Annotated in this window: 96 protein-coding genes and 5 pseudogenes (1 of these 101 running past the window's edge); 45 read left to right on the forward strand and 56 right to left on the reverse strand. The window is 61.4% G+C overall.

What is annotated here, in order from left to right:
• Positions 1-71, reverse strand: a pseudogene (locus D3D01_RS13215) (IS6 family transposase); the annotation flags it as partial.
• 215 nt (positions 72-286) lie between these two features.
• On the opposite strand from D3D01_RS13215, the gene D3D01_RS23700 reads away from it, so the two are divergent.
• Positions 287-448 carry a hypothetical protein gene (locus tag D3D01_RS23700; RefSeq protein WP_157829452.1) on the forward strand — a complete coding sequence of 54 codons (162 nt, stop codon included), beginning with the start codon at positions 287-289 and terminating at the stop codon, positions 446-448.
• A gap of 5 nt (positions 449-453) precedes the next feature.
• Here D3D01_RS23700 and D3D01_RS13220 read toward each other — a convergent pair whose 3' ends face one another.
• The 4 genes from D3D01_RS13220 to D3D01_RS13235 all read right to left on the reverse strand — a co-directional run bounded on the left by D3D01_RS13220 (position 454) and on the right by D3D01_RS13235 (position 7,644).
• A complete protein-coding gene (locus tag D3D01_RS13220; RefSeq protein ID WP_121512499.1) occupies positions 454-897 on the reverse strand; it encodes a universal stress protein in 444 nt (147 codons plus the stop codon).
• 90 nt (positions 898-987) lie between these two features.
• Complete coding sequence (ilvA, locus tag D3D01_RS13225; protein ID WP_121512500.1) at positions 988-2,250, reverse strand: threonine ammonia-lyase; 1,263 nt, start codon at positions 2,248-2,250, stop codon at positions 988-990.
• Between the two features lie 54 nt (positions 2,251-2,304).
• A complete protein-coding gene (locus tag D3D01_RS13230) occupies positions 2,305-4,857 on the reverse strand; it encodes an FAD-dependent oxidoreductase (RefSeq protein WP_121512501.1) in 2,553 nt (850 codons plus the stop codon).
• Positions 4,858-5,073: 216 nt separating this feature from the next.
• Positions 5,074-7,644, reverse strand: coding sequence for an FAD-dependent oxidoreductase (locus D3D01_RS13235; protein ID WP_121512502.1), 2,571 nt, complete (start codon positions 7,642-7,644; stop codon positions 5,074-5,076).
• A gap of 366 nt (positions 7,645-8,010) precedes the next feature.
• Here D3D01_RS13235 and D3D01_RS13240 point away from each other — a divergent pair, with 366 nt between their 5' ends.
• From D3D01_RS13240 to D3D01_RS13250, 3 genes are all read left to right on the forward strand, one after another.
• Positions 8,011-8,967 carry a succinylglutamate desuccinylase/aspartoacylase family protein gene (locus D3D01_RS13240; protein ID WP_121512503.1) on the forward strand — a complete coding sequence of 319 codons (957 nt, stop codon included), beginning with the start codon at positions 8,011-8,013 and terminating at the stop codon, positions 8,965-8,967.
• Positions 8,968-9,104: 137 nt separating this feature from the next.
• Positions 9,105-10,304: a hypothetical protein gene (locus D3D01_RS13245; RefSeq protein ID WP_121512504.1), complete on the forward strand. Its 1,200-nt coding sequence runs from the start codon at positions 9,105-9,107 to the stop codon at positions 10,302-10,304.
• Between the two features lie 78 nt (positions 10,305-10,382).
• Positions 10,383-11,243 carry a methylenetetrahydrofolate reductase gene (locus D3D01_RS13250; protein ID WP_121512505.1) on the forward strand — a complete coding sequence of 287 codons (861 nt, stop codon included), beginning with the start codon at positions 10,383-10,385 and terminating at the stop codon, positions 11,241-11,243.
• 296 nt (positions 11,244-11,539) lie between these two features.
• Here D3D01_RS13250 and D3D01_RS13255 read toward each other — a convergent pair whose 3' ends face one another.
• Both D3D01_RS13255 and D3D01_RS13260 read right to left on the reverse strand, forming a co-directional pair.
• A complete protein-coding gene (locus D3D01_RS13255) occupies positions 11,540-12,916 on the reverse strand; it encodes a glycine cleavage system protein T (RefSeq protein WP_101351784.1) in 1,377 nt (458 codons plus the stop codon).
• 227 nt (positions 12,917-13,143) lie between these two features.
• Positions 13,144-13,641: a dihydrofolate reductase gene (locus D3D01_RS13260; RefSeq protein ID WP_121512506.1), complete on the reverse strand. Its 498-nt coding sequence runs from the start codon at positions 13,639-13,641 to the stop codon at positions 13,144-13,146.
• A 245-nt stretch (positions 13,642-13,886) separates the two neighbouring features.
• Between D3D01_RS13260 and D3D01_RS13265 the strand changes: the two genes are divergently transcribed.
• On the forward strand, positions 13,887-14,162 hold the full coding sequence (locus D3D01_RS13265; protein WP_101351782.1) for a hypothetical protein: 276 nt from the start codon (positions 13,887-13,889) through the stop codon (positions 14,160-14,162).
• A gap of 173 nt (positions 14,163-14,335) precedes the next feature.
• Here the strand turns inward: D3D01_RS13265 and D3D01_RS13270 are convergent, their stop codons facing one another.
• Positions 14,336-14,989, reverse strand: a complete 654-nt coding sequence (locus D3D01_RS13270; protein ID WP_101351781.1) for a helix-turn-helix domain-containing protein — start codon at positions 14,987-14,989, stop codon at positions 14,336-14,338.
• A gap of 401 nt (positions 14,990-15,390) precedes the next feature.
• On the opposite strand from D3D01_RS13270, the gene D3D01_RS24105 reads away from it, so the two are divergent.
• A complete protein-coding gene (locus D3D01_RS24105; RefSeq protein WP_198560252.1) occupies positions 15,391-15,558 on the forward strand; it encodes a hypothetical protein in 168 nt (55 codons plus the stop codon).
• A gap of 53 nt (positions 15,559-15,611) precedes the next feature.
• Here the strand turns inward: D3D01_RS24105 and D3D01_RS13275 are convergent, their stop codons facing one another.
• The 3 genes and pseudogenes from D3D01_RS13275 to D3D01_RS13285 all read right to left on the reverse strand — a co-directional run.
• Positions 15,612-16,712: a carbon-nitrogen hydrolase family protein gene (locus D3D01_RS13275; protein WP_121512507.1), complete on the reverse strand. Its 1,101-nt coding sequence runs from the start codon at positions 16,710-16,712 to the stop codon at positions 15,612-15,614.
• Between the two features lie 89 nt (positions 16,713-16,801).
• A complete protein-coding gene (locus D3D01_RS13280; protein WP_121512508.1) occupies positions 16,802-18,040 on the reverse strand; it encodes an MFS transporter in 1,239 nt (412 codons plus the stop codon).
• A gap of 481 nt (positions 18,041-18,521) precedes the next feature.
• Positions 18,522-19,136, reverse strand: a pseudogene (locus tag D3D01_RS13285) (IclR family transcriptional regulator); the annotation flags it as partial.
• 54 nt (positions 19,137-19,190) lie between these two features.
• Here D3D01_RS13285 and D3D01_RS13290 point away from each other — a divergent pair.
• The 3 genes and pseudogenes from D3D01_RS13290 to D3D01_RS13300 all read left to right on the forward strand — a co-directional run bounded on the left by D3D01_RS13290 (position 19,191) and on the right by D3D01_RS13300 (position 22,005).
• Positions 19,191-20,042: pseudogene (locus tag D3D01_RS13290) on the forward strand (IS5 family transposase).
• Between the two features lie 122 nt (positions 20,043-20,164).
• Positions 20,165-20,458, forward strand: coding sequence for a HalOD1 output domain-containing protein (locus D3D01_RS13295; RefSeq protein ID WP_121512509.1), 294 nt, complete (start codon positions 20,165-20,167; stop codon positions 20,456-20,458).
• 302 nt (positions 20,459-20,760) lie between these two features.
• Positions 20,761-22,005, forward strand: a pseudogene (locus D3D01_RS13300) (dicarboxylate/amino acid:cation symporter).
• Between the two features lie 190 nt (positions 22,006-22,195).
• Here the strand turns inward: D3D01_RS13300 and epsC are convergent.
• Positions 22,196-23,059: a serine O-acetyltransferase EpsC gene (gene epsC, locus D3D01_RS13305; protein ID WP_101351766.1), complete on the reverse strand. Its 864-nt coding sequence runs from the start codon at positions 23,057-23,059 to the stop codon at positions 22,196-22,198.
• A gap of 151 nt (positions 23,060-23,210) precedes the next feature.
• On the opposite strand from epsC, the gene D3D01_RS13310 reads away from it, so the two are divergent.
• On the forward strand, positions 23,211-23,411 hold the full coding sequence (locus D3D01_RS13310; protein WP_121512510.1) for a hypothetical protein: 201 nt from the start codon (positions 23,211-23,213) through the stop codon (positions 23,409-23,411).
• A 36-nt stretch (positions 23,412-23,447) separates the two neighbouring features.
• Here D3D01_RS13310 and D3D01_RS13315 read toward each other — a convergent pair whose 3' ends face one another.
• Complete coding sequence (locus D3D01_RS13315) at positions 23,448-24,341, reverse strand: bifunctional methylenetetrahydrofolate dehydrogenase/methenyltetrahydrofolate cyclohydrolase (protein ID WP_121512511.1); 894 nt, start codon at positions 24,339-24,341, stop codon at positions 23,448-23,450.
• A 314-nt stretch (positions 24,342-24,655) separates the two neighbouring features.
• On the opposite strand from D3D01_RS13315, the gene pabB reads away from it, so the two are divergent.
• Positions 24,656-26,167, forward strand: coding sequence for an aminodeoxychorismate synthase, component I (gene pabB / locus D3D01_RS13320; protein ID WP_121512512.1), 1,512 nt, complete (start codon positions 24,656-24,658; stop codon positions 26,165-26,167).
• Positions 26,164-26,736, forward strand: coding sequence for an aminodeoxychorismate/anthranilate synthase component II (locus tag D3D01_RS13325; RefSeq protein WP_101351762.1), 573 nt, complete (start codon positions 26,164-26,166; stop codon positions 26,734-26,736). The genes pabB and D3D01_RS13325 overlap by 4 nt, the downstream gene beginning before the upstream one ends.
• Before the next feature lie 20 nt (positions 26,737-26,756).
• On the opposite strand, the gene D3D01_RS13330 is transcribed toward D3D01_RS13325, so the two are convergent.
• Together D3D01_RS13330 and D3D01_RS13335 are read right to left on the reverse strand one after the other, a co-directional pair.
• A complete protein-coding gene (locus tag D3D01_RS13330; RefSeq protein WP_121512513.1) occupies positions 26,757-28,613 on the reverse strand; it encodes a BCCT family transporter in 1,857 nt (618 codons plus the stop codon).
• A gap of 102 nt (positions 28,614-28,715) precedes the next feature.
• Complete coding sequence (locus D3D01_RS13335) at positions 28,716-29,960, reverse strand: NAD-binding protein (protein WP_121512514.1); 1,245 nt, start codon at positions 29,958-29,960, stop codon at positions 28,716-28,718.
• A 172-nt stretch (positions 29,961-30,132) separates the two neighbouring features.
• Between D3D01_RS13335 and D3D01_RS13340 the strand changes: the two genes are divergently transcribed.
• The gene (locus D3D01_RS13340) at positions 30,133-30,543 is read left to right on the forward strand and encodes an EamA family transporter (RefSeq protein WP_121512657.1); all 411 of its coding nucleotides are present in this window, start codon (positions 30,133-30,135) and stop codon (positions 30,541-30,543) included.
• Positions 30,544-30,633: 90 nt separating this feature from the next.
• The gene (locus D3D01_RS13345) at positions 30,634-31,014 is read left to right on the forward strand and encodes a Rid family detoxifying hydrolase (protein WP_101351758.1); all 381 of its coding nucleotides are present in this window, start codon (positions 30,634-30,636) and stop codon (positions 31,012-31,014) included.
• A 21-nt stretch (positions 31,015-31,035) separates the two neighbouring features.
• On the opposite strand, the gene D3D01_RS13350 is transcribed toward D3D01_RS13345, so the two are convergent.
• On the reverse strand, positions 31,036-31,305 hold the full coding sequence (locus tag D3D01_RS13350) for a hypothetical protein (RefSeq protein WP_101351931.1): 270 nt from the start codon (positions 31,303-31,305) through the stop codon (positions 31,036-31,038).
• A gap of 166 nt (positions 31,306-31,471) precedes the next feature.
• Between D3D01_RS13350 and D3D01_RS13355 the strand changes: the two genes are divergently transcribed.
• Positions 31,472-32,995 carry an NADH-ubiquinone oxidoreductase-F iron-sulfur binding region domain-containing protein gene (locus D3D01_RS13355; protein ID WP_121512658.1) on the forward strand — a complete coding sequence of 508 codons (1,524 nt, stop codon included), beginning with the start codon at positions 31,472-31,474 and terminating at the stop codon, positions 32,993-32,995.
• Entirely contained in the window at positions 32,992-36,303 is a 3,312-nt protein-coding gene (fdhF, locus tag D3D01_RS13360; protein ID WP_121512515.1) for a formate dehydrogenase subunit alpha, read from the forward strand. The genes D3D01_RS13355 and fdhF overlap by 4 nt, the downstream gene beginning before the upstream one ends.
• A gap of 239 nt (positions 36,304-36,542) precedes the next feature.
• Here fdhF and D3D01_RS13365 read toward each other — a convergent pair whose 3' ends face one another.
• A complete protein-coding gene (locus D3D01_RS13365; protein ID WP_121512516.1) occupies positions 36,543-37,274 on the reverse strand; it encodes a creatininase family protein in 732 nt (243 codons plus the stop codon).
• 173 nt (positions 37,275-37,447) lie between these two features.
• Positions 37,448-37,588, reverse strand: a complete 141-nt coding sequence (locus D3D01_RS23705) for a hypothetical protein (protein WP_158600461.1) — start codon at positions 37,586-37,588, stop codon at positions 37,448-37,450.
• A 199-nt stretch (positions 37,589-37,787) separates the two neighbouring features.
• Between D3D01_RS23705 and D3D01_RS13370 the strand changes: the two genes are divergently transcribed.
• Positions 37,788-38,885 carry a GTP-binding protein gene (locus D3D01_RS13370; protein WP_101351930.1) on the forward strand — a complete coding sequence of 366 codons (1,098 nt, stop codon included), beginning with the start codon at positions 37,788-37,790 and terminating at the stop codon, positions 38,883-38,885.
• Between the two features lies 1 nt (position 38,886).
• Here the strand turns inward: D3D01_RS13370 and D3D01_RS24110 are convergent, their stop codons facing one another.
• The 3 genes from D3D01_RS24110 to D3D01_RS13380 form a co-directional block, all read right to left on the reverse strand.
• Complete coding sequence (locus D3D01_RS24110; protein WP_198560251.1) at positions 38,887-39,048, reverse strand: hypothetical protein; 162 nt, start codon at positions 39,046-39,048, stop codon at positions 38,887-38,889.
• Positions 39,049-39,112: 64 nt separating this feature from the next.
• Positions 39,113-40,270, reverse strand: a complete 1,158-nt coding sequence (locus tag D3D01_RS13375) for a glutathione-independent formaldehyde dehydrogenase (RefSeq protein ID WP_101351754.1) — start codon at positions 40,268-40,270, stop codon at positions 39,113-39,115.
• Between the two features lie 166 nt (positions 40,271-40,436).
• Positions 40,437-41,288, reverse strand: coding sequence for a type II CAAX prenyl endopeptidase Rce1 family protein (locus D3D01_RS13380; protein ID WP_121512517.1), 852 nt, complete (start codon positions 41,286-41,288; stop codon positions 40,437-40,439).
• A gap of 554 nt (positions 41,289-41,842) precedes the next feature.
• Here D3D01_RS13380 and D3D01_RS13385 point away from each other — a divergent pair.
• Positions 41,843-43,144 (forward strand): S8 family serine peptidase, encoded by a 1,302-nt coding sequence (locus tag D3D01_RS13385; RefSeq protein ID WP_121512518.1) that lies wholly within the window; start codon positions 41,843-41,845, stop codon positions 43,142-43,144.
• 63 nt (positions 43,145-43,207) lie between these two features.
• Positions 43,208-43,819 carry a helix-turn-helix domain-containing protein gene (locus D3D01_RS13390; protein ID WP_101351751.1) on the forward strand — a complete coding sequence of 204 codons (612 nt, stop codon included), beginning with the start codon at positions 43,208-43,210 and terminating at the stop codon, positions 43,817-43,819.
• Positions 43,820-44,002: 183 nt separating this feature from the next.
• Here D3D01_RS13390 and D3D01_RS13395 read toward each other — a convergent pair whose 3' ends face one another.
• Positions 44,003-45,358 (reverse strand): BGTF surface domain-containing protein, encoded by a 1,356-nt coding sequence (locus D3D01_RS13395; protein ID WP_342764840.1) that lies wholly within the window; start codon positions 45,356-45,358, stop codon positions 44,003-44,005.
• A 350-nt stretch (positions 45,359-45,708) separates the two neighbouring features.
• Here D3D01_RS13395 and D3D01_RS13400 point away from each other — a divergent pair, with 350 nt between their 5' ends.
• Positions 45,709-45,987: a PRC-barrel domain-containing protein gene (locus tag D3D01_RS13400; RefSeq protein ID WP_101351749.1), complete on the forward strand. Its 279-nt coding sequence runs from the start codon at positions 45,709-45,711 to the stop codon at positions 45,985-45,987.
• Positions 45,988-46,190: 203 nt separating this feature from the next.
• Here D3D01_RS13400 and D3D01_RS13405 read toward each other — a convergent pair whose 3' ends face one another.
• Positions 46,191-46,781: a TetR/AcrR family transcriptional regulator gene (locus D3D01_RS13405; protein ID WP_121512520.1), complete on the reverse strand. Its 591-nt coding sequence runs from the start codon at positions 46,779-46,781 to the stop codon at positions 46,191-46,193.
• 179 nt (positions 46,782-46,960) lie between these two features.
• Here D3D01_RS13405 and D3D01_RS13410 point away from each other — a divergent pair, with 179 nt between their 5' ends.
• From D3D01_RS13410 to D3D01_RS13420, 3 genes are all read left to right on the forward strand, one after another.
• The gene (locus D3D01_RS13410; protein ID WP_121512521.1) at positions 46,961-47,560 is read left to right on the forward strand and encodes a TetR/AcrR family transcriptional regulator; all 600 of its coding nucleotides are present in this window, start codon (positions 46,961-46,963) and stop codon (positions 47,558-47,560) included.
• Positions 47,560-49,029, forward strand: coding sequence for an MATE family efflux transporter (locus D3D01_RS13415; protein ID WP_121512522.1), 1,470 nt, complete (start codon positions 47,560-47,562; stop codon positions 49,027-49,029). The genes D3D01_RS13410 and D3D01_RS13415 overlap by 1 nt, the downstream gene beginning before the upstream one ends.
• Before the next feature lie 75 nt (positions 49,030-49,104).
• The gene (locus tag D3D01_RS13420; RefSeq protein ID WP_121512523.1) at positions 49,105-49,773 is read left to right on the forward strand and encodes a class I SAM-dependent methyltransferase; all 669 of its coding nucleotides are present in this window, start codon (positions 49,105-49,107) and stop codon (positions 49,771-49,773) included.
• Between the two features lie 11 nt (positions 49,774-49,784).
• Here the strand turns inward: D3D01_RS13420 and D3D01_RS13425 are convergent, their stop codons facing one another.
• From D3D01_RS13425 to D3D01_RS13440, 4 genes and pseudogenes are all read right to left on the reverse strand, one after another.
• On the reverse strand, positions 49,785-50,456 hold the full coding sequence (locus D3D01_RS13425) for an AIM24 family protein (RefSeq protein WP_101351744.1): 672 nt from the start codon (positions 50,454-50,456) through the stop codon (positions 49,785-49,787).
• 140 nt (positions 50,457-50,596) lie between these two features.
• Positions 50,597-53,110 (reverse strand): polyphosphate kinase 1, encoded by a 2,514-nt coding sequence (ppk1, locus tag D3D01_RS13430; RefSeq protein ID WP_121512524.1) that lies wholly within the window; start codon positions 53,108-53,110, stop codon positions 50,597-50,599.
• Positions 53,111-53,113: 3 nt separating this feature from the next.
• Positions 53,114-53,824, reverse strand: a complete 711-nt coding sequence (locus D3D01_RS13435) for a metallophosphoesterase family protein (RefSeq protein ID WP_121512525.1) — start codon at positions 53,822-53,824, stop codon at positions 53,114-53,116.
• A gap of 114 nt (positions 53,825-53,938) precedes the next feature.
• A pseudogene (locus D3D01_RS13440) lies at positions 53,939-54,184 on the reverse strand (hypothetical protein).
• Between the two features lie 522 nt (positions 54,185-54,706).
• Between D3D01_RS13440 and D3D01_RS13450 the strand changes: the two are divergent.
• On the forward strand, positions 54,707-55,309 hold the full coding sequence (locus D3D01_RS13450; RefSeq protein WP_121512526.1) for a bifunctional 2-polyprenyl-6-hydroxyphenol methylase/3-demethylubiquinol 3-O-methyltransferase UbiG: 603 nt from the start codon (positions 54,707-54,709) through the stop codon (positions 55,307-55,309).
• Positions 55,310-55,513: 204 nt separating this feature from the next.
• The gene (locus D3D01_RS13455; protein ID WP_101351739.1) at positions 55,514-55,885 is read left to right on the forward strand and encodes a cupin domain-containing protein; all 372 of its coding nucleotides are present in this window, start codon (positions 55,514-55,516) and stop codon (positions 55,883-55,885) included.
• Between the two features lie 111 nt (positions 55,886-55,996).
• On the opposite strand, the gene D3D01_RS13460 is transcribed toward D3D01_RS13455, so the two are convergent.
• From D3D01_RS13460 to D3D01_RS13480, 5 genes are all read right to left on the reverse strand, one after another.
• Positions 55,997-56,920, reverse strand: a complete 924-nt coding sequence (locus D3D01_RS13460) for an LLM class oxidoreductase (RefSeq protein WP_121512527.1) — start codon at positions 56,918-56,920, stop codon at positions 55,997-55,999.
• Positions 56,921-56,969: 49 nt separating this feature from the next.
• A complete protein-coding gene (locus D3D01_RS13465; RefSeq protein WP_121512528.1) occupies positions 56,970-57,716 on the reverse strand; it encodes an NAD(P)-binding oxidoreductase in 747 nt (248 codons plus the stop codon).
• Between the two features lie 59 nt (positions 57,717-57,775).
• Positions 57,776-58,771 carry a DMT family transporter gene (locus tag D3D01_RS13470; RefSeq protein ID WP_121512529.1) on the reverse strand — a complete coding sequence of 332 codons (996 nt, stop codon included), beginning with the start codon at positions 58,769-58,771 and terminating at the stop codon, positions 57,776-57,778.
• Positions 58,772-58,917: 146 nt separating this feature from the next.
• Positions 58,918-59,709, reverse strand: coding sequence for an aldo/keto reductase (locus tag D3D01_RS13475; RefSeq protein WP_121512659.1), 792 nt, complete (start codon positions 59,707-59,709; stop codon positions 58,918-58,920).
• A gap of 125 nt (positions 59,710-59,834) precedes the next feature.
• Entirely contained in the window at positions 59,835-60,434 is a 600-nt protein-coding gene (locus D3D01_RS13480) for a hypothetical protein (RefSeq protein ID WP_121512530.1), read from the reverse strand.
• 115 nt (positions 60,435-60,549) lie between these two features.
• Here D3D01_RS13480 and D3D01_RS13485 point away from each other — a divergent pair, with 115 nt between their 5' ends.
• The 6 genes from D3D01_RS13485 to D3D01_RS13510 all read left to right on the forward strand — a co-directional run bounded on the left by D3D01_RS13485 (position 60,550) and on the right by D3D01_RS13510 (position 66,964).
• On the forward strand, positions 60,550-61,374 hold the full coding sequence (locus D3D01_RS13485; protein WP_121512531.1) for a M48 family metallopeptidase: 825 nt from the start codon (positions 60,550-60,552) through the stop codon (positions 61,372-61,374).
• A gap of 148 nt (positions 61,375-61,522) precedes the next feature.
• Complete coding sequence (locus D3D01_RS13490; RefSeq protein WP_198560274.1) at positions 61,523-62,527, forward strand: alcohol dehydrogenase; 1,005 nt, start codon at positions 61,523-61,525, stop codon at positions 62,525-62,527.
• A 122-nt stretch (positions 62,528-62,649) separates the two neighbouring features.
• Positions 62,650-63,984: a metallophosphoesterase gene (locus D3D01_RS13495; protein ID WP_121512532.1), complete on the forward strand. Its 1,335-nt coding sequence runs from the start codon at positions 62,650-62,652 to the stop codon at positions 63,982-63,984.
• Positions 63,985-64,194: 210 nt separating this feature from the next.
• Complete coding sequence (locus D3D01_RS13500; protein ID WP_101351731.1) at positions 64,195-64,767, forward strand: helix-turn-helix transcriptional regulator; 573 nt, start codon at positions 64,195-64,197, stop codon at positions 64,765-64,767.
• Between the two features lie 8 nt (positions 64,768-64,775).
• Entirely contained in the window at positions 64,776-66,530 is a 1,755-nt protein-coding gene (locus D3D01_RS13505) for an Nramp family divalent metal transporter (protein ID WP_101351730.1), read from the forward strand.
• Positions 66,518-66,964 (forward strand): hypothetical protein, encoded by a 447-nt coding sequence (locus D3D01_RS13510; protein WP_101351729.1) that lies wholly within the window; start codon positions 66,518-66,520, stop codon positions 66,962-66,964. Before D3D01_RS13505 ends, D3D01_RS13510 begins: the two co-directional genes overlap by 13 nt.
• Positions 66,965-66,994: 30 nt before the next feature.
• Here the strand turns inward: D3D01_RS13510 and D3D01_RS13515 are convergent, their stop codons facing one another.
• Positions 66,995-70,039, reverse strand: a complete 3,045-nt coding sequence (locus D3D01_RS13515; protein ID WP_121512533.1) for an FAD-binding and (Fe-S)-binding domain-containing protein — start codon at positions 70,037-70,039, stop codon at positions 66,995-66,997.
• Positions 70,040-70,064: 25 nt separating this feature from the next.
• Positions 70,065-71,843 carry an L-lactate permease gene (locus D3D01_RS13520; protein ID WP_121512534.1) on the reverse strand — a complete coding sequence of 593 codons (1,779 nt, stop codon included), beginning with the start codon at positions 71,841-71,843 and terminating at the stop codon, positions 70,065-70,067.
• Between the two features lie 623 nt (positions 71,844-72,466).
• On the opposite strand from D3D01_RS13520, the gene D3D01_RS13525 reads away from it, so the two are divergent.
• Positions 72,467-73,207 carry a ThuA domain-containing protein gene (locus D3D01_RS13525; protein WP_121512535.1) on the forward strand — a complete coding sequence of 247 codons (741 nt, stop codon included), beginning with the start codon at positions 72,467-72,469 and terminating at the stop codon, positions 73,205-73,207.
• A 391-nt stretch (positions 73,208-73,598) separates the two neighbouring features.
• On the opposite strand, the gene D3D01_RS24530 is transcribed toward D3D01_RS13525, so the two are convergent.
• Positions 73,599-73,838: a hypothetical protein gene (locus tag D3D01_RS24530; RefSeq protein WP_233562775.1), complete on the reverse strand. Its 240-nt coding sequence runs from the start codon at positions 73,836-73,838 to the stop codon at positions 73,599-73,601.
• A gap of 245 nt (positions 73,839-74,083) precedes the next feature.
• Entirely contained in the window at positions 74,084-74,662 is a 579-nt protein-coding gene (locus D3D01_RS13535) for an FAD-dependent oxidoreductase (RefSeq protein ID WP_121512536.1), read from the reverse strand.
• 113 nt (positions 74,663-74,775) lie between these two features.
• Here D3D01_RS13535 and D3D01_RS13540 point away from each other — a divergent pair, with 113 nt between their 5' ends.
• Positions 74,776-75,816: a zinc-dependent alcohol dehydrogenase family protein gene (locus D3D01_RS13540; RefSeq protein WP_121512537.1), complete on the forward strand. Its 1,041-nt coding sequence runs from the start codon at positions 74,776-74,778 to the stop codon at positions 75,814-75,816.
• 455 nt (positions 75,817-76,271) lie between these two features.
• Here D3D01_RS13540 and D3D01_RS13545 read toward each other — a convergent pair whose 3' ends face one another.
• The 11 genes from D3D01_RS13545 to D3D01_RS13595 form a co-directional block, all read right to left on the reverse strand.
• Positions 76,272-77,489, reverse strand: a complete 1,218-nt coding sequence (locus tag D3D01_RS13545) for an ABC transporter substrate-binding protein (protein WP_101351723.1) — start codon at positions 77,487-77,489, stop codon at positions 76,272-76,274.
• Positions 77,486-78,691 (reverse strand): ABC transporter substrate-binding protein, encoded by a 1,206-nt coding sequence (locus D3D01_RS13550; RefSeq protein ID WP_101351722.1) that lies wholly within the window; start codon positions 78,689-78,691, stop codon positions 77,486-77,488. The genes D3D01_RS13545 and D3D01_RS13550 overlap by 4 nt, the downstream gene beginning before the upstream one ends.
• A gap of 133 nt (positions 78,692-78,824) precedes the next feature.
• Positions 78,825-79,757 carry an ABC transporter ATP-binding protein gene (locus D3D01_RS13555; RefSeq protein ID WP_121512538.1) on the reverse strand — a complete coding sequence of 311 codons (933 nt, stop codon included), beginning with the start codon at positions 79,755-79,757 and terminating at the stop codon, positions 78,825-78,827.
• Complete coding sequence (locus D3D01_RS13560) at positions 79,757-80,872, reverse strand: iron ABC transporter permease (protein ID WP_101351720.1); 1,116 nt, start codon at positions 80,870-80,872, stop codon at positions 79,757-79,759. The genes D3D01_RS13555 and D3D01_RS13560 overlap by 1 nt, the downstream gene beginning before the upstream one ends.
• On the reverse strand, positions 80,872-81,852 hold the full coding sequence (locus tag D3D01_RS13565) for an NAD(P)/FAD-dependent oxidoreductase (protein ID WP_121512539.1): 981 nt from the start codon (positions 81,850-81,852) through the stop codon (positions 80,872-80,874). Before D3D01_RS13565 ends, D3D01_RS13560 begins: the two co-directional genes overlap by 1 nt.
• 251 nt (positions 81,853-82,103) lie before the next feature.
• On the reverse strand, positions 82,104-83,564 hold the full coding sequence (locus D3D01_RS13570) for a carotenoid oxygenase family protein (RefSeq protein ID WP_121512540.1): 1,461 nt from the start codon (positions 83,562-83,564) through the stop codon (positions 82,104-82,106).
• A 52-nt stretch (positions 83,565-83,616) separates the two neighbouring features.
• Positions 83,617-84,606, reverse strand: coding sequence for a DMT family transporter (locus tag D3D01_RS13575; RefSeq protein ID WP_121512541.1), 990 nt, complete (start codon positions 84,604-84,606; stop codon positions 83,617-83,619).
• Between the two features lie 306 nt (positions 84,607-84,912).
• The gene (locus D3D01_RS13580; RefSeq protein ID WP_004965433.1) at positions 84,913-85,182 is read right to left on the reverse strand and encodes a hypothetical protein; all 270 of its coding nucleotides are present in this window, start codon (positions 85,180-85,182) and stop codon (positions 84,913-84,915) included.
• A gap of 125 nt (positions 85,183-85,307) precedes the next feature.
• Positions 85,308-85,925: a class I SAM-dependent methyltransferase gene (locus D3D01_RS13585; protein ID WP_121512542.1), complete on the reverse strand. Its 618-nt coding sequence runs from the start codon at positions 85,923-85,925 to the stop codon at positions 85,308-85,310.
• Positions 85,926-86,064: 139 nt separating this feature from the next.
• Positions 86,065-86,277, reverse strand: coding sequence for an SHOCT domain-containing protein (locus tag D3D01_RS13590; RefSeq protein WP_121512660.1), 213 nt, complete (start codon positions 86,275-86,277; stop codon positions 86,065-86,067).
• A gap of 219 nt (positions 86,278-86,496) precedes the next feature.
• A complete protein-coding gene (locus D3D01_RS13595) occupies positions 86,497-86,931 on the reverse strand; it encodes a pyridoxamine 5'-phosphate oxidase family protein (protein ID WP_121512543.1) in 435 nt (144 codons plus the stop codon).
• Positions 86,932-87,033: 102 nt separating this feature from the next.
• Between D3D01_RS13595 and D3D01_RS13600 the strand changes: the two genes are divergently transcribed.
• Positions 87,034-88,869, forward strand: a complete 1,836-nt coding sequence (locus tag D3D01_RS13600; RefSeq protein WP_121512544.1) for a bacteriohemerythrin — start codon at positions 87,034-87,036, stop codon at positions 88,867-88,869.
• A 55-nt stretch (positions 88,870-88,924) separates the two neighbouring features.
• On the opposite strand, the gene D3D01_RS13605 is transcribed toward D3D01_RS13600, so the two are convergent.
• Positions 88,925-89,398: a hypothetical protein gene (locus tag D3D01_RS13605; RefSeq protein ID WP_121512545.1), complete on the reverse strand. Its 474-nt coding sequence runs from the start codon at positions 89,396-89,398 to the stop codon at positions 88,925-88,927.
• Between the two features lie 106 nt (positions 89,399-89,504).
• Between D3D01_RS13605 and D3D01_RS13610 the strand changes: the two genes are divergently transcribed.
• Positions 89,505-90,275 carry a hypothetical protein gene (locus tag D3D01_RS13610; protein WP_101351710.1) on the forward strand — a complete coding sequence of 257 codons (771 nt, stop codon included), beginning with the start codon at positions 89,505-89,507 and terminating at the stop codon, positions 90,273-90,275.
• 210 nt (positions 90,276-90,485) lie between these two features.
• Here D3D01_RS13610 and D3D01_RS13615 read toward each other — a convergent pair whose 3' ends face one another.
• From D3D01_RS13615 to D3D01_RS13625, 3 genes are all read right to left on the reverse strand, one after another.
• Entirely contained in the window at positions 90,486-91,334 is an 849-nt protein-coding gene (locus D3D01_RS13615) for a hypothetical protein (RefSeq protein ID WP_121512546.1), read from the reverse strand.
• An 83-nt stretch (positions 91,335-91,417) separates the two neighbouring features.
• Positions 91,418-92,338 carry a hypothetical protein gene (locus D3D01_RS13620; RefSeq protein WP_121512547.1) on the reverse strand — a complete coding sequence of 307 codons (921 nt, stop codon included), beginning with the start codon at positions 92,336-92,338 and terminating at the stop codon, positions 91,418-91,420.
• A 303-nt stretch (positions 92,339-92,641) separates the two neighbouring features.
• Complete coding sequence (locus D3D01_RS13625; RefSeq protein WP_121512548.1) at positions 92,642-93,940, reverse strand: amidohydrolase family protein; 1,299 nt, start codon at positions 93,938-93,940, stop codon at positions 92,642-92,644.
• A 142-nt stretch (positions 93,941-94,082) separates the two neighbouring features.
• On the opposite strand from D3D01_RS13625, the gene D3D01_RS13630 reads away from it, so the two are divergent.
• The 3 genes from D3D01_RS13630 to D3D01_RS13640 all read left to right on the forward strand — a co-directional run bounded on the left by D3D01_RS13630 (position 94,083) and on the right by D3D01_RS13640 (position 98,497).
• Positions 94,083-95,426: a dihydroorotase family protein gene (locus D3D01_RS13630; protein ID WP_121512549.1), complete on the forward strand. Its 1,344-nt coding sequence runs from the start codon at positions 94,083-94,085 to the stop codon at positions 95,424-95,426.
• Positions 95,427-95,584: 158 nt separating this feature from the next.
• A complete protein-coding gene (thrC, locus tag D3D01_RS13635; protein WP_121512550.1) occupies positions 95,585-96,844 on the forward strand; it encodes a threonine synthase in 1,260 nt (419 codons plus the stop codon).
• 231 nt (positions 96,845-97,075) lie between these two features.
• The gene (locus D3D01_RS13640) at positions 97,076-98,497 is read left to right on the forward strand and encodes a uracil-xanthine permease family protein (RefSeq protein WP_121512551.1); all 1,422 of its coding nucleotides are present in this window, start codon (positions 97,076-97,078) and stop codon (positions 98,495-98,497) included.
• 2 nt (positions 98,498-98,499) lie between these two features.
• On the opposite strand, the gene D3D01_RS13645 is transcribed toward D3D01_RS13640, so the two are convergent.
• The 4 genes from D3D01_RS13645 to D3D01_RS13660 form a co-directional block, all read right to left on the reverse strand.
• Positions 98,500-99,534, reverse strand: a complete 1,035-nt coding sequence (locus D3D01_RS13645) for an LLM class flavin-dependent oxidoreductase (protein WP_101351703.1) — start codon at positions 99,532-99,534, stop codon at positions 98,500-98,502.
• A 98-nt stretch (positions 99,535-99,632) separates the two neighbouring features.
• Complete coding sequence (locus D3D01_RS13650) at positions 99,633-100,625, reverse strand: ABC transporter permease (RefSeq protein ID WP_101351702.1); 993 nt, start codon at positions 100,623-100,625, stop codon at positions 99,633-99,635.
• On the reverse strand, positions 100,625-101,725 hold the full coding sequence (locus D3D01_RS13655; RefSeq protein ID WP_101351701.1) for an ABC transporter permease: 1,101 nt from the start codon (positions 101,723-101,725) through the stop codon (positions 100,625-100,627). The genes D3D01_RS13650 and D3D01_RS13655 overlap by 1 nt, the downstream gene beginning before the upstream one ends.
• A complete protein-coding gene (locus D3D01_RS13660; RefSeq protein ID WP_121512552.1) occupies positions 101,725-103,389 on the reverse strand; it encodes an ABC transporter ATP-binding protein in 1,665 nt (554 codons plus the stop codon). Before D3D01_RS13660 ends, D3D01_RS13655 begins: the two co-directional genes overlap by 1 nt.
• Before the next feature lie 308 nt (positions 103,390-103,697).
• On the opposite strand from D3D01_RS13660, the gene D3D01_RS13665 reads away from it, so the two are divergent.
• Together D3D01_RS13665 and D3D01_RS13670 are read left to right on the forward strand one after the other, a co-directional pair.
• Complete coding sequence (locus D3D01_RS13665; protein WP_101351699.1) at positions 103,698-104,849, forward strand: BMP family ABC transporter substrate-binding protein; 1,152 nt, start codon at positions 103,698-103,700, stop codon at positions 104,847-104,849.
• Positions 104,850-105,043: 194 nt separating this feature from the next.
• The gene (locus D3D01_RS13670; protein ID WP_121512553.1) at positions 105,044-106,162 is read left to right on the forward strand and encodes a BMP family ABC transporter substrate-binding protein; all 1,119 of its coding nucleotides are present in this window, start codon (positions 105,044-105,046) and stop codon (positions 106,160-106,162) included.
• An 85-nt stretch (positions 106,163-106,247) separates the two neighbouring features.
• Here D3D01_RS13670 and D3D01_RS13675 read toward each other — a convergent pair whose 3' ends face one another.
• Entirely contained in the window at positions 106,248-107,960 is a 1,713-nt protein-coding gene (locus D3D01_RS13675; RefSeq protein ID WP_121512554.1) for an amidohydrolase family protein, read from the reverse strand.
• A 149-nt stretch (positions 107,961-108,109) separates the two neighbouring features.
• Here D3D01_RS13675 and D3D01_RS13680 point away from each other — a divergent pair, with 149 nt between their 5' ends.
• From D3D01_RS13680 to D3D01_RS13700, 5 genes are all read left to right on the forward strand, one after another.
• The gene (locus D3D01_RS13680; RefSeq protein ID WP_121512555.1) at positions 108,110-109,342 is read left to right on the forward strand and encodes a Zn-dependent hydrolase; all 1,233 of its coding nucleotides are present in this window, start codon (positions 108,110-108,112) and stop codon (positions 109,340-109,342) included.
• 233 nt (positions 109,343-109,575) lie between these two features.
• The gene (locus D3D01_RS13685) at positions 109,576-110,130 is read left to right on the forward strand and encodes a (2Fe-2S)-binding protein (RefSeq protein WP_101351695.1); all 555 of its coding nucleotides are present in this window, start codon (positions 109,576-109,578) and stop codon (positions 110,128-110,130) included.
• Complete coding sequence (locus tag D3D01_RS13690; protein ID WP_121512556.1) at positions 110,123-112,573, forward strand: xanthine dehydrogenase family protein molybdopterin-binding subunit; 2,451 nt, start codon at positions 110,123-110,125, stop codon at positions 112,571-112,573. The genes D3D01_RS13685 and D3D01_RS13690 overlap by 8 nt, the downstream gene beginning before the upstream one ends.
• A gap of 124 nt (positions 112,574-112,697) precedes the next feature.
• Positions 112,698-113,267 (forward strand): (2Fe-2S)-binding protein, encoded by a 570-nt coding sequence (locus D3D01_RS13695; RefSeq protein ID WP_101351693.1) that lies wholly within the window; start codon positions 112,698-112,700, stop codon positions 113,265-113,267.
• Positions 113,264-115,343 carry the 5' portion of a xanthine dehydrogenase family protein molybdopterin-binding subunit gene (locus D3D01_RS13700; protein WP_121512557.1) on the forward strand. Its footprint extends 401 nt past the window's final position, so only the first 2,080 of its 2,481 coding nucleotides appear in the window; the start codon lies at positions 113,264-113,266; the stop codon falls past the right edge of the window. The genes D3D01_RS13695 and D3D01_RS13700 overlap by 4 nt, the downstream gene beginning before the upstream one ends.

Raw genomic sequence — 115,343 nt, forward strand, 5'->3', positions numbered from 1 at the left:
GTGCGCTCATTCTCCCAAACGTCTTGGCTGTCCTCATCTAACGTTTCTCTGAGGAGGTCTGCGAGTGGCATGAACACTTCTCGCTACGACCTCCTCGCTTCTCAAACTCGCTCAACTAGACAGTGCCTTAAACACCAATATATAACGGATTGAAGACTTGTACTGCTGTGGCTTCGGAGACATCTACACTATCTAGTACATTGAGGTTTGGTACTTCCCGGTGAGCCGGTCACCAATCGCGTTCCCTGGTGGGTGTCTTTATTTCGGAATCCCGTCTATCGTCGCTATGGCACGACTTCTGGCGACGGGAGCGGCCGCGGTGGCAGCACTGCTGATGGGCGTCGGTCTCATCGGGATGACAGCTGGCGACTTTCGACTCGCAGGGTTTAGCTTCCTCAGTGCGAGTCTGGTTATCTACATCCGTGAGACACGGATAAAAAGCGCGTAACGGGTTCAGATATCGTTAACGCTCATCCGCTGGCTGATGACTGGCACGCTCGACGTTCTGACCACCTTGTCCGTCGTCCCGCCGAGGAGGTTCCCGAGTTTCCCGCGGAACGCTGACCCCAGAACGATTGCGTCCATTCCTTCGTCTTCGGCGAACTCCACGATTTCTTCGCTTGGCGCCCCGGTTTTGAAATGTGTCTCGTAGTCGACGCCGTGTTCTTCAGCAACAGTCCCGAGACTCGCCAGCACCTCCTCGCCGTAGTTGCGATACTCCTCGCGCATCTCCTCCTCGTCATCCCTGAGTGCGAGCGCGCGCGGTGTCCCCGGGAGGTCGATGACATACAATGCATGCACTGTCGAGTCGAGCGCAGCAGCGAGTTCGATGCCGTGTTCTGCCCCTTTCCTGGCCTCGTCGCTGCCGTCGTACGGGACGAGTATGTGGTCGTACATGGTAGCTGACTCATGTGTATTTCCCGCACACACCTGTTATAGGTTTCCCCGCTTATGGCACGAGCCGTCTGTCTGAACGCCGATGCCGGCTTACAGTGCGTCGTTCCGGGCCTTGCGTGCCACGTTGTCGACGGGATAGCCCGCGTCACGAATCGCGGTGATGATCGTCTGTGCGTGCTCTGCACCGCTTGTCTCGACGTTGAACACGAGGTAGGCCTCCCCGATTTCGAGATTCTCGACGGACCGTTCGTGCCGGACATCGTGGATATTGGCCCCCTGTCTGGCGATGACACCCGATATTTCCTCCATCACGCCCGGCTGATCGTTGATGCGGACCCGGAGCTGCAGGAGCTGTTGGCGCTCTGTGAGCGCGTGGATGAGAACCTCACGCATCTGTGTCATGTCGAGGTTCCCGCCACAGAGTAGCGGCATCACCGTCTCCCCGGACACGTCGAGGCCGTCGCTCAGCACAGCGGCCACCGAGGCGGCCCCGGCGCCTTCGACGACCTGTTTGGCCCGTTCCATCAGCAGGAGAATCGCCTGTGCGATATCGGTGTCCGAAACCGTCACGACCTCGTCTACGTTCGCCTCGATTATGCCGAGCGTCGTCTCCGAGATACCGCCGGTGGCGATACCGTCGGCGATAGTGTCGACTTCGTCAAGCACGACCGGTATCCCCTTGTCGAGGCTCTCGTGGACCGTCTCCGCACCGGTCGCCTGAACGCCGACGACACGCGTCTCGGGCGAGAGGTGTTTGATAGCAGTCGAGACACCGCTGATGAGACCACCGCCACCGATTGGAACGACAACCGTGTCGACGTCGGGGCAGTCGTGGTACATCTCCGTGCCGAGGGTCCCCTGTCCGGCGATGATGTCCAGGTCGTCGTAGGCGTGGACGAACTCGGCGTCGGCTTCCTCGACGACGGCCTTGGCATGAGACATCGTCTCCTGAAAGTCGTTGCCGACCAGTTCGACGCTCGCGCCGTAGCCTCTGGTGGCGTCAATCTTCGCCTGTGGTGCGTCCTCCGGCATGAAAATCGTCGCCTCCGCTCCGCATTTCGTCGCGGCGAGGGCGACGCCCTGAGCGTGGTTGCCAGCGCTGGCGGCGACGAATGACTCTACGCCGTCGGCGACATCCTGTGAGATTTTGTTGTACGCGCCTCTGGTTTTAAACGACCCAGTCCACTGGAGATGCTCCATCTTCAGGTGTACCTCAGCGTCGACGAACCCGCCGAGAGACGTACTCCGCTCGACCGGCGTCTTTTTTACGACTGTGTCGTCATCCAGTCGTTCGCGGGCTCGTTCGATGTCTGCGTACGTGACGGGCAGCGTGTCCGATTCTGTTTGTGTCATAATTGGTATCGTTTCGGAGCGTCTGTCAAAGTTGTTGGGTCGTGTGCTGTCCCGCTATCTGATGATTCGCTCGCGGGTCGGATCGAACAGCGGCTCGTCACGCACCGTCGCGTCGTATGTCTCGCCCTCGCACTGTATCTGAACCGACGTTCCGGCTTCGGCGTGTTCGGTCGGGACGTACGTGTAGGCGATCGACTCGTCGATACTGTAGCCGTAGTTCCCGGCCTGTACGTAGCCGAGTGTCTCACCGTCTTTCAGGACTGGTCGACCGCTCAGCATGATATCTGTCGAGTCGTCGAGCGTGACCGGGGTAATTTTGCTGTCGATACCCGCCTCGCGTGCGGTTTCCAGAGCTGCCTTGCCGATGAACTCGGTGTCCATGTCGACGGCGAAGGGCAGCCCGGCCTCGAAGGGGTTCGAGTCCGTGTCGATGTCTGTCCCCCAGAGGCGGTAGCCTTTCTCTAATCGCATGGAACTGAGCGCGCCGCCGCCCATCGGCCGAACGCCGAGGTCCTCGCCGGCGTCCTGTAACGTCTCCCAGAGGCGCTGGCCGTACTCCGTCGGCGCCCACAGCTCCCAGCCGAGTTCGCCGACATAGGAGACCCGCAGGGCGATGACCGGCACGTCGCCAACGTACATTTGCTTGGCCCGGAAGTACGGGAAGCCGTCGTTGGTCACGTCCGCATCGGTACATCGCTGGAGGAGGAGCCGCGCGTTCGGCCCCCAGAGACCGATTGTCGACTTCGCGCCCTCCTCGACGTGGACCGACACCGTCGCGGGAGCCTCGTCTTCCAGGTGACCGCCGTGGATGCCGGGGGAGTTCCCGCCGCCGGTCGTCACCATGAACGCCTCGTCGTCGAGTTTGACAACGGTGATATCTGCCAGGATGCCGCCACCCTCGTTCAGCAGCAGCGAGTACCGGACCTGACCGACATCGAGGTCCATGTCGTTGCTGCAGACCCGCTGGAGGAACGCCCCGCTGCCCTCGCCCTCGATCATAATCGAAGAGAACGTCGACATGTCGAACATCGAGACCTTCTCGCGGGTATGGAGATGCTCCGCAGCCTCGATTTTCGAGCGGTTGATGCCCTGCCAGCCGTCCTGGTCGGGAATCCGGTCCTCGTATCTTTCGACTAAGTCGGCGTTCGACTCGTACCACTGTGGCGTCTCCCAGCCGCCGCTCTGGTAGAACTCCGCGCCGAGTTCCTTTTGCTGGTGGTAGAACGGACTCGTCCGAAGTCCCCGGTGGTCGTCGGGCTGCCACCGCGGCTCGACGATGCTGTACACCTGCTCGTAGCGCTTGGCCCCGCGGTCGACAAAGTAGTCCTTCTCGCCGGCGTGGGGTTCGAACCGCCGGACGTGGATGCCGCCAGTGTCGACCGGACCGGACGGCAGCCGCGGAACGCCGTTCTCCATCCACTCGGCGAGGATGCGGCCGTAGCCGCCGGAGTGGGTCCACCAGATAGCCAGTCCGGTCCAGAGGCCGTCGACCTGCGCTGTCTCGCCAACGGCGGGCATCCCATCAGGTGTAAAGACGAAAATCCCGTTCTCGGTGGCTTCGTATTCCACGTCCTGTGTCGCCGGGAGCAGTTCGTCGAAGGCCTGCTTGGCCGATTTGTCCCGCCCGCGGTGGGTCGGCGTCTCCCAGTGTTCCTTCGTGAACCCCCTGACCGAAGCCTGGTGTTCCTCGGAGTTTTTCCCCATCGCCTCGGGGTCGACTGAGAGTGTCTCGTGGTTGTACGACCCCATCCCGAGCGCGTCGCCGTGGGTCCGGAAGTACAGCGAGTGGTCCTGGTCGCGGCCGACCGGCCGGTGTGGCCCCTCGCTCATGTACTCCGCGATGGAGCGGTCACCCGGTACGTCCAGCCCGGTCGTGTTGTCGCCGACCGAGGTCTCGGCGTCGGCGAGTTCGTCCATCGGTTCGGTGACAACGTACTGGTGTTCGACCGGCGCGATTGGCAGGTCCAGCCCGGCCAGTTGGCCAGTCTGGTAGCCCCAGTTGTTCGTCGCGATGACCGCTCGCTCGCAGTCGATTCGCCCCTGATCGGTCTCGACAGCGTTGATTTCGCCGCCCGACACGTCCAGGTCGGTGACCTCCGTGTTCCCGTAGAACGACGCCGAAGAGTGCTCCATATACCACTGGAGCGCGGCGATACCGTCGACGCGCCCGTCGGTCGGGGAGTAGTAGCCACCGAGAATTTCGTCCTCGTCGACCAGCGGGAGGTGGTCGGTGACTTCTTCGGGCGAGAGCAGTTGCGGCTCCGGCAGTCCGTACGACGTCGCCCACTCGACGCGCCGCCGGAGGAAGTCCATCCGCTCGTCGCTGCGGGCCACCTCGATGCCGCCAACCTCGTCGTAGACGCCGGCATCGGAGAGCAGTCGGCTGGTGTAGTGCGCCGTCTTCGTCTGTATTTTCGACGGCGACGTCTGGAACATGATGCCGGGCGCGTGGACTGATGACCCGCCGGTGACCGGGAGCGGTCCCTGGTCGATGACGACAACGTCCTCCACGCCGAGTTCCGTCAGGTGATACGCGACGCTACACCCGACGGCCCCGGCACCGATAACAACAGTATCCGCTCGAGACGGGGGAGTCTCTGTGCTCATGTATCTCGTTTGGGACTGTTTCTGTCACAATCTTAAATACACCGGTGGGGAGAACCACGCAAAGAGGAGATTTCCGGGTAGAGCGGCACAGTGTCGATTATTCGGCCGGTATCTGAGCGTCTGTTGTCCGTCGCAAACAGGGAGTAAACGGCCAGTCGGACTGAACCACAGCGTGTTACAATCCCGATAGAATCAGCGGCGGGTCGGAGGTTGCTCTCAGACGAGCGGCTCCTCGCGGACCGTCGCGTCGTATCGCTCCCCTTCGTAGAGGATTTCGACGCTGGTTCCGGGTTCAGCGTACTCCGGCGGCAGGTACGTGTAGGCGACACACGCGCCTTCAGTGTAGCCGTACTCGGCGCTGTGGAGATAGCCGATGGTCTCGTCACCGTCGAGGACTGGCTTGTTGTCCAACACGACGGCGTCCTCGTCGTCGAGGGTCAGACAGGCGACCTTGTGGTCGATGTTGTCGCCGTCGGCGGCCGCCGCGACCGCCTCCTTGCCGATGAAGTCGGTTTCGAGGTCGACGGCCCAGCCGAGGCCCGCCTCGTAGGGGTTGTGCTCCGTGTGGAGGTCCTTCCCCCAGAGCCGGAAGCCCTTCTCGATGCGGAGCGAATCGAGCGCGCCGTTGCCGTACGGGCGGATGCCGTACTCCTCGCCGGCCTCCATGATGTGCTCCCAGAGGCGTTCGCCGTACTCAGAGGGCGTGTACAGCTCCCAGCCGAGTTCGCCCGCATAGGAGACGCGGAGCGCAGTGACGGGGATGTTCTCGACGAAGAACTGCTGGCTCGTAAAAAAGGGGAAGGCGTCGTCCGAGAGGTCGACGTCGGTGACCTTCGAGAGGACCTTCCGGGCGTTCGGGCCGGTACAGACCATCGCCGCCAGGTTCGATGTTACGTCGTTGACGACCACGTCGCCGGGGGACTGCTCGCGCACCCACGCGACGTGGTTGTTCCCGACCTCGCGGCCGGTCGTCAGCAGGAGGTAGCGGTCCTCATCGGTCCGGGTGACCGTGATGTCGGCCCGGACGCCGCCGCCCTCGTTGCACATCAGCGTGTACTTCACGTCGCCCACGTCGATGTCCATGTCGTTCGTACAGAGGTACTGGACGAACTCACCGGCGTCGCTCCCGATGACCTCCATCTTATTGAACGATGTCATGTCGTGGAGACCGACGTTGTTCCGGACGTTCAGCGCCTCCGCGCCCTCGATTGGCGACCAGTACTTCGCCTCCCAGCCCTCGCGGTCGGGGATCCGGTCACCGTACTCCGCCAGCAGGTCGGCGTTGGAGTCGAACCAGTGTGGCTCCTCCCAGCCGGCCTCAGCCCACAGTTCGGCGTCGTACTCCTTGTGTGTGTGGTACATCGGGGTCCGACGGATGTCCCGCTGTTTGTCGGTCCAGACCCACTTGGGGTGCATGATGTTGTAGACGATGCGGTACTCCTCGCCGCCGATGTCCCGAGCGAAGTCCCAACTGCCCTCGTGCTCGTCGAAGCGGTTCACGTCGCAGTGGGCGAGGTCAATCGGGCCGTCAGGGAGGCGCGGGACGCCGTGTTCCATCCACTCGGCGAGGGCCTTGCCGGCACCGCCGGCGTGCGTGACCCAGATGGCCGCCGCCGTCCAGAGACCGTCGTACTCCTGGACCGGTCCCATCACGGGGAGGCCGGTGGGCGACTCCGCGAACATGCCGTTGTACTTGTGTTCGAGTTCCTTGCCGGCCGTCGCGGGCAACAGCTCGTCGCTGGCCTGGCGCGGGGCCTTGTCCGGCCGGTCCGGGTGGGTCGCGTTGTTCATGTGGTAGTCGGTGAACTCGTGGACCGATCCCTGCTCGCCGTCGGGGTCGTTCCCGCCGAGTTCCTGTGGGTCTGGCACGATTGGCTCGTGATTGTACGAGCCGATGCCGTAGGAATCCCCGTGGTTCCGGTAGTACATCGCGTTATCCTGGTCGCGGAGAATCGGCCGGTCTGGCCCGACGAGAAGTCGCTTCGCCTTCTCTCCGGAGACGTTCTCGTAGTTCTCGAACAGCGGGTGGTCAGTGATGTCGACCGCGCTGTCGGCCAGTTCATCCAGCGACTCCGTCATCGTGTACTGGTGCTCGACCGGCGTCACCGGCAGGTGGACGCCGAGCTTCTCGCCGAGCTGGCGGGCCCAGATGTTCGTCGCCACGACGACCTCGTTACACTCGATGGTGCCGTTCTCCGTGACGACGGCCCGCACCGAGCCGTTCTCGGTCTCCACGTCCTCGGTGCGGGTATGCGGGACGAATTTCGCACCCCGGTCCATCGCTTCCCGGGCCAGCGCGTCACAGGCGACGACGCCCGAGACCTGGCCGTCCGTCGGGGAGTAGTAGCCGCCCTTGATCTGGTCGGCGTCGACCAGCGGGAGGTGGTCGGTGACTTCCTCTGGGGACAGCAACTGCGGGTCTTCGATGCCCCAGGCCTTCGCGTATTCGACGCGGCGCTGGAGGAAGTCCATGCGCTCCTCGCTCCGGGCCACCTCGATGCCACCTGTTTCGTTGTACGCCTGGTGTCCGTCAGCCCCTTCGAGGTCCGAGTACAGCCGACGGCTGTAATCCGCAAACTGGCTGAGGACCTTCGGTTCTGCGGTCTGGAACATGATTCCGGGGGCGTGCGTCGACGATCCACCCGTAGTCGGCATCGGCCCCTGGTCAACCACGACCACGTCTTCGCGGCCGAGGTCTGTCAGCTGGTACGCGATGTTACAGCCGACGATTCCAGCACCGACGATGACGGTATCGGCATGGGTCGGCAGGCTATCGGTTGGCTCCATGGCTCTGGATAGAACGTGCTATGGCGTGGCAATATAGTTACCGCCTAACCCCTCTCCTTTGCAAAATAAAAACGAATTGTCACGTAGTGTTTCAGAATAACAGAAGTACCATTGTTAATAGATTTGGGCCCCCCTGTGGTGATTGTCGCCGTCGTTCAGAGACTCCAAGTCGCGTCCGACAGACAGATTGTACTGCCACGTTATGTATTCATAATCCAGCAGAGTGTCCCCAGCGGTGCGTTCACCCCATCGACGGCAGCGTATCAGCCAGCGCTTCTGTCCTGAAAGAGAACCACAGGACCGCGCTATCGGCCCGGTGCAGCGCCCACTCCCAGCGTTTTTGTCCGCGCGCCGCCGGCCCTTGGTATGGACTACGCGCCCGTCACGCACACGACGACTGACCGACAGCTCGGACGATTGCCGTCAGGGCGAGACGTGTCTGTGACTGTCCACCGGTACGTCGGCGGTTCCGGACCGACTGTGTATATTCAGGCGGCGCAACACGGCATCGAACTCAACGGTCCAGCCGCGTTGCGACGGCTCCACGACCGCCTGACTGACGTGGCCATCGCTGGGAGGGTGCTTGTCGTCCCAGTGGTGAACCAGCTTGCGTTCGACCACCGGTCATACATGACCCCCGGTGAGTACGACGTGATGAACCCGAACCTGAACCGCGTGTGGCCGGGCGACGAGTGCGGGAGCTTACAGGAGCAGTTCGCCGCCCGACTGTGGGAACTCGTCAAAGGCGCCGACGCGGCAGTCGACCTCCACACAGGCACGGCAGATATGCTGGAACACGTCAGATGCCGGGCGGGCGACCCGGCCGCCGAGCGCCTCGCCGAAGCGTTCGGTACGTCCTACAGGCTCACCGACGTACCCGATGACACAGACGACGACAAGTCCGAAAGGACGTTCCGGGCTGCGACTGCAGCAGCCGGGATTCCAGTTATCACTGCAGAACTGTCGAACAGTCGTCGGATTGTACAGGACGCGGTTGCAGCGGGTGTCGACGGGATACAGAATCTTCTACGCGAGCGTGGCGTTCTCCCTGAAGAACCCGAGTCGAAACCGTCACAAACGGTACTCCGAAACGATGCGGAGCCGGTCACCGCGTCGGAATCGGGGCTGTTCGAATCCCGGCCAGACATCACCGTCGGCGACACTGTCGACGCCGGGGAGCGACTGGGAACTGTATACGAACCAGCCTCCTTCGAGCAACAACAGGTTGTTCCAGCGACAGAACGAGGAGTGATATTCTCGATTGCCAGGGAGTCCGTCGTCGTGAAGGGGGAGCGTCTCGCGGGTATCGCGATACCGGGATAACCGGCTCACCACGAGGGCGCACCGACGAGTTCTGTTTCAGAGATGTGGTGGTAGCCGTAGTTCTGTGGGAGTTTATAAATGGGTTCGGTATTCCACACCCATCTCTACACCATAACGTGTCATAGTCACTCAATGACATGGGACTCCACACCGCTTTCACGGCGCTCGCGGAGGTTATCGATGCGTACGAATCCCGCGGTCGGTCCATCAAGACCGTCGAAGCATCGCCTGCCGACATCGGTGGTGCAGTCCTCGATGTGACGGTGGCAATGCCGGTCTCGTTGCGTTCCGGTGGCGGCGCTGACGAGAGTCTCACGCCGGAGACTGCGAGGTTGACCGAGAGTGGTGACCTCGAGGTCACGTTCTCCCCACCGGCTGCCGAACTCCCGTCGACTTCCGGTGTCTCACTGTCGATATGCGACGCTTCGGCGACGGTCACCAACGATGGCCTGCTCCTGACGGTGCATCTAACAATCGACGCCACGGATGCACCAGAGGGGGCAGCCAGCGCCGACTGCGGGCCTGACCGGGCAGGCTCCAGCGACACAGCGACCACCACACCACGTTCGGCCGGGACCGTCGAGGGTGACGATGACCCGGTCGATGGGTCGGCCGTCTCGGCTGCAGAGTCTACCAGCGACGGAGAAAGCGGGTCACAGGAAAACTCACTGGCAGGCGACGCGTCTACGGCGGATGCGCAGTCGGGTCACGACACCGACTCTGAACCCGACCCATACGCCGCCGTCCGCGACGACTCCGTGCCACCGTACGAGGACACCGACTACCTGCAAGCACTGTACGACGGATGCGACAACTTCAGAGAAATCGCCGACAAAATACAGATGGACGTGTCCTCCGAGACAGTCCGACGGTACATGATAGAAGCGGATATCCACGTCCCGAACACGTACAACACCTCCAGTGACGACGAGGAAGACCCGTCGACCGAATCAGGTGCCTCGGACGAGGACGCGACTCAGTCCGGAGCTACGGATGAGGACGAACAGGTCACTGTGGTTAAGCCTGTCTCGGCTGAGTCATCCGGTCCCGCCGACGAGTCAGTCGGAGAACTTCCCGACGAACAACTGGTCACCGACGGGATCGGACTCCCGGCTGAGGTCCAGTTGCGAGACGTCGCGGACGCGGTCGTCGAGTCAGACACGGTGTATGAGGTGCAGCGATGTCTGGGGCTTGACCGCAGCCAGGCCCGGGACCTGCTTGAGGAGCTCAATCTGTTAGACCTCGTCCTGTGCCGACTGGCAGACGAACCGGAGCATACTGTCTCCTACAGCAGAGTGGCGAGTCGAATCCGGCAGTGTGCGCCACATAGTGCGTGATGACCGCGGTTTCTTATAAATGGGTTCGATGCCCCACCCACAGAGAAAAGTACGGGTATGTGTTATATGTGCCAACACATGGCCCTCGGAACTCACGCAGTCTCAAACAGTCAGGGTGTCCAGACGCTGCTGACGAGCGCCCGATTCGAACTGATGCCGTTCGAGAGCTTCGACGAGGAAATCACCCACCTTCCCGACGACGCGACCATCGCAATTACGACCTCGCCACAGCTCGGTATCGAGAAGACCGTCGAAAAGACGGAGCAAGCCGCTGCAATGGGGTACGATGTCGTGCCACACGTCGCAGCCCGCTACGTGGAAGACCGGGCGCAACTCGAAGCAATAGCCGAGCGACTGGACCAGGCAGGCATTACGGACATTTTCGTCCCTGGCGGTGACCGCGAAGAACCGGCCGGCGAGTTCGAGTCGGCGCTCGACCTGCTCGAAGCGCTCGCGGACACCGAGTACGACTTCGAGGAGGTGGGCATCACGGGCTACCCCGAGGGGCACGACTTCATCGACGACGAGACGCTGGCGGAGTCGATGGCACGGAAAGCACCGTACGCAACGTACATCGTCACGCAACTCTGCTACGACCCGGATGCTGTGTTGGAGTGGGTCGAAGAGATCCGTGCTCGCGGTATCGAACTCCCGGTCGAAGTCGGCATCCCGGGGGTAATGAACTACCAGCGACTGATGCAAATCTCCCAGAAAGTCGGTGTCGGTGACTCGATCAAATTCCTCAGAAAGACCACAGGCATTCTCGGATTCGTCAAGCAACTGGTCGGTTCTCGCGGGACCTACGAACCAGACGAACTCATCGACGGCCTCGCGCCATACGTCGGAGACAACGACTACAACATCCGGGGCATCCACATCTACACTTTCAATCAGACGCCCGACACGGAGAAATGGCGGCACAAGCGTCTCGATTCCTGACCCCGACTGATTGCCCGGACTCGGACGGCCTCCCGACAACCACCTGTTTCCGACCGTATTGTAGTCTCTGACAGCGGATAGTGGTGTGTCCCGATAACCACACCGCAGTACAACGAGAGGCGACGTGGATATTCAGCAGACACATCTGTCCAGCGACAGCAAAGCAGGACTGAGTGACGTGTCAAAGCAGCGTAGCGCTACGACAGTTTCAGTGAGCACCGGGACGGCAGTCAAAGAATAAAATCGGCGGACGACAGCGAAGTGCGCTGGCTGCCGGGACAGGCGGAGTCCGGGAGTTAGTCGTCGCTTTCGGCTTCTTTGCGGGCGTTGAGCTTCGCCTGCTCACGGGCGCTGGGATTGACCGACTCCTTGAACGGCACCTTCGCGGCGGTGGCGAACACCGGTTCGCCGGGTTCCTCTGCGTACTCGTCTGGGAGATGAACCTGGAACTCTAAGTCCAGTTCCTCGTCGTAAATCTCGTCGTTGAGCGGCGTATCTGTGACTTCCTGAATCTTCTCGGCCGGGACGAACCCCATCCCGATGTTGGTTTCGAGGTCCGGGTTCCACCACGGGGACGTGAGGTAGCCACACTCCTCGCCCGTGTCCGGATCAGAGATAAGCCAGAAGTCGGGGGCGTAGTCGCGGATCGGCTCACCGGCAATCTTCAGACCGATAAGCTTGTGCTGGAACGGGTAGTTACCGTTCTCGATCTGTTCTTTCTGCTCTTCAAGCACCTCTTTCCCGATGTAGTCGGCCTCCTTGTCGTCGGGAACGTGATAGCCGAGATTGACCTGGAACGGAGAGGTCTCGTGGTCAAGGTCCTGACCCCAGGACATGATGCCAGCGGCAATCCGGCGGTGGTGTCCCGGCGCGATCTGGCGGCCACCGTGGTCTTTGACGGACTCCATAACTGGGTCCCATACCTTCTCAGCGTCCTCGTGGGCGTTTCGGACGTAAATCTCGAACCCTTTCTCACCGGAGAAACCGGTCTGGCTGATGAGCACGTCGGCCCCGTTGATTTCGCCGTCCATCAGGCCGTAGTACGGGACATCTTTGACCTCGTCGCCGACGACATCGACCATCACGTCAAGCGCTTTCGGACCCTGTATCTGCATCGGTGCGACGTCGATCTCGTCGATTTCGACGTCGAAATCGTTGTCGACGTTGACACCTTGGAGCCACTGCATCAGCGTCGAGTCCGAGATGGAGAACCAGAACTCGTCTTCCTCGGGACGCAGGAGGACGGGGTCGTTCAGGACGCCGCCGTCCTCGTTACAGAGGATGACGTACTTCCCGTCCATGGCGTCCATACCTGTCACGTCGCGTGTGACGACGTAGTTCGTTAGCGCTTCGGCGTCAGGCCCTTTGACACGAATCTGGCGCTCTACGGCAACGTCCCAGAGGGTGACGGTGTTGGTCAGTGCGTCGTACTCCTTCATCACACCGCCATCCTCGGGTTCGATGAGGCCGCGCGGGTGATAGAGACGGTTGTAGACGGTTGCCCGCCAGGCACCCTCCTCATTGAATGACTTGTGGAAGAACGGAGACTTTCGAACGCGCGTCGACACCAACATCTCGATGTTGGGGTCACCAGTCTGGCGGAGGTTACGTGGGACGGTCCGGTCTGACTGGTCGACACTGGGATGATTAGGATGTTCCTCGTTACCGGTCATGCCTCTGAAAGAAGATGTGAAATGCTAATAAAAGATACTGTTACTTGCTTCTGGGATTTATATACGGGTTAGAGTTGACTGGCAGGGACGATGCTCTGAACCGTTGTTTTACACCTCCTGAGCACGAAACAGTATCTGAGCACGTAATCGTATGACACGGCTGAGGCTGGAAAGTACGGGACGAAACGCCCGGCACAGCGCAGCCGTTGTGACTGCTCAGACAGAGATCATTCCGAGCAACTGCTTGTTCGAGTGTAGCTCACGATAGCGAACTCGCTGTGTGTCGTTCGGTCGGTCTCAGTCCAGCACGACCAGTCGACTGTCGGAAAGACCACATCGCCATCGAAAGGAGCTGTTACTTCGGTCAGAACCAACTCGTCAGCCCGTTGGAGAAACTGTTCGTACACTGTCGCCCCGCCGATGACGTACGTCGTAGATGCACCACTATCGGCCGCTGCTGACAACGCCGACGTCGTCGATGTAACGGCCGTAACACTCTCGGGAAGGCGATTCGGTGTCGTAGTCAAGACGATGTTCAGTCGCTTCGGCAGCGGGCCACCAAGGTCATGCTGAATACTCTCGAAGGTTCGCCGCCCCATAATCACGGGATGACCGACTGTTGTCTGCTTGAAATGTGCCAGGTCTTCGGGATACTGCCACGGTATGTCGCCGCCAGCGCCGATCACGCCGTTAGCTGCGACGGCAGCGATCAATGAGACTTTCATACATACCACTTTGTCGGGCTCCTAAGAATAAGTCCGTCCCGGTCGATGAGTGAGGTCACCGCTCGGAATTCACGCATCATTTTCGCTGCCCGAGTTGGAGACACAGGTGCAAGAATTCTACCAGGTCTTGAGTATCGTACTTCCACCGTTTGTGACCAGTAAGATGTTGTCACAGCAGTGCTAGCCCGGACCGTGATAGCGCATCTCGCGCGCCGCTTATGTGGGTCAGCCATATAAAATGTTGTATGGATACGATTCACCTGTCGCCCGGACCCGCCGCTGCTCAGGCGTTTCGCCTGGGAATCGTTGCGAGCGCTGTCGGTGGGCTCGCCGGAATCGCAACCCTGTATTGGCTAGACGTTCTGACGCCGCTGTTTGCTGGATACGTGCTCGTTCTCCTGTTCCCCGTGTATCTCGTCTTCGCCGCGACAGCGTTGAGCGTGTGGTTGGGATACAACAAAGATGCGACAGCGTTACGGCCAGTCTATCGGCAAAAAGATTCGAGCAGGCAATCGAAGTAGCATCTAGCAGCTAAAGGGATCTAATATTCGCCCGATAGCTGTCTTTTTGCTGTTTTTAGACAGAAACTGTCGGATTTGCTTTCAGATGTGAGTCGATATGAACAGCAGAAGTTGCTACTGGCAAAGCCGCGAGAAGCCCTTTCCGAGCACCCACTGATCTCCGACTTTCGAACTCACTTCTCTCGGTCTATTAACGTCGCCGCAATGAGGTTCCGCATCCCACGCCGGAGTCTGCCGCTCATCGCTGTCGAGGATAGTCCGATTTCGTCGGCGACTTCGTTCAGCGAGATATCTCTGGGCTCTCCGAAATAGCCGTTTTCGTACGCAGTTGTCAGGGCGGTCCGCTGTTCGTCAGTCAGTCCGTACGACGACTCGCCTCCGGTGTCCGTGTTTCCGTATATTTCGATTATATCGAGTGAGATATCGTTCTCGTTTGCATATTCCCAGATCGTATTGAGCGCGTCGCGGTCCGGGAGCAGGAGTCGGACGAGCCACCCGTTGCCCTTCGTCTCTGTATGAACGAGAAAACCGTTGACATCGGTAACAACGGAGCTGATGAGTTTCGTTTCAGGAGTGTGTTCGATGTAGTATATGCCAGTCTGGTCGGTCCAGTCGACAAGATCGTAACTCTGGACTGTCGGGTCGGCATCGAGCATCTCCTCGAGTCGTTCCCTGTCGTGATACTCGATAAGGAACGGAAACACAGTGGATCCCGGGTCGGTGTTCCCCTGTGTAATAACGCGGATGGTTATCTCTCCAAGGTTCTGTAAGGTTGGAACCAGCGCGAGGCGTTCGTGTTCGATGTGTATTTTGGTCGTTATCGACATTGTGTGGGACGGGACTGCTCTCGAGGCGTCAAAGATCAATACGAGCTGGACAGCTGAACAGCAGTATCGGTGAGTTACTGTGTATATGCTGGGTCTCTACGTCAATGTTTACATACACAGGTGCACACACGAGGGCAAAAATATAAATCTGACTGTACTCCGAGCGAGTACAGGCCGGGCTGAGTAGTGTGTTTTCACCGTTGAGAACGGATATGGGACCTGTCCTGGGAACAGACCGGACGGAAACTGGTCGAAAAACTGTGTGGCACAGATTTACTCAATGCAGCGACAGCCGCTCTACTGACAATATGTATTAATAATCATTTTAAACCGCCCGTAATAAATGCCCGTGATTATCCACCAGGGACCTTAGCATGTTGTGGCTAATATAATATATTGAAATGAGCACCCAACAAAACAGGACAACAGAGAACAGCAAGTTCTCCACCGACGATTTCTATCTGCCGGCAGTCGCACTGCCACCGAACTTCGGGCGCATCGAGTCGGTCGTTTCCGACCTCTTTGATTTCCACGGTGTCGTGTTGATTCCGGACAGTTACAATAAGTAATTCCCCAACCCACCGGTTTGCATTCTATCCGAAAAAGAACCAGCTACGACTACTTAGTCTGCCAGTTCGTCGGCGACCGCTTCGACAACTCCGATGGGAACGTCGTACTCGTCGGCTACCGCTTGTGCCTGGGCTGCCGAGATCGAACCGTCCCCAGCGACTGTCTCCGTGCCGGATTCCCGAGGCTGTGACGGCGTTAGCGTTTTATCACTGATGGACAAGCTGACTGCGTCCCATCGGGTGTAGTGACCCATCGCATCGAAGTACGCTTTCGTCGCCCGTCGTTCGTCGTCCCGGAACTCGGCAGTCAGAAGCCCCTCCTCACCGACCAGCGGGCCGGCTTTGACAATACCAGCCGGGTTGATAAGCATACTCCCGCCCGCAGCGACGTTGAATCCGAGTTCCTCCGCCGAGAACCCGTCCGGCACGGCGTCGCTCATGTACGCCGAACACGCGGCGACGAACGACTGGGTTTCGAAGGCATACTCACGCATGGCGGGATAGATATCACAGGTATCCACAGCGTCGCTCGTCTCCGCTCGGGTCTTGTCCCCCGGATGCCCGTGCTGTTCCCAGAAGCCGGGCCAGACGGCGGCGTGTATCTCCTCACCCATCGCGGTTAGCGCCGCCTTCGAGAGTGTCATGTGGTTCTCATAGCAGATGAGCCCACCGAGTCGGCCGACAGCTGTTTCGTACGTAGCCAGACACGACGGATCGCCACGGCCCCAGATGGCACGCTCCTCGTGGGTCGGCATGAGTTTCCGGTGGCGACCCACCAGCTCCCCGGTAATGTCGAAGTAAAACAGCGAATTGTAGAGCGTCTCGCTCCCCTGCCGGTCGCTGATTTCGTTCGTCCCCAGCACAAGCGTGAGGTCGGCTTCCGCGACGGTCTCACCGAGGATATCAATCGCCTCGTCGTCGACGTGGAGGCTATTCTTCTGAAGATCCACCATCAGGTCAGTCCATCTGGGGATGGAAACACTGCCCCGCCAGTATGGATACCCTGGGAAGTACGTCTCCGGAAAAACGACGATGTCTGCACCGTCCCGACCCGCCTGCTCGATATACCGACACGTCTTGTCCAGCGTTCCAGCCTTATCGTGGTAGACGGGCTCTACCTGTGCGGCCGCAAGTGTGAAAGACTCAGATGGCATTCGTTTGTGATGTGTCTTCCAGTGACAAATCAATTGAGCCGACAGCCCGGAACGCGGGCCGCGAACGACGGAGTGCATCAAGTCGTAGCCTACTGGCGTCCGGGCTCCGGGGCCTGCCATGCAACGATGATACCGGCGACAGCGACCACGCCAGCCAGTAAAAACGCCGACGCAAATCCGGCTCTGTTCACCACGGCGCCGCCGGCAATCGGTGCAACGAACGCACCCGCGAGGCCGATACTAGTCTGGAATGCGACCGCCGTTGCAGCGACCCGCAGGTCAACGACCTCTCGGACGTACGTAAACGAGAGGCCAAGCGTCAGTTGGACCGCAAAGCCGATCAACAGAAGGACGGTGACAAGCAACGCCAGCGAGCGAAGCTGCGTGAACCCGAGGAGCAGCGGCGCAGCAAGGCCGAACGAGCACAGCACAACCGGTCGCCGCTTGCCATCGAAGACCCGATCCGATATGAGTCCACCGCTGATTCGAGAGAGCACCCCCACAGCGGGGAACACGGCAACAACGAGCCCACTCACGGCCAGCGAGAAGTTTAGTTCTTGCGTGAGATACGACGAGCCCCAGCTGTTCACAAACAGGTATAGCGCGTAACCGAGGAAGCCGAGAGCCCCGACGAGCCAGACACTCGGGCTCCGCAACACTGCCCCGAATTCTCGCAGAGACGGGGCATCACCCCGACTTCCGCCGTGCCCGCGACTCGCTGGCCAGAAGACGGCCAGGCCGGCGATTGCAGGGCCAATGAAGGCCAGAAGGACAGTCGGCCAGCCGAACCGCTGGGCGATGAGCGGCCCAGTTCCCTGTCCGAGTGCGAAGCCAACCGGGCCGCTGGCGGTGAAGATGCCGACTGCTGTCGCGCGGTGAGAGTCCTCGACAGCCCGGCTCACCATGTCGATACCGGCGTTCCAGACGACGACGTAGGCGGCTCCGCCCAGTGCACGGGATGCGAGGATTGACTCGTACTGGCCGCGCCGGCCGGCTCGCCATCCCCACAGCCCGGCGATGACCAACATGCCTACCGCAATGGCCATCGCGGTTCTCGAATCGGTCCGATCCAGTACAGCACCGGCAGGAAGGCTGACGACGACAGCAGTTCCGAACATGACTCCGACGAGGAGTCCAGCGGCTGTCGGTCCGACCCGCAGTGATTCCTGAATGAGCGGCGTGACGCTTGCAGGGACGATCTCGTATGCGGCCAATCCCATCGAAATCAGGCTCGCACCTGCCACGAGCCACCACGTCGAGTTGGCTGTTCGGACGGCTGTCTCAGCAGTGGGATCCGACATATCGGAGTCAGTCGCCTGTGGTGTCATGCTATCGGCAGAGCGCGTTTGGTCATCGCGGTGTAGTATCGGTATCGGAACTGGCAGTGAAAAAGTCGGGGCAATTCGAATAGCGAACAGTTAGCAGGCGATTCTCGGGCAACACGGGAAGACCTGCTCTGAAGGAGCAATACCAACGAAGACTCACTATGTGCGGATGAGAGAACGGGCGTATTGAACTATACGACTTGAACTAATCGAGACAAGGCAGTGTTACCTAACGCGGCGAATTATGAGTCTACGGTCCGCATACCGCCAGCGTACACACGGTGGTAATTTATGTTATTTGCCCACATTTAGTTCGAGAGAGAAATATTATCTGGAGAAGTTTCGATTGGTTTTGGGGCGAACTCAGGAATTAAACCAGAGAAGGCATCTATTATGCCGGGTTTAGGAATAAAGTTGCCGCCGAGGGGGCATCGCTACCAAGTATTTGTTTGTATCACTGAACGAGGCAGTATTGTATTTCGGGCTATCCGTCTATCGTACTGTACTCGTAGTATTGACTTCGAACTTCGATCTCGTTTTTCGTATATCTGAGTATTTCCAGCAGGTTTGCCATATATCTGGACGTGAATCTATCTCTGGGACCAGTAATACCGAGGGACACCATAACATCCTGTTCGTCGTTGAATATTGGTACAGCGACACCTCGAACACCTCGGAGATGCTCCTCGTCGTCTATCGCATAGCCCTGGTCGCGGATTTGCTCAAGCGCCGCTTCAAGCTCTGACCGGGATGATAGCGTGTTATCAGTCCCCCTCGGAAGCCCATGTTCGGCAACGATTTCGTTTCGTTTGTCCACCGGAAGATGCGCCAGAATGGCTTTGCCCAGCGATGTCCAGTGCATCTCTGTGTGGTTCCCGATAGGGATTTCGTCGCCCGCAGCCTTTCCGCCAGAACTCCTGTAGAGGATGACCCGCTGGCCGTTCTCCTCGATGCCGGCACCAGCAATCTCACCCGTTTCTCTGCTGAGTTCTTCGACTTTATTACGGAGCAGTCGACCAATATCCAGCCGCTGCCGAACACTGCCACCGAGCTCCAGAAAGCGGAACGACCGACGATACTGCCCGGACTCCTTAACAACGGCCTTGTTGAAACCCTTGCGGGCAAACATGATGGAAGAGTAGTCTGAGACAGGATGGATTCCCTGCCGAAGTCACGACTTCTCCGGTTCGTTGAACGAGCTATGGTGCTGGCTCGCCGTGCTGTTACACGGTTTTCGACACGCTATTCTCGCAAGCGGTTCACGCTCCGCCAGCACGTCGTCTTGCTCTGTCTCAAGGTGAAGAAGACGACCACATACCGCGACCTCGTTGATGAACTCATCGAGATGCCTCGCATCCGTGATGCCCTCGATCTCGATTCGATTCCGGCACCCTCGACACTCTGCAAGGCGTTCGACCGCTTGGAGATGGCCGTCTGGCGAGTGTTACTGAACGTCTCGCTCGCTGACGCGCCGCTGAACGGTATCACCGGCATCGATGCTTCGGGGTTCGAGCGGGCGCATGCATCAACTCACTACACGAAGCGAACAAACCTCACCATCCAGCAACTGAAGACGACGCTGTTGGTCGATACGGCGAGCAACGTTGTTCTCGATATTCACGTGACGACGACACGAAAGCACGATACGCAGATTGCGCCGCAGGTAGTGAAACGGAACGCAGGTTCTATCGCAGTCTTGACCGGCGACAAGGGATACGACGACTAGAAACTCCGACAACTCGCCCATGACCTCGATATTCGCCCGTTGATCAAACACCGTGAGTTCACACCTCTCCACAAGGCGTGGAATGAACGGCTTGACAGCGATCTCTACCATCGACGGAATATGGACGAGACAGTTAACGCGGCGATCAAACAGAAATTCGGCGCATTCGTCCGGTCGCGCCGGTGGTGGAAGCAGTTCCGTGAACTCGTCATCAAGTGTGTCGTTCACAATCTGGAGCGAAGCCTCGCTATTTCACACGAAGAGTGCAACTGTCTGTGATTCCGAGAGGAACGGACTGCTGAATATAGAGGTTGTATCGGTCAACTTGGGCTATTGATTACAGGTCTATGAAATTATATTTTGGTAATAATTGATATAAGTCTTCGAGGCCAGATTATTTCATGGGAAATGCAAAGAAATTCTACTACGAGCCACGAGAGAACGAATCGCTCAGTGCAGAGGTCGTAACAGCGGTTGCAAAGGCTCATGACGAGGATGTACTCGAACAGGAGTGGGTCATCAGTGAAGATATCAATTCGGATGCACTCGACGGACTCTTCCAAGAACGCAATCTCAATATGACGCTCACGTTCGAAGCTGATGGAGCAACAGTGACGATTATCGCAGACCGATATGGAAATCCTCAGATCAAGATCGAATCACATCGGAACGATTCTATGACCCGCTCTTTGTAGAATGAGAAAGTAAACGACCGATATGCGCCCTGTGTTCAGCAAGACTGCTGAAACCTATCACTGATTGAGGGTTTCAACAAGGCCGTATTCTGCTATCTTTTCAGCGATTCAGCAGTAGCACTTGCCGTTTGCCGATAAACATGCCTCTAAACGGAATGTTCTAAGCGAAGACCGCATCATAGCCGGTTGCACATACTGGCGATGCTGACGGGTTTTTATAAGATCGCCCGTTGCCGTATGATATGATACGATCCGCTCGGACACTGTGGAGCCGGTATCGATCCATCCCGCTCATCTAGCGGATCTTCGTCGCTTTCGTGGTGGGAACAGGTGCCGGTATCGCGTTCGGGGAACAGATGGCCGTAGTCAGACCAGTGGGCGACCTCTTCCTGTGGCTGCTCAATATGCTGGTCATCCCGATTATCGTCTTCACACTGCTGACCGGCATTCGCCAGCTCTCCCCCGCGAAACTTGGGAAGATTGGTGGTGCGACAGTCGCGCTCTACGCCCTGACGACGACCCTCGCAGGCATCATTGGCCTTGCGGTTGCAAACGTGCTTCAGCCGGGCCGTGGGGTCGAGTTCGGCGGCGGTGAAGCGCAATCGAAAGCGCCACCGTCACTGCTGGATGTGATTCTCGGTATCGTGCCGAACAATCCCGTTGCGGCGCTCGCAGAGGGGAATTTGCTGGCGACGGTTTTCTTCGTCATCGTGTTCGGAATCGCGCTGACGTACGTCCGCTCCCAGTAAGACGCGCTCGCAGAGCGTGTCGATTCAGTGTTCGAGGCCTTTGAAGTGGGTGCTGAAGCGATGTTCGTCATCGTTCGAGGGGTGCTCGAATTCGGCGTACTCGGCGTATTCGCGCTGATGGCGTCCGGAATCGGCACTGAAGGCATCGGCCTGTTTTTTTCGCTGGGCGAGCTCGTGTTGGCAGTCACAATCGCAATCGTCATTCATATCGGCTTCACCTATCTCGTTTTCTTGATGGGCGTGGTCGCAGATGTCTCCCCGATCGCGTTCCTCAACGGGGCAAGAGACGCGATGGTGACCGCATTCGCAACTCGGTCGTCGAGTGGAACGCTCCCTGTCACGATGCGTAATGCGGACGAAGACCTGCAGATCGCCGAGCGGGTGTATTCGTTTACGCTTCCAGTCGGTGCAACGGCGAATATGGATGGGGCCGCCATCCGACAGGCAATCACCGTGATGTTCGCTGCAAACGTCGTCGGACAGCCACTGGTACTTACTGAACAGGTCTTTGTCTTGATAGTGGCTGTCCTCATCAGTATCGGAACCGCTGGCGTTCCGGGAGCAGGCATTGTCATGCTCACTGTAATTCTCACACAGGTTGGCCTCCCGCTGGAGGTCGTTGGGTTCGTCGCGGGCGTGGACCCAATCCTGGGGCGGATTGCGACGATGAACAACGTCACCGGCGACCTCGCGGTTTCGACCGTTGTGGGGAAGTGGAACGACGGACTCGACCGTAGTGAGGGCGTCTGGTCACAAAACCTGAGCGGCGTCGCTGAGTTCGTTCCCGGCGACGATTAGGGCTCCGGGGAGAGCGAGTGAAACAGAACCTAATGCTGGTACAGTTGTTATTCTAATCTATACGCCCCGCGACTGGACTGACAACAGCAGTATGAGCGTTGCTCGGGCCGGATACGCATTTCAGAAGCGTTTGTCGGACCGATTCGTAGTATCACCGCAGTCTCGGAAGCCACGCCGTAACAGTTGCAGTTTACTTTGTTCGCTTCCGTTCCTGCGTCGGGTGGTCTGTGACGTACACTTTCGTCTCGTCCGGAACGTCGTCAGTGACCCAGGAGTTCGCCCCGATGCTGACGTGGTCACCAACAGTAATAGCGCCCAGTACTTTCGTGCCAGCGCCGATGACGACGTGGTCGCCGATGTCCGGGTGTCGTTTGTATCCCTTCTTTAATCTGTGTTCGTCGCTCTCGTCTGCTTCGAAGTGGAGTGCGCCAAGCGTCACGTCCTGATAGAGGCGGACCCACTCCCCCACGGTGGTGGTTTCACCGATGACGACGCCGGTTCCGTGGTCGATGAAGAAGTGATCGCCGATCTCGGCGCCGGGGTGGATGTCGATGCCGGTCTCAGTCTTGGCGTATTCGGTGAGTTCGCGAGCGTACTCGGAGGCCTCGGCCTCGTAGAGAGTATGTGCGACCCGTTGTACGAGTATCGCCATGAAGCCCGGATAGGACCGGATTATCTCCATGTACGTCTTCGCCGCCGGGTCGCCTTTGAACGCGGCCTCGACGTCTTTTTTGAGTCGCCTGCGAACCGCCGGGAGTTGCTCGATGACGGCATCGACTGTTTCAGCGGGGTCCGATCCGGAGTACGGTCTGATACCGGCAAAGAAGAGACCGCCCAGGGTGTCGAGTCGGTCCAGAACGGCGAGTTCGTCCCGGACCAGTTCAGCGGCGTTCCAGCAGGTCGGGAAGAATAGTCGTTTGAGGATGTCGACTTCCGGCCTTCGGTGTTCCCGTCGCGGGAACTCCATCTGTGTCTGGGTCGGGAACGGGTCTTCATCTGCCCGATACGCTGCGAACAGTTTCTCGTGCGCGTCGCCCGTGTAACAGTAGTCCATATCGAGTTGTTGCCCTGAACCACCTTAATTTTGAAACAACAGCTATCTTTTCTCATACATGTTGTGTTCTCGCTTGCGCAGTAACACCAGAACTAACCAGAATCCCAGACTGAGAGGTAACTATTTGATACTGGCTTATCATCGACTCTGTATGAACGGCGAGTGCTACTTCTGCCATGGCATCGTATCAGCACCCGAAGAAGGCCATATCTGGCTGCGTGAGCACGACAGCCACGAAGTGTACATGCACGAACAGTGTGCCAGTGGCCACAACGTCATCGAAGGAGAGCAGAGCCCGGCCGGTGAACTCCTGATTACGTGCCCGGAATGTGGCGAAGTCGAGACAGTGTAACAGCCCACGCAGACACCCTGTAGATGGACATCTGTCCTACGGGAGTGTAATATCGACGCCGGACTGGAGGCTAGCTGCTTTCACTGTATTGTACATCAACATCGCAATGGTGAGCGGGCCGACCCCACCGGGGACCGGCGTGATGGCGTCCGCCTTCGCTTTGGCGCTCTCGAAGTCTACGTCCCCGACAAGTTTGTATCCCTTGTCCGTGTCAGCATCAACCCGATTGATACCGACATCGATGACTGTCGTGCCCTCCGAGAGCATCGCTCCGTCTATCATTTCTGGAACGCCGGCGGCGGCGATCACGATGTCGGCGTTGCGAGTCTTTTCGGCGAGAGCGTCGGTCCGTGAGTGACACACGGTCGTCGTCGCGTTGCCGCCCGGTCCGTACTGGATGAGCAGGTTCGCCATCGGTTTGCCGACGATGTCTGAGCGGCCGACGACGACAGCGTCTTTCCCCGCCGTCTCAACGCCAGTTTCGGCCAGTATTTTCTGTATTCCGTGGGGCGTGCAAGGCTTGTATCGTGCGTTCCCTGCGACGAGCCGGCCGACATTTTCGGGGTGGAACCCGTCGACATCTTTCATCGGGTCGATGCGCTCCAGTACGTCACGCTTGTTCACGTGGTCGGGGACCGGCATCTGGACGAGGATTCCGTGGACGGCTGAGTCCGCGTTTAGTTCGTCGATAGTCGCAAACAGTGTCTCAGCCGGTTCGTCCGGACCGATTTCGTAATGGAACCCGTCGATGCCGATCTCCTCGCAGGCCTGTTGTTTCATCGAGACGTACGTCTCACTCGCGCCGTCGTCGCTCATCAGCACAGTCGCCAGCCCCGGTGTGACGCCCTCGCTGACGAGCGTGTCAGTACACGCAGCCACGCCCTCTGTGATCTGGTCGCCGATCTCGTTACCGTCGATTATCGTTGTCATTATTGCTATGTTCGTTCTCAGCCCGGAATCTCCCGAAAAGGTGTTCGGGAGTGAATCGCTGCTGTCAGTCAGCAATTGGAGACCGGGCAAGCGTTCGATATCCGTCTCAAACCCAGCGGGTATAGTGGGTGATGTGGAATAGTCCAACCGTTGAAGTACCATCGGCTATTCGTCCAGCGAGCAACCACAATCGGTCGACGATTCAACAGCATATCGGGCGGAGGGGCGAGGGACCGAAAGTTTTTGTCCTGACCCATGCTTGGTCTAGACAACCATACCGGGAGGCATGTGCCTCTCGTTCAGGAAACTGCACTATGACTGATATCCGGTTCAGCACCGACAGAGAATCGTTCCTCGAAACTGCAGAACGGGCCCCCGACGGCGCTCGCGTGCCGGTCGAAGCTCGCCTCACAGTCACCGATCCGTTCGAGGCGTATCGCCGCGCCCGCGGCGGGACCACAGACGGGTTCTATCTCGAGACGACCGGCGGGCAGTCCGGCTGGGGGTATTTCGGCGTCGACCCGGTCGAGCAAATCGAGGTCTCCGCAGAGGCGACATCCGCACAGGACGGCAGCAGTCCGAGCATCGACGCCATCGACGAGCTACTCGACCGCGAACACCTAGAGCGGGGCGACTGTACGGTTCCATATCCGTGCGGCGCGTTCGGCTGGCTGTCGTACGACGTCGCACGGGAGCTCGAAGATATCCCGGAGACGACTGTATCAGACGGTCTCCCACGGCTCCAGTTGGGCGTCTTCGAGTGTGTCGCCGCGTGGGAGGAGCCACATGACGGAGAGGTCGAACTGTACCTGACGGCCTGTCCCGTCGTCGACGAGTCGGCCGAGACGGCGTACGAGCGTGGCCGCGAGCTGGTCCGCGAACTGGCCGAGGCCGCCGTTCACGGCGAGGGGCACGTCCAGCCCCAGCCGACTGTGGCAAGTCAGGCCACGTTCGAGAGCGAGTGCGGCGAAGCGGCGTTTGCGGACCGCGTCCGGCAGATAAAACAGTACGTCAGGGACGGCGACACGTTCCAGACAAACGTCTCACACCGGCTGACCGCCCCGGCGGCCGTCCACCCGGTCAATACCTTCGACGCCGTCCGCCGGGTGAATCCGGCCCCGTATTCGGCCCTGCTTGAATTCCCCGGAGTCGACCTCGTCAGCGCCAGCCCGGAGCTGTTGCTTGACGTCGACGGCGACCGGCTGCTCACGGAGCCGATTGCAGGGACGCGCCCTCGCGGCGCGACGCCGGCTGAAGATGAGGAACTCGAGGCGGACCTCTGCAGTGACGAGAAGGAGCGGGCCGAACACGCGATGTTGGTCGACCTCGAACGCAACGACCTCGGGAAGGTCAGCGAGTACGGAACCGTGGACGTCGCCGAGTACCGCCGCGTCGACCGCTATTCGGAGGTGATGCACCTCGTGTCTCTCATCGAAGGGGAACTGCGCGACAGCGTAAGTATCGCCGACGCGGTCGCTGCGGTGTTCCCCGGCGGAACCATCACCGGCGCGCCGAAGCCGCGGACGATGGAGATTATCGATGAGGTGGAACAGACTCGACGGGGGCCATACACCGGCAGTATTGGGGTATTCGGCTTCGACGACCGCGCGACACTGAACATCACCATCAGGACACTGGTCCATTACGACGGCGAGTACCGGCTCCGCGTCGGGAGCGGCATCGTCCACGATTCGGAGCCGGAGGCGGAGTATCAAGAAACGCTGGACAAGGCCCGGGCGCTCGTCACCGCCGTCGACGAAGCGCTGGGCGAGCAGGGGTCCTTTGCGGTCGAGTCCGGGACCGAGCCGATGGAGAAGATGCGATGATACTCATCATAGATAACTACGACTCGTTCGCCTACAATCTGGTCCAGTACGTCGGCGAGTTCGACGAGGTAACCGTCCGCCGGAACGACGCTATCGACGTGGACGGCATTCACGAACTCGACCCGGACGGAATCGTCGTCTCTCCCGGTCCCGGGACGCCAGCGGAGGCCGGCGTGTCAATCGACGTTTTCGCTGCGACAGAGTATCCGGCCCTAGGCGTTTGTCTTGGCCATCAGGCGCTCTGTGCGGCCCACGGAACCCCCGTCGGCCATGCACCGAGTGTGGTCCACGGGAAACCTTCCGAAGTCCGTCACGACGGGACGGAGCTGTACGACGGGGTCGACGACCCGTTCGAGGTCGGGCGGTATCACTCGCTGGCCGTCGAGACTACTGCGCTGCCGGATACGCTCGAGGAGACGGCTCACACTAACGACGAACAGGGGGTCGTGATGGGCGTCCAGCACACTGAGAAGCCACACATCGGCGTTCAGTTCCACCCCGAAAGTATCCTCACCGACGCGGGGAAACAGCTGGTTGAAAACTTCTGTACGGGGATCGCTGAGGGGTGACCACACGGCGGGAGTAGGGCCTACTTCTCTTCGGGCGGGTCCACGTCGTGATGGGTCTGAATATCAGGCAGTTTCCTGACGGCACGTCTGAGGAGTGACGTGTGGCCACGCTCGTCTCGAAGCCAGGTCACAGTCAGCCCGCCGGCTGCCACGAGTGAAATGACGGCGAACGGACCGCCGGTTAGAACAGCCAGCGCCTGTAACGTCTCAGCGCCACCGAGAAGCAACACCGAAACGGCGACCGCTCCCTGAAAAATCCCCCAGAAGACGATATGCGTCGTTGACGGTGCCACGCCCCGTCGCGTCGCCAGTACTGAGACGACGAGTGTCGAGGTGTCCGCTGATGTGGCCATGAACACGATGATGAGCGCGAGAAACAGAAACAGCAGGAGCAGACCCAGCGGCAGCGAGGACAACAGCGGGAATCCAGCGACGGCTTCTGAACCCCCGCGCTGTGCGATAGCGGCGAGAATATCGGCCCGACCCGTTTGCTGGATGAACAGGGATGTGCCACCGAGCAGCAGGAACCAGACCATCGTCGCCACCGAGGTCGCGACGACGCTGGTGAACACGACAGTCCTGACCCGTCGACCGCGGGAGAGGGCGGCCACGAACAGCCCTGCGAACGGAGCCCAGGAGAACCACCACGACCAGTTCCAGACAGTCCACTCCGCGACCCACGCTCCACCGGTGTGGAGACTCAGCGGAACAAACTCCACGATGTAGGTGCCGAGTGCCTGTGTCCCTCGTTGGAGGACGAACGACCGTGGCCCCACAGCGACGATGAGGAGCGTGAACAGACCGAACAAGACAACGTTGAGGCCGGCAATCCGACGGATGCCGCGGTGAATCCCGGTCGCACTGGAGACGACGAATATCAGCGTCAGTCCGCCGACGAACAGGACCGGTCCGACCTCGCCGGCCGCCACACCCCACTGGTAATTGATGCCAGCGAGGAACTGCTCGCTCACGAGTGCGACGGAGGTGGCGATGCCGCCGATAGTGGCAAAGACAGCCAGCGTATCGACCAGTTTGGTCCAGACCGAATCCAGCCCCTCAGTTCCCAGCACCGGTGCCAAGACTGTCGAGACCCGGAGCGGCGCGCCTCGCGTGAACGCGAAGTACGCTATCGGAACGCCGATGACGGCGTACGCGCTCCAGGCCGAGACGCCCCAGTGAAAGAGGGTGTACACCAGCGCACCGTTGATAGCGTCCTGCGACCCGGCGGCGGCCCCGGTGTACGGCGGCGGTTGGTTGAAGTGAAACAGTGCCTCCGTCGGCCCCCAGAACACCAGTCCGGCCGCGATGCCGGCCGTAAACACGAGCGTGAAATAGGTCGGATAGGTGTAACTCGGCTCCGTCTCTGGACCGCCGAGTTTGATATCGCCCCAAGGCCCCAACAGCAGGAACAGGCAGTAACAGACGGAGAGAAAGACGGCAGCGAGAAACAGTGGGCCGCCGCCGCGAAGGGCTGTGGCCGCAGCAGCATCAACAGCACCTGTCGTCCGTGCGGGGAATGCGACCTGAAGCCCGAAGAACGCGGCGAACACGAGCACCGGGAACGCGAGGATGGCTGGTTCGTGCTGGGTGAGAAATCCCCGGACAGCCTGCCGGACGTCGGTCTGTCGGACACGCAGGAAAACATCGGCTGCGGCTGGCGCAGTCGTGTCTTCGGAGTACGGGAGCAGCGCAATGTAACACAGCCCCGAGGTGAAAAACACGAGGGCGACGGTCAACCAGACCGGGCCGGTCACGGCTTCGCCGACGAGCGTCGGAAAAAAGAAGCCCGCAAGCACGAGCGCCCCAGACGCGGCACACAGTGGGATCAGTAGCCGGCCGACTATCTCCGCAATGCCACTTGCGTCCGAGGTGGCCATGCCTCGATATTCAGTATCGAAAACATATATTACTATCCCAGAACGCTGTCGAAGCTGTCGACCGTACCGGTCGAGACTATCGTCGCTGGAGTGGTGGCCGGGTCACTCGGAGTTGGCAGGGTCGCTGTCGTCGGTCCCGATGCTGGTCAGCAACGAGTCCGTTGACCCGCGGCCCAGCACCGACTGTCCAAGAAGCCGTCCGCCGATGGAACGGGGATTGATAACCTCGTCAGCGCCGACTGCGCGGAACTTTTCGACGTGCTTCTGGTCAGTCGCCGCTGCGACCGTACGGATGTCCGGATTGACGTTCTTCGTCGCGATGACGGCCAGTACATCGCGTGCGTCGTCGTTGCTCCCCACCACAACACCACTTGCAGTTCCGACGCGGGCATCTCTGAGAACAGCCTCGTCGGTGGGGTCGCCGGTGAGCAGGTTCACACCTTCGCCCTGCAGCGACGCGACCGTGTCCTCGTCGGGCGTAACAACGACCACCTCAGTTTCGTCGCCCAGTTCCTTGAGCAGCGATGCCGTAACGTCTCCGTGTCCGAGAACCACGACGTGGTCCTCGAGGAGTGTGAGTTCTGATGCGGTCATGACTCCGAACGCTGTCGCCATTCGTGATTCGATAGCTGGCCCGATGAGCGCGCCCACGGCGACGGTGAACGCGCCGGTCCCGAACAGAATGATCGAGAGCGAGAACCACCGTGCCTCCGCCGTTACGGGGGTGATGTCGCCGTAGCCGACCGTCGCGATGGTGACGATGACGTAGTAGACGGCGTCCCCCCAACTGTCGAGTTCGAGAAACTGGCCCCGTAGCCCGTAAGCGCCCACAGTTCCGTAGAGAATGACCCCGAAAATCGCTGACAGCGACGCAATCTGAATCGGCGAGAGGTCGAGCGGCTGGTCGAACCGGTGTCGGTTTCGGAGTAACAGCGGGTACGTGACCAGCGTCATCACCAGCAGGGGGATGTCCGTGGGCTGAAACGTGGCAAGCGGCAAGAACACCAGCCCGAGAAGCACGACAGCTGCCACACGCCAGGCAAGCCGTTTGCGCCGCTGGAGTCCGACTGTCAGGATGCCGAGTAGGAACGCGAACAACACGCCGCCGAACCGGACGGCGGGTAACGGAAGGGTGACGACTGTGCTCAGCGGACCATGCATCGCAAGCGACGCCCGACTGAGATTCGAAAGCCCGGTCACGAACGCGAGGAGCGCAACCATGCCGGTCAGGACGACCGTCGGCTTCGCACCGGATAGCTCGTCCCATTCGACGAATGGAACCCTGTCGGCCGGATAGAACACGTCCTCAAGTGTCCGGTCCGACGAGTCTTCTGGGACGTTATCCATTGTCACAGTGTTCTCGGAGTCGACATAAAAAACACGCGGCGAGTGGACACCGAACTCAAGACAATGGGCTCCGTACGATGGTGTCAATGCGTCGATTGTACGGTCCCAGGTGTCGCTGTTCGTCAGGAGTACGTAAACGGAGTTGGAACCGGCGTACGCGGAGGTCGGACAGATGAACGCCGCCGTCCTGTTCGGACTGGGGACGATGATAGCCTGGGGGTTCTGGATCGCGTTTGGCAACGTCGCATCGAGCACAATGGACCCTGAAACCGCGGCGTTTGTCTCCTATGCAGCCGCGACAGTCGTCACAGGCATCTACGTCGCGGTCTCTGACGCGTCGCTCGTCGTCACGAATCGAGGGTTGTTGTTCGCCGGCGCAGCCGGTGTCGCGGCAGCCGTCGGCGTGGTTTCGACGTTCGTCGGCGTAACAGTGGGATCGACATCGGTGGTCTCTACCATCGGCGGGATGTACTTCATCACTGCTGCAGTCATCGGCGTCATCGCCTTCGGAGAATCGATGACCCTGACCAAAGCCGCGGGCATCGGGCTGGCGCTGACCGCGATTATCGTCATCAATCAATGACGGGACACAACTGGTAAGCGCCCGAGAACGTTGTGTGAGCGTGACCTACAACGGCAGGGATTTATACAACGAGGGCAGGTTTGTCCGAGTATGAAGCGAACAATCAGCACCGACGACGCACCGGCCGCAGTCGGCGCGTACAGTCAGGCCACGTCGAACGGCGACCTCCTCATCACCGCCGGACAGCTCCCGCTAACGACAGACGGCGAACTGCTCGACGACGAACCAGTCGCCGACCAGACACGGCAATGTCTCCACAACGTCGAGGCGATTCTGGAGTCGGACGGGCTCTCGCTCGACGATGTGCTCAAGACCACTGTCTATCTCGACGACATCGACGATTTCGACGCATTCAATGAAGCCTACAGCGAGTTCTTCGAATCGGACCCACCAGCGCGGAGCGCCGTCGGCGTTGGTGCGGTCCCGAAGGGAGCAGCGGTCGAAATCGAGGCTATCGCCACCACCGACTAGCCAAGGGGGCCGGTTCGTATCTTACCGTAGCTCCATCTGCTCGGCCCGCTCAGTAGCCAGCGCGGTCAATTCGTCGACACTGCTGTCCGAGCGGTCCGCAAGGACGCGGAGCAACATCCCGAGCTGTATGGCCGCTGCCTCGCGGAGTTCCGCGGCCTCCTCAGTGTCGTTGCCGAAGTAGTACTCGTGGCGGCCGTCCTCGTGGATGATACCTGTGTACACCGAGCGCAGGTCGGATTCGGTTATCGCGGCTGACGCCTCCGTCTTGACTTCCTCGAATCGCGGGTTCATGGTTTCGCTTGTGACACCGTTCCGCTCCCTCATTATTTCGACGGACTGAACTGACCATCGCTCTCTCATCAGTCAAGAGATACGTAATGTTTTGAAGCGGGAAACGATCCCAATGTATCCGATCACTCGGCCGGGGTTTTTAGTCGTTCAGCACGACGAACAGAGTATGACACAGGAAACCACGGCCCTCGCCCATTCGACCGTCGTCCGCGTGTCGACGGAGAGCCAGTCACAGAGCGGGAACCGGGTTCGCTCCGCGGCACGGGCGGCGGCGGACTCGGTCCCGGTCGTCAGGACGGGGCCGACGGGCATCACAGCGGCCACACCGCTGGTGATGATTACGAGTGACGGGCAGACAGCCTTCTACGGCGACCCGTCGCCAGCGACCGTCCGCGACCTCGTCGATGAACTGGAAGCGGGGACAGTACCGACAGCTGCCGCAGACGCGGTCACCGAACACGACCCCGATACGACGTCGCTTCCCGTCCCGGAGCGGGGGCCGCTCTCTGTCGGCCGCCGTGACGTGCTGGGGCCCTGTGGCTGGGTCGCCCCGCTGGACCCGGCCGACTGGTCGTTCGTCTCGACTGAGCAGACCGCCGACGCTGCAGCGGGAGCCGGGCTGCTGGGCCGAGGCCGCGGGGACGCCGCCGCCGATGAACCGATTGCCGAGACGTGGGAAACAGCCAGCACAGCCGACGGTGACCCGGTGGTCGTCTGCAACGCCAACGACGCCAGCGGCCTCCCGACGGGCGACGGCACCCTCCTCTCTGGCGCACCAATGGCGGTCCTCGACGGTATCGCGGCGGTCGCCGAGCACGTAGCCGCCGAGGACGCTGTCATCTACGTAAACGAAGCGCAGACGGCCTTGCAAGCGGACCTTAGAGAGGCCATAGACGCGGTCGCCGACACGCTGCCCGTCGTTCCGCAACTGGTGGCCGGCCCGGACGAGTTCCGCGCCGGCGAACCGACTGCGGCGCTCGAAGCGCTGGAAGGGGCCGACCGCATCGAGCCGCGGCTCCAGCCGCCATCGCCAGCCAAACACGGGCTGTACGGCCGCCCAACGGTCGTCCACACCCCGCGGACGTTCGCGCAGGTCCAGCGGGCCGTCGCCGACCCCGGAGGCCTCGACGCCGACGCCGCGGACCCCGGGACGCGGCTCATGACCGTCACCGGCGACGTGGCCGCACCGGCGACGGTCGAACTCGGGTCCAGCGCCAGCCTCTCGGCGGCCCGCGAGGCAGTCGAGATGGACGGCTCGTTCAAGATGGCCTGCGTCGGCGGCGTCCTCGGTGGCATCACCCGGAACCTCGATGTCCCGCCGACTGCCCAGTCGCTACGGGCGGCCGGGCTCGGAACCGACGGCGTCGTCGAGCTGTTCGACACCGACCGATGTACTGTCGAAACGGTCGGGAAGCGGGCCCGGTTCGCGTCAACGGAGAACAGCGGCCGGTGTGTCCCCGGTCGCGAGGGGACAAAACAGCTCGCTGAACTCCTGCGTGACGTGTACGATGGTTCCTTCGAGAGCGACAAAATACGCGAACTGGGCCGGGTGATGCGGCAATCGAGCAACTGCCAGACCGGCGCATACGCGCCGCGGCCGGTGACCACCGCCATCGACGAGTTCGAACCCGAGTTCCGCGCCCACACGAACGGCCGCTGTCCCAGCGGCACCTGCACGGAGAAACTATGAGCACAGACAGATCGATTCCACGAGTGCCCGACCTACACGACCCACAGCCGGAGGCGCCAGTCACCCGCGAGTTCGAGACCGGAACCGCCAACGACCCCGACGTGGGGACCGACGCGGACGAGCCGACGACGCTCACCGTCGACGGCGAGCCGGTCACTGTCGACCCCGGCTCGACCATCATCGACGCCTTACAGGACCTCGACGACGAGGTCGTCAGCGTCGACCCCGGTGCCGAGGGCGTCGAAGACGACGCGGACGTGCCGGCGCTGTGTTACTACGACCGCGACGGCGACTGCAGCGACGAAATCGGCCCGCGCAGCGAGTGTCGCACCTGCATGGTCGAGACCGAGCAACACGGCCTCGTCCCGTCGTGTTCGTTCCCCGCCGAAGACGGCCTCACCGTCTCGACGGACACTCCAGACGCCGAGGAGGCCCGCAGCGTCAACCTCGACCTCGTGCTGTCGAACCACAACCTCCGGTGTACCACCTGCAACGGTAACGGCCGCTGTGAGCTGCAGGACGCCGCCATCAGCGAGGGCGTCGATCACCCCCGGTATGGCGTCTTCGACGAGCGCGACCAGTACGAACCCATCGACGACACCTCCTCGTTCATCCAGATCGACCGTAACAAGTGCATCCTCTGTAACCGCTGTGTCGACGCCTGCAACGACGTGCAGGTCGAGGGCGTCCTCCGTATCGAGGGCCACGGCGAGGACACCCGTATCGGCTTCCAGTCCGACGCCGAAACCATGCACGACTCCGAGTGTGTCTCCTGTGGCCACTGCGCGACGGTCTGTCCCACCGGCTCGCTGACCGAGAAGGGCATCGGCGGCGCGGCGACGCTCCCGCTGCCGGGCTTCACCCAGCGCAACTCCATCGGGACCGTCATCGAACACGAGGACGCCGAGACCATCGACGACACAACCGCCCCCAACCGCGGGTTCGAGCCCGGCGACCCGAGAGCGGCAACGGGGAAGCAAGGCCTCGCCAGGTTCGCGTCGGCGGCCAAGCGCCGGGCCGGCGACATCGCCAAGGACTACGGCAAAAAAGCCTTCCTCGCCGGCGAACACACCGCCGAGAGCATCGCGGCGAACACGATGCCCGAGGGCCGCCTGTTCGACATCGCCAGCGCGGTCAGCGATTACCGCCTCTCGAAAATAGACAAGGAAGAGACCACCTGTGGGTTCTGTGCCGTCGGTTGCCGGTTCGAGATGTGGGGCAAGGACGGCGACTCGCTCGGGGTCGTCCCGGTCGAGGACCCCGACGACGCGCCCGCGAACAACTTCTCGACCTGCGTGAAAGGGAAGTTCGGCCACGAGTTCGCCAACAGCGAGCGGCGGGTCACCGAGCCGCTGGTTCGCAACGACGACGGCGACCTCGAACCGACGAGCTGGGACGAGGCGCTCGATTACGTGGCCGAGCGCTTCACCGAGATTCAGGACCAGCACGGCATCGACTCGCTGGGCTGTCTGGCATCCTCGAAGGGCAGCAACGAGGAGGCGTATCTCGTCCAGAAGTTCGCCCGGCAAGTGCTTGGCACGAAGAACATCGACAACTGCGCCCGGCTGTGTCACTCCTCGACAGTCGCCGCGCTCCAGCAGACGCTCGGCTACGGCGCGATGACCAACCGCATCAACGAGGATATCGGCGAGGCCGACGCCTACCTCATCAGCGGCTCCAACACCACGGAGTCACACCCGGTGCTCGCCACGCGAATCAAGCAGAACGTCCGCGACGGGGCCGACCTCGTCGTGTTCGACCCGCGGAAAATCGGCATCGCCGAGCACGCAGACCAGTACACCCGAACCAACCCCGGCTACGACGTGGCCTGGCTCAACGGTCTGATTCGGTACATCATCGAACACGACCTCCACGACGAGGACTTCATCGAACGCAACACGAAGAACTTCGAAGAAGTCGAGGAGAAGGTTCAGGCCTTCACCCCCGAAAAAGTCGAGGATCTGGCCGGTGTGCCGCCGGACGAACTCGCCTCGGCGGCCGAGACGCTCGCCGAGGCCGACACGGTCGTTTTTGGCTGGGCGATGGGGATGACCCAGCAGAGCCACGGCACGGAGAACCTCATCGCGATGGCCGACCTCGCACTCGTACTGGGTCAGGTCGGCAAGCCCGGGGCCGGCCTCTCACCATTCCGCGGCCAGAATAACGTCCAGGGCGGCGGTGGCGACATGGGGACGCTGCCCGGAAGCCTCCCGGGGTATCAGAACCCGGCGGACGACGCGGTCGGCGAGAAGTTCGCCGACGCGTGGGGCGAGCGACCGCCCGAGGAACCCGGACTGAAAGTGCCGGAGATGCTCGCCGAGGCCCACGCGGGGAACCTCCGCGGGATGTACGTCGTCGGCGAGAACCCCGCGCTCTCCGAACCGGACATCCAGCACGCCGCCGAGGCGCTGGAAGACCTGGAGTTCCTCGTCGTCCAGGACATCTTCATGACCGAAACGGCGGACTACGCCGACGTGGTGTTGCCGGCGGCCACCTCACCGGAGAAACACGGCACGTTCACCAATACGGAGCGGCGCATCCAGCGGGTCCGTCCCACGTCTGAGCCGCCGGGCGAAGCCCGCCAGGACTGGGAGATCACGCAGGCGCTGGCCCGTCGGCTCGGCTACGACTGGGACTACGACCACCCGCGGGAGGTCATGGACGAAATCAACTCGCTGGTGCCCATCTACGGCGGCGTCACGTACGACCGCCTCGAATCCGGCGCGGAACACGGCCTGCAGTGGCCCTGCTGGGACGAGGACCACGAGGGGACGCCGTACCTCTACGACTACGACGAGGGGAACTTCAACTTCGAGGACGGGAAAGCCCGCTTCGTTCCCGCCGACGGCGGACACCCCGGCGAGATTCCCGACGAGGAGTACCCGCTGACGCTCACCTCAGGGCGCGTGCTGTATCACTGGCACACGGGCCAGATCACCCGCCGTGTCGAAGGGCTGATGAGCCACGTCGGTGAGAGCTTCGTGGAAGTGCATCCCGACACGGCCGAGAAGCTTGGCATCGCCGACGGCGAGTATGTCCGCGTGGAGTCCCGACGGGGCGAAATTGTCGTCAAGGCACAGGTCACCGAGCGCGTCGGCCCGGGGACGCTGTTCATCCCGATGCACTTCGCGGCGGGGGCGGTCAACAAGCTCACCGGGGAGACGTTCGACCCGACCGCCGGCATCCCCGAGTACAAAGTGTCGAGCGTGCGGGTGGAAGTGCTGGGGCCGGAGACGGACGAGACGGTGCTTCGGACGCCAGATGCCGGCGGAAAACAGGTCCGGAAGCGAGGCGCTGGCGACGACTGAGGCGGCGCGGCTGCTTGCAGCCAACATATTGAGATGTGCGTGGTTTTGCGATATCCACAGACAAGTGGGCAAATACAATAGTACTTAGTCCGTATTTGGTTCTATATTTTTCTTTTAAATATTATTTGCACTGTAGTAAACCCAGTACCGATATTTGCTAAGTAAATAAGCAAGGAATGTTTTGATGTGTGTCCAAATAGTGTTACTTTAACAGAGCTTATTTTCTTTTGCCTCACCACTTACTCACGCGGTCCAACAGGTCGGTCCGCGATTTCGTCAAGGAGGTCGACGAGCGACTTGGTCGCCAGGTCTAGCAGCGTTTCCCCGCGTTCGGCGCTCCCCTCGCGCGGGTCGCCGACGACGCCGTTCTCCGTGAACTCGTCGGAATCGAACGCGAGATTGACGCCGCTTTGCCACTCTCCCCAGCGGTCGCTGCCGCCGTCTGCGGCCTGGTCCAGCCGATCCTCGTGGACAGTCTCCGGGTTCGTGTGCTGGAGCAGCGAAGTTTCCAGCGGTCCACCGTGGCCCATGTCGGCGCTGTGGTCGCCGACCGCGTTGAACCACGTGAACGGGACAGCGAAGGCCTCGTCGTGGCGGGTTATCCGACCCGACACTTCACGCAATGCATCGATGTTGCCGCCGTGGCCGTTGACCAGCACCACGTGGTCCCAGCCGTGGCTGGCGAGGCTCCGGACGATGTCACGGACGTAGGACCGAAACGTCGACTCGGAGGTCCACAGCGTCCCGGAAAAGGCCCGATGCTCTTCGGCGACGCCGACAGGGACTGCTGGTGCGACAACGACGGGGTCGTCGTAGCGCTCGGCACCGCGTTCGGCGACCGCCTCGGCGTCGAGCGTGTCCGTCCCGAGCGGGGCGTGTGGCCCGTGTTGCTCCGTACTGCCGACAGGAAGCAGCGCCAGGTCCGTCTCGACGTCCGCCACGTCAGTCCAAGTCTCCGTCTGTAGGTTCATAGTCACATGTCCGGAGGCGGCGAGATAAAGCCCGTTCTCTCGGCGGCTTTTACAGTGGTTTCTGGCGCGATCTCGCTATTCAGGAGCGCACCTGAAACTCGAACACCCAAATTGGTAAGTAGATATGCGAATTGAACATGGCCGATCCAGTCAGAATCCCCTGATGATACGAATCACTCGTTGTCTTCAAGTGACTCTACCGCGTTTTCAAGCGCTTCCAGTGCCTGCTCCAACTCCGCAGAAACTTCGGGGTCGTCTACTTCTTCCTTGACAATTTGAATCTGTTTTATCGCTTCTTTCAGTCTGTTTGGCATTTATGTGCTTGAGTTGTCAAGCTCCAACATCATAATATCTGGGTTCCCTGTACTGACCGGGTGTTCCAACTCTGACATGGGACAAAGAAACGCTGTTGGCAACCACAGTTTACAATTGCGAGCCGGTTCCGGACCCGGATTTATTACGTACTGACACGTGCGTTGTGGTAGCATGTCTACAGACTCGGATTCGATTCCGATGACGGTCATCAGCGGCCCCCTCGGCGCTGGGAAGACGACACTGGTCAACAGGCTGCTGAGCGAGCCCGGCGACAGGCGCATCGCCGTCGTCGTCAACGACATGGGGGAGATAAACGTCGACGCCGAGCTTCTCGCGAACGAGGCGGATACGGGCGAGGAGGGCGTCGTAGACCTCTCGAATGGGTGTATCTGTTGCCGACTGCAGGATGACCTCGTCACCGAGGTGACGCGACTTGCCGAAGAACGGTCGTTCGACTACCTAGTCGTCGAGGCCTCCGGCATCAGCGAGCCGATCCCCATCGCAAGAACGCTGACCGTCGGGCCGGACGGGGGCGACCCCCCGGAGGGGTTCCATCTGGATACGACGGTCTCGGTCGTCGACGCCTACGGGTTCTGGAAAGCGTTCGACCCCGAGGAATCGCTTCCGGACACTGCACCCGATCCCGAGCGGCCGCTCACCGAGGTGCTGGTCGACCAGATAGAGTTCTGTGACGTGCTCCTCCTGAACAAGTGTGACATGGTCCCCGACGACGCGCTCGAATCCGTGGAGGCCGCGATCAGAACGCTCCAGCCCCGGGCGTCCATCCATCGAACCACATACAGCAACGTCGACCCCGACGACGTGCTCGGGACCGGACGATTTGATTTCGAGGAGGCCAGACGAGAGCAGGGCTGGAAACAGGCATTAGCCGGGGCGGAGGGTGCAGAGAGCCATGCCGACCACGAACACGACGACGAGATGTCGGCCGCAGCGGCCCACGGCGTCGAGTCGCTCATCTATCGGCGAGACACACCGTTTCACCCCGGTCGGTTCAATGACTGGCTCGACGACTGGGACGGTGCTATCGTCCGCGCCAAGGGGTTTGCGTGGGTCGCCAGCAGGCCAGAGACGGTGCTGGGCGTGAGTCAGGCCGGCCCGTCTGTTCAGGCGGGACCCATCGGCGAGTGGGGCAACGACGACCCGTCCACGCGGCTCGTCTTCATCGGGCAGGAGATGGACGGGGATGCACTCATCGGTGAACTTGACGACTGTCTGGCCACGGACAAAGAGCGAACGGAACCCTTTGCCAGCGATCCGTTCCCGCGGGAAGGGTGAGTCAGGGTGCGCCGTACCCCACCTCATCGCGGAGTTCGTCCCACGACTCGTGAAACCCATAGGTGGACTCGGAGTCGCCGCCCATCGCGTCCTGATAAACGTCATCATAGGACAGGAGCTGCGTCCAGCCGTCGTGGAACCGGTAGCTACAGTACTGACACATAGCTGCTCATACTGGGGAGCAGGATGTATAGCTATCGCCGAAAAATGGGTCGCTGGCTCTGGTGTCAGGGCTCCAGCAGCACCTTGGTGACGCCCTCTTCTCGGTTGTCGAAGGCCTCGTACATCTCGGGGGCCTTCTCGAGGTCGACACGGTGGGAAACCACCCAACTGGGGTCGGCGCGACCTTCGATGATCAGGTCGCGAAGCTCTCGGTTGTAGGACTTGACATTACACTGGCCGGTCCCGAGGGCCTGCCCCTTCTCGAAGAGCAGTCCGAAGTCGATTCCGAGGCGACCCTGTGCGGCCATGTCGTCCGGAGCGCCCGGGTCCTCAGGAACGTAGAGTCCCGGAATTCCCAGTTCGCCGGTCGGTTTCACCGTCCGGATGAGGTTGTTGATGACCACGGCCGGGTTCTCCCGCGCGGGGTCGTACGCGTCGTCGGCTTCCTTGTCCGGGTCGATGGCCTGGTACCCGACGGCGTCGACACCCTTGTCGACACCGCTGCCGTGTTGCTCTTTGATCTGCTCGACCGGATCGCCCTCCTCGAAGTTGATCGGTGTCGCGTCACAGTGTTCCTCGGCCAGTTCGAGCCGGCTCGGGACGCGGTCGATAGAGTATATTTCGGCCGCACCCTTGATCTTCGCACTATACGCGGCCATCAGCCCGACCGGACCGGCTCCGTAGATGGCGACGGAGTCGCCCGGTTCGAGGTTGGCGAGTTCTGTCCCGTGCCAGCCTGTCGGGAAAATGTCCGCGAGCAGCGAAAACGCGTCTTCGTGCCCGTCACCTTCCGGGAGTTTGAGTGCGTTGAAGTCCGCGTAGGGAATGCGGAGCTTCTCGGCCTGCCCGCCTTTGTACGGCCCCATGGCGACGTACCCGTAGGCTCCGCCAGCGAAGCCGGGATTGACGTTCGTACAGAACCCCGTGTACCCGCTCTCGCAGTTCTCACAGAAGCCACAGGCGACATTGAACGGTGCGACGACGCGGTCGCCTGCTTCCAGTGAGGAGACGGCGTCGCCGACTTCGGTGACGATACCCATGTTCTCGTGGCCGAACACGATACCGGGCTCCGCCGCGGTCCGCCCCTCGTACATGTGGAGGTCGGACCCGCAGATACAGCTCGTCGTGATGTCGATGAGTACGTCGTTCGGATGCTCTATTTCTGGTTCATCGACTTCTTCGACAGCCACTTCCTTCGGTCCCTTGTACACAACAGCGTTCATTGACATTGGTTAGCACAACCATATATCACGTAGTATAGCTGTCACTTATAACTAGTCAATTATAATGTATTATTCGCAGTAAGCTAGTGACAGCGAAGTTCAGGGGGCCGCTCCACATCTATAATAGGTTGGAACGCACCCAGAGAGCCCGAAAACCCCGGTGAATCTATTCCCCAGTCGAGGCAGACATCCCCCTCTGTGACGCTGTAAACGGTGTACTGTCGTGCCCTGACAGACGGAGAGTCAGGTAGACCAGCGAAACCATGACCGTGTTTTCGAGCACACTGACCACCAGATGTAGCTCGGATGGGACGGTCACCGTGACGAGGAGAGGCGGGTAATTCATCGATGCGTGGAACAGCGCGACGAGCCAGAGATTCCCCGAGAGGGCGTACACGCTCCCGTAAGCCAGCCCCATAAGCGCCAATCCGAGGAGTCTGCCTGCAAGCGCCTTATTAACGCCGTGCCCCGATGCGAGAAACCACCGCGGAAGGTGAAACAGGGCGAACAGGGCCGCGGCGAGGCCGATACCAGACAGCACCGCACGCAGAGTCGTCCCACCGGCCAGCCTCGTGAATTTCTGTTGCAGGTACGGGCGGAAGAGGAATTCTTCCGGGACCGCTGTGAACAGAAGCGAACTGAAAAGCGCTGCGAGATACAGTAGCGGGTGGGCAGCGGTTCTCGACAGTGAGGCTTCGAACCCGGAGATACCACCCATCGCGAGCGCGACCGCAACAAGGTTGTACAGTCCCCAGAACGCGGCGACCACTCCAACTACGGGACCGAGTGTGCGAACAGGCGGGAGCAGAGAGCGCGGTGAGACGGACTCAATGCTGAGCGCACCAGCCGTGAGTGCAACGAGGAAGACACCCCATATCATTCCCAAGACGGGCGGCGGCGATGCGCCGGGGGAGATGGTCACCAGTCCGGCGAGGACGACAATCACCAGAAGGTACGTTGCAACAGGAACCAACGGCCCGCCGCTGAAGCTCGGCAGGCCAGTATCAGGGCGCAACATCAGGTCGGCATCCGATGGCCGAGCCAAAATGAACTTCTATCTCGGATTCCGGTGCGAATTCGTCGGGCATAACTGTTCAACGTGTGAATTGGTCGCGGCCTGTGAGGCTGACGTTTAAAACTGGTTTTTAGTCTCTGATAGCTTTAGTATGCTCCCGCTCAACGGATCAAACGCCGGCGACCGCCTGAGACTGGTCCCGGCTGCCAGCGCCCTCCCCCCTATCGGTTTCCGCGGATCGGAATCCGTCCAATCCGGTTGTCCACACGACAACGGACATAGCCCGTCCACCCCGTTGTCAATTGCGCGATTCACAGTGCGTTTGGAATCCAGTTTGGAGCCACACCACAGACCGAACGTAATCATGAAGCGACGTGTACGCCGGTTAGACTTGTTCTGTGTGAATTTTCGTCTGTCTGTTGTCACAGCCGGCGTGTGCTGTGATATGTCGCACCGAGTAGCCGAGCAGTTCCGTACGGCGCTCGATACTGGACCAGTGTTCCCTAAGCGCCCGGCGCTCCACGTGCCGGCGGTACTATCGCGACAGGTGGTCCGCGGTGCGTGATCGGACTGTACTGCTGTTGGCCGTCGTCGCAATCGCGTCGCTCACTGGTAGCATCGCAGTTCTCGCAGTAACAGGGCCGACGGACGCCCGTCCGGATAGGGGAGGTCTCAACTCAGTATCGATGGCAAACGGTTCCGCCGGCCAGTTCGCCGAGCTCCACGCGGCCGGTGTCACGGGTTCGAACGTCTCGGTCGGGATTGTCGACCCAACTGGATTTGATACGGAGTCGAAAGCGATCGCCGGGCACGTCGCCGAGACGCGGGCCTTCGGTGCCGGTCCGGCAGACGAGACCGGCGAGGCCCATGGGACCGCGACAGCTGTCGTCGTGTCACGGACCGCACCGGACGCAGACCTGTATCTCGCCCGGGTCGACAGTGTCGACAGTTATCAGCAGGCAGTCGACTGGCTGGTCCGAGAGGACGTCGATGTGGTCGTCGCACCTGTTTCGTTCTACGGACAGCCGGGCGATGGAACCGGCCCCGTCGCTCGGAGCGCGACCCAAGCGACGGAGCGTGGGACAGTGTTCATCGCCCCGGCCGGTAATCTCGCGGAATCCCACTGGTCAGGGCAGTACGCCGTCGATACCGTCCAGAATCAGACGGTCGCGTTTACCAACGGGAGCAGACAGAATTACATCCGAGGTGGGATCAAAATCGCGGTCTGGCTCTCGTGGGAACAGGCCCACGCAGACGAGGATTACACGGTCGAACTGTATCGAACGAACGGCACCGACGCCCGTCTCGTCGCGCGCTCACAGCCCTACCGCGGCGACGACGTACCAAACGAACGAATCGTTGCTGATGTCAGACCCGGCGACTACTATCTCGCGATTCGCGGGCCGGCATCGCCGACTGGTGCACGGTTGCGGCTCGTTTCACCGACGCACGAGCTCCAGCACGCGTCTACTCGAAACAGCATCGTCGCTCCGGGGACGGCCCGCAAAGCGATTACTGTCGGGGCATACAACAGCCGAGTCAAGCAGCTCGAACCGTTCAGTTCCCGAGGCCCGACGGTCGACGAGCGGACCGGTGTCGACATCGTGGCCCCAGACAGGAAGTTCGCCGCCGCCGCACCTGACGGCTTTGTCGGCTCTTCGGCCGCAGTCCCATACGTCGGCGGGACAGCGGCCCTACTGCTTGAGGCAAACAAGTCGTTAACGCCCCACGAAACAGAACGCCTACTGGAACGGACCGCCAGAGACGTGGGACAGCCGGGACTCGACAACGAAACCGGCCACGGGGCGGTCCGTCCAGTTCGTGCAGTCCGAACTGCACAGAACCGCACTGACGCTTAAATATCGTTTTAACCCAGCCACAGGCCTTTGAGCGTCCCGTATCATATATCCGATAGTGGCGTTATGTCGAGCCTCATCGAAAGAATACAGGAACGGACCGGGACAGCTGACGAGTCACCGCGAGTACTCGATGTTGCAGAGAACGAAACCGACGACGTACTCGATGCGCTCGCCTCGGACACCAGCCGGTCGCTGTTCCGTACGCTGTACGACGACCCCGGAACGCCGTCGGAGATAGCGGACCGGTGTGACACGTCGGTTCAGAACGTCCACTACCACGTCTCGAACCTCGAAGACGCAGACCTCATCGAGCCGGTCGAAACGGTGTATTCGTCGAAGGGTAACGAAATGACCGTGTACGGTCCCGCGAGCGACCCGATTGTACTGGTCGGTGACCGTGACCTAGCGCCGCGCATCCAGCAGTCGATGAGCAACGTCGTTACGGGGATAGGACTGATCGGCTTTGCGAGTCTTTTCGTCCAGTGGGGTGCAGAACGACTGGCAGACACAACCGCCGGAGCCGAGGTTTTGGCTCCGGCAAGTCCGAATGCAGGGCCAGTCGGTGGAACCAGCACGCTCGCATGGTTCGTTTTCGAAGTCGTCGAGCCGGGCGTGCTGTTTTTCTGTCTCTGTCTCACCGTTCTCGGTATCGCTGCGGTACTGGCTGACAAATAACTCTGGGCGAACTGTGTCGTAAGAAATCCACTCCCGCTGTGGTCGGTTTGAGCACAGGGACCCATAGCTCACCGACACTGCTGTCAGAGTCATTTCAGTGGGAGCGAACGTCCGACCAGAAACGTCGCCTCGAACAGTCTCGATATCGTTTCAAAATCAGACGGGGAGACGACTGTCGCGGCGTCAGTTCATGATGGACCGCAAGCACAGCCCCACGCCGGCGATGGCGAGGACGCCGCCGACAGCGATAGCGCCGGCACCGATTTCGAAGTCCCCGTCCTGTGACTGCTGTGCGGCCGTGTCACCGGTAACTGAATTAACCCCATCGGAGGCCGCGTCCGTAGACGAGTTGGCGCCGTCGGTAACCACCAGCGTTCCGATTGCGTCGGGCTGGCCGGTCGCGTCAGTCCCACGGTACAGCGACAGGTCGTAGTCGGTTGCAGCGAGTTGCGAGTCAAGGGCGACCTCCGAACCCGACTCGACCGCCACGGCATCGGCATCCGCCGCGGTTTCGAGCGTGGGTTCGTCGTGTCCGGCCGCCGTAGTGTCAAACAGGAGACCGACACGATCATCCCCGTTCCCGTCACGGACGGTCGCATTAATCTCGTAGTTGCTGTCCGGGCTGCCAATAGAGATAGTGGCCGCGTCAGCGCTTGTGAGGACGATTGAAATCCGATCGGTGTCGCCCTGCTGAACGTTCGATACCGACTCCTCGAAGCCGAATTCGGCAGTCTCCTCGACCTCGAACTCTTCGGTTGCCGTCTCGTTTGCTTCGATGAGGAGGGTCCCGGTGGTTGGCGTGGCGTCGGTTTCTCGGCTCTCGAACACGCGATAGGTGTACGCTGCGGGAGCAAGCGTCGACGAGAGGTCAGGCTCTGTCGCAGTTACGGTGAGCGAGTCGCCGTCGTCCGCGACACTGAGGGTCTCTGAGTCTGTGCCGGCGGCCGCGGTGTCGAAGAGAACCAGCACTTCACCGTCATCATCCTCATCACTAACAGTCGCGTTGATCTGATAATTGACCGCCTCACTGCCGACGGAGAGCGTTTTGTCGCCGCCGTCACTCATCGAGATCGGAATTTCGGCTGTACCACCCTGGGGGACCGTGACGACCTTGTCGTCGGAGTCAGTCTCTGTCGGAGTCTGGATGTCCGGTACCGGGTCGGTGCAGTTGCCGTCGCACTCAGCGACGGTTCCAGTCCGTTCAAACAGCGTATCGCCGTCGACATGGGCAGAGAGTTCGTAGGACGTGTTCGCCGGCACGTTAGACATGTCGAGCTGGGCGACGAACGTCCCGTTGGGCTGCACGCTGACCTCTCTTTGTTTAAGAAACGGGGACGACGCATCTTCCGACACAAGTCTGACCGTCATCTCCGTCCCGGATTCCAGCGTGGTCTCCCCGGTGACCACCTGTTGTTCGTCGGCGTACAGCGGCAGGCTGTCCTCTGAGACCGTGGCTTGCTGCTCCGCAGCGGTAAGGCCCGGACCCGTCGCCGCCACGGCAATAAGCATCGCGGCCAACGCTACCGACCGAACGCTCACAGAATCACCTCCCGAGGTCTGAGCATCTCTGCGTACGTTTGAAAGCGATGCTGCCAACAGTACCGCATCGCAGGTGGAGGGCAATTCGCTGGCATACGGTTAGCAATTATGAGGGGATTGAAAAACTGCCTTCGATAGCTTAAACTCGCGTTGAATTCGGCAGTGCCGGTCCGGACCGGTAGCCCATCGAGGCCGTCCTGATACGAATAGTACTATTTCTGACGGCTCCTCGGCGGCGATAATTTGCGTGATATTCACAGACACACTAGTTTTGTACTATGAGACGGCAGGACGCGGAAAGTTCTGATAGATTCAGTATTTTTATGGTAATTTCGGTATTGTTGACTAGTATGCGAACGGTCCTCGCAAACCAGCTCTCCAACGTCCGGGTCGTGAGTACCGATGGCCGCGAAGTCGGCACACTGCAAAACATTACCGTCGACACGGCCACGGGAGAGCTTCAATCGATCGTCATCGACAGCGACGTGCAGGAGATATTCGGCGTTGAGCGGGATCCTGACGGGGATGTTCGATTACCAGCATCCCTCATCGAATCGATGCGGGACCACCTGACCATTCAGCCGCCTGCACAACAGGGTGTCGCAGGTAGCGGGACTGTGGACTCGTAGGCAACCTGTCAACTGTTTAAACAGTCCGGAACGAATGCAGTGTTAGCCGACTGTATTCAACTGTCGTTGGCTGATGGGGAGGCGTGCCTACGGGACTTAGAGTTGATTTTGCGAGTTCGATACGCTCTGTGCTGTGATTCTATAGAATGGGCAGTCAGCGACTTCGATACGTAGCGACTGGCATCGGTGAGACAGGCGACAGGTCACCGTAACATCGCGTCAGCGTACTCACCCGCCGTCTGTCGGGCCGTTTCGAGTTCCGCAGTGTCATCCAGCATCACCGCGCGGGTCCGGGCACCGTCGATGATCGTCAGCAGCGAACGGGTAACGTGTTCCGCGTCGACATCGTTGAATACACCCTCGTCGATGCCGTGGTTGATGACCGCCTTGAGCAGGTACCGAATATACTCGTCGTTCTGGCGGAACCGGTCGCTGAACGCTTCCTTGTACGGTGCTTGACTCCGCATTTCTAGCAGTGCGACCGAGAGGTCGGGGTTTTCTTGGAGTTTGACCAGTAATTCATCAAGCAAGATGTCCAGTCGTGCTTCGGGGTCCGTCGTCTCGACATCGTGAATCGAATCAACGAACTGCTCCAGCAGATAATCGAGAAAGGCCGCCAGCAGGTCGTCTTTCGTGTCGTAGTAGTAGTGCACTGCAGCCGTCGATTTGCCGTACTCGTCCGCGATCCGTTTTATTGTGAGGTCAGCGTAGCCGTGCTCACGCAGCGCGCGGTAGGTCGCTTGCATTATCTCCTCGGTCTGGTCCGAGAAGGTCCGGTCCGATGGTCCAGCCATTGTGTACCGGTTTCTCCTAAGGTTGGATAACCGTTGTGACCCGCATACTATTGCGCGGATGGATTATTAACTAGTTAATCCGATTGTCCCTTTTCTGTCCCTGAGAGTTGTTTATATCTCCATTTTCTGGCATCACAGCGTTTTTGACTAATCGGTTAGTAAGCTCAATCACAGCCGCCATGGATGACGATACAGCTACCGAGATTCTTGGGGCGACGTTCCGCGCCCTCTGCCAGCACGGGTGTGCCGCGCTCACGGTCAAAGACATCGCTGCCGAGGCAGACCGGAGCAAAGCGACGGTTCACTACTACTACGACAGCAGAGAGAACCTCTGTAGGGAGTTTCTGGATTTCTTGTGCGAGCGGTACACTGCAAGGATACTTGACGTGGACGGGAGTACACCGCGGGAAGAACTCGACTCGCTGTTGGATACAGTTCTCACTGATGAGCGACAGACGCCCGGTCAGGAGTTCAGAACGGCAATACTCGAAATAAAGGCACAGGCCCCGTACAACGACGCCTTCCGGACACAGCTCGCCAAGTTCGATGCCGTTCTCTTCGACCGGTTCCGTGAAATCATCGCGGCTGGCATCGAAACCAGTGAGTTCGATAGCGCGGTCGAGCCGGCCGTCACAGCGCAGTTCCTCGTGACCGGGATTACCGGAGCGCATGCTCGACACGTCGCTACGGACCGCTCGATAGACCAATTCAGCGAGGCAATTACGCGATGCGTTGAGACCGATTTCCGAGCGGAGACGCCAGTGGAGGCGACCCGCTGATGGGTGTTCGAAGTCGCGTTAGTGCCCTATTCAAGCGCCCCGAGGAGTTCGATCTCACGTCGGGTGGCATCGGGAAGCCGCTGTTCTTCCTCTCGATGCCGATTGTGATTACTAATCTCTTCCAGACCGCGTACAACCTCGCAGACACGTTCTGGCTCGGCCAGTACAGCACGGACGCGCTGGCGGCGATTAGCTTCGCGTTCCCGATGGTGTTCCTCCTCATCTCGCTTGGGATGGGGATATCCGTCGCCGGCAGCGTCCTCGTCGCGCAGTTCACCGGCGCGGGCGAGGAGCGCGACGCCGAGTACGCCGCCTCACAGACGGTCACGTTTGCCGTCATCGTCTCGTTCGTTCTCGGCATCGCGGGCTATCTTGGCGTCGATACGTTTCTGAGTCTGATGGGGGCGTCCGCAGACGTTCTCCCCATGGCGACCAGTTACATGGAGGTCATCTCACTCGGCCTGCTGTTCATGTTCGGCTTCTTCGTCTTCGTCGCGCTCATGCGGGGCTATGGGGACACGATAACGCCGATGCTCGTCATGTTCGGTTCGGTCGTGCTCAACATCATCATCGACCCGTTTCTGATATTCGGCTGGACAGTCGTCGAGAACGCGCCGCTCGTCGGGACGATTTCGTTCCCCGAACTGGGCATCGAAGGGGCCGCTATTGCGACCGTTTTTTCACGGGCGCTGGCGCTGGTTGTGGGGCTGGCGATCATGTTTCGAGGGAACCGCGGCGTCCAGATTCACCTCCGCGATATGGCTCCGGACCTCTCGTATCTCCGCCGCCTCGTTCGCATCGGTCTGCCCGCGTCCATCGAGGGGACGGGCCGGGCGCTATCGATGAACCTGCTGCTTGTCATCGTCGCGATGTTCCCGGACACGGTCGTCGCCGCCTACGGCATCGGAACGCGCGTGTTCTCGGTCGTTTTCCTGCCGGCGATCGCAGTTGCTCGTGGCGTTGAGACGATGACCGGGCAGAACATGGGGGCCGATAAACCGAACCGGGCAGCGAAAGCGGCCGGCCTCGCGGCGACGGTGCTGTTCGGTGTGCTCACCCTGGCTGGCGTTCTCGTTTGGTTCACTGCCGCACCGATAGCAGACCTGTTTACGACGGACGCCGAGGTCGTCGATATCACGACGCAGTTCCTCCGCTACGTTGCGCTGTCCTTCGGGTTTATCGGGATTATGCGGGCCTACACCGGAAGCTTCCGCGGTGCCGGAAGGACGCTCACCGCCGCAGCGATATCGGTGGTGATGCTCGGCGTCATCCGCTTCCCGATCGCGTGGTTCGCCGCGGCCCCGATGGGTGAATCCGGCATCTGGCTGTCGTTCGCTGTCTCGAACGTCGCAGGGGCGCTCATCGCCTACGGCTGGTATCGGCGCGGGACGTGGCAAGACAGCAACCTCACCGAAGCCAAGGTGGATATTGACGAGGCAGGCATGGAGATATCAGCGGACGGAGACTGACAGTCAGAGACGACAGGCCGTGTGACACCGCGCAAGTGAACCAATGCTTTCAGGGAGGCAAGCGTTACTGCTGCTATGCCCGCAGAATCGAATCCCAACCAAGGCCCCTTATCTCCGCTGTTCGCGGCTATCTACGACCCTGTCACGGCGCTCGTTGAGCGGACGCTCTTACGGCCACATCGTGAGTACCTGGTGGCGAATATGGATGGCACAGTGCTGGACCTCGGCGCGGGAACCGGCGCGATGTTTCCGTATTTCGATCGGATTGCGACCGACTCGACAGCGTTTCACGCTATCGAGCCGGACCCGCACATGCGGCGGCAGGCAGAGGAGAAGGCAAACGCGCTGGCCACGCCGATTCGTATCGAGTCGGCACCAGCAGAAGCCCTCCCGTACGACGAGGGCACGTTCGACGTCGTCATCGCCTCAATGGTGTTCTGTACGATTCCGGACATCGAATCCGCGATGAGCGAAATGACCCGTGTACTCAAGCCCGGCGGCGAACTGCGGTTTTTCGAGCACGTCATCGACGACGGATGGCGCGCCCGGATACAGTCGGCCCTCGCACCGCTCTGGAAACGACTCGCTGGCGGTTGTCATCTCACCCGGCAGACGGGGTCGCGACTCGCCGTGGCCCAGTCGTTCGATGTCGTCGAAATCGAGCGGCTCAATCTCGGTATCACACCGGTCCGCCCGTTTGTTCGGGGACGGCTCCGCAAGCGCTCGGTGTCTCCGGCGGAGTAACTCGGCGGCGATTAACTCTGGCTCTGTGTGACAGACCCCTCCTCGTTCGGCTGGATAACGACGAACCCGTCGTCGCCGGTGAACTCCATCTGTATCGATTCCCCGGAGGTCTGTCCGATTTCGAACGTCTTGTTCATCTCGATAGACGGCGAGAGGTTCGAACTCCACGCGACGGTCGCGTCAGGGTCGGTGAACACCGGCGGTGTCATCACCAGCGGGTCGCCGTGTGTCGTCAGCGCGACCTCGCCGGGCCCGGTGAGGTAGACGTTCGTCAGGCCGCCGGCAGCCATGCCAGAGAGACTGCCGACGGTGTTGATTTCGTAGTCGACAGTTGATTCGAACGCGAGCACGTCAGTGCCGTTTACCGATATCGATTCTCCGTCATCGAGGGTCAGCACCTGTACCTTCTTGCCGTTCTCGGCAACGTAGAGGTGCCCGCTTCCCTCGGCTTCCATGACCGGCGTCCCTTCGCCGCTCACGGCCTCCTTGACAAAACCCGTGATACCGCCCTCCGCCGAGGACTTGCCGGTGAACGTGACCTCACCGGTGTACGCGACCATCGATCCGGCTTTGACCATCACTGTTCCGTCAAGCGGGATATCGAGCAGCCTGTTGTTCTCTTTCTGGAACCCATCGCCGCCGTCTGCAGGGGCGTTGGAGCGGACGAATTCCTGTAGATCCATAGCTACGTCGAGACACTGAATAGGCCAGACTCATAGGCTTCCTGAAAGATTAAAACGCATTTTGTGCGAAGAGGTACCACATAGATGTGGGCAGACAACACTCGAGAGGGACGGAGCCGAATAGCGATATATCCGAATAGCTATTCCGTATCGCTATACAGACGTTTGAGGAGGTCAGTAACGCCAGCTTTGGTTTTGAGATAGCGCCGCTCGCCATCGGGCGTCCGGACAGCGTAGTCGTACACGACGCTGTCCGGGACGTACCACCGGTCGCCGTACTTCGAGAGTATCTGGTCGGTCTCCCCACCATCTGTGACTTCAGACGGTTCGCGGCCGGGTGTCTCGTCACTGGTGGCCGCGTACTGACCCTCGGTTTCGACTTCAGATTCAGACGGCGTTTCCGCCGCCGTCTGTCGAGTGCTGTCGCCTGCGATACAGAGGTCGCTGGACGGTGGGTAGTCACCGGGCATCCCGGCAGCGTGGTCCTCCGAGCGACCGGCCTTCAGCGCTTCGCGCATCAGGATGTCCTGTGCGCTTATCACGCGCTCGCCGTCAGCCGGATAGCGCTGGTGGTACTCGCCGTCGCTATCCATCTCCCACAGCTTGCGGTTATCCGCGAGAACGAGTTCGAGATTGAAGCGGAGCTGTCGCTGGATTTCGGGATTCGCGACAGGTGTGACGGCTTCGACACGGTAATCGAGATTGCGAGTCATCCAGTCGGCACTGCCGATGTAGTATTCCGGCTCGCCCCAGTCGTCTTCCGGGCCTGGCTCGGCCCGTGCGCCGTTCTCGAAATAGAAGATACGGGAATGTTCCAGAAAGCGGCCCACAAGCGAGTAGACAGAGACGTTTTCGCTAATGCCCTCCAGTCCGGGTCGGAGGCGACAGATGTCGCGGACGATGAGGTCAATGTCGACGCCGGCCATCGATGCGCGGTACAGTTCGGCAACGATGGCAGGGTCTTCGAGGCCGTTGACCTTTGCGACAATACGAGCAGGGCGACCGGCCTGCGCGTGCTGGGCCTCCCGGCGGATACACCGGGTGAACTCCCGGCGCATCGTTACCGGCGCGATGAGGAGTTCTCGAAACTCCTCGTCCAGCGACGGGCCAGTGAAGAAATTGAACACTTTGGTCAGGTCGCGGCCGATATCCCGGTCAGCAGTCAACAGCCCGAGGTCGACGTAGCCCTTCGCGGTTTCTGAGTGGTAGTTCCCGGTCCCGATGTGAGAGTACAGCTGGACGCCGTCATCTTCCTCGCGAACCACGAGCGCAGTCTTCGTGTGTGTTTTCAGACCAACCGTCCCGTAGGCGACGTGGATACCGTTTTCCTCAAGTTTCCGCACCCATTCGAGGTTGTTCTGTTCGTCGAAGCGGGCCTTCAATTCGACCATCACCGCGACCTGTTTCCCGTTTTCGGCGGCCGTTATCAGCGACTGTATTATCTGTGAGTCGCTTGCCGTCCGGTAGATAGCCGCTTTCACTGCCAGAACATCGGGGTCCTCTGCCGCTTCCGAGAGGAATCGCTGGACGGTGTCGGTAAAGTCGTGGTACGGATGATGCAGCAGGATATCCCCGTCGCGAATACGGCTGAACACGCTCGCACCAGTCGACTCGGACGCGTTGCTCGGTTGCTGTCGGTGGCTGTCAAGCCGAGGATGGGGCTGTGGCGTCCACTCGTCGAGCGAGAGGTCCGGCCGGTCGAGGTCGGTCAGCTCAGCGAAATCTCGGTAGTCCAGCGGTCCCGGGAGGTCGTATATTTCGCGTTCGTCGAGACCGAGTTGTGTGGCGAGCGTCGAGCGAATCCGGGAGTCCGCGTCTTCGGAGATCTCCATTCTGACGACCGACGCGAAACGCCGCTGTTCGATGACATCCTCGACCATATCAATGAGGTCCTCAGCGATTTCCTGATTTCGGCGGACCTCCGCGTTGCGAGTCAGTCGGAACAGAGCCGTGTCGACGATTTCGACGTTTGGTAACAGCAAATCGAGGTTCGCGCGGATGACCTCTTCGAGTGGGACGTACCGCGTTTCGTCCCCAAGCTGGACCAGACGGGGTCTGTTCGGCGGAATCTTGATCCGGGTGAACGTCGGGTCGTCGGCGTTTGGCTGTCTGGTGAGAACAGCGAGTGACAGCGACCGGTTTGAAATAAACGGGAACGGGTGCGCCGGGTCGAACGAAAGCGGGGTCAGTGTCGGTAGCACAGACTCCTCGAAGTAGGTGCGCAGCTCCGACTGTTCCGCGGCAGTCGCGTCATCGTAGTCGAGAATGTCGATGCCTTCCGCGGCAAGCGCGGGGCGAATCGCATCACGGTAGCAACGGGCCTGCGTCGCAAGCATCGGTCGGAGCGTCTCGTGGACTTCCTCCCATTGCTCCCGTGGCGTCCGCCCGTCCGGCGCTGTCTCGGTAACGTCGGCCTCTGTCTGTTGTTTGAGGCCGCCGATACGCTTCATCGTGAATTCGTCGAGGTTTCGGGTGACGATAGCGAGGAATCTGACCCGTTCCAGCAGCGGATTCCGTTCGTCCAGTGCCTCGTGAAGCACGCGCCGCTGGAAGGCGAGCGCACTCAGTTCACGGTTGAGATACAACGACGAGTCGGTCAGATCGACATCCGCCGGCTCGTAGGCAGGAACATTCAGTCCTGAATCTGGGTCCATGGATTACACAGACGTGGGTGGGGCGCGTTCCGGATCGACAATACTGTCGGCCGAGCGGTCTTCGTGAGTTGTTTCTGGGTCGACAGTTATAAATTCGCCCGTGGAACACCGGTACGCCGTCAGCTGCCCACCGTACACGCACCCGGTGTCGAGACCGACCGCGTGGGGTGTCTCGAACGGCTCGGAAAGCACCGTATGACCGAAAAAGATGCGAGGGTCGTCACGGCGCGTTTCGAACCAGTACGGGCGGTCGTAGCTCCCGTCGGGGACAAGAGACCGCATGTTCAGCAGTTCGGTCAGTTCGTGTTCCGCGATGGGCTTGCGATGGTCGACGCCGCCGTGGACCACCAGCGAATCGTCCCACGATATCGCCGCCGGGAGCGAGGCGATCCACGAGAGGTCGTCGTCAGTCAGCGACGGTATCGATTTGCGGCCGTCGATGAGTTTCTGTTCGTTGTTTCCTCGAACCGTACGGAAGTTCGGCGTTTGCCGGACGATATCGATGACACCGGCGCTGTCCGGACCTTTTCGAACGAGGTCACCGACAAAGACGACGAGTTCGTCCGTAGTGGGGTCCAGCCGGTTCAGGAGTCGTTCGAGCGTCGGGCGGCAGCCGTGGATGTCGCCGACAACGTAGATTTCCTCCCATTCATCGCTGTTGATTCGCTGGTGTGATGCATCGAGGTCCGGGTGAAACGTCGGTGATACGACCATCTATATGGAGCCGTTGGTGGTACATCGGTGAATCTGGTATAGGTACTTTATATGTTGTCTATATAGCTGTACGAGAGCGAATATACGCCCGCTACCTGCTGAGAAACTGACCGATTACCCCTCAACAGCATCTTTTGTGTTTTCGGCGTCCAGTCCGAACAGTAACCCGGCTAGAAACAGCAGTTCGTTACCCTGATACTACTGTTCGAGCACGAAGTTTACCAGCCCGATATCCGGCGTGGTCGCCCCCAACAGTACCAGAACGAGCGCGAACGCCGCGGCGAGGCCGGCAATCAACCGGACGACGATGCCTGAGAGCAGCCCCACCACGAAGACGACAACAGCTGTGAAGAGAGTCATAGCCCGCTCCAGCGTGTCAAAACCGTTGATCGGACTGGGATTCGCATAGAGCACACAACGCTTCCGCCGTACTTAGTTCTACCAGCGGCAGGCAAAACAGAGCCGCGTCGCTCGATTTCGGCAACGATAGACGCCAGACAGCCCTCGCCCGGGTCGAAGTATGAGTCGTAGTCAGCAACGAGAGCAGAGACGGTCACGTCCTGCTAGCCGTCGGGGAGCGGCCCAGCGTCACGAACCCAGCGTGGCCGACGGCGTGCGTCCGGCGCGGTATGCCCACAGAAGTCGCCCTGCAGCAACCAGTACTCGTGGGTACTACCACCACCGATCAGAGTGAAGAGACGTCGTCGACCGACGAGTAGCCGCGTCTGGTCACATCTGTTTGCCCTGCCGTAACCGGTCGCCTGCGGCTGAGTCACAGGTGTACCGATAACTCCGTCGAGAGTAACGCGCTCGAAAGCGGGTCTCGGCGGAGCCTGTGCCACAGCCCGTAGGCTTCATGTCTCGGCCACAAGTAGCAGAGCTATGCCGACCTGGGACGAGCGATACCGAACGGGCACGTACCCGCAGCGCCCGGACCCGCATCCGGTGTTAGAACGATACTTGCCGACCTTTCCACCGGGTCGGGCACTTGACATCGCGACCGGGACTGGGCGGAACGCGGTGCCGGTCGCAGCAGCCGGGTACCGCGTCGATGCGGTCGACCAGTCGCGTGCGGGGCTACAGATTGCCCGCGAAAACGCACACGCCGCGGGCGTCGAAGACAATATCGAGTGGATACAGGCAGACCTCGAGTCGTTCGCATACCCGGCGTCGACGTACGACCTCATCACGGTCAGCTTCTATCGCCCCGTCGACCGCCTCCCCGATATCATCGAGGGGCTGACCGACGGCGGCTGTCTGTTCATCCAGCACCACCTCCGGACGACCGACGACGTGGACGGCGGCCCCTCTGGGGACCGATACCGGTTTGCTTCCAACGAACTACTAAGGGCCGGACTCGGATTGACTGTGTTACACTACGACGAGCGGACCACGACGACGGACGGAACGACTGCCGCCACCGCGCAACTGGTCGCCAGAAAGACACAGGGCAGTCGACAGTCGTATCCAGACATCGCGGAGTGAGTTGGGAAGCGACCGCCGCCGACAGGACACGGACGCAGGGCGGACGAAGCCGTTCGGGACCGACACTTTCCGTGGTGCGGTCGACCCCACTCGTATGGACTCACAGCGAAGGGAAGCGAGGCCACCCAGTCGGCACGAACTGTATCGAACCAGTGTACCGAGGCGTCCACAGTCAGTCATAACTCCACGCACGGAGAGTGAGCGATGACGGCGACTGACTTCGATGCCGTCCGGGACTACGACGACGACCAGTTTTCGGCCGTCGAGGTGTTCCGCAGTGACCGACTGAAAGTCGTCTGTGGCTACTTCGAACCCGGACAGTTCATCCCGGTCCACGCGCCCGGGAGCGACGTAGTGATACACGTCCAGTCCGGGACCGGTGTCGTTCGTGACGGGGACACGAATCGGACAGTCGAACCGGGCGACGTGGTAGTCGTCGAGGCTGATACCGACCGCGGCGTCAAAGCGGACGTGGACAGTCGGCTGGAAGCGTTGCTGGTGACCGCGCCGCCGCCGAGCGACGCCGAGCACGAACCGGTTCGGAGAGGGCTCAGGCAGAACGAATTCGACCCATAAGCCAGATCAGAGGGTGGTGCTATGGACGCCCCACCAGAATGCGGCAGTCGGTGGGAACGACGGCAGCGTCACCCGCCGCGGGGTCCACAGAAACGGCATCGACGGCATGCGTCACAACTCATCGATGATTTCGCTGGCGAACGTCGTTATCGCCGCCTGTGGCTCCGCCGCTCGAAGGCCAACGATAACGTGGTCAAGGCCATAGTCATCGAGTCGCCTGAAGTACTCCCGGAACCATTCGACGCCGGCCCGGTATCCCAGATGGAGCGGTTCGGGTTCGGCCGTCGGGTCAGCAGCGAACGCAACCTGAACGGCAATCGTGAACGGCTTCTCGGGTGCGTGACTTCGCCACGTGTCGAGATACGACGCCAGGGTCGACTCTGGGAGGTGATAGAATATCCAGCCGTCGCCGTTCTCGGCAATCCACTCCGTGGACTGTCTGGCGTTCCCGGTCGGAAAGACCGGGAGCGTGTCCGTCGTCGGCTTCGGGAGGACATCCAGTTCGCCGTCGATGTGGCCCCAGGAGCCGTCGAGCGTGGGGTATTCCTCACGCCAGAGGGCACGAAGCGCGGCAACGCTTTCGCGGACGAGATGCCCCCGGTTGTCGGGGTCGACACCGAACGCCGGATACTCCGGGTCGCGGTCGCCCGAGGCAACACCAAGCACGAGACGGCCGTCGGAGAGCCGGTCGACAGATGCGGCCGACTTCGCCACGTGGATGGGATGGCGAAGCGGGAGCACGACACTCGCGGTACCGAGCGCCACCGACTCAGTGTGAGCACCGATGTGAGACAGCAGCGACCATGGGTCGAAGGCCCCGCCTGCGTCCCCAAATCGCGGCCAGTACGTCGGCACATCTCGTGCCCAGAGCGCGTCGAAACCAACCGCTTCGGCGTGGCTTGCGAGCCGGAGTTCCATGTCGATATCCGGCGTCGACTCCTGTTCGCCTGTGAGCGGGAATCCGAGACCGAACGAGAGTCCATCCTGCTCGTACAGTCGGCGATAACCGGCGTTCGCGTGGTCCACAGCAGTCATCAACCACACTTCTCGCTGGAGGCGTATTTGCACACGGATGGGGTGCCCACTACGCGCCGTCGTCAGGGGTATCAACCGTCACTGTTCCTCCCCGTTCGTTTCGTGGGAGCTGCCAGTCGATATTTTCCGCGCGCTTCGGGAACGACGGCTTCGCAACGACTTCCAGCGTGCGGTCGGCGGCCGCCGACGTAACGGGCGCAGCAATCATCAGTCGGGCCACGTCGGCCCGCGAGACGCTGCCCCAGAGCTTCGCTCCGGGCTCGGCGACGGAGACGGTGTCAGTTCGCGGCCCGTTGGTAAGCACGCCCGGTCGGAGGACCGTGTGCCGAACCGGGGCCTCACGGATCGCGGCCTCGGCTTCTGCTTTGGCTCGTTGAATCGGCTGAATGACGACATCAAACGCCGCTGCGAGCGGACTGGCTGGCTCGTCACCGACGCCGATAGCGGATTCCATGACGAACGCCTCGACGCCGGCGTCGACAGCCGCATCGAGCAGATTGATCGTCCCCGCGCCGTCGACGTACTCGTCCCGGGACCAGACGTCCGTGATGTTCGAGCCGACCGCGCTCAGGACGACATCAACGTCAGAGAGCGCATCGGTCAGCGCAGTCGGGTTCAGCAAATCGTCGACGACAACCTCGTCAGCGCCGGCCGCCTGCAGGTCGTCTGTTTTTGCCGGTGTGCTGGTCAGTGCCCGGACCGTCGGCACGCGCGAACTGAGCAATCGGAGCGTCGCTCGCCCGGTTCCGCCGCTGGCTCCGGCGACAAACACGGTCTGCACATCAGAAGGGTCCATGTCACAGCTAGGGGCTGCCCGTACATGATTGGCCGGGCCTGTGTCACCTGTTGACTTGCTCAGTCGTCACACGGCGGCGTCTGCTTTGGGGCGGTGTCCTCGAACCGTCGATAGAGCCTGCGCAGTTCCATCCGAATCGTCACACGCTCGATGAGAGCAAAGCCCGCAACGACGACGAGGAAGCCCACGAACGTCCACAGCGACACCGACGAGCCAAGTAGTACCCATCCCATGAGCGCGGCGAAGATCGGGACGACATACGCGACCAGATTCGCGCGAACCGGGCCGATGCGTTTGATGAGGCCGAAGTAGATGGCGTACGCGACCGCTGTCGACGGGATGCCCACAGCGACGATGCTCGCAATCGTTGCAGGCCCGATGCCGATCACGGCTGTGGGCGGCTCCCCGACCAGCAGGCTCGCAATGTGGAGGAGTACCGCACCGACGGCCATCGCCCACGCCGTCAGCGGTGTACTGTCCATCTGCGGGCTGACACGCTGGAGGAGGACGCTGCCCAGAGCAACGGCCGCGGCCGCACCGAGGACCAGAAGTTGCCCGATAGCGCTCGCATCAGTGAACGTCGACGGCGACGGCTGCACGATGATGATAACGCCGCTCAGCGCGATTCCGATACCGACCGCACCGAGCCACGACAGGCGGTCGCCAAGCAGCCACCAGGCGAACACGGGGGCAAGTATCGGGTTCAGGCCGTACATAACAGACGCCGCCGCGGGCGTCGTCGTGCCTTGACCCAGGAACAACAATCCGTTGTTGAGCGCGATGAGGAACAGCGCCGCCATCCCGATGCTCACGAAGTCGCCGCGAGTCTGCGGTAACCACGTCGACCGGGGCCGGGTAGCGACGATGTAGCCAAGCAGCGTCACCGCTGCCAGGTCAAACCGGAGGCCGGCAAACAGCACCGGTGGCAGCTCACGGAGTCCGGTTTTTATCGCGACGAACGAACCGCCAAACAGTACCGCAAGCAGGACAAACAGCGCACTGTCACGATAGCGGGCCGGGATTGAGGGGCGCTCAGTGACCGCGGACCGCAGCATAGGCCAGGTCAGTTGGACCACCCATTAAAACGAAAATATCTCATTACCTGTTCAATGGGTCGAAATGTGAAGAGGGCTGTGGGAGACGTGGTGTCACGGACCGACAGCCGATTTGGACTTCCCGACCAGGAAACGCCGGCGTCGACTCAGTCCCACGCGGCCGGCGCGAAGTCCGGGTCAACGCGTCGGTCGACAGTATCGATACTGTCGATACGGTCGATTTCGGCGTCCGTCAGCGACAGGTCGAGGCTCGTCAGGTTGTCGGTGATGTGAGCTTCGCTCGTGGCCTTCGGAATCGCCGTCACGCCCTTCTCGCGGAGCCAGGCGAGGCTGACCTGCGCCTCGCTGGCGTCGTGGTCGTCGGCGATGGCTTCGATGACATCGTGGCCGAACACCTCACCGCGTGCCAGCGGGGAGTACGCGACCAGTTCATAGTCCTGTTCGGCCGCGTGCTCGCGCAGCTCCGACTGCTGGAGGAACGGATGGACCTCGACCTGATTTGCGAACACCGGCGCGTCGAGGACGTCCATCGCCGTTTCGACGTGGTTCGGTTCGAAGTTCGAGACGCCGACGTTGTCGATGAGGCCACGGTCGACGAGTTCATCGAACGCCGGGAGTGTGTCCTCAGGTTCGTACTCGCGTGCCGGCCAGTGGACGTACAGCAGGTCAACAGAATCGACACCGAGTTTGTCGAGGCTCTCCTCGGTCGTTTCTATCACGTCGTCGTGTGAGAGATTCGAGATCCATACTTTCGTCGCCAGAAAAATATCGTCACGCTCGACGTCAGCCGCGGCAATTCCGTCACCAACGGCGCTTTCGTTGTCGTAGACCTGTGCAGTGTCGATATGTCGGTAGCCGGCCTCCAGAGCCGTCCGAACGCTCTCAGCACACTGTTTTGCGTCGTCGTTCTGCCAGGTGCCGAGACCGAGCATCGGCATGCCGCTCGCTCGCGGGCCGCCTGTCGGGGACTGTTGTTTCGTCATATCCGATATCCGGTGCTTGCGATTTTAAGACGTTTTGAAGACGGCGTGGAAAACCGCCTGTGTAACGGGGGCGCGGGCATTCAGAACCCATAGGTCCCGAACAGCCAGAGCGCGGCGACGGGCGACGCGGCAAGGAGAACACCGAGGACCACCGTCCCGAGGACCGCGTTCAGCCCTATCTCGGCGAGCGGGCTGTCGTATCGCCACAGCTGAACGACGACGTAGACGGCGGCGACGGCCGCGCCGCCGAGCGTCAGGAACGGCGGCACCCCGAGTCCTGGAAACTGTACCGCCTGTAGTGGGTTCGAGCCGCTCGAAACCGCGAAGTCGATGCCGACGGCGACAGCGCCGACGGCGGTGGCTGCGACGACGTACGAGACGCCGGCGACGGCGTGGCGGAGCGCCGCGGTTAGCGAGAACGGCTCGCCGGCGGCGGGAGCCGCGTAGCTCCCCAGTCCGGCGTAGAGGAACGGAACGGTCAGGACGGCAACGGCGACGGCGTACGGGAGGACCGACGAGACGGCGACGATGAGTACTGCTACGGTCAGCGCGTACGTGCGGGCGGTCGCTTCCCCGAGCACCAGCGGCGGGACGAAAGTTACGGTACCCGCAACCAGAGCGAACAGACAGATGGGGAGAGAGTAGGGCCGGAACCGACCGACGTAGCGCTGGAGGGACACGTCGGAGCGGTTCCGTACCCAGCTGTATAGGTGTTGCTACCCCGCGTGGAAAGCGGGACGAGGCCCCGGCATCATCAGCCAGACTGTTTATACGGCCGGGCAGATTTGACCCTGTATGACAGATTTCGGACTACAGGTGCGGATGCTGGTGGTCGGTGCGATTCTGTTCGCGTTCTACGTGTTCGCCGGCACGGCGCTGTCGGTGCTGTTGGGCCTGCCGCTCGTCCCGGTGCTTCTCGTCGGCATCCTCGTCGTGCCAGCGATCCAGTACAAGCTCGGGAAGTGGCTGGCACTCCGTGGTGCGGAAGATATGCCGGACGACCAGCGGTTCGGCTACGTTCACCAGATGGTTCGCCGGCTCTGCAGAGACATGAATGTCGAGGAGCCACGGCTGATGGTGATGGACATGGGCGTCCCCAACGCCTTTGCGGTTGGGCGGAAGGGTGCAGGCGTCGTCGTCGTGTCAAGCGAACTGATGCAACTCCTCGACGATGACGAACTGGAAGGTGTCATCGCACACGAACTGGCCCACATCAAGAACCGGGACGTCATCACGATGGTCGTGGGCCAGTCCATCGGGATGCTCGTCGGCTACGTCGCCTACTTCGCGGTGCTGTTCGGCGGCGAGCGCAACATCGGCTCCTGGCTCCTGGCGATGGTCGCCTCCTCGCTGGCGAACGCACTGGTCATGGTGTTCGTGCTTGCCATCTCCCGCTACCGCGAGTACGTTGCCGACGCGGACGCTCGCCGCGCTATCGGCACCGGCGAGCCGCTGGCCCGGGCGCTCGAAAAGATTTCTCGCGGTGCCGAAGGACGCGAATCGACAGTCGAGGACAGCATGAACGCCCTCTGTATCTTCAACGCCGACAAGGGGCTGTTCGAGCGGCTGTTCTCGACCCACCCGCCGACGGAGAAGCGCATCCAGCGGCTCCGCTCTTGAGCGCTGACGGGTCTACCGTCTTCTTCGAATCACCGACACTGTCTCGGAGGTCTCTCGGTCTGATTGTGTTAGCGAATGTCGGCAGAGAGATAGCTGCTAACTGGCCGTTTATCAGCATCGAGCCGAAAGTAACGCTATGTCCGACACGATGCAAGCGGCGGTTGTGCCTGAGCCAGGGGCAGACTTCGAGGTCGTCGAGCGGGACATCCCCGACCCGGACGACGGCGAGGTACGAGTCGCAGTGGACGCCTGTGGCATCTGTCACAGCGACGTGTACGCGAAAGAAGGGACCTATCCGGGCGTCTCCTATCCGCGGGTTCCCGGCCACGAGGTGGCGGGTCGCATCGACGCCGTCGGCGACGCTGTCGACGCCTGGGACGTGGGCGACAGGGTCGGCGTCGGCTGGCACGGCGGCCACTGTTCGACGTGTGATCAGTGTCGCCGGGGGAACTTCCTCCAGTGTGAAAACGGCGACATTACCGGGCTAAGCTACGACGGTGGGTACGCGGAGTACATGACCGCACCATCGGAGGCGCTCGCGAAGATTCCGGAATCACTTGATGCGGCGGCCGCGGCACCACTGCTCTGTGCGGGCGTGACAACGTTCAACGCGCTCCGAAACAGTGATGCGAACGTCGGTGACCTCGTCGCCGTGCAGGGTGTCGGCGGCCTCGGTCACCTCGGCATCCAGTATGCACACGCAGCCGGCTTCGAGACGGCCGCCATCTCCCGGACGCCGGAGAAGGAATCGCTAGCGAAAGAGCTGGGAGCCGACCACTTCATCGACGCGGCGGAGACGGATGCCGGCCAGCGACTGCAAGAGCTGGGCGGGGCCGACGTGGTGCTGGCGACGGCACCATCGAGTGACGCGATCAGTTCAATCGTCAGCGGAGTCGGTGTCGATGGCTCTGTCGTCGTCGTCGGTGTTCCCGGCGAGCCGGTTGAAGTGAGCGCACAGCAACTCGTCCAGAGTCGGGGCGCTGTCGAGGGCTGGGCCTCCGGACACGCGCGGGACTCACAGGACACGCTGGAGTTCAGTTCGCTCCGCGACATCGCGCCGGAGATAGAGACCTACCCGCTCGAGGACGTTAGTGAAGCGTACGGGCGGATGATCGACAACGAAGCGCGGTTCCGAGCCGTGCTTGAACTGTAATCAGGCAGGTCCAGTACCGGCTGGAGCGGGGCTCTGGCGTACGGTCATAGTTACGATCCCGCTTCCCGTCGTGATTTACCGGAGAGCAACGCCTTTGTCCGTGGGTCAAGAACCCGTATTCAATGGACGGCACCGCCGACGACCGCGTCTATTACGTCATCAGCGATCTTCACATCGGCGGCGACGAGCAGCTAGAGGAAGTGGAATTTCTCGACGAACTGCTCGATTTTCTGACCCGGTTAGAAACCACCGACGAGGACGCCGAGTTGCTCATTAACGGAGACGCGTTCGGGCTATGGGAGTTTACCGGTATGTCGGGACTGGAGAAGTTCGACGCCCTCGAAGAGACCTATCCGACCCTGTTCGAGCAGTTGCGAAAGACCGGCGAGAACATCGAGATAACCCTGATTCCGGGGAATCACGACCACGAACTCGCAGCCTACGACGAGTACGTGGAGCGGTTCGCGGCGTACAACGTCACTCTCGTCCAGTCGAAGTCGGTTACCCGGCCGGTTGGTGACAAGGCCATCCACCTCGAACACGGTAATCAGCAGGACCCAAACAACCGTATCGAGGACTGGGGCGACACCAACGTGACGCCGCTTGGCTACTACTACAACACACTTGTCACGAGCCGGGCCGGTCAGCTCTCAGACCGGGGCCGGTACAACTGGCTCAAGGATGTCCAGGCTGTGACGCCGACGGAGCGGGTTCCGGTGTGGATGCTCTCGAAGTACTTCTATCGCGAGATGAACCCCTTGCTTCGGTATGCGCTGGTACCGTTCCTCTTGCTGTTCAATATCAGCGCACTCCTGGCGATTCTGGCAGCGCTGAATCTCCTCGGCGTCTGGTCCGCGCCGGTCGAAACGACGACATCGTTTCTGGGCCAGTTCGGTACGGTCGGCACCGCCATCTGGGTGCTGCTTGTCGTGAATGCGTCGCTCGCCGGCCTTCTGCTGCTCGTTGGCATCCCGTTGTATCTGCTGCGCCGGGACATCAAGAAGACAATCAACCGCTTCGGGGTCTTCGAAACTGACCTGACAGTCGACACCCAGACGCCATACAGGGAAGCCGCCCAGGAAGTGTTCGAAGAAAAGGAAGACGTTGTTGTCTTCTGCTACGGCCACACACACCGGCCGAGCGTACAGTCGGTCGACGGCGGCTTGGTCGTCAACACCGGGACCTGGCTCAAACGCCTTCACCGTCGGGACGGCATTATCGGGCTTCTGCCCCCGGTGTTTTACCCCTCCTACCAGCTCTGTGCGGTGCGCATCACCGCCAAAGGCAGGCAGGTGGTCGTCGATTACGAGGAGGTTCAGAAACCGAGTCCCAGCCCGGAGGAGTTGACACTCACCGAGCGGCTGCTGACAGTCGGTCGGAGACCCAACCCCGAGCTTCCGGAGCGTGCGGTCGTAGAAACCGAGCAGTCGGTGCCTCCGCCGGAGCCTGCTGAGTGAAAATTAGACCGAACGAAGCGCGATGGCTGCGGCAGTGAACCGATAGAGCGGAGTCTCGGCACCGCATTGTTGCTGAGTCTACTGAGAGGGGTCGTTCATACCTTCGTGTGTGATTGAGACCTATCGAGCGTCTGACGCCGGGTAAGCGTTCGCTCCCGAAACGGAGATTCGTGCAGAAAAGTCTATTACATACGACTGTAATGGCTACGTATGAGCAATACCGCGGACGATGGTCAGGCTGACGGGTCGCCACCGTCCACGGCAGAGTTCACACCGGAGCGAGTGCTCTCGGTGTTTCAAGACCGGACGGACCAAGCGAAGCCGTTGACGGCAACCGATGTGATGGACGCGCTCGGCTGTTCCCGGAAGACGGCACACAACAAGCTCGACATACTCGTGGAGCGAGGGGAGCTGGAAACGCGAAAAGTCGGCGCACGGAGTCGGGTCTGGTGGATCCCGTTCTCCCAGCTCGTCGGCCCAGGCACGGAACCACAACGGGACCGCGAGCCACCAGTCGAGCACAGTATCGCCGATGCGGACCTACCGGGGACGGGGGATACACTGGACGACCGACGTACGGCGTTGCGGGCCGCGTACGATTATCTTCGTGAAAACCCTGATACCGATGCCGGAAAACTCATTACCGAGGTGTTTCAGGAACATCCGGCGGGCTACAAAACCGCTGACGAGTGGTGGGACGCAATCGGACCCGCTCTAGAGGACCTCCCACAGGTTGACCTGGCTGCCGACCACGAGCACGTCTGGCACTACGTCGGTGGGTGAGTTCATCGATGCCAGAGGAAAAGCCGACGGAACAGTCGGACGTAGCAGACGAGACGGAGTCAGAGACAGAGGAGGTGTACGCCTCTCGCAAAGAGCAGCGGTATCCTATCTCATCGTACACCCCGGTCGCATACGACAATCTCGAAGCGGCACCGGAGAGTGATGCCCATCCGGACACGGGAACAGGCGGGCGGTTCAGAGAACTCTCGTTGCCGAAGGTGCCGAAGCTCCGCCACGTCGTCGGCCCCAGCGCAATCATGCTCGGGGCGTCGCTCGGGAGCGGTGAAACGCTGTTCTGGCCGCATCTGGTCGCCAGCTACGGGTGGGGACTGTACTGGCTGTTCCTCGTGGCTGTCAGCCTCCACTTTATCATCAACACCGAGATACAGCGGTGGACACTTGCGACCGGTGAGAGCGTGTTTCGGGCGTTCGAGCGGGTTCATCCGGTCCTCCCGCTGGCCATGCTACTGGGCGGGTTCGTCAGTCTCGGCTGGCCGGGCTGGGCCGCAAGCGCCGCACGAATCGGGGCCGAAGGGCTCGCACTCGGTACGTATGACTTCGCCGGCGTCGACATCGTCGGCTGGCGACTGTTCGGTATCGGGCTCATGGTGTTCATCTGGATTACCTACCAGGTGACGCCGCTGATGTACAATGTCGTCGAGAGCCTCCAGCTTGTTCTGGTGGCACTGTCCATCGCGTTTACACTGTTGCTGTTCGTGCTCATCGGGTCAGTGGACGTGCTGTTTGGCGTTCCAGGAAGTCTGACAGAAGTCGGGGACTACTCGCCGGTCGGGACCATCGCCGTGCTGGTCGGGGCGCTGGCCTACGCCGGGGCTGGCGGCTACCTCAACCTCTCACAGAGCCTCTGGATACGCGAGAAAGGGTATGGAATGGGCCGGTATCAGGGCCGGATCAAGAACCCCTTCGCCGGCGACGACCCCGAAACCGTCCACGAAGACGGGTTCACGTTCACCCCGGACACGCAGAACCTCAAACGCTGGCGGGGCTGGTGGCGCGTGACACAGCTCGAACACCTCTTGACCTTCCTGCTTGGTCTCCTTCTGGTCACGACGATACTGGTCGTCATCGCCGTGTCGCAGGCACCGGGGACGACGAGTGACGCAGTAGATATGTGGCTCATCGAGATCGCGCCATCGGTCGGCGGGGTCACGACGAGCGTCATCTACGTCACGCTGTTTCTCGCCCTGTTCACAACCGAATACGCGATCATCGAGTCGTTCGTCCGGAACAGTTCCGATATTATCTACGAGCTGTACGGCCGAGAAGCGGGCTGGAGTCTGCCGCGGCTGTTCTGGGGATTGCTGACTGTCTTCTGTGGCTGGGGCGTGCTCATTCTCAGCCTGCCGATATCGATATCCGACCCCTTCGGACTCCTGGTCGTTGGGGCGGCGATGTCCGGGTTGTTGATGTGGCCCTACATCGTCATCGTACAGCTCGTCAACACGGTCCGGCTCCCGGAGCATACGATGCCGGGCTGGGGGCGCATCGTCGCGATGTGGGTCGCTGCCGCGTTCTTCGGCTATTTCAGCGTCCTCTTGATTGGCACGGGGCTGACGACACGACTGGGATTGCGGGTGTTCACCGTCCAGCCAGCCGTACTCGGCAGTGGACCGGGAGGGTACGTCCTCTGGGCAGTCTTCCTGCTCGTCCAGCTGTACACGATGTATCGAGTCGGACGTGCGAAGGTCGCGGCAGACGGAACGGTCGCTGATGCGGCCGCTGCGAAAGGGTGGTTCTCGTGACCGACGAACTCCGCGTCCACTTGCACTATACGATGCGAGGATCGTACCCGCTTCGGCTGGTCGACGTGTTGTTCTGTACGGAACGAGCCTACTTCGTCGAGTACGATTATCTTACCCCCGTCGACCTGGTGTTCGGATCGCCGGGTCAGCGGGCCGCCGCGTTCGCCTCACGGGTGGTCGAAGAGGGCGTCCCGGCGGCCATCGAGACAGCCGAACAGGTCGACACGCAGTCATACGACACACTCGACAGTGTCGATATCCACACTGGTGGCCGAGTCGGTCGGCCGAAAATCACAGCACGGCCCCGAACAGACTCCGCAACGACTCTTCGCGTCCACGGCCAGTTCGACGCCGAACCGTTCACACAGGCGCTTCGGTCAACGGTAGACGGGCACGACGTCACCGTCAGACAAAGGGACGGTATCGGGTTCTGACTGCAGACGGAGGTATCACCAGGCACCCGGTTACCGTATCGCCGCCGCGACCATCTCGATTGGGTGGGGCGGTTCCGCGTCGCCGTCGCCGAAATCGTCTATCTGAGACCGACAGGACGCGCCGGGTGCGACGACCTGTTCGGCCGGCGAGTCATCTATCTGGCCCAGCAGGAGGTCAGCGATGGCCTCGCTCATTGAGTAGTGTTCGGCCTCGTAACCGAAGGAGCCGGCCATGCCACAACAGCCCGAATCCAGCGGGTCCACATCGTAGCCGGCCCGCCGGAGGACGCCGACGGCGTGATGGTCCTTCTTCGTCGCCTTCTGGTGGCAGTGGCCGTGGTACGCTAGCGAGTCGCCAGCGTCACCGAAGGAGATAGCCTCCCCTAGCCGGTACGTGTCGATGTACTCGCAGACGCCGTACGTGTTCTCTGCGACGGCGTCGACGTCGTCGCCGGAAAGGAGGTCCCGATAGTCGACCTGGTACATCACCGCGTCGGAGGGTTCGATAGTGACAACGTCCCAGCCCTCACGGATTCGCGGCGCGAGCGCGTCCACGTTTGCCCGTGCCGTCTCGCGAGCGTGGTCCAGCATACTCTTGGAGAACGCGGGCCGACCGCTGTCTGTCACGTCGTCTGGCATGACGACGTGGACGCCCGCCGCCTCAAGCACTTCTACGGCCGCTTTCCCGACATCGGGGTGGCTGTAGTTCGTGTACGGGTCGGCGAGCAAGAGCGCCTTCCGGTCGGCTCTGCTCGCCGCGACAAGCGCCCCGCCGCGGTCGGCCCACCAGTCCCGGAACGTGGTCCGGTGGAAGGCAGGCAGGGTGCGCTCTTCCGTGATGCCGACCGTTTTCTCCATGAGACGGCCCGCCCCCGGCAGGTCCATCAGCCAGTTCGACACTGGAGCGAATGCACTCCCGAGCGAGAGCACCGTCTCGACGTTGGCGAACAGCCGATCTCGCAGTGAGATGCCCTCGCGCTGGTGGTGTTCGTGGACCACCTCGGCTTTGAGCTTCGCCATGTCGACGCCGCTCGGACAGTCCTTCTTGCAGCCTTTACAGCCGATACAGAGGTCCAGCACCTCGGTGACGAACTCCTCGTCGGTGGGGTCCTCGGGGAGGTCGCCGTCCATCGCCGACCGGAGCATGTTGGCCCGGCCGCGGGTGCTGGTGATTTCCTCCTCGGCGGCGCGGTATGTCGGACACATGACGCCGCCGGTGGTCTCCTGGTGGCCGGTACAGCCCGCACACCCGTGACAGAGTTCCACCATCCCCTGGAACCCGTTGTCGTTGTCCCACTCCAGCGTGGGCTCGAAGCCCGCGTCGAAGGCGTAATCGGGGTCGTACCGGAGGTTCTCGGCCGGGTCGTGGTCGCCACAGATGTTCCCCGGGTTCAGCCGCCAGTCGGGGTCGAACGCCGATTTCAGGTCGCGGAACGTTTCCCAGAGGTCGTCGCCGTACAGTTTGCGGTTCCACTGGGTCCGGGCGCGGCCGTCACCGTGTTCGCCGGAGACGGAGCCGTCGTACTGGACGACGAGGTCCGTGATGGCGTCGGAGATGGCCTCCATGGTCTCGATACCGTCCTCGGATTTCAGGTTCAACAGCGGCCTGATGTGCAGGACGCCGGGGCCGGCGTGGGCGTAGTAGGAGGCGAAGGTGTCGTGCTCGTCGAACAACTCCCGGATATCGGCGACGTACTCCGGGAGGTTCTCGGCCGGGACCGCCGTGTCCTCGACGAACGGCCAGTGCTTGTCGTCGCCCGTTCGGGACAGCAGAATCGGCAGCCCGGCTTTGCGCATCTTCCAGAACTTCGCCTGCCGGTCCGCGTCGTACGCCTCCAGCGCGTCGACAGCGTGAACAGGGGCGTCGGTGGCGGAAGCGGCCCCGTCACGCGGCGATTCTCGTGCTTCGTAGCCCGGAAGCCGGTCGGCGAGCAGGTCGGCGACTTTCTGGGCCCCGTCGTCTGGCGAATCGGCGTAGAACTCGACGAGCAGCGTCGAGTCGGTCTCCTCGGGGAGCATGCCGACAACGTCAGCGAACTCCGGCGTCTCCGCCGCGAGGTCCAGCAATACGTCGTCCATCACCTCGACGGCCGAGGGGTCGTGGTCCAGAATCGGGTCGACATCCCGCATCGCCGAGATGATATCGTCGTAGGTCAGCATGGCGACGGCCGTGGCCTCGGGGACGGGTTCCAGCGAGACCGTCGCCTCCGTGACGACCGCCAGCGTCCCCTCGCTCCCCGCGAGCAGACGGGCGAGGTTGACCTCGCCGCGCTCTCTGGCGTTGTCGACCAGTTCGTCCAGGTTGTACCCGGAGACGTTGCGCTTGAGGTCCGGATACCGGGCGTCTATCGCGTCGGCGTCCTCCGAGATGATCTTAGCGACTTCGGCGTAAATCCGGGTTTCAAGGTCGGCGTCGGGGCCGGCCTCGGCCGCTCGCGCTTCGAGGTCGTCGACGTCGACCCAGCCGAAGGTCGTCCGGGTGCCGTCCGCGAGGACGACCTCACACTCTTCGATATAGGCGTCTGTCTTGCCGTATTTCAGCGAGTGCGCGCCGGTCGTGTTGTTCCCGATTGCACCGCCGAGAACGCTCTTGTCCCCCCACGCAGGGTCCGGCGCAAACTTCAGGCCGTGGGGTTCGAGTCGGTCGTTGAGTCGAGCAATCGTGATGCCTACCTGCGCACGGACCTGTTCGGCCTCCGGGTCAACCGACAGCGGTTCGTCCATGTGCCGCTTGAAATCGAGGACGACCGCCTCGTTTACCGACTGTCCGGCGAGACTGGTCCCGCCGCCCCGTGGGAGGACCGGAATATCCTCCTCGGCGCAGTACTCCATCACCGCGACCACATCGTCGGTCGAGACCGGCGAGACGACGCCGATTGGGAGCTGTTCGTAGGCACTCGCGTCGGTCGCGAACAGTTCCCGGGTGTACGCGTCGAAGCGTACGTCGCCGTCAACGCGGCGCTCTAAGGCCGCAACGAGGTCCGGCCGGTTGACGCTGTCGCCCTGGTAGTCGTAGTTCGCGCTCGGGTCTGTCGCCGGGTCGTGCTGTTGGGGGGGTCGGGAGTCGTATGCCATGAGTAAGAACGGAAGAGGAGTCGAGTTAGAACGCGCCCGGTGCCACGACGTAGGCCAGGATGAGCGTCAGTATGCCCGTGAACACGCCGTAGTACAGTACCGGAATCAGTTCGAGGCGGATGACGCGTCCCTCCTCGCCGATGAGGCCGACCACGGTGAGAGCGGCCACGACGTTGTGAATCGCGATGAGGTTACCGATTGCGCCACCGACCGCCTGTGCGGCGACGATGATCTGCGTCGGCGCACCGATCTGCTGGGCAGCCTGGAACTGGAACAGCCCGAACAGGATGTCGCTGACCGTATTCGAGCCAGCGATGAACGCGCCGAACGCACCGATGAAGCCCGAGAAGAACGGGAACATCTGGCCGGTCGTGTTCGCAGTAATCTCCGACAGCAGTCCGAGCATCCCGGAGTTGATCGGCGCAGTCTCCAGCACGACGGCACTGCCGGTCCGTTGCATGATCATAACCGTGGCAACTGCGAACCACAGCGCGACGACGGCTGGTGCGATGTTTCGGAGTGCCTCACTCCACGAGGCTTTGATACCGTCAGTGTCCATCCCGTGGAGCGCGTAGGTGATCACCGCGACCAGCACGAAGAGGCTCCCGGGGAGGTAGAACAGCTCGACGCCCTCCGAGAACGGCGTGCCGAGGATGTTGTTCCACATAAGAACGCCGGTGGTCGCCAGGAACTCCTGAACCGGACCGACGACACGAGTCACGACGAGCAGCGCAGCCACGAGGAGGTACGGCAGCCAGGCCATCCCCAGCGACATATCCTGCGAGTGAGATTCTTCGAACGTTGCCGTGCCACCGTCGGCTGCAACCGTGCCTTCCCGGCTGTCGCCCGTAGTGGTGCCGACACCCTCTCCGGGTTCGATGCTACCGATCCAGTGGTCCGGCCACTGGTCCTGTGGACCGAAGTCCCACTCATCGTCGGGAAGGAAGTAGCCAGCTCGGAGCGTCGTCGTAACGACGAGGAGCCCGACCATCGCACCCAGCAGTCCCGGGAACGTTGGACCGAGGAAGTACGCGGTCGCGACGTAGGGAATTGCGAAAGACGCCCACGCGAAGAGACACAGCGGCAGGACTTCGAGCGCGGGCTTAATCGACCGCTCTTCGCCGAAGAAGCGGGTCATCATCGCCACGCCGATAAAGGGGATGGCGATGCCGACGATAGCGTGGATTATCGCCGCCCACACACCGATTTGTGCGACGTACGCGCCGATGCTCTCGAAGCCGCCCTGCTGGACCACCTGCTGTGCCGCACCGGTCCCCTCAGCGAACACCACGTCGCGGAGACCGATAATCAGCGGCGTACCGACCGCGCCGAAGGTGATTGCGAGGATGTTCCCCGTGAGCGCGACGACCACGGCGGCGAGCGGCGGGAAACCGAGGCCGACCAGCAGCGGGCCGACGATAGCCGCTGGCGTCCCGAAGCCGGCTGCACCCTCAATGAACGACCCCATGAGGAACACGAGCAGGATGACCTGTACGCGCCGGTCGTCGCTAATCGAGGAGAACCCAGCATTGATCACCTCGAAGGCACCGGACTGTTTCAGCGTGTACAGGAGGAGTATCGCCCCGAAGACGATAACAAGGATTCTGGTCGCTGTCAGCGCGCCACGTATCGACGCGGCGGCGATGAGCGTCGGCGACATCTGCCAGCCGACGAAGGCGGCGATAGCCGCCACCGCCCACGCGATTGGCATTGTCCGTGTCGCAGGCTGGTACAGGCCAACCATCAGCACCGCAATCGTCGCCAGCGGGAGTAGTGCCATGAGCACCAGTGTGTGCTCAGACATCGCGCGTCACCCCCGAGAAACGATGGCGGGCTCTCATTTCGGAACCACCTCGGTACACAACTCTATCGCTCGAAACCTTCCGAGACAGCGGTTTCTGATGGAATGCATCAGTCACGTCGTCTAGCAGGGAGTATATATACCTATCTACTGTTTACATTATAGTCTATTCAGATTAGCGTCGAAACGGGAGCGAGAGACGTTGATACAACAAAAATCAGGGAGTGTTTTGTACAAACCTCCGAAATCGGATACAGTCGTGTGTATCCGGTATAGCAGTTCTTTACGCCGGGATTTCACTCGACTGTACTCTTGGTGAAGCGCCATACAGTCGTCTGTATTTGACGGTTTCAGGGCGACATTCGCGGTCCTGTGGATGGGGTTGGAGAGCGAGTCGCAGTGGCGCTCAGCGTCGGGGTCGTCATAGCCACTGTCGAGCGGAGCTGGCGCGCGCTCGCGAACCGGACACGCAGCGCTGAGCTACACAGAGAGGTATCTGAGGTGCACAGCGGTACTGTAGAGAGTCCCTCAGCGAACAGTCGCGGAGACGAGACCGTATCGCGTTCGCTCGTCGTACGGATTGCCGCTTGGCGAACGCCGTTACGGCGGAGGTGGAAACCACGAGTATGACACGCGTCACAGTCTGGAACGAGTACGTTCACGAGCAGGAACACGAAGCAGTCGCAGACCTGTACCCCGATGGAATTCACGGCGCTATCGCCTCAGCCCTGGAAGAGCGCGGATTCGACGCGGAAACCGCGACACTCCAAGAACCCGAGCACGGTCTCACCGAGGATGTACTGGCAGAAACGGACGTGCTTACCTGGTGGGGACACGCCGCACACGACCAGGTCGCTGACGAAGTGGTCGCCCGGGTGAAAGAGGGGGTCCTCGACGGCATGGGACTCATCGTCCTCCACTCGGGCCACTACTCGAAGATATTCCGCGAGCTGATGGGGACGACCTGCAGCCTGAAGTGGCGCGAGGCCGCCGAAACCGAGCGGTTATGGGTCGTCGAACCCGGCCATCCAATCGCCGATGGGGTCGGCGAGTACATCGAACTCCCGGAGACCGAGATGTACGGCGAGCGCTTCGACATCCCCGCGCCGGACACGCTCGTGTTCAACTCCTGGTTCGAGGGCGGCGAGGTGTTCCGGTCGGGATGTTGCTACCGCCGCGGCGCAGGTCGTATTTTCTACTTCCGGCCGGGCCACGAGACCTATCCGATTTACCACGACGAAGCGGTCCAGCAGGTCCTCGCCAATGCCTGCGAGTGGGCCGCGGCAGGGGACGGACCGGAACCGTCGTTTGGCAACGCCGACCCCATCGAAGACATCGACGAAAGCGACGAGCGGTCGGTCCACTGATTTCAGCCTCGCGTACAGCCGAATCGTGTGTAACAGGTGTTTGATTTCGTTCTATTACATTGTATACGCACAGCAATGGACTCGATGCGGTCACTGTGGAAACACGGGCTGTGGTTTCGCTCGCCACCGTTCAGCACTTCCTGTGTGCTCTACATCGAGCTGTATTCCCGTCTGAAGTGTCGATTCGGGGCGGTCGAACAGCGGCTCAAACGATGTCCCGACCGGCGACAGCACTCGCCATCGGTACGCGCCCCAGTGCGTTCCGACTCGAATACGACACCATCGCCAATAGAATCGGTAACGACAGCAGGCACGGCACAACACCGGTCAGCCTGCTCGTGATACGTATATACCGTCCTGCTGGCGAGTCGGCAATCAAGGACCTGTGTTCTCACGTCGCAGAACAGCAGGGTCCGTCGAGACACTCGTTACAGCGTTCAGCATCGAGAAACACGTCATCGAACGCAGCGATGGCGTCAGCGGGACTGTCAACATGGTCGATACGCCAGAGGGCGTTTTCAGTCACGGTACACGTGGCGTTCCGAAGTCGTACCCTCGGATACTCCTGAAACAGGTCCATCACTTGATCAGCACCCGCAGCGAACCTGAGGGTGAACGCGACCTCCTTCATACCAGCTTCACGGCTCTGTGATGTCATAGTGAATCAGTGGATAATGCTAGCTGTCGTCTTCAGAACCTCAGACCGGCTGTAGTGGCTGGTATCGGTCGCAGTAGCGTAGAGTACGCACTTGGGTAGAGTCAGGAGATGTGAGGTTACCTATCGTCGAATACAGTCTGTGTTCGCCGGCCAGTGGCCAGCGACACAGTGTCCGGTGGGTAGTAGTGAGATAGGCCTGCCCGAACTCGCTTCGAGGCCTATGCTTCGGGGCCGAACATCTCGTCCGCGTCGGCGGGGGTATCGAAGTCGTGGAAGTGCTCTCCCTTCTCCTTCGTGAGGATATTCAGCGCTGCGGCCGCGCCGTCTCCGGCAGAGATGACGGCCTGCCACTCCTCGGCTCGGACCATACCCCCCGTCGCGTAGGCGTCGTTGACGCTCGTCTCCATCGTCACGTCCACGTCAACGGTATCCTCGTCGGTCATGTCACAGCCGAGCGACGCAGCGAGGTCACGGTTGGCCCCCGTCGCGAGGACGAGATACGCCGCTTGGTACGTGTCATCTTCGGTGGTGACCTCGAATCCGGCGTCAGTTTGCTGTACGTCGGTCACCTCTGTACCCTGCTTTCGGTCGACGCCGAAGCTATCGACCTGTGACCGGGCGGTTTCCATGAACGCGGAGCCGTCTTGGGACCCGACCCCGAGATAGTTGAACAGGTGTGCTTTGTGCATCCACGTCCCGTCAGTGTCGAAGACCGTCGTCTCCAGTCCGTTTTTTTGTGCGAACAGTGCCGCACTCAGGCCGGCGGGGCCGCCGCCGACAATGTGAATGTCTGTCATGTTTCTGCATTTCTATTCGCTCACTGGTAATTGTTTTCATCCAATGAAAACGGCCAGTCGGATTTGGTGCGCAGTATGAGAACGGTTTTGCACAGCCGACCCGAAGCACGCCCATGCGCGCAGCCATCTACCGTGGCCCTGGTGAGATTACCGTCGAAGAGGTCCCCCGGCCGGAGATTGAATCGCCGACCGACGCGATTGTACGCGTGACACATACCGCTGTCTGTGGCTCCGACCTGTGGTTCTATCGCGGCCAGAGCGACCGTGAGGAAGGCTCACGCGTCGGCCACGAGCCGATGGGTATCGTCGAGGAGGTCGGCGACGATGTGCGCTCTGTCGAACCCGGCGACCGGGTGTTCGCCCCGTTCGTTATCAGCTGTGGCCGGTGTGAATTCTGTCGGAAGGGCCTGCATACGTCCTGTGTCAACGGCGATTCGTGGGGCGGCGAAAACGGCGGCGGGCAGGGTGAGTACGTCCGAGCGCCGGAAGCCGACGGGACGCTGGTCCGCGTTCCCGACCGTCACGCCGACGACGAGGACACGCTGGAAGCGATTCTGCCCCTGACAGATGTTATGGGCACCGGCCACCACGCGGCGGTGAGCGCCGGTGTCAGTGAAGGCGACACCTGTATTGTTGTCGGCGACGGTGCCGTTGGACTGTGCGGGGTGCTGGCGGCACGCCGCCTAGGTGCAGAACGCATCATTGCGATGGGCCACCACGACGACCGCCTCGAACTCGCCGAGTCGTTCGGTGCGACAGAGACCATCGCCGCACGCGGCCAAGAGGCCGTGGACGCCGCGGACGACATGACCAACGGCGGTGCAAACCACGTCCTCGAGTGTGTCGGTGCGGCTTCAGCAATGGAGACTGCCATCGATGTCTGTCGCCCGGGCGGGACCGTCGGCTACGTCGGCGTCCCGCACGGGCTCGATGACTCCGGATTAGATATGTTTTCGCTATTCGGTGATAACATCGGGCTCAACGGCGGCGTCGCACCGGTTCGTGCCTACGCTGACGACCTGCTGGCCGATGTGTTGCAGGGCACGCTCGACCCGTCACCGATCTTCACGAAAACAGTCGATCTCGACGGCGTTCCCGACGGGTATCGGGCGATGGACGAGCGCGAGGCGATCAAGGTTCTCGTCAAGTTGTAGTCGGTCTGTGGTGACTGACAGTCATGCGAACCGCGGGATGGTTCGCTAAACGGTACGGCTAGTTCTAGACGACTCACACGGCCGAAGCTCCGGCACAAACGGTGTTCTCCCGTGGCGAGTTCCCCGTAATCGACAGACCCAGCTAGACGAGCTTTCCACACGAACGACAGCGCGGGCGGCCAGCCGACGGGTCATACGCCAGCGCAACGTCGTTGCAATGACGGCAGTATCGGTCGGAGCCAGTGGTGTAGGAATGCGTGTTCCCTTCGTGTACTAACATATGTGAGATGATGGCATGGTGGTATAAATTCTTTCTGGACAAACAGACTGTTATACCCTTATATACCATATATACTGGCAGTGATTGCTATAGTTGTAGACCATTCATCCAGATATGTGGGTATCGATCTCAATACAGTTACGCAAGCCGGTTCTAAGAGTGTGGGGGAGAGCGGTTAGATTTCGCCGTTGATGATGGCTGCCACTCGCTGTCGGTCGAACAGTTGCTCCTGGTCCGAGGTAGTACCGAGGCCGTGCCACTCGCCGAACGTCTCAGGGTAGAACTGTTTGGCGGCGGCTTCCGTCTGAAACAGATTAATAATCGGTCCCTGATACGAAGTCCCACCGCGGTAGAGTCGGTCATTCTGAACCGCTGAGAGTTGCTGACCAATAGGGTCTTCTCGCATCGTGGCCATTCGGTCCTCGAACTCCTCGGTCGAAACGTGCGAGAAGCCGTACTGGAACAGGAGGATGTCGGGGTCGACATCGAGGAGTTGCTCGTAGTCCCACTCGGCGTAGCTCCCGTCGATAACTTCGTCGAACGCACCGCGCATCCCAAGGTCACGGTACTGCTTGTGCCCGTTTCCATCGTGGACGGGATAAGCGTAGAACGACCCGCCTTCGAAGTCGGAGTTGATCGAGAGCAGACCGACTGTTGGCCGTTCGTTTTCAGGCGGCAGCCCGTTGTTGATTTCAGTGAGCAGCGAATCGTGGAGGTCAGCAAACGCCGCGTAGCGTTCGCGTTCCTGGAACGCATCGGCGATTCGGTCGAAGGCCTCGTACAGCGAGTAGTACCGGTAATCGTGCCAGTCGTCGTTCCGTCGCCGGATGCTGTTCCCGACGATCGGGCCGATGTTGGTTCTGACCTCAGTGAAGTCCGAATCGGACCAGGTGTCGTCAAGCACCCGGACGAAGTTCGGGTCAAACAGGTGGACATCAGAGTCCATCTCGTAGAAGGCCTCTTTGCCGATACTCCCGTCGCGCATCAGTTGTGGAATATCATCGAACGTCACGTCGACGTTCGGGATGGCGTCGAAGAACGCCATCGGCCAGTTCTCAGTGAATATCAGCCCCGCAAGACCCTCAAGTTGCCCCAGCGCGATAGCCATGTCCCCGTAGGTGCTGAAGTAGGCCATCCACCGCTCAGGAGCCGAGTCGAACTGTACCTCGCCCATCGGCTCCATCGACACCGTGTACGAGTCCGCTGCAGTCGGTGTCGTCGCGTCGGGGTTTGCAGTAACTGTCGACGCGTCACTGTCTGTCGATTCCGGCGTCGACTGTGAGTCGGCATCGCCGGTACAGCCGGCGAGCAGCCCACCACTGATGACCGCCCCGCCGTATTTCAGATAGTCTCTGCGCGTCCGTGCGTCGGTTGTCGTGTCGTTATCACTCATGCTTCAAATGCTCCGTTGATGATGTCTGCGACCCGCTGGCGGTCGAACAGCTGTTCCTCGGGCGGAATCTCAGGGTACGGCCCCGAAGTGTAGGTCGGCCACTCGCCGAACTGCTCGGGATACAGTTGCTTAGCCGTCATCTCCAGTTGGAAGAGGTGCAGTATCGGGCCCTGATATCTCGCCCCCTGTGGGTAAATCCGGTCGTTCTGTACGGCCGTAATCTCCGACCCGACCGGGTCAGATTTGAACGCTTCCCGTCGCTCCGGAAGGCTCGTACTCGGTTCGAACCCGCCGAGGTGCAAGATTACATCCGGGTCGGCCTCAAGTAGGGTTTCGAAGTCGACCACAGAGTTCGTTTCGACCGACCCCTCGAAGGCGTCTCGTGCCCCGAATGGGCGGGTATGCGCGGTCAGGAATCCGGGGTTGTCAAGCGTATAAGCGTAGATCTCGTCGAGGTCAGCCGCGGCGAGCATCACTGCCGACGGCCGCTCCGACTCGGGCGGCAGATTCGCGTCGATAGTCGAGCGCATCTCGTCGTGGATCGCCGCAAGCGCCTCGTAGCGGGCCTGTTCCTGAAACGCCTCGGCCACGAGTTCGAACTGCTCCCAGAGGGTGTAGTACTCGTAGTCAGCCCACCCGGACGGGGGTTCGGCGTGCCGGTCGCTCAGTGAGTTGCCGAACCATGGTGAGACGTTGGTGGCGACCTCCTCGAAGTCCTCCCGGTCCCAGTTGTCCTGTTTGGCGATCCAGGCCGGGTCTGCCAGATGGATATCGCTGTCCAGTTCGTACAGTTTCTCCTTGCTCGGCTTCCACGAGGAGTACAGTCCGGTCCAGTCCAGCGACACCCCCGGAAGTCGGTCGACGAACTGGTTCCAGAGCCCGTTATAATATTCAGGGGCGTGCATTGCCGTGACGGTATCCCCACGCCCCAGCGCGAATGCCATGTCGGCGTGGTGTGTGAGCCGCGTAAAGACGGTCTCCGGTGGCGAGTCGAAGGTCACCGCTCCCATCGGTGACATCGACACAGAGTACGAACCGTCGACCGTGTGGGTGTCCGTCTCCGCTCCGGACGCCGTTTCTGTGGCCCCCTGCTCGGCGTCACTGGTACATCCCGCAAGCAACCCGGCGGTGAGAACCGTTCCCCCGTACTTCACATACTCTCTCCGCGTCGGTGTCTCGGCGTCTGTAGCGTCGCCAGCCATTATTTTAGGCTGACCTAAAAAACATATAATTGTTCCGATTTGCCGACCCAGAACAGTCGATAGCAAACGCCGTCTAGCGTCCGTTTCAAGATTCCGTCATTCTAACCGCGGTGGCAAGGTGGTCTCTGTAGCTCTATTCGGCAACGACTTCCTCAGCACGGTCCGAGTCGGCAGAATCGTCACCAGCAGTGTGTTCGTCACCGTCGTGGCGGGGACGGATCGGATTCACGCGTGGGCCGTGTGGCGTGGCCGTGACCTCTGCTTCGATCTCGAAAACGCCCGCGAGTAGTTGTTCGGTGACGACATCCTCTGGCCGTCCCCGTGCCTGAATCTCGCCGTCTTTGAGTGCGACCATCCGGTCGGCGAGGCGAGCCGCCTGCTCGATATCGTGCAGGACGACAACGATGGTAATGTCACTCTCGTCCCGGAGCGTTTCGATTATCTCCATCACCTCAAGCTGGTGGTGCAGGTCGAGAAACGTCGTCGGCTCATCGAGCAACAGCACGTCGGTGTCCTGTGCAAGGACCATTGCGATCCAGGCGAGCTGTTTCTGGCCCCCACTGAGGCTGCCGACTTCGCGCTCACGGATGTGTCCACAGCCGGCCAGATCAATCGCCCGCTCGACAGCAGCCTCGTCTTCTTCGGTGACGCTGTCGAAGAACCCGCGGTGTGGGTAGCGACCGTGATACACCAGATCCTCGACCGATATGCTGCTCGGCGACGTACTCTCCTGAGAGAGGAGGCCGAGTTTTCGGGCAATCGCTTTGGTCTCAAGCGTCTGGATGTCTTGTCCGTCGAGCAGTACAGATCCGGCGTCGGGTTGGAGCTGATTTGCGAGCCCTTTCAGCAACGTGCTCTTGCCGGACCCGTTCGGGCCGACGAGCGCTGTCACGGCCCCCGGTTTAGCGGAAATCGACTCGCCGTCGATGACCGGGTCATCCGCACTGGAGTACGAAAGCACCACATCGTCGCCGACCAGCGGCCGGTCCCGGCGGGCTGACTGGGGCCCAGCAGCGGTGTCGTTGGTCGAGGCGATACCGTCCGAGTTCGAGTTGTTCTGTGGCATTAGATCTCACCCATCTGTTCCTGTCGCCGCATCAGATAGAGGAAGTACGGGCCGCCGACGACGCCGGTGACGACGCCGACCGGAACCTGCGCGGGGTTCAGGGCCAGCCGCGCACCGACATCTGCGACGACCATCAGCGCCGGCCCAACGAACACGCAACCGATGAGGAGCCGGCGGTAGTCGCTCCCGACGATGAGTCGGACGATGTGAGGCACTACGAGGCCGAAGAACCCGATGATTCCCGCGACGGAGATCGCCGTGCTGGCCGCCAGAATGGCGACTCCAGAAAGCAGGAACCGAACCCGCTCGACACTCATCCCGAGCGAGCGCGCGGTCTCCTCGCCGAGCAGGAGGAGGTTCAGTTGGCGTGCGCCGGCCAGCGCGAGTAGTGTCGCAGCCATCGTCGGGATGATAGCGATTCGGAACTCTTCCCAGCCGACGCCGGTAAGCGAGCCGGTAATCCATGCCAGTGCTGACTGAACAACGCCCAGATCGTCGGCGAAAAAGAACAGTCCCCGCTGGAGGGAGGTAAACACCATGTTGACGATGACACCGGCAAGGACCAGTCTGACCGGGCTCGTTCCGCCCTTCCACGCGATCATATACACAAGCAGGAACGCGATGGAACCACCGACCGCGGCAAACAGCGGGAGGAACGGGGCGAGACTACTGAACAGAACGAGGGTTAGCAGTACAGTGAGCCCCGCTCCGGAGCTCACGCCCAGGACAAACGGACTTGCCAGCTCGTTTCGCGTCACGGCCTGGAATATCGCTCCGGAGACGGCGAGACACATCCCCGTAAGCACCGCGACGATGACCCGCGGCATCCGGATGTTCCAGACGATGAGTGTCCGTTTCGGTAGTTCGGGGAGCTCGGCACCGAGGAAAAACGACTGCCACGCCTGAACACTGAACCACACCTTCGGATCGAACACGGCCTGCCACGCCTGAAGGATTGTCATCGAATACGCCCCGAAGCTCACCTGGAGCAGGCCAGCCCCAAAGGCGACAGCAATGCTTGCGACACACAGTCCGAACAGGGACCCATCGAGGGTGTCGAGCCAGGATCTGGCTTGCGACCACGCATCGGTAGCGCCCTGTGTCTCACTGGCCATTACTCGCTCACCTCCGCACGTCCGTCGCTCGCGTCGAGGTAGTCCCGGATTGTTTCGTCGTCCATCGCATCGAGGACAGCAGTCTGATCGAGCCCCGAAACGACCGCTTCGGGGTCAAGGTAGCCCGCTAGTGTTTCCTGCCCTGTTTCGGTCCGGGCGGCTATTTCGTCGGGCGTGATATACGACGACCGGCGTTCGTCGATGACCGCCTCACGGACCCGCTGGAACCGCTCCGACTCCGGCGCAACGGGGGCGTCCTCGGCGTACCGGTCGTCGAAATAGTCGACCCAGGTAGCTCGCTCAGTCCATTCATCGTCTAGCTCGGCCTCGCGACGGACCCAGTCCACACCGTCAGCGACAGCCTCCCACCAGCCGTCGTCTATTCGCACATCCGCGATCACCCGGCGGGCGACCCGCGCGCCCCGGCCGGCTGCAATGATCGCCTGCATATCCGCTTCGTCGGACGGTGACGCCACGTAGAGACCCGGAACCGGTGTCGTGCCGTCCGCGTTGGCATACTCACGGTCGAAGGTTTCGCGTTCCTCGCCGTCGTGTTCGTACGTCTCGAACATCGCCGCGTCGTCGTCTAAGCCACGCATGTACTCGCCGTCGTAGCGGGTCGCCGCGATGACACGACGAGTCGTGGCCGTCTCCTCCGCCTGCGTCTGGACTACGAACCCCTCCCCCTCATCGGTTCTGTCAAGCGATTCGACCAACTCGGAGACGACGGTACAGCCAGCGGTCTCAGCATGGTCCTGAATGCGGTCGTACAGCGTGTCGATATCAATACCGGCCGGGAAACCGAGGTAGTTTTCGAGGAAGGCACAGCGCTTGAGCGACGACCGGCCACAGTCGTAGATTGCCGTATCGAGGTCCGCTCTGGCCGTGAACACACCCGCCGCACACCCCGCCGGACCGCCCCCGACAATAATGACATCCCGGTCGAAGGTCGTCCCCGTTCGGTTCCCGACTGTCACCATAGTCACGACGCTCCGTTCGGTATCCGTGATATCGACAGCCGGCGCGGCAGTTCAGCGGTGTCGATCAGTGCGTCCAACATACTTTTTAGGGCAGCCTAAATGGATAAAGCGTTTTCGAATTTTAGGCAGACCGAACAATATGTGTGTCGTTCACAATTTCCACCAGAGCGGCACGTCCGGTGTGGTCGCTCGAATAGGACGATTTCTCGACCGACGAGCGGCCAGCGGGAGCAGACTCACCGCTAGTAGCGTCAGTTGCCGGTCGCCACTCGAAGTTCGGGAAAGTATCGACCGTGGAAATCAAACGGGGCTGCGTGTGGAAGCGATGCTCTGGCGCGCTCTTCGAACGTCTGGCCGTCGAGTACGAGCAACCGGGACTGGTCGTCGGCCGCGTTCAGCGCAACGACCAGCACCACGCCGTCATCCTCTGTGTCACCGTCTGGTGCGGGAACAAACACCGGCTCACCGAAGTAGTCCCCACCGTCGTCGAACGTCTCGACAGCACCAGTGTCAGTGTCGAGTTTCAGCACACGACGGGCCCACTCGGTAACAGGGGTGTCCATCCCCATCGCGTACACGTAGCGGTGCGGGCGACACCACCGCGACGGTGAGACAGTCGGAAGTGCGCTGCCGTCGGGGTACAACATCTCTCGCGCCACCGTCGCGTCGGCAGGGCCGTAGCGGGTCACGCCGCTCCCGGTACCGAGAGTGACAGTGAACCGCTCGATGCGGCCGACGATAGCTCCCATCTCGCCCGCACGAAGGTTATCCAGATACAAGGAGTCGATAGTCGTCGCGTCGGGTACTGTTTCGAGATCGAATACGAGTTCCCTGCCGCCGGCTCGCTCGAACGCGTTGACGTGGTGAAAGCCGAATACGGCGTCGGTGACCGGCTCAGCGACGACGGTTCCCGTAGTCCGGTCCATGACGATGATTCGAGTCCCGCGGTCGGGGTCCCACTCGAACTGCTCGATGAAGGGCGCCTGCCGGCCGGGCTTGAGAAACCGTCGCGGGTCGAGTCGGAGCGGGAACTCCGTCAAGACGACGTACCGGGGCGTAAGCGCGAAACTGTGCATGTACGCCGGCCGGTCGGTGTCGACGCTCCCGAGGTGTCGTCGGGTCCCGTCGGGCGACATTGCGGTGACGTGGTACTGGCTGGTCCGTCCGAACGCCGTTTCGACGTTGACAAGGACGCCGCTCGTCGGGTCGCGTTTAATATGGGCACAGGAGAGGTGGCCGGTCGGCACGTCGTCGGCGTGTTCGAGGTGACCTGTCGTTTCGAGCGTGTTCGGGTCGAAACGAACCTTCCGGGGCGATTCAGTCAGTGCGAGGTACTCGTCGCCGAACCGCTCGGCGATGATGTTCGTGTTATCGTAGGGGTCGGTCAGGAACGTAGCCAGCCGCGAGCGAAGCGTCGTCTCGCCCGTCGCAAAGCCGCCCTCGAAGTTGCCACTCGTCGCCGCCCTGTACGCGTCCGTCCGGAGGAAGCGGTTCCGATAGTGTACCGCGTCAGTGTCGGGGTCAAAGGTAAACCGGTAAAGCATCGCGAACCCGTCGAACCAGTGGTCGACACTGCTACCGTTCGGGAGGGAGAACGCGCCGGGCCCGTTCCGGATGAGGCTGCCGCGGAGCCAGTCCGGGAGGTCACCGGTCACGGAGATGGATGCCGCCGTCTCATCATACAGGGAGTGGAACCCGGGGTGAGAAGCCATACCGGTACATTGGGTGGCAGCGGCTAAGGCCTGACGCCCCTGCTCAGGGGCATCACTCGCGGGTCGTGTACGCGTTCCCGCTGACGACGACGCAATCGTCCCGTGGCCCGTACGGTCGGTACGATGGCGAGTCCGTCCGGCGACGACGGAGCGACCGGAGCACGTCGGCTTTCACCCACGCGAAGCCGACCACGATTACGGCGAAGCCAGCGATGGTCACCGGGCCGAGTGTCTCACCGAGCAGGAGCCAGCCGCTGATGGCCGTCACTGCCGGAACCACGTAGGACACCAGGCTGGTTTCAGCGGCCCCGACTGTGCTGATCAGGCGGAAGTAGAGGAGGAACCCGATTGCGCTGGCCACGATGCCGAGATACGCGATTGCGGCTATCTGTTCGAGCCCGACCGTGACGGTTCCCAGCTGCTCCGATGGCAGCCCCGCGCTGACAGCGTGCAGGATGCCCGCCCCGAGCAGCGTCATCCAGGCCTGCAGGCTCACGAGCGGGAGCGAACTGGTGTAGCGCTCGGTCAGGACTGCGCCGACGGCGAAGGCGACAGCCGAACTGATGAGCAGGGCGACACCGAGCAGCCGACCGCCGACCGCTCCCGGTGTGGGGTTCGCAATGATGACCACACCGATGAACCCACAGACGGTGCCGATGAGTTCGTGTGGTCGAGCCCTGTAGCTCGGTATCAACGTCGATGCGAACGCCGGCGTCACGACCGGCGTGAGACTGAGCAGGATTGCGCCGAAGGAACTCGGGACGTACTGCTGGCCGAGAAACAGAAGCGCGAAGTGTGCCCCGATGAGGACGGTGCCGCCGATGAAAATCAGCGACCAGTCATCGCGAGTCTGTGGACGAAGCGCCCGCCCTCGCCAGAGGGCATAGCCAAGCAGGACGACTGCAGCGATGTCGTGTCGGACAGCTGCCAGCAGCACCGGCGGGACGCTTTCGAGACCAGTCTTGATCGCCACAAAGGAGAGTCCCCAGATGAGTGCAAGCGCAGCAAACAGCAAGCCGATATATCGTGTCGAGTGTGTCATTCCAGTAGAGACCAATTGTATGTGCTGGAGGAGTATGAAGCTTCTATCGCCACTGTGACGCACACACACGGCCTCTACGGCCCGGCCTGCTGTTCAGAAATTCTCGAAAGCAGTGTGTATCCGCAGTGCTTTCGAAGCCAGTTGTACCGAGACGTATTGTTCTACTCTGGTCCGTAACACGGAGTTCTCATTCGGCCACCGAACAGTCTCTCGGTCCACTGTTAGTAATGTCAAAAACGAGGGTGATGCCCACGTCGGCAGTTCCGAGCGGATGCTCCGAGTCAGCATCCAGATGTATGGCCCGAGTCAGGTCGACACCGTGTCGAAATGCCAGCCCGGGTCGGTCCCGGTTTCGTCAATGTGCTCCGACCGGCACGCCGGACAGCAGTCAGGGACAGCAGTTTCAGACCGGGGAACGTACACCGCGCCGTCACATTCCACACAGGCGTCCGCGACGACTGTCACGCAGTCTGCACAGAGATTGAAGTCGTCGACTGTGAGGTCTCGCAGGGGTTCGAGTTGTTTGTCCAAGAGGTACTCGTCGATAGCCGCCTGACAGTTTTGGCACAGTTGCATAGCGATCCAATTTGATGCATGATACCGTGACACAAATAGTTGCTGCCCGGTTATCGATTGTGAATGTCCCGACGGGTAGCTGTTCGATTATGGAGTCGCCCAGAAGTGACAGATACCAATGCGGGCTACGGCGCACGGAACACGCGAATGGTGTCCCGAGACGTGGGTTCGCGGATTAGCTGCGCGAACCCAAGTTCCGAAAACACCTGCTTCCAGTTGCGGTGATACAGCGGGAACTCGTCGTCGACGTAACTCACCGCAGTGTCTCCGCGTCCACGCTCGGGGCTGTTCCCCTCGTTTTCGGCGATGATGAGGAGGTCACCGGCGATACGGGCAATCTCTTCGAACACCCATGCGTCATCGGGGTGGATGTGCTGGAGCGTTTCGACCGAGTAGACGACATCGAAGGCGTCGTCCTCGAACTCGGTGACGATGTCTTCAAGGGCACCGGTGTGGAACGTCCCCGAATCCGCGAGCCGAGGGTAGTGCTCAGCCATCACGTCGAAGGATTCGTCGTTGATGTCGATACCGGTGAGATTCCCGTATCCGTTGGTCTGCAGGTGCGCCAGGTGGCGACCCGAGCCACAGCCCAGTTCGATGGTTCGGGCGTCGTCGTGGATGTAGTGGTCAAGTACATTCACCAGCGTCTCACTCACCTCGTTCGGTCCGAGTTCAGCGTAGTACGCCGGCGAGAACTTCCCGGAACGGGAGGCCCAGTCGTTGCGAACGTCGTCCGGGTCCATACCTACCGTTCACCGTTGCGGAATAAATGTACCACGAAGTGCGTGCCGGACAGTCGATAGACGCAAGCAAGGACCACCTGTACTGTGCTACAGGTGACGCTCCAACGGACTGGGAGCAGGTGGAACTGCCGGTGACGGCCTATGACTCGTACTGGAGCAATCGGTCAGCCCGTGTTTCAAGCTCCGCCTCGTCAATCTCACCCGATGCGTACTGTTGTTTGAGCGTTTCCAGTGAATCCGGCTCGGCGGTCGCCTCCCCCTGAAGCTGTACGTACAGCAGAGCACCGACCGCGATAACAGCGATGATAAATGCTGCGAACAGCAGCCACCAACCGCCCGGGGTCATGCCCATACCCATTCCCCCACCGTGGGGCCCCATCGGTCCGTGCTGGAGTAGTGCAGTTGTTAGTGAAAGCATCTGGGACACCTCTGTTTGTAGCTACGAATCTTATGGCATAATTACGTGCGCTGTTTCCCATAGACTGAGAACACAGCGCGGGCGAAAAGCGGCGGCTTCTCCCCTGAGAGAGGAGTCTGTTCCCGGGAGTGTCCGTGACTCTCGACACCGGTTTCACCCGACGCGGAATTCACGGCCGTGCCAGTCATCGATTCGAAGTTCATACGGCGTCGTCGTGGCTGTATCGTCCCAGCTAACTGGGTTCGGGGCGAACTGTGTGTTGCTGGCCAGCGAGGCAAGGGCCGGCTCTACCTCGTCGTACGTCGCCTCCACCAGTTCACCCGTGACCACGACGCTCCGCCACACCGATTTAGGTTCGGTTTCCTCGTACACGGTGAACCCGACGGTGGCGTCTGCAGTCAGATACTGGTGTTTCTGGCTATCGTCACTCTCTGACAGGTGAAACGCCAGGCTATCCGTCGCTGGATCGTATCCGAACGCCACCGGGACCGGATACGGGGCCGCCCCGGTTGGACTGGACAGTGCCAGCACGCCGATTCCGTTGTCGGTGAGGACATCAACGACCGCGTCGTCACTTAGTTCTTGCATCCCGAATACAACGTTATCTAGCAACTACTTGGAAATTAGACCGCATTTTCACTCGGTGGGAACGTGAGAGTTACTTTTCAAATAATGGGTAACAGAACAGGTATGGGCACAGACTCGACGGGGGCGTTCGCCGAGTGGGACGAAGAACGGTACAGCACCAATATCGAGCGGTTCGACGAACAGCACAAGCGCCTGTTCGGGCTACTGAACGACCTCCACACTGCAATGAACGAAGGCCACTCGGAGGAGGAGGTCGGTGACATTCTCCGGGAACTGGAACGCTACACCGAGTACCATTTCGGTGACGAAGAGGAGTTCATGCAAAACTGTGGCTACGCCATGGACTGCAGCGACTGTTTCTACAACCACCGTGAAATGCACGAGGAGTTCGCCGACAAAGTGCGAGAACTCCGCGAGAAACACGAAAACGGGGAGTACGTCACGATGGAGGTCCTGACAGTCGCCCGAGACTGGCTGGATGCGCACATCGCCGCCGGCGACGAAGACCAGAACTACGCGGACTACTTCCAAAACGAGGTCAGCGATGACTACGAGTACGAACCCGGGCAGCTATATCAGGACCGCACGGCATCGGAAGACCCGGTCCCAGTTGACCGGCAGAGCGAAGCCGACGGGGTGCGCCTCGACAGCGACATCTACGACGGGGGCTCGCTTTCGGTCCCAGATGGGTCAGTAGCGGCCTGGTTCGAAGATGTTGTTTTGGAGCACGGGGATCGGACCGCGGCGCTCGTCCGAGATGACGGCGAGTTCGTTGAACGGAGTTTCGAGGAGCTGGCCGAGCAGGCGAAAGCAGTCGCTGGCGGACTCCTCTCGACGGAACTGCGTCCGGGGGACCGGCTGGCAATCAGAGCACAGTCCCAGTACGAGTGGTCCGTTCTGGACCTGGCCTCTCACTTCGCTGGACTGGTCCCGGTCGCGCTCTACCCGTCTGCGAGCGACGACCGGGCAGCCCAGATTATCGAACGGACTGGCGCAACCGGACTTGTGGCAGCGGGAGACGTGACCGAAGACCTCGCACTGGCCGTCGAAACCGTGCTTGCTTTCGAGGACCTCCCGACAGCTGAGGCGAGAGTGCTTCCCGGCCTACAGACGGACGGTGACGAGGTTGCGACAGTTGCGTTCGACGTGGCATCCCCTGCGGAGAAGGCCGGTTGCGCGCTGACACACCGAAATCTACTGGCGGCCGCAGAGAGCCTCCGAGAGGCGCTTCCCACAGGCCCCGGAGCGACCGGAACGTGTTCGCTCCCACTGGCACACATCTATCAACGCGTCGCGACGTACTACCTCTGGGCGACCGGGAGCGCCGTCGCCTACCTCGGGACCGATGAGTTCGTCGACCAGCTCGCGGCTGTTGCGCCAGATGTGCTCGTCGGTGTCCCGAAGATGTACCAGCAGCTCTACGGAACGATTCAGGACCGTCTCGGCGATATGGGCTGGATGAAACGGAAGGTCGGCGGTCGAGTAGCGTCCTACGGAGAAGGAGTCGTCGAAGGACAGGGGACGCCGCTGAAATACAGAGCCGCCAATCGCCTCGTCTACAAGCCGCTCCGACAAGACGCGGGGTTATCGAACCTCACTTACGCACTCTCCGGGACCGGCCGGCTGGACGACCATCTGCTGTACTTCTTCCGGGGGCTGGGGGTTCCGATATGCGAGCTCTACGGCTCCGTCGGCACAACCGGTGTGGGGGCACTGAACCCGGCAGACTCCTACGTCGAAGGGTCGATTGGGGACCCGATGCCGGGCGTTGAAATCGCCGTCTCCGAAAACAGAGAGCTACTGGTCCGCGGCCCGACCGTCCTCGGCGGCTTCCTCCACGACGACCAGACCGGCGCGCAGACGCTCCGAGACAACTGGTATCACACCGGCGAAGTCGGTGAAGTGGGACCGGACGGCACGCTTTCGCTCGGTGAGTGAGAGCGGCCGTGAAGCCCGTGGCAGTGCAGTCAAGCGGTGCCGCGGTCACACCGGGTCAGACGAGGCGAAACCCGAGCGCGACAAGCGGCACAAGGACGAGTAGGTATCCGGCCGCCGAGATCGCCCAGTCGCGTCGGATGTCTGCGATGCGGGCCGCCGGCAGCCGGGAGCGTGGGAGCACGACGAAGACGAAAAAGACGACCATCAGCGTGTAGAGGACAGCGGCAGCGAGGAGCGCTGCGACTATCGACGGCCCGCCCAGCAGCCCTTCACTGGTGAAAAGGACCCAGACGAACAGCGGGCCAGTGAGCCAGCCAGCAATATAGTGGACCACGCTCGCGAGCCGCTCAGGGGCGTTCTGCGGGGCGCTATCGGTCAATACACCGGAGGCAATGAACGGCGGCGTTTCGCCTTCCGGCAGTCTGGCCATCACTATGTCCATCACAACCGTCGCGACGACACCAGCAGCCACGCCGATACCAAACCGGAGTGACACCGTAAGCGCCGTGACAAGAGGTACCGACTCCATATACTATTGAGTGGACGGACCCGTATTCTGTCTGACGGTTCGGGCCGACAGCGGTACCGATTTATTGGGTGCAAAAGCCTCTAAGGCCGTCCGTCGTAGACTACGCATGCGCACACAGGATGCGGGACACCGGGCGGCGGCAGTCGCCGCCATCGCTGACCGCGAGTACCGGCGCGCTGGCGACGAATACACGCGGGCAGGCTGGCGTGTTCTTGCGGACCCGCGGGACGGTATCGAGCCGTTCGCGGCCGACGAGAAGGGGTGGGTCGGTGACGGGCTTCAGTACCTCGCGACGAGCGCGGTCTGTTACCGCGTCGCCGGACAGGATACGCGCGCCACACGTCGCGGCGTCGAGGGCGTCGCCGTGGCCAAGGATGTGACCAACGGGCTCGAACATCCGGTTCAGCACGCCTGTCTCAAGGAATTCGTCGCGGACTTCCGGGCGGTCGGGGGCCTCGACGGGGTCGAGACGGCATACCGCGAGGCTGAGGCGGCATACAACGACGCCGGAAGTGCTGTCGACAATCCGCAGGCGTGGGGGACGACGCCCCTGTTCGAGGCCGCTGCGACCCTCATCCAGCATGTCGCTCGTGGCCCGGCTAACGGCGAAATCGCTATTCCCTGGGAAGACCTCCACGGCGCGGACCCAGACGACGCCGGCAGCTTCCTCGCACAGCGAGCCATCGTCAAGCGCCAACGGTTCTCGACTCTCGTCGAGCAGGTGATCAACGACGGCTTCCTCGCCACTCCTCGTGGAACCACGGAGTACGACACTGACCACCACCGCTGTCCGCACTGTGACTCAACAGATGTGAACTGGGTCGCAGAGAGCGTCGTGTGCCTGCGGTGTTCCCGACCAACAGCCGAAACAAACTAAGACACATCGTCTTCCCCCCTGAGTATGACGAAACCTCGCAACGCCTCAGCTATAGCTTGATTTTTCAATAGCCGATGCTATCGTTATAATAGTGTCTACTGATTTGCCGCTTGTTCTGGCACTAGTCAGCCTATTCTGAACAGATTTGTATTTATCAGGCCAGCAAGAATTGACGGGTGGAAAAAAACACCTATACAAGGACGGCGTCAGTCACGTTGTCGGTTCGGACGACTCGGGCAGTGAAGCCGAATCCGCACGCGCTTCCATCAGCAATCGGCGATTAACAATGTGGTCGACGACAGTGGTGCTGTCGAGAATTTCTGTTTCACCGGCGTGGGTTTCTGGGTCACCGGCGTACCGCCGTATCTTGAACGAATCCATCGCGTTCCGGTTCTCCGAGACTGGTTCGATGACTTCGAGATACTCCCCGGTGGCGGAGTTGCGGTAGGTTTCGCCCGTGGCAAAGCCGACAACAGGGACATCTGTCGGCCATTCCCACGAAAACTGCCGAAGATACTGGTCGAACTGCCAGACGAGATGTGCCGGGTCGAGATCGTCGTCAAGCGCACCGACAGTGGCTGAATCAAGTGTCCGGTCCCAGTAGTCGACGACGCATTCCTTGAGGTCGTCTTGCAGACAGTCTTCGACCAGTTTCTGCTCGATCGGATAGCCAATTTCGATGGCAACAATGGCGTGTCTGTCAAGATGGGTGAGACAGCGCTGGCATTCGATCTCGAACACGGACAGGCCGAGCGGGCTATCAGCAGTCAAGTGCGCCAGTTCGTTCCCGCAACTGGGACACCAGAGAAACAAGACCCCGTTGTCCGCACCGGGGAGTTCGCCGAGCACGGTCAGATCATCGAAGGTAGTGTCGGGGTCGGTCATCAGGGCCTCGGATTGCGACTCCGGAACGGGCTCTGCGGCATCGTCCGCGTACTTGGCCAGCTTCCGGTCTTTCAGTAACGACTTGATAACCGAGTCATGCGAGGAATGCGACTCTGTATCACGTATTTTCTCTATCTGTTCTTTCGTCCAATCGCGTACGCGGATAGTTGCCATTTGTCACACATCCAGACCAGACTTCAAAAACGTTTTCCTTTTATAATGAAGATTAATTCTCCGCGCGGCCACCGGGAGGGTCGTTACTGACTGGTGGCAGTGATACGGCGCTTGATTTCGGCGTTCGAGACACGGATCTGATTGGCAGCGAGCCGATGAGTGACGAGGTCAAGGAGATCAAGCTCCGACAGTAACCTCCGTGCGTGCGTCTGGCTCAACTCAAGACGCTGGGTTACCTCGTCCAGCGAAGTGGCCTGTGTAACGGTCTGTGCGAGCTCAGCCACGGTGACGTCCCGAGAGATACCGAGTCCATCGGCGACGAGATTGTCGTCGCTGTCCTGCGAGTCCGCCTCAGCGAGCAACTCAGCGACAGATCTGGCTCCCAGTCCGTCCAGACTTTCTGCTTGACTGGTGTCGCTCGGCCTGTCGTCAGAAGGGTCTGAGCCACCAGACGGATCAGAATCGGTATCGGAATCATCTTGCACGTCTGCGAGGGTGAGTCCGCCTGCCTGTGGCGTCGTGTCAGTCGGGTCATGGATATCGTACTCTACCATGTACCGACGGACCGTTTCGGAGGTCACATCGGCGTCAAGCGCCTCGGTCATCTCCGGGAACGTATCGCAGGCGTCGTAGGCCGCCCGGAGTGCCTCGGGGTCTTTGTATGCTGGCACGGAATCCGACTGCGAGAGGGTGTCCGCCAGTTCGTTGGACGTGTCATTCTCCCCCTCTGATGGAACCGGTATGTCGGTTCCGACGGGGACGGTAACAGTCACGTCAATCTCAATCCGTTTATCAGTTACATCGAACTCCTCCGCGTCGACGGATACGTCATCGTGAATCGAGAGTCCACCGAATACCGGCGTTGCGAGCGTCAGGTCGGCGCTGATTTCATCGTTATCCGCGGTCGTCTGACCCTTCACTGAGACCGACTTGACCTCAGTGTCAGACGAGTCGAGGCATTCGAGTACCTGCGTGAAAGTCTCAAAGGCGTCACTAACTACCATATGCCACTCACGCACACAGCCCCACTATTACATATGGGAACCAGAAACATTTGCTACAATATACTGGGTAGACAAATTTGGCCCCTCATCTACGCTAGAGTGGAAATCCCGTGTGTACAGAATGTGCACATTGGCGGTGGAATCAGAATCCCAACCATTGATATACACCCTTAGGGTGTAAATATGTGCGCTGTCGGAGAGGGTCCTTCAGGAGGGATCAGCGGACTAAATTTACACACTTAGGGTGTTATTGAATTGGGTCAAATGACAACAGATGTGAACTACACCGGTCCGACAACGTGGTTATAACCGTTCCCAGAGTTCGGCACTCGCATCGCCGACGGCGGTCATGTCCGAATCGTCGACACCAGCGACGCCTGAGTTCTGGTCGTACACAGGTACCCCGTCGATAATCGTCCGGGTCACATCCCCACGGCTTGCGGCGCTGACAACGTAGTAGGGAGCACTTTCGTCCAACACAGGGTTCGGACCCAGATCCAGCGTGACGAAATCACCGCATTTGCCGACCTCGATACTGCCGACAGCGTCGTCCATCCCCAGCACCGCCGCACTGCCGATTGTCGCCCATTCGAGCGCGGTCGCCATGTCGAAGCCGCTCGGGTTGCGCTGCTTGAGTTTGTGTATGCCGACGGCCGAACGCATGGTCTCGAACATATCCGGATCCCACCCGTCGTCACCGAGTCCGATTGTCAGCTCGTGGGCTTGCATCGTTTCGACATCGGCGATACCGACAGCGTTGTTGATGTTAGAATAGGGGTTGTGAGCGACGCTCACGTCGTTTTCTGCGAGGATTTCGATTTCGGACTCGGTAGAATGGACGCAGTGGGCGGCGATGACTTCGGCGTCAAAAAAGCCCATGTCTTCTAACGCTGGTACCGGTCGTTTGCCGTAGTCGGCAATAGATTCGTGAACGTCGACCAGCCCCTCTTCGAGATGTATCTGGATAGGGCGGTCGTCGTCGGTGGCCCTGTCGACACACTCTCTCACGATGTCTTCGGTGTTGGTGAACAGCGTGTGGAGGCAGTAGTGGCCAGACACGGAGTCGTACCGGTCTTCCGCTTCGTCGATGAATCGCGTATTCTCCGCGATTCCGTCTCTGGCCTGGGCCTCGGAGTTACGGGCTGTCGTCTCGAAGGAAATCATCCCGCGGATCGGCGTCTGTGACACCCCCTCGGCAACGGCATCGAGACCGCCCGGCAGCGTGTTCGGCCCAGAGTAGTTGTCACAGAAGGTAGTGACGCCGCTCTGAAGCATTTCGGCGCAGGAACCCAGTGCGGACAGGCGAGCGCCACGTTCGGTAAACGCCTCGTCGACGTTCCACCAGATGTCGACAAGCGCTTCGTAAAAGCTCTCAGGTGACGCAGCGAGGGGCGCGCCGCGAATCGGGAGCGCGTACATATGAGTATGGCAGTTCACCAGTCCCGGGATGACGACTTCGTCAGTGGCGTCGATCACGTCGGCCCCCGACGCGTAGCCGTCCTCGATAGCGACGATGTCACCGTCCTCGACAACGACGTGTGCCTCCGACCGGACCGTGCGCGCATCGTCCATGGTGATGAGCGTCCCTGCGTTCAGTATCACAGGTTGGCGGTAACCGTCAATCGACTAAAAGCTACTCCGCCCCAGAACAGCCTTAGCAGCCACCGTAGCACAACAAGCGTGTGCGACGGATGTGGCGTCTCACACACCAACTGTTTTCGTCATTCGCCCGGGCTGTTACAGCATGACAGACATTCACATCAAAGATGCACAGGTGGTAACGGCGTCGGGCGTCCGGAGCGGTGAAATCACGATATCCGACGGGACGATAGACGCTGCCGGTCCCGTGTCGTCGGTCCCAGCCCCCAGTGACCCGGATGCTGTCATCGACGCTGACGGCATGGTCGCGCTTCCGGGCGCTATCGACGTACACACGCATATGCACGACGACGAGCTGTTTCCGGACGGGATCGACTTCGCGTCACAGACCGCGAGTGCGGTCGCCGGTGGAGTGACGACGGTCATCGAGTTACCGACACAGACCCCGATCACAACCCCAGATGCACTGCAGGAGAAAGCAGAGACGTGCTCCGCGCTGGCCCACGTCGATTTCGGCCTCGTTGCGGGCAACGTGCAAGACCCTGAAATCGACGTGACCGGCATCATGGACGCCGGAACAGCAGATTTCAAGACATTTACCGCTGACCCGTATCTGGCTGACGACGAAACCATCGCCCGGCTCATGCGGCGTGTCGGCGATGCCGGGGGAACAGTTCGTGTTCACTGCGAGACGCAAGGACTGCTCGACGACGCACGGTCGACTATCGACGGCGACGAACCCGACGTGTACATGGACTCACGATCGCTGGAGGCCGAACTTGACGCCATCTCTCGGGCGGGCTATTTCGCAGAATACGCCGACTGTCCGCTACACGTCGTCCACATCTCAAGTGGGAGCGGTGCGCGCGAAGCCGGGCGCTTCAAATCACGAGCCAACGTTCCAGTTACGCTCGAAACCTGTCCACAGTATCTAGCCTTCTCGAAAGATGACGTTGCCGACAGGGGACCGTTCCTGAAGGTCAATCCCAGCCTCAAATCCGACACCCAGCGGGAGCGGCTCTGGGATGCAGTACAGGACGGGACAATCGACATCATCGGCACGGATCACTTCCCGACCTACCGCGAGACGCGCGAAGCCGGCTGGGAGGATATCTGGGAGCCCTACGCCGGGCTCCCGGGCGTCGAGACGATGGTCGAGTTCCTCGTCAGCGGCGGCGTCCACGAAGGCCGGATATCTTGGCCGCGGCTCCGCGAACTCGTGTGTGCGGCACCGGCCCGGAGCGCTGGGATCTATCCGAAAAAAGGCTCGCTACAGGCCGGAACAGATGCGGACGTGGTACTCATTCGGACTGAAGAGTACGAGGTCACTGCCGACGACCAAACGTTCGTCGGAGACTGGACGCCATACGAAGGACAGCACTGGAACGCGCGTGTGGACACAGTCATTGCCGGCGGTGAGGTTGTCGCAACGGATCACAAGGTCCACTCAACGGCGGGTCGTGGGCAGTTCCTGGACCGCCCGCTGTAACAGTGGTATCATCGTCTGATATGACAAGCGAGTCACGCATTGATGTGTGGTGTGTGAGCTATGTGTGATGGTGTGCCAGTCACGACAGAGGCGATTCGCCTCACAATCGAGTTGGAGCCACAGTACGGTTTTATGCCCGGTTGTACTCAGGATGTGGTATGGGCATGACGCAAGTCACAACCCTCGAGTGTACACTCTGTGGGGCGGAGTACGACCCGAACCAGATCATCTACACCTGTCCCGAACACGAGGGCGTGAAGGGGATACTTGAAGTAACGTACGACTACGATGCGATTGACGACGCGTTCGACGGTGACCTCGGCGGACCGATACCGAGCCAGTGGAAATACGAGGCCTTCCTGCCAGTCGCAGCGGACGCCGATATCGTGACGCTCAACGAGGGCGGGACAGACCTCTTCGACGCGCCGAACCTCAGCGACGCGCTAGGCGTCGAGACGCTTGTCAAAGACGACGGGCGGAATCCAACCGGCTGCTTCAAGGACCGTGCCAGCGCTATCGCTGTCACGAAAGCCAAACACGCCGGTCGGGACATCATCACCTGTGCCTCGACGGGGAACGCCGCCGCGTCGCTGTCGGGCTATGCCGCCCGCGGGGGGATGGACTGCCGTATTTTCGTTCCCGGTGACGCTCCGACAGGAAAGCTCGCACAGCCGCTCGTCTACGGTGCGGACGTACTCGCTGTCAACGGCAGCTACGACGAAGCCTACGACCTCAGCGTCGAGGTCACCGAGAAGTACGGCTGGTACAACCGCAATGCGGCGATCAATCCGTTTCAGGTCGAGGGCAAGCGCACCGTCGGCCACGAACTCGCCGACCAGTCCGTCGCTCGCGGGCACGTCCCGGACTGGGTCGTGTTCTCGATGGGAGACGGCTGCACGATAGCCGGAGCCTGGAAGGGGTTCAAGGAGTTCTACGACCTCGGCTACGTCGACGACCATCCGAAGATGCTTGGCGTCCAGGCTGAGGGGGCGTCAGCCATCCACGACGCCTTCCACGATCACGGGGACATCGACGAAATCGCCGAAACGCTGGCCGATTCAATCGCGGTCGGACGGCCGCGGAACACCATCAAAGCCTGCCGCGCGCTGGAACAGAGCGGCGGAACGAGCGTGCTGGTCTCCGATGAGGAGATTCTAGAGGCCGAAACGTTACTTGGCAGCACCGAAGGGATCTATTCCGAGCCGGCGGGAGCAGCGCCAATTGCCGGCGTCCAGACGGCACTCGACCGGGGTATCATCGAACAGGATGAAACCGTCGTCGTAGTGTCCACTGGTTTCGGCCTGAAGGACACGAAAAGCGCCGAGAAGGCGACCGGTGGAGTAGACCGAATCGACCCCGAAATCGCGGAAGTCGAAGGCCTGTACGGCACGGCCGAGGAAGCCGCGGCCGACGACTGACGCTATCGACGGTTGCCCCAACACTGACCAGCACGCTGTCGTTTTACAATCAGACTCGACACACTGGCAAGCCAAGCAGTTGCAGTTCGAAACTGAAGCAGGTCGCATATGCGACAAATATCACCTATTCGCGAGACATCCGAATAGGTATCCCGGGTAAAGTTAAACACATATATTGGTATAAGGATTCTAGTAGGTGGATTGAAAAGACAGGCAGCTGGATGGCGTCCTATGAGCGGTCCGGAGGGAGAACGGCAGTCAGTCGTACTGTACGATATCGAGGATAAACCGCCGTTAGGGAAGGCAATCCCGCTCGGCATCCAGCACGTGCTTGCGATGTTTCTGGGCAACGTCGCGCCCCCGCTCATCCTCGCCGGGGCCGTCGGCTCCGTTACAGGGGAGACGACGTTTCTCGTCCAGATGGCGCTCATCGTCGCCGGCATCGCAACTATTGTTCAGGCGTACCCGGTCGGCCCCGTCGGCGCGCGGCTTCCGGTGGTCATGGGAACCAGTTTCGCGTTTCTCGGCCCGCTCATCGGCATTGGGAACCAGTTCGGTCTCGCCGCCGTCTTCGGCGCGTCGCTGCTTGCTGCGCCGGTCGAAATCATCATGGGCGTTTCGTTCGACCGGTTCAGGCGGTTTTTCCCGCCGCTGGTCACCGGCATCGTCGTGATGCTCATTGGACTGACGCTTATCCCCACGGGAATGAACTACGCCGCGGGCGCGTCGGCCGGCCCGTCAGCTGAGGGATACGGTTCCTTCGTGAACCTCGGCCTGGCGGGGAACCTCGGCCTGGCGGGGCTCGTTCTGATTGTCACGGTCGGGCTAAACCAGTTCTTCGAGGGGTTTCTCCGCGTCATCAGCGTGTTCGTGGGCATCATCGTTGGGTACGCTGTTGCGCTCGCGCTGGGCGTGGTCGACCTCTCGGCCGTCGCCGCCGCCGGGTGGGTGACGGTCCCGGTCCCGCTCAAGTACGGACTCGCCTTCAAGCCAAGCGCCGTCGTCACCGTGGCGTTCCTCTACATCATCACCGGCATGGAGACAATCGGCGACATCTCGGGGACGGTGTCGGCTACCGGGCGGGACGCCACCCGTGAGGAAATCCGGGGCGGCCTCGTCGCCGACGGCGTGATGAGCGTTTTCGGCGCAGTGTTCAACGCACTCCCGAACACGTCGTTCTCGCAGAACGTCGGCCTGGTGAATTTCACCGGCGTCGCAAGCCGCTACGTCGCCGGCATCGGGGGCGTTGTGCTCCTGGCACTCGGGTTTGTCCCGAAGGTCGGCGCGGTCGTTTCGGCGATGCCTGACGCAGTGCTGGGCGGCGGCGCACTTATTCTGTTTGCGATGATATTCTCCTCGGGAGCGCGCCTCATCACCCAAAATGTCGAACTCGACCATCGTAACTCGACTATCCTCGCAATGTCGATGGCGCTGGGCCTTGGGGTCGCGTTCCGCCCCGAAATCCTCCAGAACTTCCCGTCGGAGGTCCAGACGCTGTTCGGGTCCGCGCTCGTCACCGGCGGGATGGCTGCCCTCGTTCTCAACATCGTGTTCCCGGGTGGGAGCGTCGGGACGGGGCCGACCGAGTACACCGCCGGGCTGGAGCCGAGTCAGGCTGACCCGGGGACCGGCGCGCCGCCGGTCGACGACTGAGCCTACAGGTAGCCGTCGGCGAACTCGTCTATCAGCAGCCGCCGGTCGTCGCCAAGCGGGTAGAGAATCGGACACTGACAGCCGGTCTCGGCGTACTCGCGGACCTTCTCGCGGCACTGTTCGGGCGTCCCGCTGGCGGTGAGCTTGTGGACCACGTCGTCCGGGATGAGGTGCATCCCCTCCTGGATGTCTTCGTGGTCGGCCGGCCACCCGCCGATGGTCTCGCCCACCTCGTCGATGAGGTCCTGGCTGACGCCGCTCGCTTTCATGATGTGGGGCTGTTGCCCGAGGTACTGCGTGATGAGTTCGCGGGCGTTGTCCAGGGCCGTCTCCTCGTCGTGGTCCATCGAGCAGACGACCAGCTGTGGCCGGTCGATGTCCTCCAGCGTCCGGCCGCCGCGCTCGGCACCGGTCTCTAGGGCGTCGAGGGCCTTCTCGTTGTACTCGGGGCTGACGAGGTAGTTCAACAGCGCGCCGTCAGCGAAGTGACCGGTGAGTTCCAGCATCTTGAACCCGGTCCCGCCGACGTAGACGGGCACGGTGCGTGGCCCGTCGTCGCCGTGAACGACGTCCAGTTCCACGTCGCGCATCTGGACGAACTCGCCGTCGTAGGTGACGTTCTCCATGTCGAGCAGGTCCTGGGTCACCTCGACGCATTCCCGCATCGCCCGCAGTGCGCCGCTGCGGTCGATGCCGACCTTCTCGGCCAGCGGATCCCACCAGGCCCCGATACCGCACATGATGCGGTCCGGGCCGGCGAGTTCCTCCAGCGTGCTCATCGACTGCGCTATCAGCGCCGTGTTGCGCGTCCAGTTGTTGATGACACCGGTCCCGAGTTTGATGTCGTCGGTGACCGCAGCGTACGCCCCGAGTGGGGACACGGCGTCGCGTGCGAGTCGCGATTCTGCTTGCCAGATCTCGTCGATGCCCTGCTCTTCTGCGTACTGCACGAGTTCCACGTTCTCTTCTAGCGAGTGTTTGTCCTGTAAGTAGAGACCGACACGGTCGCCTCTCTCGAAGACCTGATTGGCGCTCATGAGACATGCTGAATTCTCCGAATATGGATAAATAGATTGGCCACACACACGGTCTGTGGAAGGTGTGGCCGCCGATACTGGCGCGCGTCGCGGACCGGTTAGTCCGTCTCGCGGCTATAGGACTGCAACAGCGCCGACGGGACCGCGAGCTGGTCGCTTTTCGTCCGGATGACGGCGTAGGCCAGCACAATAATCGTCGCCAGGTAGGGGTACGTCCCCATGATCTGTGGCGTCATGAGGAACTCGACGATTGGGTTGATGACCCCGGCGAGCGGCGCGTCAGGACCCAGCGTCAGCGAGATGGACTGCGAGCGAATGCGCAACGCGTCGAGCAGTCCGAACAGGTACGCCCCCACGAGCATCCGGCGGGGCCGCCACTGGGCGAAGATGACCAGTGCGACGGCAATCCAGCCCCGGCCCGCGGTCATGCCGGGGACCCAGAGCTGCGAGAAGGCCAGCGAGAGGTGTGCGCCCGCCGCGCCAGCAAACCCGCCACCGATAAGCACCGCGAGATACCGCAGCCTGAACACGGACACGCCCATCGTGTCCGCCATCTCCGGGTCCTCGCCGACGGCTATCATCTCCAGCCCCAGGTTCGAGTGGTGCAGGAAGTACCAGACCACGACCAGCAGGCCGAGTGCGAGGTAGTCCGTCGCCGTGCTCCGGAAGAGCGCCTCGCCGACGACCGGGACGCCGACGAGGTACTGCCCGACGAGCGGGAACGTCATCTGCGGGAAGCCGTCGATGGACTCCTCGACCCAGCCGGACCCGAAGAAGGTCGTGAGACCGGTCCCCAGGAGCGTCAGCATGACGCCGCTGATGACCTGGTTCGACTTCAGCGTGATACAGAGGAAGGCATGCACCAGCGCCAGCACCATCCCCAGGAGGATGCCGACGCCGAACCCGAGCCAGTGACTCCCGGTGAGGACGGTAGTAATGAACCCACCGAGCGCGCCGACGAGCATCATCCCCTCGACGCCGAGGTTGAGGACACCCGCCCGCTCACTGATGAGTTCCCCCATCCCGGCCAGCAGGAGCACGGTCGCCGCCTGAACGGTCGCATCGAGCAGGCCGGCGATGAACGTCACCATCAGTCGTCACCTCGCTGTGGCTGGGCAGGCGTCTCTGTTGGCCCGCGTTTGATGTCGATACCGACACGATAGCTCTTGAAGAACTCCGCAGTGATCAGAAAGAGGATGACGAGCGCCTGGATAATCTCGACCAGCGCCGCGGGCACGCCGAAGGCCACCTCCATGCTCGACCCGCCGACGAACAGCACAGCGAAAAACAGGCCGGCGAGCAAGACCTTGAGCGCGCTGTTGCGCCCGAGCAGCGCGATTGGAATGGCCGTAAAGCCGTACCCTGGTTCGAACCCGGCGCGGTACCGCCCCTGTGCACCGGCAATTTCACTGATGCCGCCCATGGCCGCGAACGCGCCCCCGACGACGAACACGAAGAGATACACGTAGAACTTGCTCATCCCCGCCTGTCGGGCGGCCTCGTGGTTCGAGCCGACGAAGGTAATCTCGAAGCCGAGCCGCGTTCGCGTCATCAGGACGTAGGTCACCACGACCATACAGACGGCGACGAGCAGGCCGGCATGGACGCCGCTTACCAGTTCAGGAATCGTCGCGGCCTCGGAGAACCGCTCCGATTGTGGAAAGTTCCCGGTGCCGCCCTGCATCGGCCCGCGGAGGAGGTAGCTCTGGAGTTCGAGGGCGACGAACGTCAGTAGTAGCGACGTGATAATCTCGTTGACATCCCACTTCGCACGCAGGTACGCCGGGATGCCAGCCCAGATACCGCCGGCTACGGCCGCTGCGACGAACATCAGCGGGACCAGTGCCAACCCCGGGAGCGAGACGTTCAGCCCGATCCACGTCCCGGCAAGCGCACCGGCGACGAGCTGTCCCTCAGCCCCGATGTTGAAAAGGCCCGCCTTCAGCGGGAGATACACCGCCAGGCCAGTGAGAATCAGCGGTACCGCCTTCGTCAGCGTCTCGGTGAGTCCGAACTCGGTCACGAGCGTGTCGACGAACATCGTCGCGTACGCCGCAACAGGGTTCACGTCGAGGACGACCAGCGCGATGGCGCTGACCGCCAGCGCGGCGAGAACCGTGAACACGGGCGTCCCGTACGCCAGCCAGACAGGAATGTCTTCGCGCGCGTCGACGGTTACTGCGACGTTCATCAGCTCTCACTCCCCTGCGTGACTCCGGGCGAGGGCGGCGATGTATCCACTTCGCCTCCGTCGTCGCCACCACCGCCGGTCATCTCCAGACCGATCCGTTCCCGGTCGGCCTCGGCCGGTGTCGTCTCGTAGACGAACTCACCCTCGTAGACGATCAGAATCCTGTCGCTCAAGTCAAATATTTCGTCCAGGTCCTCCGAAAGCAGGATAATACCGGTGCCTGCCTTCCGCTGTTCAAGCAACGTTTCCCTGATGAACTCGATTGCCCCAACGTCGACGCCACGGGTGGGTTGGTTGGCGACGAGCAGGTCCGGGTCGCGGTAGATTTCTCGCGCCAAGATTAGCTTCTGGAGGTTCCCTCCGGAGAGGTCGCCGGCCTTTGTCTCGGTCACGTCGCTGACACCTCTGACATCGAACTCATCGACCAGCGTTTCGGCGTAGTCACGGAGTGCCCCGTAGTCAAGGAACGGCCAGTCGCCGAACCCGCCGTCTCTGAAGTCCTTCATCGTGGCGTTGTGCATCACCGAGAGGTCCTCAGCACAGCCGTACTGGAGCCGGTCCTCGGGGACGAACGAGACGCCGCTGTCGACGAACGTCTTCGGTTTCGCGCCGGTGATATCTTCGCCGTTGACCAGTATCTCGCCGGCTGTCACGTCACGGATGCCAGCCATGACCTCGGCAAGTTCTTTCTGGCCGTTGCCGCTTACGCCCGCGATGCCGACGATTTCGCCCTGTCGAACCGTCAGGTCGACGCCGGAAAGGGCTTCGATATTTCGGTTGTCAGTGGCCTTGACCCCGCGTGCGCGCAGGACCGGCTCACCGAGGTCGACCGCTTCCCTGTCTATTTCGAACAGGACTTCACGGCCGACCATCATCTCCGCGAGGTCCGCCCGGGAGACTGACGACACCTCGGCGGTCCCGACGTTTTGCCCCTCCCGGAGCACTGTTACCCGGTCGACGATAGCGTCGACCTCGGTGAGCTTGTGCGTAATGAAAATTATCGAGAGTCCTTCGTCGGTCAGGCGTTCGAGCGAGTCGAAGAGCCGCTCGGCTTCCGTCGGTGTGAGGACCGCCGTCGGTTCGTCGAGAATCAGGAGGTCGACATCACGGTACAGCGCTTTGAGTATCTCGACGCGCTGTTGCTGGCCGACATCAAGCTCCCAGATCTTCGCACTCACGTCGATGTCGAACCCGTACTGGTCCGCTAACTCCTGAATCCGTTGTTCGGGCACTTCGAGGCCTAACGAGAACTGCCCGGCAAGCGCTTGGACGAGACTGTTGTTTCGAACTGCCGCCGGAAGCCAGCTGTCCTCCGCATCGCTGCGGAACGCTGTGGCCGGTTCACGTTCACCGAGCACGACGTTCTCGGCGACTGTGAGACGTGGTATCAGCATGAAATGCTGGTGGACCATCCCAATCCCGGCGTCGATGGCGTCCTGTGGCGACTCCAGGTCGAGTCGCTCGCCGTCGAGGTAGATGTCGCCGTCATCCTGCGAGTAGAGCCCGTACAGAATCTTCATCAGTGTACTTTTTCCCGCACCGTTTTCGCCGAGGAGACCGTGAACTTCTCCGCGCTCGACGGAGAGGTTGACGTGGTCGTTGGCGACGACCCCGGGGAACTCCTTCAGAATCCCCTCCATCCTGAGCGTGGTGTGTTCGGACATGCTCTCTGGTCTTGGGCGGGTATCAACAATGTAGTGGCATAATTGTTTCCAAAGGTAGCTATATTCGCCGTCCAGACCGTGAAATGCCGGACATTTGCCAAGTATCAGTTGTTGTGTGCTAGCGACTGTTGTCGATCTGGGTTGCGTTTGTCGACGCCGACAATAGTATTGACATATAATCCAGATAGTTGCCAGATATAGCTATATTAGTCCAGTTCTACATCAGATATCTGGATAGTAGGGTAGCGAAAGCTGTGTGAACGGAACAATTTAAGTCACTGATTCTGCAATGGCTACCCGATTAGTCAATGGTTGACAAGAGCCACACTAGATCGAGACGAGAGTTACTGGCAGCGCTTGGGGCAGCAGGAATTACCGGGCTGGCCGGTTGCAGCGGTGGCGGTGATGGCGGCGATGGCGGCGACAGCGGGGGCGGGACCGGCACCGCCGACGGGGGAGCCGCTGCGGGGACCGCGACCAGCAGTGACGACATGGATTCGGTCACCGCCGCGTGGGTGTACAATTCCGAGGTCGGCGACCTCGGGTGGTCCTGGGCCCACAACGAGGGTCGGAAGGCAGTCGCAGCAGAGTACGACTGGTTAGAGACCGAGTACACCGAGGCTGTTGCCCCCGCTGATTCCGAGCGGGTGTTCGAGCAGTACGCGCAGGGTACTGCCGATATCATCTTCGGCTGTACGTTCGAGTATCAGGACCCGATGGCGTCCGTGGCGGAGCGATACTCCGACACCTATTTCGAACACAACACCGGCTACCTGACGATGGAGAACATGGGACGGTACATGGGCCGGATCTATCAGCCCCGGTATCTCGCCGGGCAGGCAGCAGGGACCGTAACCGAGACAGACACGCTGGGATACGTGGCGGCATTCCCGATCCCGGAGGTCATCCGTGGAATCAACGCCTACGCGCTCGGGGCCGCGTCTGTCAACGACAGCGCGACGCTGAAAGTCAGATGGACGAACTCCTGGTTCGACCCCCCGACAGAGAGCGAGGCGGCGAACGCCCTGCTGGACGAAGACGTCGACGTAATGGCCCAGCATCAGGACTCCCCTGCAGCGCTCAGAGCGGCCTCCGATGCAGGCATCTGGGCGACCGGCTACGATGCTCCGATGGGTGACATCGCCGGCGAGAACTATCTCACCTCCCCGATCTGGCACTGGGAGGAGTTCTACGGTCCGACTATCGAGTCTGTCAGGGACGGGACCTGGGAATCCGATGCGTACTGGGAAGGCATCGAGTCAGGCATCTGTAGTCTGGACGACTGGGGGCCAGAAGTGCCCCAGGAAACGAAAGATACCGTCTCGGAGTCACGGTCAGCGATACTCGACGGCGAGCTGGACATCTGGGCCGGTTCGGCGTTCGAAGGCGAGAGCGACGAGTTCCTCTTCCAGGAGATGAGTAGCTACGTCGACGCCGTCGAGGGTGAGGTCCCGAACTGATCCCGACACCGGTTTCGGGCTGTGGTAATCGCTTGGGTATTACTGTGGTCCGCAGGCACATATAACCACGTTCGTAGGACTATTCTGGATTGTATGATATTTTGTCCAACTGTAACCAGATCTATTCGTTCGCTGCAAGGTCAAGAATGGTATCGTTTAAGTAGGAGTTTCCGCTACCTCTACCCAGTTCAGTAATGGTGAATACCAACCGAACGATATCGCGGCGGGAGATCCTGGGCGCGCTTGGGGCAACAGGAGCAACCGCACTAGCCGGCTGTAGTGGCGGGAGCGGCGACAGTGAGACGACTGACGGGACAGCGACCGGCGGCGATGGAAGCTCTGGGTCGGACTCCGTCACCGCCGCGTGGGTGTACATCTCAGAGGTGGGCGACCTCGGGTGGTCCTGGGCCCACGACGAGGGCCGGAAGGCGGTTGATGAAAAGTACGACTGGCTGGAAACCGAGTACACCGAGGCTGTCGCGCCGGAAGATTCGGAACGCGTGTTCGAGCAATACGCGCAGGGCGACGCCGACATCGTCTTCGGGACGACGTTTGGCTACCAGGACCCGATGTTCAACATTGCGGAACAGTATCCCGACACCTACTTCGAGCACGCGACCGGCTATCGAACCCGGGAGAACATGGGGCGGTACATGGGTCGGATCTACCAACCTCGGTATCTCGCCGGGCAAGCCGCCGGGATGGTGACCGAAAACAACACCATCGGCTACGTCGCCGCGTTCCCGATTCCCGAAGTCATCCGTTCTATCAATGCGATGGCGCTCGGTGCGCGGTCGGTGAACCCGGACGCGACGTTCAAGATTCGGTGGGTCAACGCGTGGTTCGACCCACAGACCTCGAAACAGGCCGCCAACTCACTCATCGACGAGGGCTGTGACGTTATCTCACAGGAGCAGGACTCCCCCGCCCCGGTCAGGGCCGCAAACGAGGCGGACGTGTGGGCCTCGGGCTACAACGCGCCGATGGGGGAGTTCGGCGGCGACAACTACCTCATTTCGCCGGTCTGGAACTGGGAAGAGGTCTACGACCCGACCATCTCCGCGGTCCGGGACGAGACTTGGGAATCCGACGCCTTCTGGGGCGGCATGGAGACGAACCTCCCTGCGCTCGACGAGTGGGGTCCGGCGGTCCCGCAGGAGGTCAAAGACACCGTCGCGGAAACGGAAGAGAAGATCGTCAACGGCGACCTCGACGTCTGGGCCGGCTCGCCGTTCGAGGGCGAGAGCGACGAGTTCCTCTTCCAGGAGATGAACAGTTTCGTCGACGCCGTCGACGCCGAAGTGCCGGAGTAGCGCGGTCCGGTTCGCGGTTCGGTTTTCGCTTCGCGTCGTCACGGACCGAGAAGCTACCGACCAGCGCGCAGAGCGTGTCAGTCAGCTATTCGTCGGCGCGGTTGAGTTCGGGACGGGTCCCACCGCCCCACTCCTCGTAGGAGCGAAGCACCGCGCCGTTGCGAGCGCCGGTCTGCTCGCCGTCCCGGACGGCGATTTCGCCGCCGACGAGGACGTACTCCATCCCGTCGGTGTACTGGAACGGCTCCTCGTAGGTGGCGTTCGCGGACACGGAATCGGGGTCGAAGGCCACGAGGTCCGCGACGTATCCCTCGCGGACGTAGCCGCGGTCCCTGAGACCAAGGATGTCGGCGGGGTTGCCTGCGGCCTTGCGGGCCATCAGTGCCGGCGAGAGCACGTCCCGCTCTCGGACGTAGCGTTCGAGGATGCGGCCGAACGCTCCGATGGCCCGCGGGTGGGGTTTCCCGCCGAAGATGCCGTCGGTGCAGAACGTGCCGCGGTCGTCGGCGAGGAACCGCTCGATGTCTTCCTCGGCCATCACGAAGTCCGCCATCGTCACGTCCAACTCTTCCGCGACAAGCAGGTCACACATCGCGTCGACCGGTTCGCTGTCGACCTCCGCGGCGATGTCCGCAATGGTCTCACCCTGATAGCGCCCGCTTCCCGTCCGCGTAATGAGGATGTTATCCCACGAGCCGGCGGCGTACGCGAGGTTCTCCCAGTCGCCCGGCTGAGAGATGTCGGCGGCGATGCGGTCCCGAACTGCTGCGGAGTTGAGACGGTGACGGATGGCCTCCGAGTCACCCTGTCGCGCCCACGGCGGCAACAGCGCAGTGAGCATCGTCGATCCGGCCGTGTAGGGGTACTGGTCGAAGGTGACCCGCTGGCCACGGGCAACGGCATCGTCGAACAGGTCGAGGACAGCCTCTGAATTCCCCCAGTTCTGCTGGCCGCCGACCTTGAGATGGGAGACGTGGGCGTGACAGCCGCCGCGTCGGCAGATGTCCAGATACCGGTCGATGGACTCGACTACGCGGTCCGTCTCGTTCCAGACGTGTGAGATCATAAACGAGTCACGCTTGGCGAGAGTGTCCGCCAGCGCCACCAGTTCGTCGTCACGAGCGTAGGAACTCGGCGGGTATATCATCCCTTTGGACATACCGAACGCGCCCTCTTCCAGCGCAACTTCGAGCTCCTGTCGAATCGCGTCGAGTTCACCGGGCGCTGTGTCGTGGTCCGATTTTGGTCTATCCAGCCGGTGACCGGTGACTGGCCCGGCGGCGACAACGTGTTCACCGCTAAGTGGGCGGTCCTCGAATCCGGCCAGCATCGACCGGATGTTGCCGTGTGGGGCGTAGTACGCACAGTTGACGGCAGGTTCGGCGGATTCAAGTGCCTCAAGATAGCCGGAAACGGTGTGCCACGGCCACGTTTCGCCCAGCGTGCCGTCAAGTGACTTGACCCGTTGTGCCCATTCGTCGGTGAGGTTCGGCGGCACCGGCGCGACACTGACACCGTCTTGGCCGAGGACTTCCGTCGTGATCCCCTGTGTCAGTTTCTCCTTTGCCCCGGGATGTCCGAACAGCCGCAGTTCCGAATGCGCGTGCATGTCGATGAACCCCGGGGCCAGGTACGACCCGTTGAGGTCAACGACGCGGTCGGCGTCCAGCGGGGCGTCGCTGATAGCGTCGATTCGACCGTCGGCGACACGCACGCTCGCAGTGAACGGAGGGCGACCGCTCCCGTCCAGCACCCGCGCGTCTCGAAACGCGATAGACGCGACACTCGGCTCGGTCATGTCTGCCGACTCGCGGAACGGTCGTTTGGCTCTTTCGGTGGTCCCGACCGTGTGTCACAGCGGGCGAGCGCGTGCCACACTGCGTCTGTCAATCTGTGTGGCACCACCCCGACGCAATCTTCAAGACGACACCGCGGAACAGCTACCCAATGCCATCGGTCAGTCTCGACAGCGAGCGGTTCAGACGGCGCTTCGATACGTTCAACGAGATCGGCGCGACGGAACGAGGCGGCGTGAACAGGCCGAGCCTGTCTGACGAGAACAAGGCGGCCCGGGACACGCTGGTCGAGTGGTTCCGCGAGGCCGGGCTGGAGGTCCGTATCGACACGATGGGCAACATCTTCGGTCGGCGGGACGGAGCGGTGGAGGACGCCGCGCCGGTCCTGTTCGGGTCGCACATCGATAGCCAGTACAGCGGCGGGCGGTACGACGGCGTTATCGGCGTCCTCGGTGGACTGGAAGTCATTGAGGCGTTCAACGACGCCGGGGTGACGACCGAACGCCCGCTAGAGGTCGTCGCCTGGAGTAACGAGGAGGGCGTCCGCTTTCAGCCGGATATGCTCGGCAGCGGCGTCTACTGTGATATTTTCGATCTCGACTACGCGTACGAGCGCGAGGACAAGGACGGGAAGCGGTTCGGCGACGAACTCGAACGCATCGGCTACAAGGGCGAAACGCCCTGTGAAGCCGACGACATCCACTGCTACTTTGAGATGCACGTGGAACAGGGCCCGTTTCTCGAACAGCAGGACATCCCAGTCGCCGCTGTCGAAGGCGTGTTCGGCTTTGCATGGCTGAACGTCATCTTCGAGGGGCAGGCGAACCACGCCGGCCCGACGCCGATGGATATGCGCCACGACGCCTTCGTGGCGACGGCGGACGTAACCCGCGCTGTGCGGCGAATCACAGCGACCGAAGGCACGGACCTCGTCGGCACGGTCGGCAGCGTCGACGTCTGGCCAAACGCCATCAACGTCATCCCCGAGACGGTCGATTTCACGCTTGATTTCCGCTCGTACGACGATGCCGTTGTCGATGCGGCTGTCGAACAGATCAGAGAAGAGATTGGCCACGCCGCCGAGCGCGAAGGCCTTGAATACGAGATCGAGGAAATCATGCGAGTCGATGCGGACCCGTTCGATCAGGACTGCCTCGACACGGTCGTCGAGGCCGCCGAGACGGTCGGCTGTGAGTACACACGGCTGGTCAGTGGCGCAGGCCACGATGCGAACTACCTCAACAAGATAGCCCCGACGAGCATGATTTTCGTCCCGAGCGTCGACGGGATTAGCCACCGCGAGAGCGAGTTTACCGAGTGGGATGACATCGTCACCGGAGCAGAGGTACTGCTGAACGCCGTGCAGGCGAAGGCCGCCGAATGAGCGGGTCCAGTCACAGAGAGTATCTGTCACAGATATGGCACATACCACACATTACCCCGCACGTCTGTCGTAGCTGTGTCAGTCTAGTGCCTTGTAGTGGGGCGTGGCCGTGATTTCTTCTGGCAATATTGCGATCACGCACCTGTGAAGCATACATATATGAGAGAGTGCTGTACAGTTGTTCACTAAGAGGCGCGTGTGCGTATCGCATACCAAAAACTGGAGGGACCTCTGTGGACATCGAACTCACAATCAACGGCGAGCGGACGACAGTCGAAGCCGGGTCGGCGGACGACCTGGCGACGGTATTGAGACAGCACGGTCACATCGGCGTGAAATGTGGCTGTGACGGCGGAACCTGCGGCGCATCGAAGGTGTTCGTTGACGGCGACGTCCGGATGGCTTGCGGAATGGCCGCAGTGGACGCCGATGGGAGTGAGATACAGACCGTCGCTGCGCTCGGGACGCAGGACGACCTGCACCCGGTCCAGCAGGCGTTCGTCGACAACTTCGCCGTCCAGTGCGGGTTCTGTATCCCAGGAATGGTTATTCAGGCGGTGGCACTACTGGATTCGAACCCAGACCCAACCGAGCGGGAGGTCCGGGAGGCGCTAGACGACAACGTCTGTCGCTGCACCGGGTATCAGAAGCCGGTCGAAGCCGTGCTCGACGCGGCAGAGCGAATGCGCGGGGCGCAGTCGGTCGCCGCCGACGGCGGCCACTCGGCCACTGTGCCGCCGAATGGGAACGAGTCGACCCGCTGCTGCGGAGGTGGCTGCGATGAGTAGCGACGACGAGACACCCACGGCCGACGGGGGGACGGCCTCGCAGTCCGAGGCTGTCGAGGATGGGCAGTCCGAAGAGCACCCGCTCGAATGGGACGAACCCGAGAACAACGACAAGGCACCCGACGAACGGGCCAGTGTCTCCCACCGGACAGAAAAGTACGACGACCGGAAGCTCGTCACCGGACAGGCGAAGTACACCGCCGACTACGAGGAACAATATCCAGATCTCGCGTATGCGGCGGTCGTCCGGAGCGACATCCCACACGGCCGCGTGACCGACATCGACACGAGTGAAGCCGAGGCAATGGACGGCGTCGACGCGGTCTTGACACCCGAATCCGACGCAGTGCCGGACGCAAAATACACCAGCGCCGGACAGTCCTATCCGGAACCGAGCCCGTGGGACATGCACGTGCTGAACGAACACGTCCGGTACATCGGGGACCCGATTGCCGCCGTCGCAGCCGAAAACCGGGCGACCGCGTCCGCCGCCGCCGAGGCTATCGAGGTGTCCTACGAGGAGGACGACTACGTCACTGACCCGGAGGAGGCCTTCGACGACGACGCGCCGCAGTTGTTCGAGGACGGCGAGGTAGAAAACGAAATTGTCGGCCACGACTACGACCGCAACCGGATGGCACATATCGGGGGCGAACTGGGCGACGTGGACGCGGCGCTCGACGGCGAGACCCATGTCCACGAGACCGAATGGGAGACAATCCGGCAGTCCCACGCCAACGTCGAGAAACACACCTCGTTGGCGTACACGAACGAGGACGACCGCCACGTCCTCATCACCAGCACACAGGTTCCCAACCACACCCGGAGACAACTCGCCCACCTGTTCGACATCCCCATCCGTGACATCCGCGTCCAGAAACCCCGCGTCGGCGGCGGTTTCGGCGGGAAACAGGCGATGGTCGTCGAGCCGATTCCGCTCTCGCTCTCGCTCGCCACCGACCGCCCGGTCCTGTACGAGGCCAGCCGCGAGGAGGAGTTCTACGCGATGCGGTCGCGCCATCCGATGAAAGTCAAAGCGAAGACCGCCGTCACCGACGACGGCGACATCGAGGCAATCGACATCTACGCGCTGTCGAACACCGGCGCGTACGGAAGCCACGGCATGACTGTCGCGGGCAACGTCGGCAGCAAGCCCCTGCCGCTGTACTCGAAGGTCCCCAACGCCCGCTTCGAGGCGGACATCGTCCACACGAACACGCCACAGACCGGCGCGATGCGGGGCTACGGCGCGCCACAGGGCACGCTCGCGCTGGAAGGCCATCTTGACGAGGTGGCCCGCGACCTCGGTCTCGACCCCATCGAATTCCGGCGGCGGCATCACATGGAAGTCGGCGACCTCGACGAGATCGCGGGGATGATGGGCGGCGAGGGGGCGAACCGCCGTATCCGCTCGTGTGGCCTTGACGAGTGTATCGAGCGCGGAAAGGACGCCATCGGCTACGACGACCTCGAACAGCCCGACGAGGACCACCTGCACCGCGGCATCGGGATGGCACTATCCGCACAGGGGACCGGCGTCGCTGGCGACGAACTCGGGGCCGCTCAGATAATGATGAACGAGGACGGGAGTTTCCACCTGCAGGTCGGCGGCGTCGACATCGGGACGGGCGCTGACACGGCGTTCCTCCAGATTGCCGCCGAGGTGCTGGGCTGTGACGAGGACGACATAATCGTCAAATCCTCCGATACTGATGTAACGCCCTTCGACTACGGGGCCTACGCCTCTTCGACGACGTACATCAGCGGCATGGCCGTCAAGAAGGCCGCTGAGGATGCGAAAGCGCGGATTCTCGACTGGGGATCGAAACTGCTTGGGGAGCCAGTCGAGGCGCTGGAAACCGGCGACGGGACCGTGTACAGCGAGGCCAGCAGCGATTCGGTCACACTCGAAGACATCGGCTACGAGGCCGCCTACGGCGACGACGAGCGCGAACACATCTTAGGGAAGGGGAGCCACTGCACCAAAGAGAGTCCCCCGCCGTTCGCTGCGCAGTTCGCCGACGTGACGGTGGATGAGACCACCGGCGAGTTCGAAGTTCATAAACTGGTCGTCGCCGTCGACTGCGGTGTCGCCATCAACCCCGGCATGGCCGAGGGCCAGATCGAGGGCGCGAATCACATGAGTTACGAGATGGCCGTCAGCGAGGGCATCACGCTCGACGACGAGGGACGGGCAGAGGTAGCTGATTTCGACGAGTACGGCCTGCCGCCGGCGACTGAGACGCCGCCCATCGAGTCCATTCTGGTCGAGACCCACGAACCGACCGGGCCGTTTGGCGCGAAATCGGTCGCCGAAGTCCCGACGAACACAGTCCCGCCCGCGCTGTCAAATGCCGTCCGGGACGCCGTCGGCGTCCGTGTCCGGGAGATGCCCATTACCGCCGAGAAAATCAAGGCACAGCTGGACGAGCGCAACCCCTGACTCGGGACGGAGTGCCAGTCACGGCAAAACCCGGTGTGGCGGCGTGCCATATCGCAAATCCGCGATAGCTATTTATCGTTCTGTTCGTCACGTACCTGACATAGCCAGCGAGCTGATGAGCCATATGGAAATCGAACTGGAAATTAACGGTGTGGAACGGACTGTCGACGCATCGAAATCCGATTCGCTTCTCGATGTCCTTCGACGGAACGGGTACACCGGCGCGAAGCGGGGATGTGACACCGGCGCGTGCGGCTTCTGTACGGTACACGTCGACGGGGAGCCGGTGAAAGCCTGCGTCGAGCCGCTGACGAAAGTGCAGGACGCATCCGTCGAGACAATCGAAGGGCTTGGTACACAGGACGATCTGCATCCGGTGCAACAGGCATTCGTGGAGAATACTGCGCTCCAGTGTGGGTTTTGCATTCCGGGAATGATTATGCGCTCGACGGCGCTACTGGAAGCGAACCCGGGCCCGACCGAACAGGAGGTTCGGGAAGCGCTCTCGGACAATCTCTGTCGGTGCACCGGCTACAAGAAAATCGTCGAAGCGGTGCTGGACGCCGCCGAAAAGATGGACAGCGGGACAGCCGTCGCCGCGGACGGTGGACGGGCACTCGATAGCGACGACGGCGTCACCACCGAGGCCACGTGTTCACGCACCGACTGCGGCTGCATGGAGGGCGAGCAGTGAGCGATTCCGACCGGGTCCAGGAGACAGGCGAGCAGCCCGACAGGACAGAGAGAGAGGCAGCGGAGTCTGCCGAAGCCGAGAAGGAGGCAGCGGCAGACATCGCACGCGAACCCGACCGGAAAGCCGAATCCGAGCGCGACGCGATTACCGTGAACGAAGAGAAAGACGACGCACGGAAAATTGTCACCGGGCAGGCCCGCTACACGGCGGACTACCGGGACCGGTTCCCGGACCTCGCTCACGGGAAAGTGATTCGCAGTGACATCCCTCACGGCTACGTCGAATCAGTCGACACCAGCGACGCCGAGGCGATGGACGGCGTCGACGCCGTCATCACGCCGTTCGACGACGTGGTTCCGGACAAGCTGTACTCCAGTTCGGGACAGTCCTACCCCGAGCCGAGTCCGTGGGATCTGAAAGTGTTGCGTGAACACGTCCGCTTCGTCGGTGACCCGGTCGCCGCAGTGGCAGCTGACGACCCGGAAACGGCCGACCGAGCCGCACGGAAAGTCGAAGTCGAGTACCAGGAACTGGACGCCGTCTTCGATCCTGAAGAAGCACTCGACGAGGACGCGCCCCAACTGTTCGAAGCCGACGACGTGGAGAACAAGCAGTCAGGCGCAGACTACAGCCGAAACGTCGAATCACACTTCGAAGGGGAACTCGGTGACGTTGACGCGGCGTTCGAACGAGCGGAGAGTGAAGACGACCGGCACGTCATCGAGACAGAGTGGGAGACACCGTACCAGTCCCACTGCGTCCCGGAACCGCACACGACCATCGCGTACACGGACGAGGACGACCGGCACACGTTCATCACAGCGACGCAGGTCCCCTTTCACACCCGTCGCCAGATAGCCCACTTGTTCGACATTCCCATCCGTGACGTGCGGGTGAAGAAACCGCGAATTGGCGCTGGATTCGGGTCAAAACAGGAGATGGCAATCGAGCCGATAACGTTCGCACTGCATCTGGCAGCCGACCGGCCGGTCAAACTGGAGATGAGCCGACAGGAGGAGTTCACCGCGCTTCGCTTTCGACATCCGATGCGGATGCGGATGCAGACCGCAGTGACTGACGACGGCGACATCGAGGCAATGGACCTCTATACGCTGTCGAACGCAGGGGCCTACGGGACCCACGGTATGACCGTCGCGAACAACGTCGGAACGAAGCCGCTCCCGCTCTATCCACGCGTCCCGAACATCCGCTTTTCCGGTGATGTGGTGCATACGAACCTTCCGATGGGGGCGGCCATGCGAGGGTACGGCGCGCCGCAGGGCCATTTCGCCGTTGAGGCACACATGGACGAGGTGGCCCGCCGCCTCGACTTCGACCCCATCGCGTTCCGTCTCCAGAACGCGGTTCGGGAGGGTGACCGCGACCGAAGCGTCGCCATTCTGAAAGACGATGACCGGTTCACCCGGACGATTCGCTCGTGTGGCATCCGCGAGTGCGTCAAGCGCGGCAAGGAAGCTATTGGCTACGACGACCTCGAACAGCCTGACGAGGACCACCGCAAGCGCGGGGTCGGCATGGCGCTCATCGCCCAGGGAAGCGGCGTCGCGGGAAAGGAACTCGGCGCGGCACAGGTGCAGATGAACGAGGACGGGAGTTTCCACCTGCAGGTCGGCGGCGTCGACACCGGCACGGGCGCGGACACGATGTTCTCCCAGATTACCGCAGAGGTGCTGGGCTGCACGCCGGACGATGTCGTCGTCATCGCCGCCGACACCGACCTGACGCCGTTCGATTACGGCGCGTACGCCTCCTCGACGACGTACATCAGCGGTCGAGCGGTGAAGAAGGCCGCCGAAGACGCGAAAGAGCGGGTGCTGGAATGGGGGTCGAAACTGCTCGACGAGCCCCCGGAAGCGCTCGACACCGGCGACGGCGGCGTGTACAGCGAGCAGACCGGGAGCCGCGTCTCGCTGGCAGAGATCGGCTACGAGGCCGCCTACGGCGACGACGAGCGCGAACACATCCTCGGGGACGGCAACCACTCGACCGACGAGAGTCCACCGCCGTACGGTGCGCAGTTCGTCGACGTGACTGTCGATACGGAGACCGGCGAGT

Origin of the sequence: Haloarcula sp. Atlit-7R, assembly GCF_003666065.1 — an archaeon.
Classification (GTDB): domain Archaea; phylum Halobacteriota; class Halobacteria; order Halobacteriales; family Haloarculaceae; genus Haloarcula; species Haloarcula taiwanensis.

Excerpts from the sequence above, each read along its gene's own strand:
- D3D01_RS23700 (WP_157829452.1), top strand. The coding sequence starts at position 287 with ATGGCACGACTTCTGGCGACGGGAGCGGCCGCGGTGGCAGCACTGCTG.
- D3D01_RS13220 (WP_121512499.1), bottom strand. The coding sequence starts at position 897 with ATGTACGACCACATACTCGTCCCGTACGACGGCAGCGACGAGGCCAGG.
- ilvA (WP_121512500.1), bottom strand. The coding sequence starts at position 2,250 with ATGACACAAACAGAATCGGACACGCTGCCCGTCACGTACGCAGACATC.
- D3D01_RS13230 (WP_121512501.1), bottom strand. The coding sequence starts at position 4,857 with ATGAGCACAGAGACTCCCCCGTCTCGAGCGGATACTGTTGTTATCGGT.
- D3D01_RS13235 (WP_121512502.1), bottom strand. The coding sequence starts at position 7,644 with ATGGAGCCAACCGATAGCCTGCCGACCCATGCCGATACCGTCATCGTC.
- D3D01_RS13240 (WP_121512503.1), top strand. The coding sequence starts at position 8,011 with ATGGACTACGCGCCCGTCACGCACACGACGACTGACCGACAGCTCGGA.
- D3D01_RS13245 (WP_121512504.1), top strand. The coding sequence starts at position 9,105 with ATGGGACTCCACACCGCTTTCACGGCGCTCGCGGAGGTTATCGATGCG.
- D3D01_RS13250 (WP_121512505.1), top strand. The coding sequence starts at position 10,383 with ATGGCCCTCGGAACTCACGCAGTCTCAAACAGTCAGGGTGTCCAGACG.
- D3D01_RS13255 (WP_101351784.1), bottom strand. The coding sequence starts at position 12,916 with ATGACCGGTAACGAGGAACATCCTAATCATCCCAGTGTCGACCAGTCA.
- D3D01_RS13260 (WP_121512506.1), bottom strand. The coding sequence starts at position 13,641 with ATGAAAGTCTCATTGATCGCTGCCGTCGCAGCTAACGGCGTGATCGGC.
- D3D01_RS13265 (WP_101351782.1), top strand. The coding sequence starts at position 13,887 with ATGGATACGATTCACCTGTCGCCCGGACCCGCCGCTGCTCAGGCGTTT.
- D3D01_RS13270 (WP_101351781.1), bottom strand. The coding sequence starts at position 14,989 with ATGTCGATAACGACCAAAATACACATCGAACACGAACGCCTCGCGCTG.
- D3D01_RS24105 (WP_198560252.1), top strand. The coding sequence starts at position 15,391 with ATGAGCACCCAACAAAACAGGACAACAGAGAACAGCAAGTTCTCCACC.
- D3D01_RS13275 (WP_121512507.1), bottom strand. The coding sequence starts at position 16,712 with ATGCCATCTGAGTCTTTCACACTTGCGGCCGCACAGGTAGAGCCCGTC.
- D3D01_RS13280 (WP_121512508.1), bottom strand. The coding sequence starts at position 18,040 with ATGACACCACAGGCGACTGACTCCGATATGTCGGATCCCACTGCTGAG.
- D3D01_RS13295 (WP_121512509.1), top strand. The coding sequence starts at position 20,165 with ATGGGAAATGCAAAGAAATTCTACTACGAGCCACGAGAGAACGAATCG.
- epsC (WP_101351766.1), bottom strand. The coding sequence starts at position 23,059 with ATGGACTACTGTTACACGGGCGACGCGCACGAGAAACTGTTCGCAGCG.
- D3D01_RS13310 (WP_121512510.1), top strand. The coding sequence starts at position 23,211 with ATGAACGGCGAGTGCTACTTCTGCCATGGCATCGTATCAGCACCCGAA.
- D3D01_RS13315 (WP_121512511.1), bottom strand. The coding sequence starts at position 24,341 with ATGACAACGATAATCGACGGTAACGAGATCGGCGACCAGATCACAGAG.
- pabB (WP_121512512.1), top strand. The coding sequence starts at position 24,656 with ATGACTGATATCCGGTTCAGCACCGACAGAGAATCGTTCCTCGAAACT.
- D3D01_RS13325 (WP_101351762.1), top strand. The coding sequence starts at position 26,164 with ATGATACTCATCATAGATAACTACGACTCGTTCGCCTACAATCTGGTC.
- D3D01_RS13330 (WP_121512513.1), bottom strand. The coding sequence starts at position 28,613 with ATGGCCACCTCGGACGCAAGTGGCATTGCGGAGATAGTCGGCCGGCTA.
- D3D01_RS13335 (WP_121512514.1), bottom strand. The coding sequence starts at position 29,960 with ATGGATAACGTCCCAGAAGACTCGTCGGACCGGACACTTGAGGACGTG.
- D3D01_RS13340 (WP_121512657.1), top strand. The coding sequence starts at position 30,133 with ATGAACGCCGCCGTCCTGTTCGGACTGGGGACGATGATAGCCTGGGGG.
- D3D01_RS13345 (WP_101351758.1), top strand. The coding sequence starts at position 30,634 with ATGAAGCGAACAATCAGCACCGACGACGCACCGGCCGCAGTCGGCGCG.
- D3D01_RS13350 (WP_101351931.1), bottom strand. The coding sequence starts at position 31,305 with ATGAACCCGCGATTCGAGGAAGTCAAGACGGAGGCGTCAGCCGCGATA.
- D3D01_RS13355 (WP_121512658.1), top strand. The coding sequence starts at position 31,472 with ATGACACAGGAAACCACGGCCCTCGCCCATTCGACCGTCGTCCGCGTG.
- fdhF (WP_121512515.1), top strand. The coding sequence starts at position 32,992 with ATGAGCACAGACAGATCGATTCCACGAGTGCCCGACCTACACGACCCA.
- D3D01_RS13365 (WP_121512516.1), bottom strand. The coding sequence starts at position 37,274 with ATGAACCTACAGACGGAGACTTGGACTGACGTGGCGGACGTCGAGACG.
- D3D01_RS23705 (WP_158600461.1), bottom strand. The coding sequence starts at position 37,588 with ATGCCAAACAGACTGAAAGAAGCGATAAAACAGATTCAAATTGTCAAG.
- D3D01_RS13370 (WP_101351930.1), top strand. The coding sequence starts at position 37,788 with ATGACGGTCATCAGCGGCCCCCTCGGCGCTGGGAAGACGACACTGGTC.
- D3D01_RS24110 (WP_198560251.1), bottom strand. The coding sequence starts at position 39,048 with ATGTGTCAGTACTGTAGCTACCGGTTCCACGACGGCTGGACGCAGCTC.
- D3D01_RS13375 (WP_101351754.1), bottom strand. The coding sequence starts at position 40,270 with ATGAACGCTGTTGTGTACAAGGGACCGAAGGAAGTGGCTGTCGAAGAA.
- D3D01_RS13380 (WP_121512517.1), bottom strand. The coding sequence starts at position 41,288 with ATGTTGCGCCCTGATACTGGCCTGCCGAGCTTCAGCGGCGGGCCGTTG.
- D3D01_RS13390 (WP_101351751.1), top strand. The coding sequence starts at position 43,208 with ATGTCGAGCCTCATCGAAAGAATACAGGAACGGACCGGGACAGCTGAC.
- D3D01_RS13400 (WP_101351749.1), top strand. The coding sequence starts at position 45,709 with ATGCGAACGGTCCTCGCAAACCAGCTCTCCAACGTCCGGGTCGTGAGT.
- D3D01_RS13405 (WP_121512520.1), bottom strand. The coding sequence starts at position 46,781 with ATGGCTGGACCATCGGACCGGACCTTCTCGGACCAGACCGAGGAGATA.
- D3D01_RS13410 (WP_121512521.1), top strand. The coding sequence starts at position 46,961 with ATGGATGACGATACAGCTACCGAGATTCTTGGGGCGACGTTCCGCGCC.
- D3D01_RS13415 (WP_121512522.1), top strand. The coding sequence starts at position 47,560 with ATGGGTGTTCGAAGTCGCGTTAGTGCCCTATTCAAGCGCCCCGAGGAG.
- D3D01_RS13420 (WP_121512523.1), top strand. The coding sequence starts at position 49,105 with ATGCCCGCAGAATCGAATCCCAACCAAGGCCCCTTATCTCCGCTGTTC.
- D3D01_RS13425 (WP_101351744.1), bottom strand. The coding sequence starts at position 50,456 with ATGGATCTACAGGAATTCGTCCGCTCCAACGCCCCTGCAGACGGCGGC.
- ppk1 (WP_121512524.1), bottom strand. The coding sequence starts at position 53,110 with ATGGACCCAGATTCAGGACTGAATGTTCCTGCCTACGAGCCGGCGGAT.
- D3D01_RS13435 (WP_121512525.1), bottom strand. The coding sequence starts at position 53,824 with ATGGTCGTATCACCGACGTTTCACCCGGACCTCGATGCATCACACCAG.
- D3D01_RS13450 (WP_121512526.1), top strand. The coding sequence starts at position 54,707 with ATGCCGACCTGGGACGAGCGATACCGAACGGGCACGTACCCGCAGCGC.
- D3D01_RS13455 (WP_101351739.1), top strand. The coding sequence starts at position 55,514 with ATGACGGCGACTGACTTCGATGCCGTCCGGGACTACGACGACGACCAG.
- D3D01_RS13460 (WP_121512527.1), bottom strand. The coding sequence starts at position 56,920 with ATGACTGCTGTGGACCACGCGAACGCCGGTTATCGCCGACTGTACGAG.
- D3D01_RS13465 (WP_121512528.1), bottom strand. The coding sequence starts at position 57,716 with ATGGACCCTTCTGATGTGCAGACCGTGTTTGTCGCCGGAGCCAGCGGC.
- D3D01_RS13470 (WP_121512529.1), bottom strand. The coding sequence starts at position 58,771 with ATGCTGCGGTCCGCGGTCACTGAGCGCCCCTCAATCCCGGCCCGCTAT.
- D3D01_RS13475 (WP_121512659.1), bottom strand. The coding sequence starts at position 59,709 with ATGCCGATGCTCGGTCTCGGCACCTGGCAGAACGACGACGCAAAACAG.
- D3D01_RS13485 (WP_121512531.1), top strand. The coding sequence starts at position 60,550 with ATGACAGATTTCGGACTACAGGTGCGGATGCTGGTGGTCGGTGCGATT.
- D3D01_RS13490 (WP_198560274.1), top strand. The coding sequence starts at position 61,523 with ATGCAAGCGGCGGTTGTGCCTGAGCCAGGGGCAGACTTCGAGGTCGTC.
- D3D01_RS13495 (WP_121512532.1), top strand. The coding sequence starts at position 62,650 with ATGGACGGCACCGCCGACGACCGCGTCTATTACGTCATCAGCGATCTT.
- D3D01_RS13500 (WP_101351731.1), top strand. The coding sequence starts at position 64,195 with ATGAGCAATACCGCGGACGATGGTCAGGCTGACGGGTCGCCACCGTCC.
- D3D01_RS13505 (WP_101351730.1), top strand. The coding sequence starts at position 64,776 with ATGCCAGAGGAAAAGCCGACGGAACAGTCGGACGTAGCAGACGAGACG.
- D3D01_RS13515 (WP_121512533.1), bottom strand. The coding sequence starts at position 70,039 with ATGGCATACGACTCCCGACCCCCCCAACAGCACGACCCGGCGACAGAC.
- D3D01_RS13520 (WP_121512534.1), bottom strand. The coding sequence starts at position 71,843 with ATGTCTGAGCACACACTGGTGCTCATGGCACTACTCCCGCTGGCGACG.
- D3D01_RS13525 (WP_121512535.1), top strand. The coding sequence starts at position 72,467 with ATGACACGCGTCACAGTCTGGAACGAGTACGTTCACGAGCAGGAACAC.
- D3D01_RS24530 (WP_233562775.1), bottom strand. The coding sequence starts at position 73,838 with ATGAAGGAGGTCGCGTTCACCCTCAGGTTCGCTGCGGGTGCTGATCAA.
- D3D01_RS13535 (WP_121512536.1), bottom strand. The coding sequence starts at position 74,662 with ATGACAGACATTCACATTGTCGGCGGCGGCCCCGCCGGCCTGAGTGCG.
- D3D01_RS13540 (WP_121512537.1), top strand. The coding sequence starts at position 74,776 with ATGCGCGCAGCCATCTACCGTGGCCCTGGTGAGATTACCGTCGAAGAG.
- D3D01_RS13545 (WP_101351723.1), bottom strand. The coding sequence starts at position 77,489 with ATGAGTGATAACGACACGACAACCGACGCACGGACGCGCAGAGACTAT.
- D3D01_RS13550 (WP_101351722.1), bottom strand. The coding sequence starts at position 78,691 with ATGGCTGGCGACGCTACAGACGCCGAGACACCGACGCGGAGAGAGTAT.
- D3D01_RS13555 (WP_121512538.1), bottom strand. The coding sequence starts at position 79,757 with ATGCCACAGAACAACTCGAACTCGGACGGTATCGCCTCGACCAACGAC.
- D3D01_RS13560 (WP_101351720.1), bottom strand. The coding sequence starts at position 80,872 with ATGGCCAGTGAGACACAGGGCGCTACCGATGCGTGGTCGCAAGCCAGA.
- D3D01_RS13565 (WP_121512539.1), bottom strand. The coding sequence starts at position 81,852 with ATGGTGACAGTCGGGAACCGAACGGGGACGACCTTCGACCGGGATGTC.
- D3D01_RS13570 (WP_121512540.1), bottom strand. The coding sequence starts at position 83,564 with ATGGCTTCTCACCCCGGGTTCCACTCCCTGTATGATGAGACGGCGGCA.
- D3D01_RS13575 (WP_121512541.1), bottom strand. The coding sequence starts at position 84,606 with ATGACACACTCGACACGATATATCGGCTTGCTGTTTGCTGCGCTTGCA.
- D3D01_RS13580 (WP_004965433.1), bottom strand. The coding sequence starts at position 85,182 with ATGCAACTGTGCCAAAACTGTCAGGCGGCTATCGACGAGTACCTCTTG.
- D3D01_RS13585 (WP_121512542.1), bottom strand. The coding sequence starts at position 85,925 with ATGGACCCGGACGACGTTCGCAACGACTGGGCCTCCCGTTCCGGGAAG.
- D3D01_RS13590 (WP_121512660.1), bottom strand. The coding sequence starts at position 86,277 with ATGGGCATGACCCCGGGCGGTTGGTGGCTGCTGTTCGCAGCATTTATC.
- D3D01_RS13595 (WP_121512543.1), bottom strand. The coding sequence starts at position 86,931 with ATGCAAGAACTAAGTGACGACGCGGTCGTTGATGTCCTCACCGACAAC.
- D3D01_RS13600 (WP_121512544.1), top strand. The coding sequence starts at position 87,034 with ATGGGCACAGACTCGACGGGGGCGTTCGCCGAGTGGGACGAAGAACGG.
- D3D01_RS13605 (WP_121512545.1), bottom strand. The coding sequence starts at position 89,398 with ATGGAGTCGGTACCTCTTGTCACGGCGCTTACGGTGTCACTCCGGTTT.
- D3D01_RS13610 (WP_101351710.1), top strand. The coding sequence starts at position 89,505 with ATGCGCACACAGGATGCGGGACACCGGGCGGCGGCAGTCGCCGCCATC.
- D3D01_RS13615 (WP_121512546.1), bottom strand. The coding sequence starts at position 91,334 with ATGGCAACTATCCGCGTACGCGATTGGACGAAAGAACAGATAGAGAAA.
- D3D01_RS13620 (WP_121512547.1), bottom strand. The coding sequence starts at position 92,338 with ATGGTAGTTAGTGACGCCTTTGAGACTTTCACGCAGGTACTCGAATGC.
- D3D01_RS13630 (WP_121512549.1), top strand. The coding sequence starts at position 94,083 with ATGACAGACATTCACATCAAAGATGCACAGGTGGTAACGGCGTCGGGC.
- thrC (WP_121512550.1), top strand. The coding sequence starts at position 95,585 with ATGGGCATGACGCAAGTCACAACCCTCGAGTGTACACTCTGTGGGGCG.
- D3D01_RS13640 (WP_121512551.1), top strand. The coding sequence starts at position 97,076 with ATGAGCGGTCCGGAGGGAGAACGGCAGTCAGTCGTACTGTACGATATC.
- D3D01_RS13645 (WP_101351703.1), bottom strand. The coding sequence starts at position 99,534 with ATGAGCGCCAATCAGGTCTTCGAGAGAGGCGACCGTGTCGGTCTCTAC.
- D3D01_RS13650 (WP_101351702.1), bottom strand. The coding sequence starts at position 100,625 with ATGGTGACGTTCATCGCCGGCCTGCTCGATGCGACCGTTCAGGCGGCG.
- D3D01_RS13655 (WP_101351701.1), bottom strand. The coding sequence starts at position 101,725 with ATGAACGTCGCAGTAACCGTCGACGCGCGCGAAGACATTCCTGTCTGG.
- D3D01_RS13660 (WP_121512552.1), bottom strand. The coding sequence starts at position 103,389 with ATGTCCGAACACACCACGCTCAGGATGGAGGGGATTCTGAAGGAGTTC.
- D3D01_RS13665 (WP_101351699.1), top strand. The coding sequence starts at position 103,698 with ATGGTTGACAAGAGCCACACTAGATCGAGACGAGAGTTACTGGCAGCG.
- D3D01_RS13670 (WP_121512553.1), top strand. The coding sequence starts at position 105,044 with ATGGTGAATACCAACCGAACGATATCGCGGCGGGAGATCCTGGGCGCG.
- D3D01_RS13675 (WP_121512554.1), bottom strand. The coding sequence starts at position 107,960 with ATGACCGAGCCGAGTGTCGCGTCTATCGCGTTTCGAGACGCGCGGGTG.
- D3D01_RS13680 (WP_121512555.1), top strand. The coding sequence starts at position 108,110 with ATGCCATCGGTCAGTCTCGACAGCGAGCGGTTCAGACGGCGCTTCGAT.
- D3D01_RS13690 (WP_121512556.1), top strand. The coding sequence starts at position 110,123 with ATGAGTAGCGACGACGAGACACCCACGGCCGACGGGGGGACGGCCTCG.
- D3D01_RS13695 (WP_101351693.1), top strand. The coding sequence starts at position 112,698 with ATGGAAATCGAACTGGAAATTAACGGTGTGGAACGGACTGTCGACGCA.